This is a genomic window from Vibrio sp. Vb0304, assembly GCF_033338995.1.
GTDB classification, from domain to species: Bacteria; Pseudomonadota; Gammaproteobacteria; order Enterobacterales; family Vibrionaceae; genus Vibrio; species Vibrio alginolyticus.
In genome coordinates this window covers 115344-230686 of record NZ_JAWOTT010000005.1, presented here as the reverse complement: position 1 = coordinate 230686, position 115343 = coordinate 115344, and the positions used below count along the sequence as shown (strand labels likewise).

The 115343-nt window shown below is 43.9% G+C and carries 96 protein-coding genes (1 of these 96 only partly in view); 52 read left to right on the top strand and 44 right to left on the bottom strand.

Going from position 1 to position 115343, the window contains the following annotated elements; genetic code table 11:
* The 10 genes from R7P35_RS10160 to R7P35_RS10115 all read left to right on the top strand — a co-directional run.
* A protein-coding gene (locus R7P35_RS10160) for an Ig-like domain-containing protein (protein ID WP_318092044.1) crosses the window boundary here: on the top strand, positions 1-6627 show its 3' portion. Its footprint begins 5514 nt before the window's first position; the window shows 6627 of its 12141 coding nt (coding positions 5515-12141); its start codon lies beyond the left edge, outside the window; the stop codon is at positions 6625-6627.
* Positions 6624-8795, top strand: a complete 2172-nt coding sequence (locus R7P35_RS10155) for a type I secretion system permease/ATPase (protein WP_213904936.1) — start codon at positions 6624-6626, stop codon at positions 8793-8795. Before R7P35_RS10160 ends, R7P35_RS10155 begins: the two co-directional genes overlap by 4 nt.
* The gene (locus R7P35_RS10150) at positions 8792-10105 is read left to right on the top strand and encodes an HlyD family type I secretion periplasmic adaptor subunit (RefSeq protein WP_021033865.1); all 1314 of its coding nucleotides are present in this window, start codon (positions 8792-8794) and stop codon (positions 10103-10105) included. The genes R7P35_RS10155 and R7P35_RS10150 overlap by 4 nt, the downstream gene beginning before the upstream one ends.
* Before the next feature lie 15 nt (positions 10106-10120).
* Positions 10121-11434 carry a TolC family outer membrane protein gene (locus tag R7P35_RS10145; RefSeq protein WP_005377756.1) on the top strand — a complete coding sequence of 438 codons (1314 nt, stop codon included), beginning with the start codon at positions 10121-10123 and terminating at the stop codon, positions 11432-11434.
* Entirely contained in the window at positions 11427-12047 is a 621-nt protein-coding gene (locus R7P35_RS10140) for an OmpA family protein (protein ID WP_053303115.1), read from the top strand. Before R7P35_RS10145 ends, R7P35_RS10140 begins: the two co-directional genes overlap by 8 nt.
* Positions 12037-12879 (top strand): phosphate ABC transporter substrate-binding protein, encoded by an 843-nt coding sequence (locus tag R7P35_RS10135; protein ID WP_213896343.1) that lies wholly within the window; start codon positions 12037-12039, stop codon positions 12877-12879. Before R7P35_RS10140 ends, R7P35_RS10135 begins: the two co-directional genes overlap by 11 nt.
* 177 nt (positions 12880-13056) lie before the next feature.
* Positions 13057-13830, top strand: a complete 774-nt coding sequence (locus tag R7P35_RS10130) for a DeoR/GlpR family DNA-binding transcription regulator (RefSeq protein WP_053306490.1) — start codon at positions 13057-13059, stop codon at positions 13828-13830.
* A gap of 11 nt (positions 13831-13841) precedes the next feature.
* A complete protein-coding gene (locus tag R7P35_RS10125; RefSeq protein ID WP_054576921.1) occupies positions 13842-14882 on the top strand; it encodes an oxidoreductase in 1041 nt (346 codons plus the stop codon).
* Positions 14879-15349 carry a heme-degrading domain-containing protein gene (locus R7P35_RS10120; protein ID WP_213904935.1) on the top strand — a complete coding sequence of 157 codons (471 nt, stop codon included), beginning with the start codon at positions 14879-14881 and terminating at the stop codon, positions 15347-15349. The genes R7P35_RS10125 and R7P35_RS10120 overlap by 4 nt, the downstream gene beginning before the upstream one ends.
* A 185-nt stretch (positions 15350-15534) precedes the next feature.
* On the top strand, positions 15535-17112 hold the full coding sequence (locus R7P35_RS10115) for a sensor domain-containing diguanylate cyclase (protein ID WP_005389121.1): 1578 nt from the start codon (positions 15535-15537) through the stop codon (positions 17110-17112).
* Between the two features lie 51 nt (positions 17113-17163).
* Here R7P35_RS10115 and R7P35_RS10110 read toward each other — a convergent pair whose 3' ends face one another.
* Positions 17164-17721, bottom strand: coding sequence for a DUF3750 domain-containing protein (locus R7P35_RS10110; protein ID WP_033905229.1), 558 nt, complete (start codon positions 17719-17721; stop codon positions 17164-17166).
* 479 nt (positions 17722-18200) lie between these two features.
* Between R7P35_RS10110 and R7P35_RS10105 the strand changes: the two genes are divergently transcribed.
* The 5 genes from R7P35_RS10105 (at position 18201) to R7P35_RS10085 (ending at position 22534) form a co-directional block, all read left to right on the top strand.
* On the top strand, positions 18201-18563 hold the full coding sequence (locus tag R7P35_RS10105; protein ID WP_017634013.1) for a hypothetical protein: 363 nt from the start codon (positions 18201-18203) through the stop codon (positions 18561-18563).
* Between the two features lie 35 nt (positions 18564-18598).
* Positions 18599-19063 carry a GNAT family N-acetyltransferase gene (locus R7P35_RS10100; RefSeq protein WP_182017048.1) on the top strand — a complete coding sequence of 155 codons (465 nt, stop codon included), beginning with the start codon at positions 18599-18601 and terminating at the stop codon, positions 19061-19063.
* Between the two features lie 248 nt (positions 19064-19311).
* Positions 19312-20730, top strand: a complete 1419-nt coding sequence (locus R7P35_RS10095; RefSeq protein ID WP_318092041.1) for an SLC13 family permease — start codon at positions 19312-19314, stop codon at positions 20728-20730.
* Between the two features lie 6 nt (positions 20731-20736).
* Positions 20737-22074 (top strand): ATP-binding protein, encoded by a 1338-nt coding sequence (locus R7P35_RS10090; protein ID WP_054576917.1) that lies wholly within the window; start codon positions 20737-20739, stop codon positions 22072-22074.
* Positions 22061-22534: a response regulator gene (locus R7P35_RS10085; RefSeq protein WP_005377744.1), complete on the top strand. Its 474-nt coding sequence runs from the start codon at positions 22061-22063 to the stop codon at positions 22532-22534. Before R7P35_RS10090 ends, R7P35_RS10085 begins: the two co-directional genes overlap by 14 nt.
* Before the next feature lie 107 nt (positions 22535-22641).
* On the opposite strand, the gene R7P35_RS10080 is transcribed toward R7P35_RS10085, so the two are convergent.
* Complete coding sequence (locus R7P35_RS10080; protein WP_005377743.1) at positions 22642-24345, bottom strand: putative bifunctional diguanylate cyclase/phosphodiesterase; 1704 nt, start codon at positions 24343-24345, stop codon at positions 22642-22644.
* 487 nt (positions 24346-24832) lie between these two features.
* On the opposite strand from R7P35_RS10080, the gene R7P35_RS10075 reads away from it, so the two are divergent.
* The 4 genes from R7P35_RS10075 (at position 24833) to R7P35_RS10060 (ending at position 29537) form a co-directional block, all read left to right on the top strand.
* Complete coding sequence (locus R7P35_RS10075; protein WP_025766705.1) at positions 24833-26050, top strand: HD-GYP domain-containing protein; 1218 nt, start codon at positions 24833-24835, stop codon at positions 26048-26050.
* Positions 26051-26252: 202 nt separating this feature from the next.
* On the top strand, positions 26253-26876 hold the full coding sequence (locus tag R7P35_RS10070) for a LysE family translocator (RefSeq protein WP_005377741.1): 624 nt from the start codon (positions 26253-26255) through the stop codon (positions 26874-26876).
* A 212-nt stretch (positions 26877-27088) separates the two neighbouring features.
* On the top strand, positions 27089-28633 hold the full coding sequence (locus tag R7P35_RS10065) for a YjjI family glycine radical enzyme (RefSeq protein WP_054576916.1): 1545 nt from the start codon (positions 27089-27091) through the stop codon (positions 28631-28633).
* A gap of 22 nt (positions 28634-28655) precedes the next feature.
* Positions 28656-29537 (top strand): YjjW family glycine radical enzyme activase, encoded by an 882-nt coding sequence (locus R7P35_RS10060; protein ID WP_042522877.1) that lies wholly within the window; start codon positions 28656-28658, stop codon positions 29535-29537.
* A 19-nt stretch (positions 29538-29556) separates the two neighbouring features.
* On the opposite strand, the gene R7P35_RS10055 is transcribed toward R7P35_RS10060, so the two are convergent.
* Positions 29557-30501 (bottom strand): LysR family transcriptional regulator, encoded by a 945-nt coding sequence (locus tag R7P35_RS10055; protein ID WP_042522879.1) that lies wholly within the window; start codon positions 30499-30501, stop codon positions 29557-29559.
* Positions 30502-30912: 411 nt separating this feature from the next.
* Between R7P35_RS10055 and R7P35_RS10050 the strand changes: the two genes are divergently transcribed.
* Positions 30913-31683 (top strand): TerC family protein, encoded by a 771-nt coding sequence (locus R7P35_RS10050; protein WP_053350578.1) that lies wholly within the window; start codon positions 30913-30915, stop codon positions 31681-31683.
* Between the two features lie 160 nt (positions 31684-31843).
* Positions 31844-32446, top strand: coding sequence for a 2OG-Fe(II) oxygenase (locus R7P35_RS10045; RefSeq protein ID WP_213866549.1), 603 nt, complete (start codon positions 31844-31846; stop codon positions 32444-32446).
* A 54-nt stretch (positions 32447-32500) separates the two neighbouring features.
* Here R7P35_RS10045 and R7P35_RS10040 read toward each other — a convergent pair whose 3' ends face one another.
* Positions 32501-33766, bottom strand: a complete 1266-nt coding sequence (locus R7P35_RS10040; protein ID WP_025766702.1) for an HD domain-containing phosphohydrolase — start codon at positions 33764-33766, stop codon at positions 32501-32503.
* 629 nt (positions 33767-34395) lie between these two features.
* Between R7P35_RS10040 and R7P35_RS10035 the strand changes: the two genes are divergently transcribed.
* The 8 genes from R7P35_RS10035 to R7P35_RS10000 all read left to right on the top strand — a co-directional run bounded on the left by R7P35_RS10035 (position 34396) and on the right by R7P35_RS10000 (position 45042).
* Positions 34396-35589 carry an iron-containing alcohol dehydrogenase gene (locus R7P35_RS10035; RefSeq protein WP_054574120.1) on the top strand — a complete coding sequence of 398 codons (1194 nt, stop codon included), beginning with the start codon at positions 34396-34398 and terminating at the stop codon, positions 35587-35589.
* A 161-nt stretch (positions 35590-35750) separates the two neighbouring features.
* On the top strand, positions 35751-36956 hold the full coding sequence (locus R7P35_RS10030; protein ID WP_042522884.1) for an aromatic amino acid transport family protein: 1206 nt from the start codon (positions 35751-35753) through the stop codon (positions 36954-36956).
* 274 nt (positions 36957-37230) lie between these two features.
* Entirely contained in the window at positions 37231-38355 is a 1125-nt protein-coding gene (locus tag R7P35_RS10025; RefSeq protein WP_213917157.1) for an HD-GYP domain-containing protein, read from the top strand.
* Positions 38356-38442: 87 nt separating this feature from the next.
* Positions 38443-38661, top strand: a complete 219-nt coding sequence (locus R7P35_RS10020) for a hypothetical protein (protein ID WP_005377723.1) — start codon at positions 38443-38445, stop codon at positions 38659-38661.
* A gap of 324 nt (positions 38662-38985) precedes the next feature.
* Positions 38986-39750 (top strand): ABC transporter ATP-binding protein, encoded by a 765-nt coding sequence (locus R7P35_RS10015; RefSeq protein WP_005377721.1) that lies wholly within the window; start codon positions 38986-38988, stop codon positions 39748-39750.
* 11 nt (positions 39751-39761) lie between these two features.
* Entirely contained in the window at positions 39762-40646 is an 885-nt protein-coding gene (locus R7P35_RS10010; RefSeq protein WP_042522889.1) for an ABC transporter substrate-binding protein, read from the top strand.
* A complete protein-coding gene (fhuB, locus tag R7P35_RS10005; RefSeq protein WP_213904931.1) occupies positions 40643-42619 on the top strand; it encodes a Fe(3+)-hydroxamate ABC transporter permease FhuB in 1977 nt (658 codons plus the stop codon). The genes R7P35_RS10010 and fhuB overlap by 4 nt, the downstream gene beginning before the upstream one ends.
* A 200-nt stretch (positions 42620-42819) precedes the next feature.
* Positions 42820-45042, top strand: coding sequence for a TonB-dependent siderophore receptor (locus tag R7P35_RS10000; protein WP_213904930.1), 2223 nt, complete (start codon positions 42820-42822; stop codon positions 45040-45042).
* Between the two features lie 42 nt (positions 45043-45084).
* On the opposite strand, the gene R7P35_RS09995 is transcribed toward R7P35_RS10000, so the two are convergent.
* The 6 genes from R7P35_RS09995 to R7P35_RS09970 form a co-directional block, all read right to left on the bottom strand.
* Positions 45085-45633 carry a hypothetical protein gene (locus R7P35_RS09995; RefSeq protein ID WP_005377712.1) on the bottom strand — a complete coding sequence of 183 codons (549 nt, stop codon included), beginning with the start codon at positions 45631-45633 and terminating at the stop codon, positions 45085-45087.
* A 251-nt stretch (positions 45634-45884) separates the two neighbouring features.
* A complete protein-coding gene (locus tag R7P35_RS09990; protein WP_158173869.1) occupies positions 45885-47660 on the bottom strand; it encodes an ABC transporter transmembrane domain-containing protein in 1776 nt (591 codons plus the stop codon).
* 3 nt (positions 47661-47663) lie between these two features.
* Entirely contained in the window at positions 47664-49403 is a 1740-nt protein-coding gene (locus tag R7P35_RS09985) for an ABC transporter transmembrane domain-containing protein (protein ID WP_065274505.1), read from the bottom strand.
* A 271-nt stretch (positions 49404-49674) separates the two neighbouring features.
* Positions 49675-50166, bottom strand: a complete 492-nt coding sequence (locus R7P35_RS09980; RefSeq protein ID WP_005377704.1) for a type II secretion system protein — start codon at positions 50164-50166, stop codon at positions 49675-49677.
* A 204-nt stretch (positions 50167-50370) separates the two neighbouring features.
* A complete protein-coding gene (locus tag R7P35_RS09975; RefSeq protein WP_042522897.1) occupies positions 50371-51714 on the bottom strand; it encodes a sodium/glutamate symporter in 1344 nt (447 codons plus the stop codon).
* A 426-nt stretch (positions 51715-52140) separates the two neighbouring features.
* Positions 52141-53019, bottom strand: a complete 879-nt coding sequence (locus tag R7P35_RS09970; protein ID WP_005377700.1) for a LysR family transcriptional regulator — start codon at positions 53017-53019, stop codon at positions 52141-52143.
* 103 nt (positions 53020-53122) lie between these two features.
* Between R7P35_RS09970 and R7P35_RS09965 the strand changes: the two genes are divergently transcribed.
* Positions 53123-53410 carry a putative quinol monooxygenase gene (locus R7P35_RS09965; protein ID WP_005377698.1) on the top strand — a complete coding sequence of 96 codons (288 nt, stop codon included), beginning with the start codon at positions 53123-53125 and terminating at the stop codon, positions 53408-53410.
* An 11-nt stretch (positions 53411-53421) separates the two neighbouring features.
* Positions 53422-54399, top strand: a complete 978-nt coding sequence (locus R7P35_RS09960) for a Gfo/Idh/MocA family protein (protein WP_042522899.1) — start codon at positions 53422-53424, stop codon at positions 54397-54399.
* An 83-nt stretch (positions 54400-54482) separates the two neighbouring features.
* Here R7P35_RS09960 and R7P35_RS09955 read toward each other — a convergent pair whose 3' ends face one another.
* A complete protein-coding gene (locus tag R7P35_RS09955) occupies positions 54483-55169 on the bottom strand; it encodes a DNA-3-methyladenine glycosylase I (RefSeq protein WP_033006771.1) in 687 nt (228 codons plus the stop codon).
* 86 nt (positions 55170-55255) lie between these two features.
* Here R7P35_RS09955 and R7P35_RS09950 point away from each other — a divergent pair, with 86 nt between their 5' ends.
* Positions 55256-55450: a hypothetical protein gene (locus R7P35_RS09950; RefSeq protein ID WP_005377692.1), complete on the top strand. Its 195-nt coding sequence runs from the start codon at positions 55256-55258 to the stop codon at positions 55448-55450.
* Positions 55451-55535: 85 nt separating this feature from the next.
* Here R7P35_RS09950 and R7P35_RS09945 read toward each other — a convergent pair whose 3' ends face one another.
* The 3 genes from R7P35_RS09945 to R7P35_RS09935 are packed head-to-tail and all read right to left on the bottom strand — an operon-like array spanning position 55536 to position 60992.
* Positions 55536-58343 carry an Hsp70 family protein gene (locus R7P35_RS09945; RefSeq protein ID WP_318092033.1) on the bottom strand — a complete coding sequence of 936 codons (2808 nt, stop codon included), beginning with the start codon at positions 58341-58343 and terminating at the stop codon, positions 55536-55538.
* 55 nt (positions 58344-58398) lie between these two features.
* Positions 58399-60360: an Hsp70 family protein gene (locus tag R7P35_RS09940; RefSeq protein WP_213904928.1), complete on the bottom strand. Its 1962-nt coding sequence runs from the start codon at positions 60358-60360 to the stop codon at positions 58399-58401.
* Positions 60360-60992, bottom strand: coding sequence for a DUF2760 domain-containing protein (locus tag R7P35_RS09935; RefSeq protein WP_033905247.1), 633 nt, complete (start codon positions 60990-60992; stop codon positions 60360-60362). Before R7P35_RS09935 ends, R7P35_RS09940 begins: the two co-directional genes overlap by 1 nt.
* Before the next feature lie 291 nt (positions 60993-61283).
* Here R7P35_RS09935 and R7P35_RS09930 point away from each other — a divergent pair, with 291 nt between their 5' ends.
* Both R7P35_RS09930 and R7P35_RS09925 read left to right on the top strand, forming a co-directional pair.
* Positions 61284-62825 carry a sensor domain-containing diguanylate cyclase gene (locus R7P35_RS09930; protein WP_005377686.1) on the top strand — a complete coding sequence of 514 codons (1542 nt, stop codon included), beginning with the start codon at positions 61284-61286 and terminating at the stop codon, positions 62823-62825.
* Between the two features lie 83 nt (positions 62826-62908).
* Entirely contained in the window at positions 62909-63439 is a 531-nt protein-coding gene (locus tag R7P35_RS09925; protein ID WP_033905248.1) for a 3'-5' exonuclease, read from the top strand.
* Between the two features lie 241 nt (positions 63440-63680).
* On the opposite strand, the gene R7P35_RS09920 is transcribed toward R7P35_RS09925, so the two are convergent.
* The 3 genes from R7P35_RS09920 to R7P35_RS09910 form a co-directional block, all read right to left on the bottom strand.
* Positions 63681-64121: a TerB family tellurite resistance protein gene (locus R7P35_RS09920; RefSeq protein ID WP_017820644.1), complete on the bottom strand. Its 441-nt coding sequence runs from the start codon at positions 64119-64121 to the stop codon at positions 63681-63683.
* 189 nt (positions 64122-64310) lie between these two features.
* Complete coding sequence (locus tag R7P35_RS09915; protein WP_318092030.1) at positions 64311-66251, bottom strand: alkaline phosphatase D family protein; 1941 nt, start codon at positions 66249-66251, stop codon at positions 64311-64313.
* Positions 66252-66260: 9 nt separating this feature from the next.
* Positions 66261-66611: a hypothetical protein gene (locus R7P35_RS09910; RefSeq protein ID WP_005377676.1), complete on the bottom strand. Its 351-nt coding sequence runs from the start codon at positions 66609-66611 to the stop codon at positions 66261-66263.
* A 235-nt stretch (positions 66612-66846) separates the two neighbouring features.
* Between R7P35_RS09910 and R7P35_RS09905 the strand changes: the two genes are divergently transcribed.
* A complete protein-coding gene (locus R7P35_RS09905; RefSeq protein ID WP_054865630.1) occupies positions 66847-68151 on the top strand; it encodes a MipA/OmpV family protein in 1305 nt (434 codons plus the stop codon).
* Between the two features lie 65 nt (positions 68152-68216).
* Positions 68217-68603, top strand: coding sequence for a hypothetical protein (locus R7P35_RS09900; protein WP_318092026.1), 387 nt, complete (start codon positions 68217-68219; stop codon positions 68601-68603).
* Positions 68604-68697: 94 nt separating this feature from the next.
* On the opposite strand, the gene R7P35_RS09895 is transcribed toward R7P35_RS09900, so the two are convergent.
* Positions 68698-69282, bottom strand: coding sequence for an FMN-dependent NADH-azoreductase (locus R7P35_RS09895; protein WP_005377667.1), 585 nt, complete (start codon positions 69280-69282; stop codon positions 68698-68700).
* A gap of 185 nt (positions 69283-69467) precedes the next feature.
* Here R7P35_RS09895 and hrpA point away from each other — a divergent pair, with 185 nt between their 5' ends.
* The 5 genes from hrpA (at position 69468) to R7P35_RS09870 (ending at position 77289) form a co-directional block, all read left to right on the top strand.
* Positions 69468-73454, top strand: a complete 3987-nt coding sequence (gene hrpA, locus R7P35_RS09890; protein WP_318092025.1) for an ATP-dependent RNA helicase HrpA — start codon at positions 69468-69470, stop codon at positions 73452-73454.
* 181 nt (positions 73455-73635) lie between these two features.
* Positions 73636-74115, top strand: a complete 480-nt coding sequence (locus R7P35_RS09885; RefSeq protein ID WP_021033871.1) for an outer membrane beta-barrel protein — start codon at positions 73636-73638, stop codon at positions 74113-74115.
* A 199-nt stretch (positions 74116-74314) separates the two neighbouring features.
* Positions 74315-74830: an outer membrane beta-barrel protein gene (locus R7P35_RS09880; RefSeq protein ID WP_042522922.1), complete on the top strand. Its 516-nt coding sequence runs from the start codon at positions 74315-74317 to the stop codon at positions 74828-74830.
* A 362-nt stretch (positions 74831-75192) separates the two neighbouring features.
* A complete protein-coding gene (locus R7P35_RS09875) occupies positions 75193-76773 on the top strand; it encodes a BCCT family transporter (protein ID WP_005377659.1) in 1581 nt (526 codons plus the stop codon).
* A gap of 126 nt (positions 76774-76899) precedes the next feature.
* A complete protein-coding gene (locus tag R7P35_RS09870; protein WP_005377656.1) occupies positions 76900-77289 on the top strand; it encodes an ATP-binding protein in 390 nt (129 codons plus the stop codon).
* Positions 77290-77308: 19 nt separating this feature from the next.
* On the opposite strand, the gene R7P35_RS09865 is transcribed toward R7P35_RS09870, so the two are convergent.
* The 16 genes from R7P35_RS09865 to R7P35_RS09790 form a co-directional block, all read right to left on the bottom strand.
* Entirely contained in the window at positions 77309-77947 is a 639-nt protein-coding gene (locus R7P35_RS09865) for a sugar transferase (protein ID WP_005377654.1), read from the bottom strand.
* A 10-nt stretch (positions 77948-77957) separates the two neighbouring features.
* Entirely contained in the window at positions 77958-79148 is a 1191-nt protein-coding gene (locus R7P35_RS09860) for a glycosyltransferase family 2 protein (RefSeq protein WP_042522924.1), read from the bottom strand.
* Positions 79141-80259: a glycosyltransferase gene (locus R7P35_RS09855; protein ID WP_042522926.1), complete on the bottom strand. Its 1119-nt coding sequence runs from the start codon at positions 80257-80259 to the stop codon at positions 79141-79143. Before R7P35_RS09855 ends, R7P35_RS09860 begins: the two co-directional genes overlap by 8 nt.
* Positions 80260-80480: 221 nt before the next feature.
* Complete coding sequence (locus tag R7P35_RS09850; protein ID WP_005377649.1) at positions 80481-81914, bottom strand: GumC family protein; 1434 nt, start codon at positions 81912-81914, stop codon at positions 80481-80483.
* A complete protein-coding gene (locus R7P35_RS09845) occupies positions 81911-83035 on the bottom strand; it encodes a glycosyltransferase (protein ID WP_042522928.1) in 1125 nt (374 codons plus the stop codon). Before R7P35_RS09845 ends, R7P35_RS09850 begins: the two co-directional genes overlap by 4 nt.
* Before the next feature lie 115 nt (positions 83036-83150).
* Positions 83151-84515 carry an O-antigen ligase family protein gene (locus tag R7P35_RS09840; RefSeq protein ID WP_005377645.1) on the bottom strand — a complete coding sequence of 455 codons (1365 nt, stop codon included), beginning with the start codon at positions 84513-84515 and terminating at the stop codon, positions 83151-83153.
* A complete protein-coding gene (locus R7P35_RS09835; protein ID WP_042522930.1) occupies positions 84512-85942 on the bottom strand; it encodes a lipopolysaccharide biosynthesis protein in 1431 nt (476 codons plus the stop codon). The genes R7P35_RS09840 and R7P35_RS09835 overlap by 4 nt, the downstream gene beginning before the upstream one ends.
* Complete coding sequence (locus tag R7P35_RS09830) at positions 85935-87107, bottom strand: glycosyltransferase (protein ID WP_042522932.1); 1173 nt, start codon at positions 87105-87107, stop codon at positions 85935-85937. The genes R7P35_RS09835 and R7P35_RS09830 overlap by 8 nt, the downstream gene beginning before the upstream one ends.
* Positions 87108-87118: 11 nt before the next feature.
* Complete coding sequence (locus tag R7P35_RS09825) at positions 87119-88303, bottom strand: glycosyltransferase (protein ID WP_042522934.1); 1185 nt, start codon at positions 88301-88303, stop codon at positions 87119-87121.
* Positions 88304-88447: 144 nt separating this feature from the next.
* Positions 88448-89518, bottom strand: coding sequence for a glycosyltransferase family 4 protein (locus R7P35_RS09820; protein WP_042522936.1), 1071 nt, complete (start codon positions 89516-89518; stop codon positions 88448-88450).
* Positions 89493-91019 (bottom strand): sigma-54-dependent transcriptional regulator, encoded by a 1527-nt coding sequence (locus R7P35_RS09815; RefSeq protein ID WP_042522937.1) that lies wholly within the window; start codon positions 91017-91019, stop codon positions 89493-89495. Before R7P35_RS09815 ends, R7P35_RS09820 begins: the two co-directional genes overlap by 26 nt.
* 307 nt (positions 91020-91326) lie before the next feature.
* The gene (locus tag R7P35_RS09810) at positions 91327-91707 is read right to left on the bottom strand and encodes an Hpt domain-containing protein (protein ID WP_005377636.1); all 381 of its coding nucleotides are present in this window, start codon (positions 91705-91707) and stop codon (positions 91327-91329) included.
* 11 nt (positions 91708-91718) lie between these two features.
* On the bottom strand, positions 91719-92405 hold the full coding sequence (locus tag R7P35_RS09805; RefSeq protein ID WP_005377635.1) for an AAA family ATPase: 687 nt from the start codon (positions 92403-92405) through the stop codon (positions 91719-91721).
* Positions 92405-94507, bottom strand: coding sequence for an SLBB domain-containing protein (locus R7P35_RS09800; RefSeq protein ID WP_017820662.1), 2103 nt, complete (start codon positions 94505-94507; stop codon positions 92405-92407). The genes R7P35_RS09805 and R7P35_RS09800 overlap by 1 nt, the downstream gene beginning before the upstream one ends.
* Positions 94504-95370, bottom strand: a complete 867-nt coding sequence (locus R7P35_RS09795) for an OmpA family protein (RefSeq protein WP_042522939.1) — start codon at positions 95368-95370, stop codon at positions 94504-94506. Before R7P35_RS09795 ends, R7P35_RS09800 begins: the two co-directional genes overlap by 4 nt.
* A gap of 26 nt (positions 95371-95396) precedes the next feature.
* A complete protein-coding gene (locus R7P35_RS09790) occupies positions 95397-95717 on the bottom strand; it encodes an STAS domain-containing protein (RefSeq protein ID WP_318092022.1) in 321 nt (106 codons plus the stop codon).
* Positions 95718-96139: 422 nt separating this feature from the next.
* Here R7P35_RS09790 and R7P35_RS09785 point away from each other — a divergent pair, with 422 nt between their 5' ends.
* Positions 96140-96985: a DNA ligase gene (locus tag R7P35_RS09785; protein ID WP_017634928.1), complete on the top strand. Its 846-nt coding sequence runs from the start codon at positions 96140-96142 to the stop codon at positions 96983-96985.
* Between the two features lie 15 nt (positions 96986-97000).
* Here R7P35_RS09785 and R7P35_RS09780 read toward each other — a convergent pair whose 3' ends face one another.
* Positions 97001-97999, bottom strand: a complete 999-nt coding sequence (locus R7P35_RS09780; RefSeq protein WP_042522941.1) for a DUF3080 domain-containing protein — start codon at positions 97997-97999, stop codon at positions 97001-97003.
* Positions 98000-98133: 134 nt separating this feature from the next.
* A complete protein-coding gene (locus R7P35_RS09775) occupies positions 98134-99504 on the bottom strand; it encodes an MATE family efflux transporter (RefSeq protein WP_005377626.1) in 1371 nt (456 codons plus the stop codon).
* A gap of 392 nt (positions 99505-99896) precedes the next feature.
* Here R7P35_RS09775 and R7P35_RS09770 point away from each other — a divergent pair, with 392 nt between their 5' ends.
* Entirely contained in the window at positions 99897-100508 is a 612-nt protein-coding gene (locus R7P35_RS09770; RefSeq protein WP_005377625.1) for a riboflavin synthase, read from the top strand.
* Positions 100509-100583: 75 nt separating this feature from the next.
* Here R7P35_RS09770 and R7P35_RS09765 read toward each other — a convergent pair whose 3' ends face one another.
* Positions 100584-100778 (bottom strand): CPXCG motif-containing cysteine-rich protein, encoded by a 195-nt coding sequence (locus R7P35_RS09765; RefSeq protein ID WP_017634925.1) that lies wholly within the window; start codon positions 100776-100778, stop codon positions 100584-100586.
* A gap of 253 nt (positions 100779-101031) precedes the next feature.
* Entirely contained in the window at positions 101032-101898 is an 867-nt protein-coding gene (locus R7P35_RS09760; RefSeq protein WP_318092020.1) for a fructosamine kinase family protein, read from the bottom strand.
* A gap of 224 nt (positions 101899-102122) precedes the next feature.
* Here R7P35_RS09760 and R7P35_RS09755 point away from each other — a divergent pair, with 224 nt between their 5' ends.
* The 3 genes from R7P35_RS09755 (at position 102123) to R7P35_RS09745 (ending at position 104594) form a co-directional block, all read left to right on the top strand.
* Complete coding sequence (locus tag R7P35_RS09755) at positions 102123-103097, top strand: response regulator (protein WP_042523017.1); 975 nt, start codon at positions 102123-102125, stop codon at positions 103095-103097.
* Positions 103097-104059, top strand: coding sequence for a GGDEF domain-containing protein (locus R7P35_RS09750; protein ID WP_005377621.1), 963 nt, complete (start codon positions 103097-103099; stop codon positions 104057-104059). The genes R7P35_RS09755 and R7P35_RS09750 overlap by 1 nt, the downstream gene beginning before the upstream one ends.
* 190 nt (positions 104060-104249) lie before the next feature.
* Positions 104250-104594 carry a DUF3802 family protein gene (locus R7P35_RS09745; RefSeq protein ID WP_005377620.1) on the top strand — a complete coding sequence of 115 codons (345 nt, stop codon included), beginning with the start codon at positions 104250-104252 and terminating at the stop codon, positions 104592-104594.
* 44 nt (positions 104595-104638) lie between these two features.
* On the opposite strand, the gene R7P35_RS09740 is transcribed toward R7P35_RS09745, so the two are convergent.
* Positions 104639-105133, bottom strand: coding sequence for an NlpC/P60 family protein (locus R7P35_RS09740; protein ID WP_005377619.1), 495 nt, complete (start codon positions 105131-105133; stop codon positions 104639-104641).
* 134 nt (positions 105134-105267) lie between these two features.
* On the opposite strand from R7P35_RS09740, the gene R7P35_RS09735 reads away from it, so the two are divergent.
* The 4 genes from R7P35_RS09735 to R7P35_RS09720 all read left to right on the top strand — a co-directional run bounded on the left by R7P35_RS09735 (position 105268) and on the right by R7P35_RS09720 (position 108828).
* Positions 105268-107286, top strand: coding sequence for a methyl-accepting chemotaxis protein (locus R7P35_RS09735; protein ID WP_005377618.1), 2019 nt, complete (start codon positions 105268-105270; stop codon positions 107284-107286).
* A 270-nt stretch (positions 107287-107556) separates the two neighbouring features.
* Complete coding sequence (locus R7P35_RS09730) at positions 107557-107970, top strand: NUDIX hydrolase (RefSeq protein ID WP_025766662.1); 414 nt, start codon at positions 107557-107559, stop codon at positions 107968-107970.
* Between the two features lie 210 nt (positions 107971-108180).
* Positions 108181-108561 (top strand): hypothetical protein, encoded by a 381-nt coding sequence (locus R7P35_RS09725; protein WP_025766661.1) that lies wholly within the window; start codon positions 108181-108183, stop codon positions 108559-108561.
* Between the two features lie 48 nt (positions 108562-108609).
* Complete coding sequence (locus R7P35_RS09720; RefSeq protein WP_005389537.1) at positions 108610-108828, top strand: hypothetical protein; 219 nt, start codon at positions 108610-108612, stop codon at positions 108826-108828.
* 103 nt (positions 108829-108931) lie between these two features.
* On the opposite strand, the gene R7P35_RS09715 is transcribed toward R7P35_RS09720, so the two are convergent.
* Entirely contained in the window at positions 108932-109747 is an 816-nt protein-coding gene (locus R7P35_RS09715; protein ID WP_025766660.1) for a sterol desaturase family protein, read from the bottom strand.
* Between the two features lie 140 nt (positions 109748-109887).
* Here R7P35_RS09715 and R7P35_RS09710 point away from each other — a divergent pair, with 140 nt between their 5' ends.
* Together R7P35_RS09710 and nagK are read left to right on the top strand one after the other, a co-directional pair.
* Positions 109888-110637, top strand: coding sequence for a tRNA-uridine aminocarboxypropyltransferase (locus R7P35_RS09710; RefSeq protein ID WP_005389532.1), 750 nt, complete (start codon positions 109888-109890; stop codon positions 110635-110637).
* A gap of 175 nt (positions 110638-110812) precedes the next feature.
* Positions 110813-111721 (top strand): N-acetylglucosamine kinase, encoded by a 909-nt coding sequence (nagK, locus tag R7P35_RS09705; protein WP_005377586.1) that lies wholly within the window; start codon positions 110813-110815, stop codon positions 111719-111721.
* Between the two features lie 185 nt (positions 111722-111906).
* Here the strand turns inward: nagK and R7P35_RS09700 are convergent, their stop codons facing one another.
* From R7P35_RS09700 to R7P35_RS09685, 4 genes are all read right to left on the bottom strand, one after another.
* Positions 111907-112173 (bottom strand): DUF2960 domain-containing protein, encoded by a 267-nt coding sequence (locus R7P35_RS09700; RefSeq protein ID WP_005377584.1) that lies wholly within the window; start codon positions 112171-112173, stop codon positions 111907-111909.
* A 74-nt stretch (positions 112174-112247) separates the two neighbouring features.
* Complete coding sequence (locus tag R7P35_RS09695) at positions 112248-114026, bottom strand: bifunctional molybdopterin-guanine dinucleotide biosynthesis adaptor protein MobB/molybdopterin molybdotransferase MoeA (protein ID WP_025766659.1); 1779 nt, start codon at positions 114024-114026, stop codon at positions 112248-112250.
* Entirely contained in the window at positions 114023-114610 is a 588-nt protein-coding gene (mobA, locus tag R7P35_RS09690; RefSeq protein WP_025441842.1) for a molybdenum cofactor guanylyltransferase MobA, read from the bottom strand. The genes R7P35_RS09695 and mobA overlap by 4 nt, the downstream gene beginning before the upstream one ends.
* Positions 114588-115307, bottom strand: coding sequence for an energy-coupling factor ABC transporter ATP-binding protein (locus R7P35_RS09685; RefSeq protein WP_005396189.1), 720 nt, complete (start codon positions 115305-115307; stop codon positions 114588-114590). Before R7P35_RS09685 ends, mobA begins: the two co-directional genes overlap by 23 nt.
* Positions 115308-115343 lie beyond the last annotated feature (36 nt).

The window sequence follows — 115343 nt, the reverse complement described above, 5'->3', positions numbered from 1 at the left end:
ATCGATCAATTCAATAGCAGTGATATGGTCACTTTCCCGTTGACCATTGGTGGCGTAGATTTAGATGCCACACCGCTTGTAGAGAATGAAATTGACTATGTTCTAAAGGATGGCGCAGACCCAACTTTAAATAATTTGAATGGGGTAGAAGTAAAAGAATCTGATCTCGCAAATGGAAGTGTGTTGAGCTCAGGGAATTTTCAAGTTGAGGTTGGCAGTGATTACCTCGAATCTTTGTCGTTCATCGTCTCTGAACAACCCTTGTTGACGAGTGGTGAACAAGTTGTGCTTTATCAAGTCTCTGCGGATGGCAAAACACTTGATGGTTATATTCTTGACGAAGATGGGCAAACTCAGATTCCCATCTTTCAAGCTACCCTCAATGCTTCATTACCTATTGATGCAAATAGCGACATTACCTACTCCTTTGAGCTTTTTCAGGCTCTCGACCAACAAGAAAATACTGATCCAAACGTGCCTCTCGTTGTTACTGCAATGGACTCAGACCAAGATAACACGTCGGTCGTTTTAGACATTAATGTGATAGATAACGACAATGAACAAGCGCTAATCAATAGTGGCAATGTCGAGTTAACCGAAACACCTGTCGATACAAACATTGCTCCTGATGGTGTTTCAGCCATAGCGAATACGGATGTGATAGTTACGTCATCATTCGATCCGATTGTGTATCTGGGTGTTGACATAAATGATGGAGATACTGTCAAAACTACGCTTGGTGATGCTGTTACTTATAACGGAGAGGCTGCCACTTGGTACGATAACAATGATGGAAGCTTTGACGCAATTTCAGACACTGGAGACGTTGTATTTAGGGTCACGTTACCTAGTGACTTCTCTTTGCCATCAAATGATACGTCTACCGTTAATGTAACTGTAGAGCTTTATCACTCGCTTGACCATGTTTTAGGTGATGGGACGCAATTGTCGATCTCTATGCCCATCGTGGCGAGAGATTCTGATGGAAGCGAGATCTCTACGGAGTCCAACATACTGGTCTATGATGGCTTGTTTCCGGAACTAGTAATTACAGAGGGAATCACAGTCAATGAAAGCGGGTTGAATGATGATTCGCTTGATTCTGGCATCGAGGGCTCGTCACCATCCATTACGCTATTACAAGGTTCAGACTCTATCGCCAGTGTGAGCGTGAATATCGATATGTTCAATGCGCTCGGCTATAAAACAAGTAGTGGTAGCCTGGTTTCGCTTGATTCACCGGACTCGAATGGTTGGTTATATGCAAGAGATGAAAGCGAGCAAGACGTCTTTAGAATTAGATTTAATACCGATGGGACTGCCGAGTTTGATCTATACCGTGCACTTGAACACGATGAACCTGACGGTGTTCCAGCGGACGAGAACACATTAGAACTCAGTTTTTCAATTTATGCCGTTGATAAGGATGGCGACCAGTCTGAAGCTGAGACATATACCGTTAGTGTAGTAGATGATATCCCTGAAGACACAAGCTCACCAATAGAAATTGAACTTACCGAGGGGGATGAGTTTTCGGGAAACTGGTTTAGCAATAATGCCGACTTAATCAGTTCAGATGGCACGTTGATTTCAAGTTTGACCTATGCAGGTGAAACATACGATACGGCGAGTTCGGTATTTAGCAATGATGCTTGGACCATCGATTTAATCAATAGTAGTGATGGTAACTTAAAATATGGAACGCTGACTATTGCTCAAGATGGGACATTTACGCTAACTACCGAGCTTATTGTTAATACGCCTGTAGGTGGTTTGCTTGATGATCTAACGATAACTGTGACGGATGCAGACGGTGACCAAGCAAGCAGTGAAGCTCAATTAATTCTTGATGATGCTAGGGGCTTTATTCGAACCGTTAATGTAGATACGTTAGAAGATAATGGCGCGAATAATAGTGGAGACCCTACGCCAGTCGCGTTACCGATTAGAGTTTCTCCTGGGGATACGGAGAATAATGAGCGTGTTGAAGCGATAAGGATCTCTGTTGAATCTCTACAAGGAGGGGCTCTGTTTTTAGACGGAGCGCGCCTTGAAGATGATGATAATGACGGATTTATTAGTCTTTCTGGTACAGAGCTAATGGGGGTGGGTATATTCACTGTTCCAAATGGTGATCTCACTTATCAACCAGCACTAAACCTGTCGGGCAACACTATCAAAGTTTCTTTAGCAGTGTCTGCATTAATCGTATCTGATGTCGAACCAGATGGTTTTGTATTACAAGGCAATAATACGTTAAATGTTAACGTTTTACCGGTTGCAGATTTGCCAGAGTGGTCTAATGATTCGGACTTTTCTTATCAAAGTGTTGAAGATTCCGCTGAATCACTTTCACTCAATATTGTCGCTGAAAAGTTTGACCAAGACGGTTCTGAAACGCTCCACTACCAAATTTCGAATATTCCAGATGGACTTATATTAACACTTAACGGAAGTGCTATTGAGGAAGGGAAAGCGTATAGCCAATCCGAGTTAGATCAAATTGAAATCACATCTAACGAAAACTTAGCCGGAAGATTTACTTTTGATGTAACGGCAGTAACGACTGAGTCGGGTAGTGTGTTTGCCGATGAGCAAGATAAAACAGCGGAGATCACTGAGCAAGTTGTTATCGATATATCTCCAGATGCCGATGTGCCTACGCTGACCGTTAAAAACATTCAGGGGCTTGAAGACCAAGCGATTGACTTAAAAGAGTACATCTTAGGGCGGCTCACTGACACAGATGGCTCGGAGTCTCTGTCTTATCGCATAGAAGTTCAAGATGGTTGGACATTGCCTGTCGGAGCTGGGATTACGCTTATCGGTATTAATACCTACCTAGTGACCTCCAATGCTCTAGCCAATTCAGAGGCGTTACTTCAACCAAAATCGGATATCAGCTCATTTACTGAATCTCTATCCCTTCAAGTAACCGCCATTTCAACAGAGTCGACTATTGATGGCTTAGCACCTCTTAATGAAACCGCCGAGAGCCAATTTGCAACCATTGACATTAAGCTAAAAGGCGTGGTCGATGAACCAATTGTCCTAGATGGTGGACAGGGGAATTGGCAATATGATCAAGCGACTAAAGTAATTAGTAATCTCTCTACGTTAGACGAAGATAACCTGATACAACTGGATTTTATCATCCAGACATCAGACGACGATCTATCAGAAGAAATTAATATCTTGCTTCAGAACATCCCTTTGGGAACACAACTGACAGATGTAAATGGTGACCCTATTGTTCTTCCAATTGCTTACGTGGACCCAATAACGGGGCCAGTTTATCAGGTCTCAAACGCTGTTCTTGAAAACACTTACCTCAAAACAGAGCAAGATTTTAGTGGAACACTGAGCATGGATGTTATCGTCGTTTCAACAGAGCCGGATGGTGATTCTGCTGAAACCCCTCTTAAAGTGGAAATGGAAATCTCACCTATTGTTGATCAAACTGACGGCCAAGAATTACAAAGCAATGGTATTGAGGACAATTTCATCACACTAAATCTTGAGCCTGTCGTTAATCAAGATATAGATTCTAGTGAGTCCTTGACAGGATACACCATTGTATCCATTCCAGATGGCTTAACGCTTTACTTTGATGGTAATGCAGTAGAGGAAAGTAACTTACTGTTAGAACTCAATGAACTACTTGATGGTAGCTCGGCAACATTATCTGAGTTGTTAAACAGTGGACGAATCACTGTAAAAGCTAATGAAGACCTAAGTGGGACATTTAGCCTGGAAGTTCAGTACGAAGTGACAGACACGTCTCCGACGATGGAGACTGATGTAAAGGCAATCAATGGCTCTTTGAGCGTCGTGGTTTCTGGCAAAGTGGATATTGGTAATGAAGATATTGACAAAACACGTTTAGAAGGTGCGACTGAAGTATTCACAAGTACCGATGGGTCTGCTGTCGACGTGAGTGGAGGCATTACATTTACAGAAGCGGATATTGATGGTTCAGAGTATCTCGATTACATCGTTTTACAGATACCGCAGGGTCAAGACCTCATTGTTACTCATCCGAACGGTGCTTCTCAAGATGCCGATGGGAACTGGCTGATTCCAATGGAAGGAATCACAAGTGATAGCGTGTTGGAAACCGCTCAAGATTTGCTTGCTAGCGCATCGATTTATAGCCCATCTAACACAGAGATACTTGATGTGAATGTGTTAGCGTATGTTCGAGATGGAACGGATGCTCAATACATCACTGGTCAGTTCCAAATTCAAATTACTGGCCATGAAGGAGATGGAGACCAGTGTGCTGATCCTGGTGAACCAGGAAGCGTTCAAAGTGGGGATATTGTAGGTAAAGAAGGTGAAGATGTCTCAATTGGGGCGTTTTTAAACCCTGATGTAGCGAGTAGTGACGGTAACTTAGTTTCCTTCTTTGTCGCCGCAGATTCTTTACCTGAAGGAGTCGAGCTTACTGGCGAAGGGGTGATACCTGCTTATGATAATGCGGGCAATCTGTTGGGTTATTCAATTTCTAGCGCTGGATTGTCTTCCTTGACGCTTACTGGCGTGGATGAGGACTTTGCTGGATGCATTACTTTCAATTTAGAAGTGACAGAAACGGCCCCATGCGATGGTGACTCGAAAACAACCGCTCAGACCATTACGGTACAAATCTCTCCTGTTGTCGATGATATCGCGATAGCACCAAGCCAAGTTACGGTTCAAGAAGATACTATAACCAACCTGAATCTTGCTCTTGTATTGGGCGATAGTGAAGGGCCAATGCAGTCCATTACTGGAGAAGGTGACGCAGCGACTGGCCTTGAAAGTGTCAATTGGGTTTCTTTATCTGTGTCTGACGAGAATGCGCGGTTTACTGCCGTGGACCCGAGCCTACTCATTGACAACGGTGATGGAACATGGGTAGTGACAGATGTTACGCGTCTAAACGAAATTCAGTTAATCCCACCTGAAAACTACAGTGGAGAGCTTGTTATTTCCGTTGACGCAAACATTACTGATGAAGTCACGGGAAGTTGTTTAAGTACTGACAGTGCGAAAGATACTCAAACTAAATCAACAGAAGTTACCGTTACCATTGCCCCAGTGGTTGATAAAGCGGTTCTGGAAACAGAAGACGTAGTTGGTAATGAAGATAATTATATTTATTTAGGAAACTTATCTGCATCATTAATCGATCAAGATGGTTCTGAGTCGATGTCTTTGGTCATGACAGGAGTGCCAGACGGAGCCGTGTTGGTTTGGGACAATAATGGGACGTTCGAATTACTCCCTGATAACGGTTCAACGGATGGTGAGAGCAAGGAGTGGCAGCTAACTCAAGCACAACTTGATAAGGTTTACTTTCTACCGCCACTAGATTTTAGTGGGGATATTTCATTAACACTGCAAGCTATTACCCAAGAGTCTGGATCAAACGACTATAACTATACCACTTCTCAGTTCAACGTCGGCGTAAAACCGATTGGCGATGATGTATCGTTGAATACAACCTCTAACACGTTCACTGGAGATGAAGGTGATTCCATTTCGATTGACTTTTTAGCGAGCGGTTTTGAAACAAATAGCAACGAATATATAGAAGTGTCGATGTTGATCAAAGCAAGCTCTGAACCCTCTGCATTGGAAGGCTTAGGTAGGATTCGTATTGGAACTCAATTCTCATCCTTTACCTTCGATGACGCGGGCAATGCCGTGGCGACGGTATTAGTGCGAGCAAATGAAGTGTCAGGTTTGGAGTTCATTCCGAAGGATGCATTTGGAACGATGGATGTTGCTCTCAATGTTAGAACGTTTGATCAAGCGATAGTGTCAGAGACACTCGAAACCGATTTTGGAGATGTGCAAACTACCGATCTAACCATTGTTGTTACCCCTGAAGCTGATGAGCCAACACTAACGGCCGATTATCAGTCTATTGTGTCTGAAGCGTCTGGGAGTATTCCTTTGGGGTTGAGCATGAATTTAGTCAATCCTGCACCCGAAGAGTTTGGAAGTGTGGAGATTCGCGGATTACCAACAGATCTAGAGTTGAGTCATGGTGAAAGATTGAACGGCATTTATACTGTTGATCAAGAGGATGTCGCTGATCTTTCCATCGTTGGCGGGTTTAGCGGTGCAAGTGATTTTACGTTGTCGATAAAACCGATTGCAACACTGGGTGCTACAGTCGCAGAAGGTGCTGCTCAGACAGTCAATGTTACCTTAGTGGAAGAAGGGGGCCAAACATTACTTGCGACAGATGCTAATGATTTGCTTATTGGAGGAAGTGGCAGCGATGTATTCCAGTTTGACAGTTCAGGGCTCGGTAACGAGTTAAAGCCCTCGTACGATGTGATCAACGATTTCCAAATATCCGTTATTGGTGATGATAATGACACAATTGACATCGCCTCGATAATCACCGCTACCTCGATAACAGAAGTCGATAATAAGCTCGATTTAACAGAGAATGATGATGGCGTAACGCTTCACATAAAACCAGAAGAGACGGGGACAAAACAACAGATTCTTATGCAGGGCGTCACTCTTGATCAGCTTTACAAAGGTGACTCGACTGGCGTAGCCGAAGAAAATGTCTTACAGAAGATGATTGATGACAACAACTTGCTAGTAGGTGGTATGTCATGAAGCATCACTCATCCTCATCAAGTGAGCTGACTAACGATCCTTGGGGGCAATCGTTAACTTGGTTGATGCGTTATTTTGAGGTTAGACACCATACAAAAAAGGTGCTTTCTGGATTACCTCTTGTTGAGGGTAGATTGGATAGTGACTTATTCATCAGAGCCGCTGAGCGAGCCGATCTTGAACTCACATTAATCGATTTAAAATCCACCGCAATGTTGAGCTTTCCATTGGTGGTAATCAATAGGAAGACGTTACAACCCGCTATTATATCTGAGCGACATAACAGCGATTATCAAGTCACGTTATTTAGTGAAGATCAAGGTGAAACGCAATACGTCACGAGCGAGGAGCTGCATAATCAATTCCAGCCTCAAGCATGGCAAGTTTCTATGCGTCCAGAGTTGGACAAACGGATAAGTTCTATTCAAGCGGATTATAATGAACATTGGCTTTTCGCCGTAGTGAAAGAAATGTCTCCGTGGTATCGAGATCTTTTGATTGCCTCTTTCCTTATCAATACGCTAGCGCTAGTTATTCCGCTTTTCACTATGAACGTTTACGATCGTGTAGTGCCTAATCAAGCTTTCAGTACATTATGGGTTTTGGTCGCTGGTGTCTCCGTCATCATTATTTTTGATTGGCTATTGCGTAAAGCAAGGGGAGTTGTCACTGATACCGCGGGTAAGTACATCGATAACAAGCTTTCTTCGATACTTTTTTCTAAAGTTATGGGGATGAAACTTGAACACCGTCCTGCATCAGTCGGTGCATTCGCTCGACAACTACAAGATTTTGATAGTGTTCGCGATTTTTTTACTTCTGCATCTCTTGTGACCTTAGTTGATCTCCCATTTACGTTGTTATTTTTAGTCTTAATAGGTTGGCTAGGTGGGGCAATGATGTTCATACCTATTGCCGTCATGTTTATCCTGCTGATCCTTGGCTTTGCGGTAAAAGCAAAAATAGAACAATCACATACGGAAAGTGCTGCACTATCCATGAAGCGACAAGCTCACTTGTTTGATTCATTGTCCTCTTTAAAAGAGATTAAGCAAAATAACGCTACGGGAGAAGCACAAAAGCGTTGGGAGCAGACGGTATCCATGCTTTCTGATTGGCAAAATCAATCGCGAAACTATTCGAATATCGTTGCTTACTCCATTCAATCTAGCCAGCAGATAATTACCGTAATGTTACTTGTAACAGGCGTGTACAGAATTTCTGAGGGATTGCTCAGCATGGGGGGGCTCATTGCTATTGTCATGCTTAGCGGTCGTGCTGCAGGGGCGATTAACCAGTTAGCTATGCTGTTACTTCGCTATCAACAGACAAAAACAGCGGTTGAAGGCTTAAATTCTATCATGTCTTTACCTCAGGAGGTGCAACGCAGTCAGGTCATTACGTCTGCCGAATTTACAGGGAATATACGTTTAGAAAACGTGAGCTTCCAATACCCAGATGTTGATATGCCATGTTTGAGAGATATTAATCTTACTATCAAGCAAGGCGAACGCGTTGGCGTTATTGGTAGTGCAGGAGCAGGAAAGTCTACACTCCTTTCTATTATTACCAATCAACTCAGTGCCTTACAGGGTAGCGTTTATTTTGATGACATTGACAGTCAGCTTTGGCCCGCCGAATTGATAAGAGAGAAAACGGGTTGGGTTGGCCAAGATTCGCATCTTATATACGGCAGCATTATGGAAAACATAGTATTAGGACATCATGTTATTGATCAAGAACGTTTACGCCGTGCGATAGAATTATCGGGTTTGAACCAGTACATGAGCCGCCTTCCTCATGGTCTAGAAACGCAAGTCGGAGAAGGAGGGCGTTATTTGTCGGGGGGGCAAAGGCAAGCTGTAGCGATTTCAAGAGCGTTTTATCGAAACCCTGCAGCATTAATTTTAGACGAGCCAACCAGTTCCTTAGACCAGCCAGCTGAGAATGCGTTGTTTAATGCTCTTAAATCGTTGCCGCACTCGACGACGATGATTATTAGCTCTCATAAACATTCCTTATTATCGCTTTGTGATCGAATTGTTGTGCTTGATATAGGCACAATTTTGAGGGAAGGAGCGCCCCAAGAAATTTTTGCTAAACAACAGTCTAACGCGAAAACGAACAGAGTACGCGCAGTATCAATTGTACGCGAAGGAGGTCAATGATGAGCACAGTTCGTTGGAGTAATGCTCATTTAGCAAACCGTTCGAGAACGTTGATTTGGTTGTCTGCCGCGTTAGTGCTAAGTGTGATTATTTGGGCCTCGTGGGCGAGGTTAGACGAAGTGGTTGTCGGCGAAGGAAAGGTTGTTCCTACTTTGTCTGTTCAGACGATTCAGAGCTTAGAGGGAGGCATTCTAAAGGAGTTACTTGTCATGCCTGGTGAAAGCGTCACTAAGGGGCAAACCATCGCTATTCTGGATGATACAAGGTTTAAGTCGACCTATTCGGAGACCTCTGAACAAGTTGAATCTTTGCTCGCCAGAAAGCAGAGGCTTCAAATTGAATTAGAAACGGTAAAAGTGAATAGCCTCCAACTGGATTGGAAACAACAAGTGAGTATCGAGCCTCAGCCATTTGATATTTCGATGACCGGCCACTCTGCCTATCTGAATGCCAAAGCAAACTATCTTGAGCGGTTGAGCCAACTGGAGTCTGAGCTGGAGGAGGCTAAATTGCGAATTGAGCAACAATCGCAAGCTTATCTAGATACCTTGAATACCATTCAAACACTAAAAAGCAGTCTGGTTATTGTCTCGAAAGAGCGAGATATGTTGAGAGAGGTGGTTTCTAGTGGCGCGGTGGCTGAAGTGGAATTATTAAAACTGAATAGAGACGTTATAAAGCTCAAAGGAGACATCGCGAGTTCACAAGCTGCTGCCCAAAAGCAAAGGGCTGTGTATTCTGAATCCATCGCAGATTATCGTGGTACTGCGCTTGCTTTTAGGGCAGAGGCACAAGGGCAGCTCAATGAAGTTGTGACGCAACTAGCGCAGCTCAATGAAAGTCGTCAGGCGATTGCGGATCAGTTGAATCGAACGCAGTTACTTTCTCCGGTCGATGGAACCATCAAAGATGTTTTTGTCAGAACCATCGGAGGTGTGGTTAAGCCGGGTGAGCCTATTTTAGAAATAGTCCCTCGTAATAGCACGTTAATCGTTGAAGCGAGAATTTCTCCTCAGAATATCGCCTTCATAAGGCCTGGCCTGCCGGCAACGGTAAAGTTGTCTGCCTATGACTTTGTCATTTACGGAGGCCTAGAAGGAGAAGTGACCTACGTAAGCGCCGATGCACTTCAAAATGAAGAGGGCAATGCCTACTACCGTGCCAACGTTACTTTCAAGGTTGATGATAAGTTTACGATCATCCCGGGAATGCAGGTTGTGGTAGACATTCTTACAGGAGAAAAAACAGTACTGAATTATTGGTTAAAACCTATATTACGTGCGAAAGAGAATTCGCTCAGAGAAAGATAGACATAAGGATATAAGATGCGGCTTAAATCAACGTTATTGGTCTTGTTTGCAGTATCATCGTCGCCAAACGCTTTGACTTTAGAAGAGTCAGTTACGTTATCTCTCGATAGCTCCCCCAGTTTGCTTGCTCGCTATTCTCGCTATGAGTCGATGGTACGAGACCGAAATGCCATAAATGGTTCATTTCTTCCTCAGGTTAATTTGTATGCAGCAGCAGGGTACGAAGGTACTCGATATAACAACGGAAACTACATCGACAGTGAAGATAGAACATTAGAAAGAACGGAGATGGGCGTAAGAATCTCCCAACTGTTATTTGATGGATTTAAAACAAGTGCTGATGTTGATCGCCTATCTTACGAGGCTGAAGCTGAACGCTTGGACTTATTGGCATCTGCGGAAAATGTTGCATTAGATACTGTCAGAGCGTATGTGGATGTTTTACATGCCCGAGAGTTGATGAAACTGACAGAAAGAAACCTAAATGAACACCAAGAGATCTACCGTTTCATTCTAGATAAAAAAGAAAAAGGTTTAACCAGCAACTCCGACTTAGCGCAGGTTTCTTCGCGTGTCGCGACAACACAGTCCTCATTGATTGCCGCCCAAAACAATCTTTCCGATGCTAGAACAAGATTTGTACGTTTGGTTGGTCGAGCGCCGCAAAACTTAGTTGAGCCTGTTTACCCGCAGGAATTGCTTCCGAATAAGCTTGACGAAGCACTCAAACAAGCGGTTAGGTTGCACCCATCCATACAGTCGGCGATGAAAGATTTAGAGGCGGCTCGACATGAAGTAAAAAGAGAAAAGGGGGATTACTACCCAGAGCTCAAGCTTGAGCTGTCAGCCAACAAAACAGACAACGTGGATAATATTGAAGGCATTAACGAAGATGCAAAGGTTATGCTGACGGTCAACTACGATCTTTTTAACGGCTTTTCTACAGACTCCCGAGTGGAGTCATCTGCCTGGCGAGTAGAGGAGGCGAGGGCTATTCGAGCAAATGCAGAACTAGATGCGAATGAAGGTGTAAGGCTGGCATGGGACGCACATACATTGCTTCAACAGCAAATGGAGTTTTTAAAAGTCAACGTTGATGCGGCGAAAGTAACTGAATTAGGGTACATCCAGCAGTTCAATGTAGGGCGACGCAGTTTGTTAGATGTATTAGATGCCAAAGTTGAAACGTTTGTTGCGAGACGGAACTACACCCGAACAAAGTACGATCATTTGGTTGCCACTTACCGTTTATTCAACTCGATGGGGATTCTGACTTATGCGTTGCGAGTTGAGTATCCAGAGAACTGGAAGGAGAACAATAATGGATAAATTCGCAGTGACGAGTCTTCTAGTTTTCATGTTAGCAGGCTGTGCTGAATCACCGAATACGACGTTGACCACTTACCAGTACAACGACCTTAAAGACAATGATAGTGATGGCGTGATAAACCAACGAGATAACTGCGCAGATACGCCAAAAGGTGTGGTTGTTGACAGTGAAGGCTGTGCGAATTGGGTCAACGACTCGCAGACACACCTGATCAGCTTTTTCTTTGCGATGGATGAGCATCAGGTAACGCCATCTCATGATATGCCGCTAAGCGAGTTGAAAGCACTGCTTCAGAGTAACCCAAATGCGCAAGTCATACTGATAGGAGACACAAGCCCTGAAGCGTCACTCGAATACAACAAAGCGTTGGCAAAGAAAAGGACGGCAGCTATACGAGAATTGCTAGTGAGAAACGGCATTCAAGATAATCGAATTGAAGAGCAAGAGTTTTATCAGAATACGGCATTGACGGTACAACTAAAAAAACGGGAAAGGCGCACAATTGCTGTTGTAAACACGAAAGCTGAAAGTACTGAACAAGCGTGGACTATATTTAGTTCGGACAGCGAGTTGACACCTAATTCGAAGTTGGAGCTGAATTATGAAAATTAAAGTCTTGCCTTTCCTTGCTCTAACTTCATGTTTGATTTCACCGCTGGCATTTGCTGACTCTGAGGCTCGAACATCGATTTTTGTCGAACCAGAGATACTAGAAACGATAGAAACATTGATAGATGAGCCAAGTGTAAATGTAGCGCTTGCATCTCAGTCTGGTGGTTTTAACGACATGCTAAATGACGGAGCCTCTATTGCGATCACATCTAAGAAATGGTCAGATGAAAACATCTCCCGATTTCAACGAGAAAGAGGCCACAGGCCTACACGTTTGTTTTTAATGGCAAACGCTATTGTCGTAATCAATAGTCAAAAGAGTACGGTAGATAGTGTTTCCGTTAGTGAATTGAAACGCTGTGATGCAAATACGTATGCTTTCGGGGAGATGCGTTTAAGTAACCCAGATGTGAGCTCTAATGGTTGTCAATCATCGATTCAAATGCTTGATGAAGACCGATTGAAACGAGCTTTAAGCGACGACTTGTCAGCCAAAGCTTATATGCGATACTCCGATTTTAAATACTCAGAACAGTGGTCGAGCTACAAGGCTCTCTCTGTTCATCATAACGATGACTCATGCTCTTTGAGCACAGATTGCATCTATTCTCTTCGCTATCCATTTTCCGTGGTCTATTACGTTTATATAAATAAACAATTCGACACTAATCAGAAGATCAAAAAATCAAAGCTATTTGAACTCCTTACAACCGACAACAATACACAACAGGTACGAAATGCTGGGTTTATTCCACTACCAAAAGCGCTTATTAAAATAAATAGGGTGAAGTTAGGGCTAGATGAGCCAGTTGTTTTAAACGGGTATAAATAAACTTCATACGCCTAACTATGTGGGCTTGAGTGAACGTACCGCTCTAGGAAGTTTGCCTTGCTGCTCATTTATCTTTGGTTAACCTTTGGTCAATTGAGTTGGTTGTAAGTGGTTTTGTTGGTAATTTTTCTATCATTGTGGCAAGTTTACTTAAAACTACTTAAGTGAATTTAAGTTATGACACAAGAAGAAAGACTCGTAGCGCTCAGAGCGAAGCTGGAGCAGCAAAACAAAGTAACGTTGTCTGAAGTTTGTGAGTACTTTGGTATCTCGCGAGATTCAGCTCGCCGAGACTTAGTTAAGTTGAGTCAGCAACCTGGGTTACAAAGAATACGAGGTGGTGTCATGCTTGCGCCGATCTCTTCCCATACCGAGGCATACGCGAGTCGACCCGTGAGTGACGTTAAACATCGACTGGCTCAATCTGCCGCAGCGTTGTTGGATGAGCGCGACCATCTTGTTATTGATACCAGCACCATTTTATCTCTGCTCCCACTCTATGCAGGAAAAGCGCGTTGTGGAGAAAACAAGCTCAACGTCGTTACTAACAGCATTGATGTGCTGACCGCTGCTGAGACAAACGACACAATGGACGTTTATTTCTTAGGCGGACACTTTGACCCTTATGCCAGAGCAGTTTTAGGGGCGCAAGCAGAGCAGCAAATGCAGCATTATCACGTGAACAAAGCGTTCATTGGCGTGTGTGCGTTGTCATCCCGAGGGCTGACAACAAATAGTTTGTTAGAAGCAACAATGAAACAAGCGATGATTGCTCAAGCTCAGCAGGTCATCGTCGTTTGTGAATCCCGAAAAATTGGTAGCGACAATTTCCACCACGTATGTGATTTGTCAAAGATCGACATCATTATTACAGACCATCCCCCTCAATCAGATTTTCAACAACTCCTCGATCACAATGATATTGAATGTATTGTTGTATCACCGAAATAAGGAATCTTACAATGGCTTACGATCCCGTAAAAACCGCTGTGATTGGTTACGGATATTCAGCAAAAACGTTTCATTTACCCTTCATTAAATCGCTACCAAATTTAACGCTGAGCGCGATAAGCTCTCGTCAACAGGAGGCGGTTCAAAATGATTGGCCAGATGCTAAGTGGTTTTCTGATGCGAATACTTTACTCGATGATAGTGATGCAGAGCTCGTAATCATTACTGCGCCAAATGACGTACATTACGAACTTTCAAAGCGTGCGTTGAACAATGGGAAACACGTCATCGTCGAGAAACCGTTTGTTACTCGGATAGAAGACGGTAATGAACTTATCGCATTAGCCGAAGAGAAAGGTCTGGTGCTGAGCGTTTTTCACAATAGACGTTGGGATGGAGACTTTCTCACGGTTAAATCTCTTATCGAACAAGGTAAGTTAGGTGATATAAAGCTGTTTGAGTCACACTTTGACCGTTACCGTCCTGAAGTTCGTCAACGCTGGCGAGAGCAGGCTCAAGATGGCGGTGGTATTTTATTCGACCTTGCTCCTCATCTTCTCGATCAAGCATTGGTGTTGTTTGGCTTGCCAGATGCGATAGACGCACAATGTCGAATGATGCGCCCGGGTGCGACGACGATTGATTATTACAACTTGATACTTCATTACCCTGAGCATATTGTGCACTTGCATTCAAACTTGTATAGCCCAGAGCCGAATCTCCGCTACAAAGTATTGGGTACGGAAGCTAAATATGAAAAGTTTGGATTAGATCCTCAAGAGGGCTACTTAAAAGAAGGCCGTTTGCCGGAAAACGATGCTTGGTCGGAAGAAGATGAGGCGTTATACGGCGTCCGTTACGACGAAGACGGTGCGCAAACTATCAAAACGGAGAGAGGCGCGTACCAAGCTTACTTTGTTGGTGTGGCAGACGCCATTCGCTTGGGCACTGATAACCCGGTCCCTGCCGCTCAAGCAGTACAGAATATCGCTCTGATTGAGATGGCATTGGAAAGCAGTAAAACGGGTAAAACGATTCAGGTGAAACCATGAGTTTGACGCTTGAACTCGTGGCCCGGCAAGAGCATGAACTTCAGTCGGCGGAATTTAATCACCATATTGCGTGGTCTATCGGTCTCGCTCTAAAAGAAGAGGCTGAAGCTCGCGGCGCGGCTATTGCTATTGAGGTTTACGGCTTTGGACAAACGCTATTTCAATACGCGATGGCAGGAACCTGTGCTGATCATTTAGATTGGGTCCGTAGGAAGCGAAACTCAGTATTGAGGTATGGCCACAGCTCTTACTATCTTTCTCTGTACAACAAGCAAAAGCAACGTGATTTCGAAAATCAGCCTCATCTCGATGCTCGTGAGTACTGCGCTCATGGTGGCGCGTTCCCAATTCGGCTTTCTGGGTCTGGTTTGGTTGGGGTTGTGACGGTATCGGGTTTACCGCAGTTAGATGATCATCAGCTAGTTGTGGATATATTAAAAACGATGACAGAGACAAAACCCTCTTAAACGCCAAATATGAAAGTAGCACGGTTTCTTTATCGTGCTACTGAATTCTCTTTTTAGCTCATAAAGTGTTCTTTAATGTGAGCAAATATTAACATTGATCCCAACTTACTACCTGAAAATCAAATCAATTTCATATAACCTATACGCTCATTCATATAGAAAGCCTTCAAAGTTGGCCATTGGCAATGTCTTTTAGAAGAAAAGAAAAACTCAATCTTAGAAATCTTATTGTCACCCTATGTGTGTTCAGTGTGCTTGTCACTTTGATCAACGCATTCTACTCGATTTATCGTGTTCAAAGGGATCTCATCATCAATAACACGTTAGAATCAAACCGTGTTTACGCCCAAAAAATGTCTGAAATGACAGACTCTTTCATAGAAAGCTCAATGTCGCAGCTAAAATACAGTGCGAACGTGCTAAAAGACAAGATGCATGACGCTCAGCTTCTTGATAAAGAGGCTGAGAGATTAAGAACGCAAACCAAATCATTTAACTCTGTGGTTGTCGTTAATGCAAAAGGGGTTATTATTTCTGTATCCCCTGAAACACTTCAGGTGAAAGGTGTAAGGTTAGTGGGTGAAAGAAAACGCCAGTCTTTAAACGCTCAAGCACCGGTTGTTACTGAACCATTTATATCGCCAGCTGGAAATTACTTGTTAACCATCTCATACCCTATATTTTCTCAATCTAATGAATATTTAGGTTATATCGGCGGCACTATTTATCTAGAAAAAGAAAATATTCTTGCAGAGTTACTCAGCCAGCACGCATACAAAGATGGTTCTTTCCTTTACGTTGTCGATGAGAGTAACACTCTGATTTATCACCCAGATCAATCGAGGGTTGGTGAAGTAATCGACGATAATGAAGCAATCAAAGCGGTGACGATGGGGCAGAGCGGCAACAAAGAAATTGTTAACTCTCGCGGCGTCGAAATGCTTGCTGGTTATGCGCCAGTAAAGTCATCAGGATGGGGAATTGTTGCTCAGCGCCCGAAATCGATGACGTTATCTGTGCTAGATGAACAGATGTGGAATGTTTTCCTTAAGTCGATTCCAATTGGTTTATTAACTTTGTTGCTAATTTGGTTCTTGTCCCTTCTTATTTCTAGACCACTTTGGCAGTTAGCGGGTGCTGTGCGAGGTGTCGAAGAACATTCATCATCTATCGATGATCTCAAACTGGTTAAGTCTTGGTATTTTGAGGTCTCACATTTGAAGCTTAGCTTTCTTAAAGCATTTGGTATCGTGTCAAAAACCATTGATAAGCTGCAACTGGATACATTAACAGATTCGATGACTGGATTATTGAATCGACGTGGATTAGATAAAGTTCTTGGTTTGTTTAAGCAGGAAAATACCGCGTTCTCTGTTTTGGCGCTAGATATTGACCACTTTAAGAGCGTAAACGATAACTATGGCCATGACGTGGGTGACAACTTACTTAGAGAGTTTGCGCAGTTAATGAAAGACCAAGCTCGCTCTAATGATCACCTGTGTCGTTCTGGCGGTGAAGAGTTTATGATGTTTTTGGAAAAAACAGACGTAAACCACGCTATGGATGTTGCAGAGCGTATTAGACACAACGTGGAACAACATGACTTTCAGGTGGTTGGTAAGGTCACGGTTTCGTTGGGCGTTTCTCACTGGAAAGGCAATGACACACCAATTGAAGCGGTAATGAAAGACGCCGATAATGCACTGTATAAAGCGAAACATAATGGAAGAAATAGAACGGAGTTGGGTGACGACGCACAATAGATATTGCGCTTTATGCTGAACATAAAACGAGCCAGTGACTAACCTTTGCTGTTAATCGCTGGCGTAACCGCTACCAATTGCGCGAAACGGCAAGTTTAGCTCTAACTCTGGAATTTGTTTACCCACCCAAGCCGGAAATGTATTGCTATTTGGCCCTGGAAACAGCGTATATTCTTCAGCCCAAGGGTATTGGTTAATAACACTTTGTATTTTAGGGATAAGCTGGCGGGCCTTTTCACCTTGTATGGAGAGGATCTTTTCTGGTTTTGCACCATACCAATATCGATCTGGCGTCCCAGTTTGGTACTGATATAGAGCGGGTTGTCCGCGATTCACTCTCCAGCCGACTACTTCATACACTGTATATTCGTTCGCATTTTCAGGCTTTATTGCAAACCATGTATGAACAGCAAACCAGCCTCGCCAACCAAACGCGTCTGCGGCGTAAAACTCAATCACAGCATGCTTAACATTGGAAGGATCGGGTGCGATACCCGCAGGTTCTCTGCTAGCGGTACGCCAATCTCCTTGAGTGCATCCACCCAGCATAACCGCGATTGACATGAGCCAAATTTTTACATGGTGAGTAAAGTTGAGAGGGTCTTTCATTTATTGCTCCTAGACCAACCGATGCTGGTAACGCTCTATTGATTTTAGCTATAAAAACGTGGCAAGTCTGATTGTTGAAATCCTCTCCTTATTAAAAGAGAGAGGGAAGTTAGTGCCATAATTCCAGTTCATACGTAATAATAAGGTAAGCCGATTTGTAACATGTGGCATAGACGATGCCGTATTTCTCGAACGATTCGTCTAGTTGCGTATGAAAAAGTAAGAGGTTGTATGTATTCCTTACACGACCACATGAATTAAAAGCATTAAAAAACAGAGGTTTACAGTGGATTTTGACTGATTAAGTGAGTTTGGGACCCTCACATTGTCTCACATTTGCTTGTTTTGGGCGGAATTTTCATCGCTCATCTTTTTGCGCGTTTAGAGTCAGCGTTCAGCTATGGCACAATAGGCGCTCACAGAACAAGTGCTGTTTGGTCATGCAAATAGCAGAAAAATAACTAGAAATAGAATAATTAATGTTTAAATCAAAAAGTATACTCGCATTAAGCATGTTCGCATTTGGCTGTTTTGCCAATCAAGATAGCGAACCAACGTCCGTTGTGCTGAACTATGGTGATTCCTCCATCAGTACTGATATTCAAGCCAATCGAAAATTTCATGTTGTCCGAGACAATGAAAGTGAGCACGTAGAATTTTCCGGCGGAATCACAAAGGAGTATTCCGATTATATTGTGAATATTCATATCATAAGAAAAAGCAATATACGCAGATCAAGCCGTGAGCTGAATACTACCGTATTGATGAACAGTGATCAGATTGGGAAGCCTTTAGTGATTGGCATTGAAAATGATGAGTTCACTAGTATCACTTTGCGTTAATGCTTAGTATTTATTGAATAGGAATGAGGAAATTGATGCTCTCAATACGCTGTTATCGCACCGAGGATGCCCCAACACTGTGGGCACTCTTTTACCATACTGTGCGAATCATTAATCGTCGCGATTATACGGAATCACAAGTTTCCGCTTGGGCACCATCAGATTTTGACCTCGATGTGTGGCAACGAAAAATGGACGATACTCAACCATACGTCGCGGAGATAGAAGGGCAGGTCGTTGGCTATTGTGATTTGCAAGGTGACGGCTTGATTGATCATTTCTTTTGCCATCATGAATACCAAGGACAAGGTGTTGGTCGTGATTTGATGTCTTTTCTTTTTTCACAGGCGAAAGTACAGGGGATAAAACGACTGTATTCTGAAGTGAGTATTACCGCCCGACCTTTTTACGAGAAAATGGGTTTCACAGTTAAGTCTCGACAACGTGTTGAGGTTAGGGGAGAAACCTTAACTAACTTTATGATGGAAAAGTATATTTAACTTAAATAGTGAGCATTTAGTGAGCTTGAACACAGATATAAAATGTTTTCCAATGTGAAAACGAGTTCATTGATCTCGCACCAACGTTTTGTTTGAAAACAGTGTACATAATCTTCTCTGGAACGCCATTACCGCATTTCGTCTCTGAAGGCTTAAAAACAGTCTGAAAGTTTTGGTTTTGCGGCGGGTAATAGCGTTCCAAACGCCAAATGTGTCTGGCTAACCATCTCAGAAAGAGAAGTAGTACTATGCGCCCTTATCTCAAATACGTTGTTCCAACATTGATACCATTGCTTGTTTGGTTGATGCCTCTCTCTGCGTTCCCATTTGATGGCATTACTATCGTCCAGCAAAGAGTGATTGCAATCTTCTTGCTTGCCGCACTTTGCTGGGTATTCGAGCCAATTCCAATCTACGCCACGTCGGTTGTGATCATTGTCCTAGAGCTATTGCTTGTATCAAATAAAGGTGTTGTGCTCTTTCGTTTGCAAGAAGGGCAGCCACATTTTGGTGAGCTATTACAATACAACGAGATAATGGCGACCTTCGCTAGTCCGATTATCATGCTCTTCCTCGGCGGTTTCTTTTTGGCTATGGCGGCGACAAAGTACAGGTTAGATGTCAACTTAGCCCGAGTGTTACTCAAACCATTTGGACAAAAACCAAAGTTCGTTATGCTGGGGTTGATGCTGATCACCGCTGTTTTTTCCATGTTTATGTCAAACACCGCAACAACAGCGATGATGTTGTCCATTTTAACCCCTGTGATAGCGGTTTTCGGGCCTAAAGACCCAGGTCGAATTGCATTCGCTTTGTGTATTCCTGTTGCGGCCAACATTGGTGGCATTGGTACTCCAATCGGCACGCCACCGAATGCCATCGCCCTAAAATATTTGGTTGGTGACAACTTAATTACGTTTGGTGAATGGATGGTATTTGGTGTGCCATTCGTTATCGTGATGATGGCGTTAGCCTGGTTTCTGATTGGCTTTTTGTATAAAGCCGAACAAACCACCATCGATCTGAACATTAAAAGCAAGTTTTTGAAAACACCCAAAGCAATAATGGTTTACGTCACCTTTGCCGGCACGATTATTCTTTGGTTGATGGGTTCTGCACATGGAATGAATTCTTACACAGTAGCATTAATTCCGGTCGCAGTGTTCTCATTGACGGGCATCATCAACAAAGAAGACTTGAAGAAAATCTCTTGGGATGTGCTTTGGTTGGTGTCAGGCGGTATTGCTCTGGGTCTTGCTCTAGATAAAACCGGGCTTGCGAAGCTGGTGGTACACAGCATTCCGTTTGATCAGTTCTCGCCATATGTTGTCTTGTTTGGTGCGGCTTTCTTGTGCTTGTTAATGGCAAACTTTATGTCGCATACAGCCACCGCAAACTTGCTGATGCCGATTATGGCTGCGCTGGGTACTTCTATGGCTTCGCTAACGCCTCTCGGCGGTGAAGTTACTCTGATCTTGGTCGTGACATTTGCCGCTTCACTCGGTATGTCGTTACCAATCAGTACGCCACCAAACGCGTTAGCTCATGCAACAGGGCATGTCGAGAGCGGCCAAATGGCTCGTATCGGTGCCGTGCTAGGCGTGATTGGCGTATTACTCAGCTTTGTGATGGTGTGGATTTTACATACTGTTGGGCATATTGGATAACCCACCATGTACGAAACGAAGTTAGACGCGTTAGTACAACGCTATTTTAATCACCTTGAACGCCGATTAACAGTTTTATCCGGGTCGGTGCTTATTGAGCAAGCTGGCTACAACGATCGCTTGTACTATGTGCTGTCGGGAGAACTGGCGGGCTATTACGCGGAAGATGACAAGAAACCGATTCAGGTATTTTCTGCATCTCAAGGTGCGTTTATTGGCGTACATAGTTTCTTTTCTGGTACGTGGACTGCCTCTTCGACAGTGATTGCTCAAACCGATGTTGAATTGGCTTGGATACAGCGCGATACGCCCGCCGTGGAAGAAGCGACATACGGACCATTGACGACACAATTTATGCCTGTGATGGTTAACGAATTATCTCGTCGTCAACGGCGCGCAATGCAAGAGGCATTGGCTAAAGAAAAAGCACTACAAAAGCTTCATACCGCAGAGCAAATGACAACGTTGGGGCAGCTTGCAGCGGGTATTGCTCATGAGTTGAACAATGCGATAGGCGTTGTAAGCAGTAAATCAGAACGACTAGAGACAGTTATCATGGAACTGCTTGAAGAAGTTCATCCGGAAGCGAGTCAATTTTTTGATTTTGGTTTAATGCAAGGGCAGAAAGTCTCTTCTAGCGAAGCGAGAAAGCGGGGGCGCCACTTCGAAAAATACTACGGTTTAACCAAGGAGGTTGCTCGTGATCTTGCACGTGCCGTTCCAAATAATTTCCTTTCGGAACATTGGCTAAAAAGACCAGAAGAAGCGATACGTTTCTGGCAAATGGGACGAGATCTCCATGACTTACGCATCGCCTCTAAACATACCGTTGGCATTGTACGATCCGTAAAACAATTGGGGCGCACGGATATCGACTTGGATGAAGCGATTAACATCAATGATTCAATCAATCGCGCCTTGGCTCTATTGCAAAGTGACTTAAGACGAGTGAGTGTTCGTTTTAGCCCTGCGGATTTACCTGCTTTTATTGGTTCTCAAACCGAACTCGTCCAAGTTTGGGTAAATATATTAAAGAATGCGTGCGATGCACTTGGTGAAACGGAGAAACCCGGTATCGAAATACATACTCGGGAGAGTAAGGGTAAAATTTTGGTCACGTTTGCTAACAACGGACCAGAAATTGATGAAGCGACACGTAGAAAAATTTTCCGGCCAAACTTCACCACTAAAAAGGGGGGCTTGTCGTTTGGTTTAGGGTTAGGTCTGTCGATTGTAAAGCGCATTATCGCCGGATATAACGGCTCTATTGTGGTAAAGAGCGACAGTGAAAAAACGATTTTTAGAATCAAGTTACCAGTAGAGGGTGAACATGGAGAAGCTTAATGTAATTTGCGTTGATGACCAACGAGAGGTACTAAGCGCGGTTCTACAAGATTTAGAGCCGTTAAATCAATGGTTGAATGTCGAAGACTGCGAATCAGCAGGTGAGGCTCTAGAACTGATGGATGAATTTGATGCAGAAGGCGAGATGATCGCATTGATTATTTCCGATCATGTGATGCCAGGTAAAACGGGAGTAGAACTGCTGACCGATGTATCAAAAGACGGTCGTTTTGGCTTTACGAGGAAAGTGCTTCTTACCGGGCAAGCGACGCACACCGATACGATTAATGCGATCAACTCCGCAGGCATTGACCGCTACTTTGAAAAACCATGGCAAGCAAGCCAATTAATAGAGTGCGTTAGAAACTTGGTGACCCAATATATCTTTGATGTGGGCTTAGATTACACTCAGTATCACGAGCATTTAGATCAGAGTGTGGTGTTTGAACGTCTACGTTAATCGGGGGACATTAAGCTTGTTTTCGTCACGGCCAGTTAGTGTCTGAAATCTATAGTGAATAGTTCAGCATGTTTAACGTGGCCGTGCGGAATATTGCTATAGTATGCTTAACTCAACGAATAGCGGCTTGCACTGGCAACAGAAAGTGGCTTAGAGAACCAATAACCTTGCAGATAATCGACGCCCATTTCGGTAAAAAATTCACACATTTTGGCGTCTTCAATTCCCTCAATCACTACTTCAATATTATTTTCCTGGCACATAGTGATAAGAAACTTCAGATATTCTTGTGAAGAGCGGTTGGTTAGTGTTTTCCACGCCATCGACCTATCAATTTTGATTTGTGTCATCGGGAGGTCGAAGAAGCTATTTAATGAACTGTAACCCGATCCAAAGTCATCCAGAGAGAGTGCAAATCCTAGTTCCCTGAGGGTATTCAGAGGGGCAATGGCTGTCTGATTATTATCCAAAATAAACGTTTCTGTTAGTTCCAAAACAATAGACTCAGGATCGACACCAACCTCATCCGCCATGGCTTTAATTCGCGCAGGGAATTCACTGTTCATTAACTGAAGTACTGAAACATTCACGTTGACACGAACTTGGTTTTGGTAACGCTCACGGTAGTTTTTGATAAATTCACACGCTTTGGCAAAGACTTGATATCCGAGTTCGACAATCAAACCTTTGTTCTCTGCCACGGGGATGAATTCGTCTGGATAAATTTCGCCAAACTCTTTGCTACGCCAGCGAACCAGAGATTCGAAGCTCACCACTTTTGAGCTTTTGGCGTCAATAATTGGCTGAAACTTAACGCTTAATGTCTGTTTTTCTAGTGCACTTTTTAGACCTTGCTCAATAAAGAAATAACGGTCTACGGCATGCTGAGTTTTCTCACTGTAAACCGCAACACGGTCTTTATTCTGCTCGCTTGCGTACTGACAAGTTCGTGCTGCTTTACGTAATATTTCCTCTGCTGAGTGACTTGGATCTATGCAAGGATACAAACCAATACTAATGTTACTTCCTAAGTATTGGCCCTCTTCAATCACTGCCTCGTGGTAGGTTTCCTTTAAACTTTCGGCATAACTTTGCAGCGTTTCTACCGAGCATTCATCGTGAATCAAAATCGCAAAGTCATCATCATGTACGCGATATACAGAACTATTTGGAGAAGGTAGGTGACTGAGAGTTTGTAGCAATTTTTCCACTAACCCATCGACCAACTCGCTGCCATATTGATTTAAGTAAGATTTAATCTCTTCTATCTGAATGTAACAGATAGATGCACAAGAATCAGTGGCTCGCACACTATCTTCAATATCCAGCAAGAGATGGGCGCGATTAGCCATACCTGACGCATTGTCATGAAATGCGACTTGATGAATATAGCTTTCCATCAGCTTGCGTTCAGAAATATCACGGTGGCTACCAACCATATAATGACCATGTTCTGTTTCTTTGGTCATGGCTACGCCTTCAATCCAGACGTACTGTCCATTGGGTTTACGCACGCGGTAGGTCGTTGTGACCCTCGTGTTGTTGGTAATGATGTGAGCATCGACCCGAGTGGAGAGTCTTTCTCGATCGAGAGGGTGAACAAGGTCTAACCATTGCTCTAAGCTGATTCGACCAGCGTTGATACCAAGCTGCTCATAAAAGCCCTTGTTATAAAATACCATGGTGCCAAACTCATCCATGTAAAAGAGGCCTTCGTTAAATACATCGAAGATATGAATGAATCGTTCTTCGACGATTTTTAGGAACTCTCGGTCACTATCTGAGACTTGTTGGTCAAATATGGTGGTCAAGATATTTCCTCCTCGAGCCTTTTAGCATCAGAGATAAGTGTTGGGGTTGATAACATAGAGTTGATCTGCTGGCGTACATTACAATCACAAAAGTGTCAGTTCAAATTGTTTGGCTATCATTTTATGCGCTACTAGGTTAATAACATACTAAGATTAGGCGGCTAATCATCGACATTTATAAAAAATAGTCAACAGTAAAAATCATTTATAAAATACAGTTATTGATGCCGTCCGCAATCTATAAATATTTATGAATAATTATCCTAAAGTTATTTTCAGTTGTGTCGGTATCAATGTGTTGTTTTCTAACGTCATTTGTATATATGTTATCTTGGATAAAACCATAATAACAAAAAGGACTTAATGAGCGCGACCGATTATTAATTGACAGGATGCTCATTAATTGTAATCAATTCAAATTTATTATCACGCCAAGTAATCAAATCTCTTATAATGCGGACGTTAATATCGAGTAAGCCTTCTTTATATGCAGTACGATCCGAAAAATTCAATCAAAATTGCGCTCGCTGATATCGGCGTTGGTATGTTTGTTACCGCGATAGAGCACAACAAGCGCGTCAATTTAGCCAATGCAGGGCGGATATCTAGCCCTGAAGGCATTAAGAAGCTTGCTACAAGTGGCGTAAAGTATGTTTGGGTAGATCAAACATTATCTTCGCAGCAGTGTGTCTTCAAGCCTGTAGATGAATCAACTGATGCCACTAAAGAGACGAGAGAGCAGAAACACTCAGATTTTAAGAGGGGTCAACGAACTTATCGTTCGAGAGACATCCAACACAAGCGAGCCAAAAAGCTGATCGCCGAAGCAAAAGATTTGGCGCAGAAACTATTGAATCAAACTTTTGAAGGAAAAATCATTGAAGTTGATGAAGTAGAAGCTTGGGCTGACGATGTCATTGAAAGTGTTTTGATTGACTCAGATGCGTTGCAGTGTGTCTCTGCACTCCGAAAAAAAGACTCTTACTTATTGGAACACTCCGTCAATGTCGCTTGTCTTTTAGTGTCATTCGGTAAGTACTTGGGCTTGGATAAGCCAACGCTAAAACAGCTTGCTGTAGGTGGCATTATTCATGATGTAGGTAAAATTAAAGTCGATGATAAGATCTTGCACAAGCCAGCGAAGCTAACGCCTGAAGAATTTGAACATATGAAGCTACATCAAGTGTTCGCAGGTGAGATTATCCTTCACGTAAAAGGACTTAGTGACGTAAGCCGTGATGTTTGTTTGATGCACCACGAGAAGTTAGATGGCAATGGTTATCCTAGAGGCTTGAAGGGGGAGGAGATTCCAATTCACGGCCGTATGAGCTGTATTGTAGATATCTACGATGCGCTAACGGCTGATCGCTGTTACAAAAAAGGCATGAGTTCTGCCGAAGCGTTTAAAATCTTGTTGAGTCTAACGCCATTTCATTTAGACGCCGACTTAGTTTACAAATTCATTAATTGCATTGGGATGTACCCCGTAGGCTCTATTGTCGAGTTGAACGATGGGCGTGTTGGTATTGTTTGGTCTTCAAATGAATCTCAAGCATTAAAGCCAGAAGTGAAATGTTTCTACTCCCGCAAGTATAAACGATACATTGATGTCACGATGGTGGATTTAAAAACGAGTGCGTACAAAATTGAAAGAGCGATAGCGCCTTCATCGTTAGAGATCGATCCTAAGCCTTTTTATGATTAAGAGAAATAGATAAGCTTATACAACAGGCTTTACATCCTTGCATGTAGGTCGTATTTTATTTGCATAACTATCTATTAATTTTTTCTAAGTTATTTAGATGTAAGATGGTTATTAAGACCTCGGCTTCACGGATAGAAACCGGGCGATAAAATAGTTCTATACACAATGGGCTATAAACCTCATTTTTCTGGAAGGGATGCCAATGCAAATAGATACATGGATTTTTTACACTCTTGCCATTCTCGTGCTCACTGCTTCACCAGGACCAAGCTCACTGTTGTGTTTGAGTAAAGGAGTGAGTAGTGGGTTTCGTATTGCTTTCATGACTGCACTTGGCAGTTTGTCTGCGATTACGATCATCCTTACGCTCTCATTTACCGGGCTGGGAGTTGTCATTGCTTCATCTGAGTTAGTTTTTAATATTATCAAATGGTGTGGTGCCGCTTATTTAATCTGGTTAGGTATTCAAGCGTTGCGCTCATCTCAGACAGATTTTAATAAAACGGCAACGACTCAAAGTTCCGCGACAGCGTTCAGCGCGTTCACTAGTGGTTTCATTGTTGGCGCTAGTAACCCCAAAGCGATAGTCTTTTTCACCGCTTTGTTTCCTCAATTCATTGAACCTTCCGCACCGCTACTGGCTCAATACGCGATTTTCGCGTCTACATTTGTGGTTTTTGAGCTTAGCTGGCTAACATTTTATGCATTGTTAGGGGTAAAAGCCTCTGATTGGTTGTTTGTCGCTGGAAGAGCGAAGTTGTTCAATCGTTTGACTGGTGGAGTATTTATTGGTGCTGGCGTGATGTTGTCGACGGCAAACCGATAAATAAGACAGACTTCGGTACGCAGTTAGGTTTTCCCATATAGTAAGTTGGAATGCGCTAATTTAGCTTTGTCTTATTTCCAGAATGGAAATAGACGTTTTGTTTATTTTCATTAGTGGCAACAGCCAAGCAGGAGTAAAATCACGTTACTCTTTAGGGGTAGAGCTCGTATTTTGTCTTGTGGGCTTGTGGTTACTTTGTAGGAATATCTTAGATGACAAGCCTTTCTAAACTACAACAACGTTTTCTAGATATCGCGACCGACGTCCGTCTTTCTCCAAAACAGAAGTCGAGCTTTTTAGCTTTAGAGGCCGAAGCGTGCATTCCTTACATGACCGTATCTCCATCACTGAGACAAGCAATGGATGAAGGCATCATCTGCGATATGTTTGAAGGTCATGCACCGTTTAAACCTCGCTATGTGTTGCCTGATTACGCTAAATTTCTATCGCAAGGCTCGGACTATTTAGAGTTGTCTCCGGCTGATGATTTCGATGATGCGCTGAATATGCTTACCATCATTTACCATCATGTTCCTTCGGTAACGAACATTCCGGTTTACTTAGGTCAGTTAGATGATGTCTTGTTGCCTTACATAGGCGACCTAACAGAGAGCCAGATTTACAAAAAGTTAAAACATTTTTGGGTCATGCTGGATCGCACATTGCCAGATGCGTTTATGCATGTGAATGTCGGACCGACAGACAACATTATTTGTCGCACTGTTTTAAAAGTAGATGCGGAGCTCAAGCAGATCGCACCGAATCTCACCTTTATGTACGACGAGACAGTTACACCTGATGATTTACTTCGTCAAGCGACACAGAACATTTGTGAATGCAGTAAACCGCATATCGCCAATTACCCAATGCACGCGAAAGCCTACAACGGCTCACGCTTTGGTATTGTAAGTTGCTACAACTCGCTTCCATTAGCAGGTGGATCGAACACATTGGTGCGAATGAATTTAAAAGAAGTTGCAAAACGAGCATCAGACTGTAACGACTTCTTAAACAGTGCGTTGCCTTCTTACCATCGATTAATGGTCGAGCTCATAAACGCAAGAAGCACGCACTTGCATGAAAAATCGAACTTCTTTCAAGGCTTTTTGACGCAAGAAGGGTTGATAAAAGAGTCCTATTTCGCGCCAATGTATGGCGTGTACGGCATGGCCGAAGCGGTAAACCTTCTATTTGAAAAAGAAGGGCAAATAGGGCGATACGGAAAAAATGATCGAGCAAATACTTTTGCTCATGATGTTTCAGCAACACTGGCTAAACTGGTAGACTCAACCCCGGTGAAATATGGTTTAGATGGCAAAGCGCTCTTACATGCACAAGGCGGCATTAGCTTAGATCATGATGCTACGCCAGGTGTACGTCTGCCTTATGGTGCAGAGCCAGACCCTGTCACTTATGTACAAGCAACGGCGAAGCATCATCAGTATTATCGTGCGGGTATCAGCGATATTTTGACGATTGATGAAACGGTGAAATCTAACCCAGAAGCGATGTTCAATTTATGTAAAGGGGCACTAAATGCTGGTTATCGTGAGTTTACCGCGAATGTCACTTCAAATGACTTAATTCGCGTGACAGGCTACATGATCAAACTTTCAGATGTCGCGAAATATGATAAAGAAGGTTCGAGAACCAACACGACGTTTCTAGGTGCGGAAGCAGCAAAAAATACCAAAATTTTAGAACGCTCACCACGTGTGGTGAGTCATGAAGTAACACCGACTTACACGCAGGCATAAGTTCGGTTTAGGAAAGAACAAGATGTCTAGACGAAGTGGAAGCCTTTTGGCAAAAGTCACTCATATCCTTCCTTTCTCTTGTGTTGATGGGCCAGGAAATCGTCTAGTCATCTTTCTACAGGGTTGTAACTATCAGTGTTTGAACTGCCACAATCCTCACACGATAAACCATTGTAATCATTGTGGTGAGTGTGTGAGTGAATGTTCAGCAGGCGCATTGAAGTTCGACGAAAACAACAACGTTGTTTGGCTTAAAGAGGAGTGCACCCACTGCGATCATTGTATAGAGATATGTCAGAACCAATCTAATCCAAAAATTACTGACTACTCTGTAGTAACAATGCTCGATTTGATACGCAAACATCGCTTTTTCATCAGTGGTGTTACTGTATCCGGTGGGGAATCTACCTTACAACTTCCTTTCATTATTGAGCTGTTTAAAGGGATAAAACAAGATCCTGAATTACGGCACCTCTCTTGTTTCATCGACAGTAACGGTTCTTTAGCGGTTGCTGGTTGGCAGCGTATTCTCCCTTTTCTGGATGGCGCAATGATCGACTTGAAAGCGTGGCAGACGGAGACGCATCAGTGGCTAACTGGGCGTGATAATCATCGTGTATTTAAAACCCTTCATTACCTAGCTGAACACGAAAAATTGTACGAGGTCCGCTTACTGCATATTCCCCAAAAAAGTGATTTAGATATAGAAATCGTAGCAATTGGACGTTACTTGAGTACTCTTCCTGAATCGGTGCTTATCCGTTTAAATGCCTTTCAGCATCACGGAGTAATGGGGGAGGCGTTAACTTGGGATATGTGCTCTCATCATGATATCGAACGCTTAAAATCAGAGCTTCGATGCTACGTGAGTAACCCTATCACCGTGCCGACAGTACTCACGTAGTACCGTTGTTTATCTATGCTTACGCATCACAGGCATCTAAATCTAACATGGCGCAAGCGTCGAGTAATTGTTGCTGTAACCATTTTAAAGCGGGATCGTTTAAGCTCGCTTTGTTCCAAACGAGGCTGTAGGCTACCTGTCCGTAATCGAATGGAAGAGCTTGTTCAACCAAACCTTTTGCTTGCATTGCCGCTCTTGCCCAAAGCTTGGAGCATGTGAACAAGTAATCCGAGTGCTGACACATCACCGCAGCTGAACCAAAGTCGGCTACACGCATGGCCAAGTTTCGCTTTGAATGCCTTTGGGTGAGATTTTGCTCAAAATAAGGTTGTGACAGATCTTTATCATGAATACCGATGTGTCTTGCACAAAGGTAACTTTCAACAGATAAGGGTTGCTCAGCGAGTGGGTTCGATGCTCTCATTAAGCAAACCATTTCGTCTTTCAAAATGGTTTTCCAGACCAAGTCTTTATTTTGTGTGGGTGGTTGGCTGAGATCGTGAGGAAGCAACAAAAAATCCACTTGACCTCTTGCTAATGCATCGAAGCTCATTTCCTCTTTCGCATGGACATTCAAGTGCGCGTGGTTGCTCAGTTGTTGGGACAAGTGCTGTAGAACTGGCGCAAAGAGCTCAAATGAACTTTCACGCATTGCTAATGAAAAACTACCTTGATAGTAAGCCGGATTGAAAGAGCCTTGATGTAATAATCCATTCATACTGGAGAGTATGCCATGGATTGATGGGCCTATATGCAGCGCAAATGCTGTCGGCACTAAGCGAGTGCCATCACGGTAAAAAAGGTCATCCTTTAGCGTTTCGCGCAACTGTCCGAGCGTTTTACTGACGCTCGATGGTGTTACACACAAGCGTTCTGCCGCAAGTGTGACGCTGTGAGTGGTTAACAACATATGTAAAACAGTTAGATGTTTAAGGCTTATACGCGAAAGAGCAATGTAGTCCATAAATAGCATGGTTTCTTATGATTTTTGGCAGTATATCAGCATGAAACAAATTTTTACTATTGTTTATCTCGGAAACACGCCTGTTTCTCTTTGAGCTCAATGCATTTAATGGGTTGCATAAGGATTGATGGTGCTTATAAGTCTAGAAATTTATCTTAGTTTTGTTGGACTTTAATGCTTTCATTTATTCAATTCTAAAGCTTCTATGTAATTTTAATCAATTTGGAGGAGTTGATTGATTTGTACACGAATTAAACTTGTTCCTTGTTAATTAAAATAGATATTGTTTTGTTGATTGTTTGGTGATTTACTCATGATCCCTCAGTAACAAAGGTATAAATAATTAATGGACGACCCCTTTAGTCGACAAAACCCTTCACCATATGTCTTCTTATTATTGGAGACATGCTCATGCTAGAACTTTTTATGCAACCAGAAGCTTGGGCTATTTTCGCCACTTTGTTTGCGCTTGAAGTTGTCTTAGGCGTTGATAACGTCGTTTTTATCTCTGTCTTATGTGAAAGACTGCCGCTGCACCAACGTAAGCTGGCAAGAAGCCTTGGTATTGGTCTTGCTGTTATTGCTCGTATTGGTTTAGTGTTTTCAATCTCTTGGATCATGCAACTGACTCAACCGCTATTTTCTTTGGCGAACCATGCGTTTACCGGAAGAGACGTCATCATGATTGCGGGTGGTGCATTCCTCTTGGCTAAAAGCCTGAAAGAGTTGTGGAGTTGGTTAAATCACAACGAGTCTGCTCACTCAACTCACGCCCGTACTGGTTTAGCGGTAGTTCTGTTGCAGATTGTTGCCGTGGATGCTGTATTCTCGATGGACTCAGTGATAACCGCCGTTGGTTTGACAAGTGATGTCCCACTTATGGTCGCAGCGATTGTTTCTTCTGCTATCGTGATGGTCATGACAGCAGAAAAAATCAATAACCTGGTGTCGTGTTACCCTGGTTTTAAGACACTTGCTTTGTTATTCCTCGTTTTGTTAGGTGGTTTATTGATGGCAGAAGGCTTCGAAATTCATATCAACAAAGGTTATGTGTATTTTGCGATGGCATTCGGCTTAATTCTGGAACTTTGTCATATCCAGTTAAAAAACAAACAACGCCCGACTATTAAACGTCTTAGTCCGTTGCGAGTTCATCCAACCAGATTAGAAGCTCGTCAATAATAAAAGATATTGCCGCTCATATGAGCGGCATTTTTATATTTGTCATCACCTATTTTTACTCTCTTTTTATTTTGTTGTCGTTTCGACAAAAAATCGCATTTGTTGTGGGGTTGAAGATTTTTTATATAGACCGCCCAACTAATATGAGTGAACGACAATAATGGATAAAATGATCGATGCGTTAGCAACCCATGGCTACTACATCTGGGATGATTTTCTTTCTGAACTAGAAGTGGATCAATTGCGAGACTGCATTCCAAGTAACTGGAAAAAAGCGCGTATTGGTCGTAATGACGATGTGACTCGTATTGAGTCAATTCGAAGTGACAAAATTCAATGGTTATCGCCCAATATGGGGCACGCGGTTACTTCTTACTTAGATAAGATGGAAGAAATACGCCAAGAAGTGAACCGTCACTTGTTTCTGGGACTTTTTGAGTATGAAGCTCACTTTGCCAAGTACGAGGAAGGGGATTTCTACCAAAAGCATCTAGATTGTTTTAAGGGCAATGAAAACCGTCGATTGACAACCGTTTTTTACATGAACGAATCTTGGACGGAAAAGGATGCAGGTGAATTGGTGGTTTACGATCTAAATGATAATAAGATAGCAACCATCCCTCCTCAATCAGGACGCTTACTTTTATTCTTATCTGAGCAATTCCCGCATGAGGTTTTACCGACCAACGCAGAGCGGTTCAGCATTGCAGGTTGGTTCAGAATCAATGGTGTGCGAGACAATGTACTTGATATTGCAAAATGATTGGTTTGCAACCTGCACAAAATCAGCAAAGGGCGTAGATACGCCCTTTATCGATTAAACATTAGTTGATAGCTCGTAACACTCGGTCATGTTTCGCTCTAGCACTGCATAGACGTCAGAACAAAGTTCTTGTTTAGCGACTTGCTCGCCCATAATCGCGGCGATTTGTGCTTGAGCCATTCGTCCTCGGTAGGGACGGTCCTGAGACAGAGCTTGAAAAACATCGGCAACCGCGACAATACGCGATGGTACATCGAGTTCGTCTCCTGTTTTATGATAAGGATAGCCAGAACCGTCCAAACGCTCGTGATGATTAGAGGCCCACTCCGCTATTTTAGCGTTGGGAAACACTTTGTGTAATGCGAGCTGAGTATCAATTGTATGGCGTTTAATACGCGTATACTCTTGTTTATTAAGAGAGCCTTCTTTATGAAGAATCTCATCTGGTGTTTTTAACTTTCCGATATCATGCACCAACCCAGCAATAAATAACATCTCTTGGTCGTGCTCACAGAACCCAAGCTTGATGGCTAGATACCGAGATAACTCCGCCACTTTTTGCGAATGTTGATAAGTAAATGGGCTTTTTGCGTCAACAATTCGAGCGATAAACATGCCCAAACTATTCATATCTTGGATGGTGAGCTGTTTTTGAAGCCAATCAATGCTTTTAAAGTTTAATCCGATGGTTTCTATATTTTCAGACTCCATCGCGAACCAAAATGCGTCGGTCATAACGAGCTTAACCATTGCCTTAGCCATGTCTGGATTAAACAAAGTTCCAGCGTTTGCCATGATGCATTCTGCAATTAGTTCTTCATGAAGTGTGACAATGTCACAGTGGCAGTTCATGACGTATTTGGAACGCATAAAATCGAGACGGTCGGCTAAATAGAGTAGGGCAGCGACCTCTTTTTCAAAAGGCGGTAAATCAAGATATTTTAGTTCACTCCAATGTGTATGGTGGTAAAGAACAGGTGTAGCAAACTGACGCAACAAACGACACTGCTTGAGGCTTCGGTATCCTCTTAAGCAATGTGTTTTTACATCTTGTGGAACCAACTCCTCAAGTAACATTTTATGTTCTTGTGTTTCGGAGACCCCACAATCGTGGATCATCCCTGCGAAGTAGCAAAACTCCGCTTTTTCTGGTTCCCAGTTCATGACCCGAGCACATTGGTAAGCGATGTAAGCGACACGATGGCTATGGTGCGTATCATCAACACCTACATAGTCGAGTGCTCGAGCAACCCAGATAAGTGCTTGTTTCAGATCGACTTCAAAGCCCATGTCCGTATGGGAATGGCAAGAATGATTCATGGTTTATACCGACATTGCTAATTAGCCCACGCTAAACCCAAATCAGAAGGTGATAGGAAAAATTGGGTACGACAGCGAATAGACCCCAAAAAGGTGGGCGTTTAGACATAGTTTTGATTATGGGCGGGATAATAATCCTAGTTGCATAATAATATCACCTGAAGCTCATGGTTAAGAGTCAGATATTTGAACTAAGTATAAGTTTTGAAAGATTATTGTTGCTCTTGTTGACTTATTTGAAAACGACAATAAATCATGATGTAACGCATTCTTATTTTTATTTTTGTAAATCGTGTTCGGGCTCAACCAGAGACACACGGTATTGATGTGTGATTAACAGAATTTATATTGTTGCTTTTGAAGGCAAAAAATAAGAAGACTTCTTCGAGGCTTGCTCTGTAACTAACAGAGTAATAGGGAAAGCAGCTTGTTAACAACATGACAATAGAGCGTCGTTGAAAATATTTTCTCTGTAGCTCATGTTGTTGAGGAAAGATAATAAAATGGTACGGCTTCCCAGCGATGTTAGCCTTTTTGGTGAGATAAGTTTATTGAAAATGTGTGATTGCAAAGTAAGCATAGGTGGTAAAAGTAGCTAGAATGATAGCTCTAAATGAAAAGGATTTCGTATGTTGAAGCATCGTTTATATCGGACTTACACCGCAGGGTTAAAAATAGCAGCCCTTATCCTTCCTATGCCGAGACCAACCTTGTTTTCCGGCCCTGGTTCGATGAATGAGCTATTAGAATCGATGGCCGAGCTGGGATTTAAACGCGTTTTGTTAGTAACCGACGAAGGGTTAGTCCAAGTCGGTATTGTAGATAAGGTGCTTGAGGCAGCAGCACAACTCGATTTACAGTTAGATGTTTTCTCGCAAGTTAAGCCCGATCCTACCTATGATCAGGTTGAGAGCGGTCTAGAGGCTTATCATCGTTTTCATTGTGAGGGCATATTAGCTTTGGGTGGCGGCTCTGCAATGGATTGTGCAAAAGTTATTGCTGCGAAAGTTACCAATAAACGGCCAATAAAAAAATTAGCTGGACTATTGAAGGTATGGCGAATGCCAGCACCGCTTTTTGCTATTCCAACAACGGCTGGAACCGGAAGTGAAGTTACTATCGCTGCGGTCGTGTCAGATCCCTCCTCACACATTAAAACCCCTTTAATGGATCCAAAGTTGGTGCCACTAATGGCAGCTTTAGATGCGAATTTAATGATTGGTTTACCTCCTAAGATCACGGCTGATACTGGCGTTGATGCATTAACCCACGCTATTGAGGCCTATGTATCGAAAAACGCTACTCAAGAAACGATGGCTTATTCGGTTGCCGCTATTAAACTCATTTTTAAATATCTTCCTAGGGCTGTGATGCAAGGGGATGATGTCGAAGCTCGTCATAAAATGGCTATGGCATCCTATTACGCGGGTTTAGCATTTACCAAAGCGAGTTTGGGTTATGTTCATGCCTTTGCTCACACATTCGGTGCGAGATATGGAATACCTCATGGTATGGCAAACGGATTAGCCTTGTTGCCTGTGCTGCGCTTTTCATTATCAGAGATTGAGCCTCAACTAAGAAAGCTCGATGAGTTGACGGCCGAGGGGCAGTTAGGTAACGCAAGTGCTCAGCATTTTTTGGCGAATCTGGAGTCCTTGTTTTCAACTATTGATATTGAGCAAACCAGTGCGCTCATTCAACGTGAAGATGCTGATGCGCTTGTTGATTTAATTCTGAAAGAGGCGCACTGGAATTACCCTGTTCCCAAGTTCATGAACAGGGAAGAATGCACACAGTTATTGTTAAATATCAGTAAGGTGTAAATTATAGTTTGCACGTGTGGTTTTTTATCCTTACACTTTGCTTGATCTTCTGCTAAAGATCCTACAATATCGACGGCAATACAAATATGGTGTTGGTTTCGGTCCGCCGTTGCCCGATCTAATACTGATAATTTCTAATAAAGTGTAAAGATTAATATACAATGAGTCGTTCTAAAGTATTCGGTAGTACGCTAATTATTGCGGGCACTACAATAGGCGCTGGTATGCTAGCGCTTCCACTTGCCTCTGCCGGCATTGGTTTTTCAACTTCTATTATCATCATGCTAGGCTTATGGGCTCTGATGGCTTTCACTGCCTTGCTTATGCTTGAGCTTCATCAACATGCGGAGAGTAGTGCTACACTTCATACTTTGGCGAAACAGATCCTAGGTCAAAAAGGCAAGTGGGTGGCAAGTTTTGCGATGTTGTTTCTTTTCTACTCATTATGTGCAGCGTATATCGCTGGCGGTGGTGCTCAGTTCGGAGACCGCCTTGCACAATGGTTTGACCTCGATATTTCAGGGCCTACATCAACGATAATCTTTACCTTGATTGTGACTTTAGTTGTGACAGTGGGTACCGGTACGGTCGATAAAGTAAACCGAGTTCTGTTCGCGATGAAGCTCATTGCGATGGTTGCGGTGCTTTCTTTTCTTGCTCCAAACGTTACGGAATCTTACTTGTTAGGTATGCCAATCGAACAAGGCCTTGTTGTAGCGGCGATTCCGGTGATCTTTACTTCGTTTGGTTTCCACGGAAGTATACCTGCAATTGTGAATTACTTAGACGGTGACACTTCTTCTTTACGCAAAGCCGTTATTATTGGTTCGACGATTCCACTCGTTATTTATATCTTTTGGCAAATCGTGACGTTGGGTGTGGTTAGCCAAAGTACGCTTGTTGAGAACGGAGGGTTGAGCGCACTGATTGGTCAACTATCCCAGACAGTACACCAATCAAATTTGGGCAGCATTGTTGGTGTGTTTGCTGACTTGGCATTGTTGACATCGTTCCTTGGCGTGAGTTTGGGTCTATTCGAATTTTTGGGTGATACCATCAAAGGAAGTAACGATAAGCCTAATCGTTTGATTGCGGCACTAGTGACGTTTACTCCACCGCTAGGCTTCGCACTTTTCTATCCTCAAGGCTTTATTATGGCTTTGGGCTATGCAGCGATTGCCTTAGCGATTTTAGCCATCTTTTTGCCTTTGGTTATGGTGATCAAGGTTCGTAAATCGGATGATTTTACTGGGGAGTACCGCGTCGCTGGTGGTCAAGGTGCGCTAGTGATAACGGGCATTGCTGGCACTGGCATCGTATTAGCTCAGGTGTTAATTACGCTAGGTGTGCTTCCTGCTCTAGGCTAGTTGTTTAGAACGTTCTTTGAATAACCTCTAGTTACTGAATCCATCGTAATCAATCAGTATTGTTAGGCCAACGAGTTTTGCTCGTTGGCTTTTTTAATCTGGATCAAATTACCGTAAGATATCCGGTGAAAAAATTGGTAGAAATGTGCTTTTATTTCGTACACTTAAGTTGTGGTATATCGATAATTTAAGTGGAGAAAACCGCTCAAAATACCATTGAATTTGCAACACAATGAGCTTTTCTTGTTTCTCTGCTTTGGTGTGGAGGTGAAGCATGGCGCACCGGAGTTTTTACCCGTTTGCAAAACCGCTTAACGAGCAACTGCAAACGCTAAAAGGCAGGATGCAGGCGCACTTGCCATGTATTGATAGGGTGTCATTTGCAAAATATCACCCAGACCAAGATGTGCTCAAATCATTTGCAGAAAGTGAGTTTGACACTTGGTGTTTAGCCCATCACGAATCAGCATTCCGTAAACTCCACCACCTCAATATTGCCTCTAAAAACGCGGTTCCTCGTATCGTCGAAGACCTTCATGATATTAATCACTGTCCTCGGGTTCAAATTTTACTCAAACACGGATATCAGTCGTCGGCTGCTATTCCTTGTTATGACAACAAAGCTTTTACTGGTTTTGTATTTTTGAACTCCACTCAACGTGATGCGTTTAGTTTAGAAGCGCTGAATGGTCTTAAACCTTATTTCGAAATGATTCGATTTGCGGTTGCATCAGAGACTCAAGTAGTCAATGCGATAGAAACGCTAGCGAACCGAATGCGATGTATGATGCCAGGCTATTCACCTGAGTATTACGCGCATACCAAACGCATGAAGTACTACAGTCAAATTATCGCAACGCAGTTAGCGGATCGTTATCACCTGAATGACGAAATGGTCGAAGATATTGGTATTTTTGCTCAGTTCCATGCGCTCGGTGATAGTCAGCTGCCAGTTGAAATTGCTAGCCGCCGAACAAATTACTCTCAAGAACAAGAGGCGATATTGATTCAACATATTGAGCGTTGTATCGATTCAGCGGATGACATAGTTGCCCGTATCGGAAATCCGGTTCACCCGAGTGTGACTTTGTTTTTGCAGATGGTTACTTATCAGTACGAAAACTTAAATGGCACTGGTTATCCTTATGGTTTAACCAATGATGATATACCAATCGCCGCGCAAATTACGGCTGTCGCGAATGCCTTTGATTTTATGACGACGCACCATCCGTACAGACAAGCGTGGTCCATCCCATACGCATTGTTAGAACTTGAAAAATGGGTATATCAGGGATGGTTATCTCGAGAATGTGTTGATGCTCTGCGAGAGCATCAAGGTTATATAAAGCAAATCATCCACAAATATCCCGAGCACTATACAGGCTTGGGGTTAATGTGAAGAGCAGTAACAAAGTTGAAATGTTGACGAGGAGGAATATTTAAACAATACTGTTTTTATATACAGTAATGAGTTTGGAGGTGAAGTATGTTGTGGGAAACCCTTGAAAGAGTAAACCGCTTACGCCAACAAGCACTTGCAAATCCTGAGTTTGTTGAGTCAGCAAAAGAGCACGAACAAGCACTTCAGGAGCAAGAATACCATTATCAAACTAAGAAAAAGCGTTCAGCCAAAGACAAACAAGGTAAAAAGTCGCTGGCCGATATCTATAAAGAAGTAGAGTTTGGCGCTGACGCTCGTCATTAATGTATTCACTGCGGCATTTTTCATTTCTTCATACGCTGCAGTATTCGTTCAAATTTATGCGAGAGCAGTGGGAGACCGCTGCTCTCGTTGACCTGCCTATAATTTACTAATGAAGTTCAGCAGAGCAAATTATCACTAACACTTAGCAATTCTCTCAATGATCTTGTTGATGTAATGATAATGACAACGGTTTGCATTTGTATCTTTGTTGTTATATAAAACCTCCCTTATTAATCGTTCTGTTGAATAAGAACGGCAAACGTGATCAACGAATGAGAGCTCTGAATAACTGTTATTCGTAAATGGCTATTAGGTGAAGTAGGGATGTTGGAAGCTAAAGCACTCCAGTTTGAGATTGAAGGCAAGTCATTGCTAAAAGCGTTTGATGTGACATTTGAACCCGGAAAAACATACGCTCTTGTTGGACACAATGGTTCAGGAAAATCCACATTGTTAAAGTTGCTGGCACAGCAACAGCCATACACCGCTGGTGACGTGGTTCTGCATGGAACGAGCATTAACGATCTCTCAGCGAAAAAATTCGCCCAACACATTGCCTACTTGCCTCAGCATCTTCCGGTGACCGACAGTATTTTAGGTCGAGATTTAGTCGGTTTTGGTCGTTATCCATGGCATGGTTTACTTGGACGTTTGAGTAAGAAAGATCACGACATTGTTGAAGAAGCAATGGCGATGACAGGCACACTAAAATACGCAGATCGCTTAGTGGACACGTTATCTGGAGGAGAGCGTCAACGTGTGTGGCTAGCTATGCTGTTAGCCCAAAAAACCGAGTATTTGCTTCTTGATGAGCCTTTGTCTGCGCTAGATATCAGCCATCAAGTCGATATGTTGAAGCTTATCTCTAAACTCAGTCAAGAACTGGGCTTGGGCGTTATTATCGTATTACACGACATCAACTTGGCTGCACGATTTTGCGACTACATCGTTGCATTACATCAAGGTGATTTGATTGCACAAGGCAATGTTGAACAGGTGTTTACTGAACCTAAGTTGAGGGACATATATGGGATAGAGATGATGATCTCTGACCACCCTGCGGGTTATCCGGTGGCGATGCCAAGCTAAAGGTTGGAATAATGAGCAGTACAAACACTCGACTTAAACATTTCTCTTTCGCTCTCTCACTTAGTGCGCTTTTGGTCAGTTCTTTTCAAGCACTAGCTGACGCATCACCTCGGGTGATGTCGGTTGATTGGACACAAACTGAAACGATGTTGGCTTTAGGGGGCGTACCTGTAGGCGTTGCTCAAGGGCAAGATTACGATGCTTGGGTAAAATCGCCACCGTTACCACCTCAAACGAAGGATGTAGGGTTAAGAACTCAACCCAATATAGAGCGCATTTACGAGCTCAGACCTGAGCGTATTTTTATTGCCCCGTACTTCTCCTCAATGAAGCATCGCTTAGTTGATATCGCCCCGGTTACCACCATTGACTTATATGAAAGCGGGATTACGGATTGGTCGGTACTTACCAGTTTCACTCGGAGGTTTGGTGAAGAGCTGGGAAGAGAGGCGGAAGCAGAGGCGCTTATCCAACAATATGAAAAACGTTTGTCTTTATTAAAACAGCGTATAAATAAAGGCCAGCCGCCACTTCTAATGATTCAGTTTATGGATACAAAGCACGTACGTGTTTTTGGTCAAAATAGTCTTTACTCCCAGGCTATCGAAAAGATTGGGCTGAGTAATGCATGGAATGAAAAGACGAATAGCTGGGGCTTTAGCCTAGTTGGCATCGACAAGTTAGCTGGCATAAAAGCTCAAATTGTTATCGTAGAGCCATTACCTTACGGTGGAGCGGAGCAGCTCTCTCAAGACCCATTTTGGCAATATGTTGTTCAACAATCTGGTGAAAAGGTCATGCAAGTCGCACCCGTTTGGAGTTTTGGTTCTATGCCTTCAGCTCTCCGTTTCGCAGAGTTAGTTACGGCGAGTAAGGTCGAGGAGTTAACACAATGAAAACGATGCCTTTAAGCTTTGTGGTGTTACTTTCGGCATTTACCTTTTCTATTGGTGCTTTCCAATTGTACCAAGTAAGCTCATTTTCGTTGGCTCTAATCAGTTTATGGGAGCCTAACTTTCAATCTATCGATTCTGTTTTACTTCACTTTAGCTGGTGGCCTCGAGTCTTCACCACGATTATATCTGGTGCTGGATTAGCGGTTGCTGGGGTATTGATGCAGCAAGTGCTGCGTAACCCTCTCGCTTCACCCACGACACTTGGTGTGGCGAGCGGTTCAAGTTTTGCTTTGATGTTAGCTACGCTATTCGCACCTTGGATGTTGGATATCGCGCCTAATTTGGTTGCTCTCATCGGCGGTGTGATATCGATGGGGTTGGTGATGCTGTTGTCATGGCGACGAGCGTTATCTCCAACGGTTGTCGTCGTTTCTGGGTTAGTGATAAACCTGTACTTTGCATCATTAAGTACGGTTATTCTGATGATGAATACCGAAAAGCTGAATGGGTTAATGATATGGGGAGCCGGTTCGCTTGTTCAGAGTGGATGGGGAGATTTCTCGTATCTTGCACCTCGAATCGCACTTGCTACGGTCGTTGCATTTGTGATTGCAAAGCCGTTAAGTCTGTTGGAACTCTCCGAGCAAGGTGCCAAGAGTTTAGGTGTCTCGTTAGCTAAGTTGCGTTTTGTCTGTCTTGGGCTTGCGGTGTTAATCACTTCTTGGGTGGTTTCTGCCGTAGGAATCATCGGTTTCATCGGGTTAGCGGCGCCAGCGATTACTCGATTGATAGGTATCAATAAAATCCAGCATAAGCTTTGGGTATCAATGCTGATTGGTGCCATGTTATTGACTTTAACCGATTTGGTTATTCAGCAACTGCCAGGGCTAATGGCGAGTTTTATACCAACGGGAGCAGCAACGGCTGCATTGGGCGCTCCGTTACTGTTATGGCTGTTACCTCGTTTATCACAAAAGACGCAGAGCCATACTCAAACAGTGTTAACTCGACACCGTCAACATGTTTACAGGCTAAACCCTAAAGCGATCTCATTGGCGTTGATCGGCACGTTAATTTCTGTTGTTCTTTTTGCCACGGTTGCTGTGCAAAATGAAGGGTGGACAAATTTATTTGCTAGCCAAAATTGGATTTTTTTGGAATGGCGCGCACCTAGATTATTTGCAGCAGCAATTGCGGGGGCAATGTTAGCGATTGCTGGAACCATGATTCAACGCCTAAGTGGAAACCCAATGGCAAGTCCTGAAGTGATCGGTATCAGTTCAGGGACAGCGATGGGATTGATCATCGCGATGTTTACTGGGTTTGGTTCGTCAATTTTCACTCTTTCTCTAGGCGGGCTCGTAGGCGCATTAGCGACGGTATTAGTCATTGTGCTGCTAAACCGTAAGTCAGGCTTTCAGCCGGAGCGTATTTTGTTGACTGGTATTGCAATAACCGCACTGATGAATGCAATACAGAGCTTTATTCTAGCCACTGGTGACCCAAGAAGTTATCAAGCATTGGCTTGGTTGTCTGGGTCTACCTACTATGTTTCGGTTGAAACGTTACTCCCATTGTCTTTATCTGCGCTTGTCTTTATAGGGTTGAGTTTTCTCTGCGTAAGATGGCTAGATATTCTTCCTGTCGGTGCCGCTTCCTCTAAAGCACTTGGAATTCGAGTTGATCGTTCACGCGCAATACTGCTTCTTTTAGTTGCTTGTCTCACGGTCAGTGCGACATTGGTTGTTGGCCCGATTAGCTTTGTTGGGTTGTTGGCTCCGCATTTAGCTCGCTTATTTGGTTTTAACAAAGCGTCACAACACATGTTATGCGCCGCGATACTGGGGGCAGGGGTGATGTTGTTGGCTGATTGGTTGGGACGACAGATCCTTTACCCGCAAGAAATACCAACAGGGCTTATGGCGTCTCTCATTGGCGGTTTGTATTTAATGTGGGGTTTACGCCGCTTATAGAAATGAGCTAAGCCTCAACCAAGAAAGTACTTATACAAATAAGCACTCGTAGTGGCATTCGTAACCTATGCGAGTGCTTTATGCAAAACCTCTGGTTTGTCTTTTACGGAAACAACTGGCGATGCCGTAACTCGCTTTTCTTTCAGCGGTCGCTGAAGTCATGAAGGGTTGGTTTGGCTGCCGACAAAAAGGAGAAGAATATGACTCGGCAGTTTATGCTGACACCAACGTCGATGGCGGTTGTATTAGCTTTATCAACGCCAAATGTCTTGGCTCAGGAAGATGAAAATATAGTTGTGATTGGACAGCAGCAAGACAGTGCAGTTGGTCCTGATTTTAGTTATCTCGGAGCGAAGAGTCGGGCAGCGACGAAAACTGATATTGCTATCAATGAGACTCCAAGAGCGGTGTCTGTTGTTACGCGAGAGCAAATGGATGATCGTGCCTCTATTAGCATTTCTGACGCACTACAGTACACACCAAGCATTCAAACTAATTATTTCGGCGAAGATAACAAGCAAGATTGGTTTATTATTCGTGGTTTTAAACAGGCGAACAGTGGGTTGTATCAAGATGGTACCCGTTTATATTCTTCTGGCTTCTATAGTTGGCAAATAGATCCGTTTGCGTTAGAGAGGGTTGAAGTTTTACGTGGTGCAGCGTCTGTTCTTTATGGGCAAAACCCTCCTGGTGGGGTCATCAATGTTGTCAGTAAGCGACCTCAATTTGATGGGGGGTCAGGACTTGTATCTTTGGAGTACGGTTCTGAAGACCGTAAACAACTTTCTCTTGACGTAAACTCTGAGGTGAGTGAGCAGCTAGCTTTCCGCTTTCAAGGGTTAGCGAGAAAAAATGGGACGAGAATTAGTGGGGTAGAAGCAGAGCGCATTCTTCTCTCTCCATCGATGACGTACAAATTTAATGAGGCGTCTGAAATTACCTTTCTAACGAGCTATCAAAAAGACGACTCAGATCCTTATCTGCAATTTTTGCCAGTTGAAGGAACGTTAACGCCAAACAAAAATGGAAAGATCAGTGATAGTTTAGCGATAGGCAATCCTAACTGGGAGACGTTTGAGCGTGAGCAGGTGTCTTTAGGCTATGAGTTTTCTCATGCATTTAATGATACCACTTCATTTATTCAAGCAGCTCGTTACAGCGAAATGGATGTTAAGCTAAGACAAATGTATTCGTACGTTTACTCGGCTGATGTGCCTGCGTTGGGGCCGGTTTTGGACCCATCAAATGAACGCAAAACCATACTTCGGGGTGCTTCAACAGAAGATGGGTCATCTGATGCTTTTAATATCGATAATCGTTTGATGCACCAAGTAAATTGGGGAAGTGTTGAGCATAACTTGATGTTGGGCATAGATTTTCAAATGATCAGTATCGATGGTAAAGATTTTGCCAATGACCCTATAGTTGCTAATGGTAATGCATTATTAAACACACCAATGGGAGCTTTGCCCGATCCTAGGTTTAATGTATTTAATCCTACTTATTCGGATAACATAATGTTACTCGATCCGAATACGCTACAACCATTGAGCGAAACCGATAAGCAAAGAACGAAAATCGATAATCAGCAGCTCGGCGTCTACTTTCAAGATCATATGCTGATCAACGATAAATGGGCGATGTTATTGGGCGCACGTTACGACGATACAAGTAATGAAGTACATAATGTTACCACGGGTGCTCGCACGAAAGTCGATAATGGAGAGTGGACGTTTAGCGTGGGAACGGCTTATATTTCTGATTCTGGCTTCACGCCATACTTTAGTTACTCTCAGTACTTTGATCCAATTATTCAAGAAGACAGCAATGGTAAGCCAGCGAAGCCTGAAAGCGGTGATCAATTTGAAATCGGTATGAAATACCAACCGGATTCATTTGATGGTTATTTCAATATTGCAACGTATCGGGCAACAAAAGAAAACTTGGCTCGTATCTACTTGAGTGAATTAACGCAAATAGGAAAAATAGAAAATAACGGCGTTGAGTTTGAAGCTGTAGCTAATGTGACACCATCCTTAACATTGATCGGGAACATTGCGTACGTTGATGCAGAGATAAAAGAAGACATCAATAAGGCATGGGTTGGCAAAACACCTTCCCAAGTGGCTAATACCGTATCATCAGCTTGGGCACATTATCGTTTCTTTGATGGACCTCTTGATGGCTTTGCTGTTGGCTTAGGCGCGCGCTATACAGGTGAGTCATACGGAGACAATGAAGAGAGACTAAAAGTACCAAGTTATTTCTTAATGGATGCGACGGTCAGTTATCGAATCGGCGACTACAAGTTACAAGTCGCAGCTAAAAACATCGCGGATAAAAAGTACATAGCGACATGTGATGGCTTTTGTTGGTATGGCGACCGACAAAATGTTATTGCAAGTTTAACTTACGACTGGTGAGTTAACGTATAAATAAACACCCCTAACTTTAGGGGTGTTTATTTAGAAATCGGCTTTACGGACAAAGTGCGGGTTTTTGTACTTTTTCTGCGGGCCAAACGATGATACGACAAGTTTGTTCCATAATGTTTTGTCAAACTCACCCTTTGGAATCGAAGGGTAGAGGGTTTCCTCTTCTTCTCTTGCAAAGTTCATATATTGTTTCTTTTTAATTTGATTGTACTTTTTGGCGATCTGGTTATGTTTTCTTACCCACTCCAGCTTGTAATTGTGGAGCACTTTTTCACCATCTTCGAGACTCATTCGAGATAGGAACAGTCGCTTGTATGAGACCTTTCTGTCCAGCATTGTGCGCATAACGGTTTGGATATATTTACCGTGATGCGTAATGGTAATGTCGTTTTCATCAATAGGAGTGACACACCAGCCTTTAGGTAAAAAGTCTGGCTTCTTAAATTGCTTATTACGCTCCATTAGCGCCTGATGTAAAACTAAATCAGAGGTGCCGCGGAACGTCTTTTGCCATTTACCGATACGAATTTGAATCGAACCAGGCAAGCGATAGATGTTAGTAAACTTATCTTTGTCCATGGACTTGTGTCATGAGATTAATGTGCATAATTAGAAAGCGGAATTCAGCCCAATGCCACAGGCAGTAGACTTAAGTACCGTACGATTTTACAACGACCTTGCGTGATATAGCGAGGGGTTATGTCAATAATAGGTAAGAAATAGAAAATTAGTTCACATTATGAAGAAATTGGAAGCTAACAAGGCTAAATTTTGAAGTTACACCAATTATGCCCATGCCGACTAAATAAAAAGAAGGCACGGGCATAAAATCACACCGCTTCTTCGAGTTGCTTGGTGTCTTCTTCAATCTGTTGTAGGTGTCGGTTTGCTTGCTGTAACTGATACATTTGAGCATAACGACCATTTTGCGTTAAGAGTGCTTTGTGTGTACCTTTCTCGACCAACTCCCCATGATGAAGAACAATGATTTGGTCTGCATCTAGGATAGTTGACAGCCGATGAGCAATAACAACGAGCGTCATGTCTTGTCTGAGTACCGCCAAGCTCTTTTGGATTAAAGCCTCTGTTCCTGAGTCAATATTTGCGGTTGCTTCATCTAATATCAATATCTTAGGTTTTACCACAAGCACACGTGCTAACGCCAAAAGCTGTTTCTGACCCGCAGATAAATTAGTTTCGCCTTGACCTAACTGCGTGTCTAGTCCGTTAGGGTAACGATGAATTTGTTCTGCCAAACCTACCTTGTCTAACGCATCCCATATTTGATTGTCATCAACCGCCCGACTGAGAGAGATGTTTTCTCTGACTGAAGCAGGGAGAATATGTGGATCTTGTTGAACCATTGCCACATCTTTGCGAAGTACGTCTTTCCCTAATGTCTGAAGTGGACGACCATCTATGAGCAGTTCACCACATTGCGTTGGATAAAAGCCCATTAACAGTGACGCTAAGGTGCTTTTACCGCTTCCTGTATGCCCGACAAGCGCGATAAAGTCTTGGTGGTTGGCCTTCAACGAAATGTCTTTTAGGACGTCCTGTTTACCATCGTAGCTAAATGTGAGGTCTTTAAGTTCGATAGCACCTGACCTTAATGGTTGATGATCGCCCCCGTAAGTTTGTTCTTTCGCATCAATCAATTCAAAAACACGTTCGCTTGATACTAACGCCTGCTGAAGTAGAGCAAGTTGCTGAGTCATCTCAATTAGTGGTTCAGTAACTCGCGCAAGATAACTGATAAATGCATACAGTACCCCCACACCAATCAACTCAATACCATTAAAACCAAAGATCGCAACCAAGCAAAGCAACGCAAGACCAGCGAGTAAGTCCATTAATGGTCTTAGCAGATAGCCGTTTAGCCGAATCACTCGTTTAGATGCCACCAGATGCTCTGCGGTTAGCTCGTTGAACTGTTTATTAAAACGCTCTTCTTGTTGCATTAATTGAATGACACTCATCCCTTGAATGGATTCACTCAGATTCGCATTTATATCGGTCAATAGGTCACGCATCTTTCGGTAGCTTTCTGTACTTAGCTGCTTAAACAAGTACATAAAGCCGATGACGATCGGCAGCAATACAAGCACAACGAGTGTGAGCTTCCAACTCATGAAAAACATAACGCCAAGCATTACGACAATCATGACCACGTTTTTCACCACGGTCGCGATCAAAAGCTCATAAAATTGCTGTAAAGATTCCGTATCGTTGGTGATTCGCGACACCAATTTTCCAGCAGGAGTGTAATCAAACGCAGATAACGGCTGCTTAATCACGCCAGAAAATACTTGCTTACGAATCGCTTTGATCGTGTTAGCCGCGACAATGCTAAATTGCAATGACTGAAAATACTGGAATGTTGCCGATACGATCTGAAGAGCGATATAACCTACTGCTAGCGAAATCAGAACACTTTGTGAATAGTCACCTTTAGCGATGTGCTCATCAATGAAATATTGAATCAACCAAGGGCCGCCGGCGCTAGCTAACGCTGCAATAAACAGCAAGGCGAGTCCTTTAATCATTGGCTTTGGTTGAGATAATGGGTAAGACATCAACCGTTTAAACGTACTGGTCTGGTTCATTCATTATTCCTCCATCGCCTGTTCTAGTTTTTGGTACTCGAACATTTCGGCGTACCATCCCTGATGCGCTAATAAAGCGCTATGTTGCCCACGTTCAGTAATGTGGCCGTGATTCAAGACAATGATCTCGTCTGCTGCTTCCAATGCGGTGAGGCGGTGTGCAATAACGATTAGGGCTTGATCACGGTAGTGTGTTTCCAAATTCTTAAGGATTTGATGTTCGGTCCGGCCATCAACAGCCGAAAGCGCATCATCCAATACCAAGACTTGTGCATTTAGTAACATAGCGCGTGCTATCGCAATACGTTGTTTTTGCCCGCCGGAGAGTGTAATGCCTTTTTCACCGACTTCTGTTTGGTAGCCTTCAGGAAACTTCTCAATATCGTCATGTATACAGGCTAACTTTGCAGCTCTATAGACTTCTTCTTTCTCTGCATTAGGGTTGCCTAAGGCAATATTGTCGAAGATAGATTTGGAGAATAGAAACGGACTTTGGTTAACGACAGCAAAGCGGTTTCGCCACTGTGGAAGTAGGGCATCCTTGATCTCGACATCACCGAATTTAATTGAGCCGTTTTCTAAATCATGTTGACGTAAAAGTAGTGTTAACAGGGTCGATTTTCCGCTTCCTACAGGCCCTGCAACTCCCAACATTTTTCCGGGTTCAAGTTCGATGTTTACTTCCGTCAAAGCGGGCGGTAAATCACTAGACCAGTGGAAATCGTCGATATCAATTTTTAACGGAAGTGGTTTATTTTCTATTGGCTTATTACCACTGATAATTTCTGGCTTTTCATCAAAGATCTCTTGTAGTCGGTTCCATGCAGCTGAGCCTCTTTCTAAAATGTTAAATAGGAATGCGAATGCCAGCATCGGCCATATCATCAACCCTAAATACATCGTAAATGCGGTCAGATCACCAAGCGTGATCTCACCTTTATCAACAAGGTAAGCACCAGCAGCGACACTAAGAAGGAAAGAAAGACCGATGGTTAACTGAATTGCCGGGTCAAATCTAGCATCGACTCTTGCGACAGCGATGTTCTTTTCGCCAGTATCATCCACAACCTCTTCAAAACGTTGCTGCTCTTGGTTTTCTAATCCGAAAGCACGCAGCATTCGCACGCCATTAAGTGACTCTTGTGTCATGTCTGACATGGTAGAAAAGGCTTCCTGAGCGACACGAAAGCGTTGATGTAGGATACGCACAATAAAGAAGATGATGATGGCAAGAAATGGCATTGGAAGAAGCGCCATTACGGTGAGCTTCCAGCTTACTTGCGTTACCATAATGATTAAAACCGCAATACCAGTGATCAAAGAGTCTGCGGCGGTTAAAACCCCTTCGCCGGCAGTCATAACGATATTACGCACATCATTAGTGCCACGAGCCATCAGATCCCCCGTCTTGTAACGTTCAAAAAAACGAGGTGGCTGTGTCGATAAATGCCTATATAGACGGTTACGTAGAATGGTCCCGAGCTCCCAGCTTGCGCCGAAAAGCCAAATTCGCCATAAGATGCGACACCCATAAATAGTAAAGATCAGTACAGTTAACCCTGAGAGCCATAGAATCAGCGTATTTGTATCTAAAGTGTTGTCTACGACGCCATCAACTATGATGCCAACTGCTTTGGGCGGAACAAGCTGTAGTGCTGATATCACAGCGAAAAGCAGAATGGATCCGACATAGTGCCTCCACTTTTGTTGGAAATACCAACGTAGCTGCCAGAATATTCTCATTACGCCTCCCGCTTTAAATTATTGAATTTGTTATAGAACTATTATTGAGCGAAATGATGAGTTTACAAGCACAAGTTATAGGCGGGTTTAAAAACGATAGATTGTTTCAATTATAACCATGTGTCGGCGCAAATTACTGGTTTTATCTCTATGAGCTAACTGTGCGACGACATTATGTGAAATAGTTGTTAATGGTGGTTTTGGAGCCATGACCTTGCAATAACGATGAAGACACCAAAAGTAAAAGTGTTACTGCCACTCTCTATGGGAATTAGCAATCGTCAGTTTGTATTTTGTATTTCACTTGGCCACCAGGAGTTTCTGGGTAGTAAACTTCGACATAACACATATGTTCTGGACCAACAGGCTTGTTTGCAAAACCAATAAGGAAGTAGGGTTCGTCTGGGCTGTCTACCCCATACCAAGTGTTGATAGTGAGTTGCGGATCAAAGCCTGCTAGCTCTTTTGCTGGAATAACATTTTTGATAAATCCAAAGTAACCAATTAGGTCGTTATGGCCGTCATTATCTAGATCAATGTTATATTGTATGCCGCCATCTACTGTCTCTTGAGATTGAATCACTGCTTTGGTGTAGACAAAGTTGTTGGCGGTCATGAGTGCTTCTCTGGCTCCATATAGAACCGCAACTCTGGCATCTTTTTGTAAGCCAAGAAATTTAGGAAATGCAACGACGCTTACAATACCAAGAATGATGATGCACACAATGAGTTCAATAAGAGTAAATCCTTGAGAGCGACGCACAGCCTTTCTCCATGTTTTAGAAACGAATAGGCGGCTATTCTGATATAGAAACTTTCAGGTCAAGTATTAAAAAAGAATGATAGTAAGAGATCGGGATTGCAAATCTCAAATATAAAACAGGTTGCTTATCTTCGAGATGAGGAGTGATTTTGATAAAAACCAAGGAATGAACTCGAGAGGATAAAATCCTCCCGAGTAAAGCGACTAAGATTCGTGTGTCAGAGCACTGCGGTTACGTTTAAAAATGAATCGCCAAATAAATAAGACAATTGCGATGTAACCTAATCCTACACCAAGCGCTTGCCAGTGCATGCCGTTATACATCGCGATTGGCATCAAAGAGATGATGAAGATGTCAGTGATTGAGCCAGGGACATAAGCGATGGCGTAATCATCAAGCACCTTGCTACGCATTTTTGGATCAACAATACGAAGCAACGCAATACCCATGGCAACCGTACCGGTTAACCAACCCCAAGAGAAAATGCCTTTCTCGAACCAATCTTCTCCCATGATACGTGGGGCAACCCAGAAGATTAGCCATAGTGTGAAGGCGATACCGCCGATTGCAAGCACTACCATCGGCATTAAATACTGGGCTAAGACGGTAATCTTGATGGCTGAGATACCAAAGATAATCAAATAATCGGTACTGATGCCCGCAGCGTGTTTGAATGCACCGTCACAAAGATAGCGTGAAGCTTTCGTTTGTTTTGCGACGATTCGCACGAGCATGCCGCCAAGGAAGCCAGTTACGAACGTAGGGATTTGTACCTTATCGTGGAAAGAAGATAAGTAGTTAGCCGCTACATACGAGAAAGCTGTTACCACTACAACCAACGCCGCGTGAATCGCAAAAGAATCAACCGACAGGGAAGACATGGTGTCTTTCATTACCGGTTCTTGATCAACAGGCTTAACAAGGCCCTTGCGTTCGTGTTCGTCCATGCTGTCGAAGGTCGTAAAGCTACGAATCCAACCCATCTTCAATGCGAATTGCAGCATGAGCATGCCGACAGAAATTGAAATGAAAATACCCACGGTTGCGAACGTTAAGCCAAGTGTGAAGCCATCTTCCCAGCCAAGCCCCGTGAAGATTTCACCAACAACAGAGGCTGAACCGTGTCCGCCCATAAAGCCCGCAGACATTGTCACACCAAAGCCGGGATTAATCTCTGGCCAGAAGAAGGTTGTGAGAACTAGACCAAACATTGCCGCAAACAACCACTGAGAAACAGAAGCGATTTGGTTAAACGCCCACAATGAGCCAGCACGCTGTGCGACGGTTTTAGGTGATGGAACATCCGTTGCCAGACCTAACGCAGAAAAAAGTGCAGCAGTTAATAGGCTTGCGTTAGCGGTAAACGTATCGGTCCAAGGCAGTACGTCTAACAGGGCTGGTCCAAAAATTAGACCGAATAATCCTGCGAGAACCGCCGATGGAATGTACATACGCTGTAGTAATGGCGCGTGAACGCGAATGACTTTTGCCAAAATCAATAGTAAGCCAGCGATGGCTAAGTCAGTCAGCATTAGACCTTTAGGCATCTTATCCTCCAGTAAATGCAGTCAAGGGGTAGCGTCCTTGTGACCTACCTTGAATAAAAATCTCCCTCAAGCCAAAAAGCCACATATGTGACTAGAAGCGTTGAGAAATCAATGTCGTTTTCATAAGCAAAGGAATGTGCTTATGCAATTTGAAATGAGTGTAAATGTTGTGATTGCACACGAACAGGAAGAGAAATTAGATTAAATTTCTCGATATTTTTTTGATAGTTCACTCAGGAAAGGCGGCAATCCTAGTCACTTTGTCAGAGCAATGCAATTGGTGTGAATCAATAAATTATGCCTAGTTAATGGGTGTCTCTGACTAACAACATGAAAAATAAAGACAATTAACAAGCAATAATATTTGTCATATCGACAATAAAAGTTAATTAAATGGTTAAATTGTCGCCGCTTTATGGGGTGACGTTATGGATTCACATGAGAAAGAATAAAATCGACCAAGGTACGGTTTTTAAGGGAAAGCTGTTTTGAACGGTAAAGCAGGTGGATCGGTTTTGGCTTGGGAGCATGTTGCTGCAGAATTTCTACCAAGGCACCAGATTGGATTTCCTGCTCAACTAAGATCTTTGGTTGCATAAGAACACCAGAGCTTTTTAACGCGGCGAACTTAAGTACATCGCCATTGTTAGACGTTAATCGGGTGTTGCTGTTTCCAAAGGTATTAGATGGCATGTTCACCACTTGTTGGCTTTCTCCTTGGTGATACTGAAACCCCAAACAATGATGGTGTGCTAAGTCATCAAGTGATTGGATAGGGGCATGTTGCTCAAGGTAAGAGGGTGAGGCGCAGTAAGTCATGTGGTATTCACCCAATTTTCTCGCGACTAACGACGAATCGACCAACTCACCGATTCGAATAATCACGTCAGCTTCGCTTCGATATGGGTCAATCAAATTGTTGTCCAACATTAGCTCAACGTTCAAATCGGGAAATTCAGCTAAGAAGTCAGCCACGATAGGAGCAATGACCTTTTTGCCATACGTGACAGGGCAGTTAACTTTTACAGTTCCGGTTGGACGGTTGATCAGCGTCTGGATCAGGTTCTCTGCGTTGGTGATGTCTTCAATAATGCGGTGGCACTCTTGGTAGTAGAGTCTGCCAGCTTCGGTCAGGGACTGTTTGCGCGTGGTGCGATGAATTAGCTGTGTACCTAAGCTTTGCTCAAGAAAGCTCACGTGCTTGCCAACCATGGTCGGTGAAATATCAAAGTGGTGTGCTGCATTACGAAAGCTGCCGTGTTCGACCACGTAAGCGAAAACCTTCATGCTTGTTAATTTATCCATTACACACCCAGAGTTGATAAAGAAATAACTAAAGCAGAGTTTATCAATCAAATGAGGTTAATTACAGTGGACGTATGATTAAGAATGGAGAAAGAGAGCCATCATGAGCGAGACGATTTTTGTTACCGCCGAACTGAAAATGAATGCCGATAAGCCAAGACAACAAGTGGTTGAAGCCATTGAACAATTTTGCCTTGATATGCAAAGCGAAGCGGGGTGCTTGCAAGCGAATGCGACCTACGATTCTACAGAACCACAACGTGTGATTCTTTGGGAGCGATATGAAAACCGCACCGCGATTGAAGCGCATTTTGCTATGCCGCATACACAAGCGTTTATTGCTGCTGAAGTGGCAGAGTTAGTCCAAGCATTCGAAACCCAAGCTCAATAGGAGAGGCGAACATGAAATGGGGCATTTTAGGCACAAGCTTTATCTCAGGTGTCATGGCTGAAGCAATCCAAGGCGATGACAAGAGTGAACTGTACGCGGTTGCTGGGCGTTCGGAGCAGAACTTAAAGACATTCGCTGAGCAATATGGCATCGAGAATACGTTCACCGATTACGATGCGTTGATTGCTGATGAGCAAGTCGACATTATTTACATCGCACTGCCAAATCACCTTCATCATGACTTTATCGTCAAAGCGGCAGAGCAGGGGAAAGCGATCCTGTGTGAAAAGTCACTGTCGGTAGATATGGAAAAAACCGAGTTGGCACTAAAAGCAGTCGAAACGCACAAGGTATTCTTTGCTGAAGGTTTGATGTACTTGCATCACCCGTTGATCAGCGAGTTGGTTTCTGTGCTTAAATCAGGAGAGATTGGTGAACTTCGCTCGATTCATACTTCTTATATTGCGTCGATTGCGCAGTTTGTGAATCCAGACAGTAAAGGTGCTTTGTATAACTTAGGTTGCTACCCAATGTCATTAGTGCATTTGGTGGTGAAAACCATGTTGGGTGAACAAGCCTTTGGAAACCGCTTTATGACGGCGATTGGCCGAAGAGGCCATGACGGTAATATCTGTGAATCGAGCTTAATGATGCAATTTGGTGAGCAACAAACGGCGATCGTACACACTGCCGAAGATCACGGATTGAAACACCAATTCACCATTCTGGGTAGCAAAGGCTGTATTACGTTAGATTCAAACCCATGGCTACCAACGCAAGAAAACCAGTTTAGTGTGGAAATTTACGAGACGTCGAAGCGCGAGGTGTCTGTATCGGCAGCTGGAGACGCTTTCTTCTATCAAGTGCGCAATATTCGCCAAGCGGTTGAAGCAGGGCGTACATCGTTAGAGAACCCTTGTGCAACATGGGAAGACTCTCACCGTATTATGCAGCTACTGACTGAGTGGGAATCACTGGCTTCAAAGTAAGTCTGTACTTGAACCAATGAACATAAAAACGGCGCACTAAATCCAATATTTGGTGCGCCGTTTTGTTTTGGGTTCAGTCTCTGTTAAATGCGATTATCGCCGGTGCTGAACGCAATGATTTGGCTGATTTCAGACAGGCTTCTGCCACTTTCTTGCTGCCATTGAACAAACGCTTTGTTGGTTGCATCGAGCGATTTTTTCGTATCTTTGCCACCTTCAATGATCTTGCAATTACGCAGGTAAGCTTCAACGTCGCTAGACAAGATGAAGGTATCAACGCCCATTTGGCGAAGTGTGTAAGGACCGGTATTGCCCCCTAGGCGATTACCGCGTTTCTTCAAATACGCCCACAGGTCGGTGATTTTCTCTTGCGGCCAATCGGCAACCATTTTGCCAAACGAGCCATATTCGATTTTTGCTTCGTGGATCATACGTGCGTTGGCAGGAATCGACATGACTTTAGTGAGGTGGCGAATGATGCGTTTGTCGGTTGCTTTGGTTTCCCATTGCTCATCTGACAGCATCAACAGCGGCTCAATCTTAAATCCGAAGAACACTTCTTCGAAGTTCGGCCACTTGTTGCGAACTACGCTCCACGAAATCCCACTTTGGAATACTTTCATCGAAAAAGCGGCCAGCCAACGGTCGTCGGGAATCGCTGTCAATTCTTCTTTGCTTAGTGGATGAGACAAAAGTGCTTCAAGTTGATCTTCACCACCTTTACGCTCAGCAGCGCGCTGATAAATCGCGTCAAATTTTTCGATACTCATAAAAGAAGTTAGTCCTAGTTTATGTCGATATTTGCGAAACATACTACGCTTAAGTGGCTGAATCGTAAATTGATGGAGTGTCACAAATGAAGAAGGTCACATTAACGTTTGTCGGGGAAGGTTCGGATCGTATTGCGGAAAAATTCTATGCGTGGATGACGGACGGTGGGTTAGAAGATAGCATGATTGAGAATTTATCTGACCGTGAAATCTCAGTGGTCGGCATCAGTGATATGGATAATGAAACACGTGATGTGGTGATCAATACGGAAATGAATTAACGAGTCGACTTTCGTCAGCAAGCAGAATCAGATAAAACAAAGCCCTTCACGAGAAGGGCTTTGTTGCGTTTATAAGCGTGAGAGCCTAGTTATTTACCAGCGTCAGACCGCTTGGCAGTGCATCACCGAAGATACGCTTCGATTCGCTCTCAGATAGCTCTTTGACTTCTTCAACCAATGATACCCAAGATTCAGGTACCTTGCTTTGCTTCAACTTAGCCAGTACCTGTTCACGGTAGTCGTCAGAGATATCGAATAGGCGGTCGCCCGTCTTACGACAAATCATTACGGCTGCGAAAGCGATCATTGGCTCTTTCTGCCAGTTCTGCTCTAACAGCTTAGGCAACCACTGTTCCGCTTGTTCACGAGGAACGACGTTATGCTGACTGCCATATAAAGGCGTACGTGATGCCAAGCGACCCATTGCCCACCAGTGTGCTTGTTCGAACTGGTTATGGTTGATGGCTTTGCTCAAGAACCACGTAGCCAATAGAACTTTGTCTTCGACTTCTAGATGCTCCAGAGAAGCTGACAAACGTACCATCGACTCGTAACCCATATCTTGTGCCGCTTTGGCGGATTGTGGGTTTTTCATCGCACCAGGATGTAGGTATTTCGCGATGTCCGCCAAGATGGTCTCTTGTTGCTCTTGGCTCAAGCCACCTGCGATACGACGCCAGAACACCCACCAGTCAGTCCAACCTTGATGGTTCTTAAACTGAATGTTTTGTTGGTAGAGACCCCAAACTTGCTCAATGCGCCATGAATCGGTTGGATCGCCAAAGCCCGGACGCAACGCAAAGCCCGCCAAACGAAGCCAGTTTTTCTCGTGTTGTTCAGAACGACGGCGACGCTTACGACCTTGCGCAAAGGTATCAAAAAGTTGACGTAGGGTAGTGAAATCCCACTCGTCACGTTTGCCCAGTTTCTTCTCAAGATCTTTGGCTAAGGTTTTGATCTCTTTGCTTTCTGCGCTTTTCTTATTACCGCTGTAAAGGCGAGCGATCAGCTCCTTACATTCGTTCAGTTTAGGGTGAAGCTTAACTTGTTCACTGTCGTCAGTTTGCTTGTTACGAACTTCGAATTCCAGCTCCCAACGTTTGCTGTCATCTTCTGCGCTGACACATTCCATCTTAAGCGTGCCGACTTCGGTCAACTGACACGCCAGTTGTACTTCCACGCGCTCTTTTTGGTTGGCTTGCAGTTCGGCGCCTTCACCTTCAAGAGTGGTGATATAAGGCGGAAGAGGAGCAAATAAGTCAGGATCAACGTCCACCATCACACCGTTTTGAATGGCAGTGTTATTGGTTAAGGTGTCGTGGGTAGAGGTCAGCAAGTTAAAGCGAACGGGCTCACCTAGGGTAAGCGAGAAACGACGACCACTTAAGCGGATCTCGTGACCTTCTTCTGTGCCTTTTGCAAGTAAACAGAGGGCTTTACCCATTTTGTTTTTTTCTTGTAGATGCAAGAAGTAAGAGCGTGCAGCACCACCACCAATTTTCAGTTGTGCGCCACGACGCGCTTTACCAAACGCAACCGCACCTAGTGCGACCGACCAATCTGGATGTGGGTTATCTAATACCGTAACTGGTGCGCCGCGCCAGTCAGAAAGTAGGGTAGTGACACGTTCAGTCACCAGAGCACTGTTGAACACGCCACCGTTCAGCAATAAGCCAACTGGGATCGCGTTGTGTTTGTCGTCTTCAATGCCAAGAGCGGCGCGAGATACTTGCTGATGCTGAGTTAAGAACTCGGCAACGTGCTTGCTCACCGCTGGGTCAGCAACGTATGGAAGACCAAACTCGACAACCGCGCTGCGGCGTTTGTCTGGCACTTCACTGAAATCAGAAAGCGGGAAGAAACCATCCAATGCGATTTGGTGCACTTCTTGTTTGCTTAGAGCAATACTCTTTGTGCCCCCAAGCAGCTTAGAACCACTGCCTAGCATGGTGATCTTTACTTCTTCAGGTGCACTCGTTGAGAGCAGGTTTTCTTTGGCTTTACGAGTTTGCTGAATAAGCTTGGTTAGGCTTGCAGCAGTGAGTTTTTTGGTTTGACTGAAGCGACTTTCAGCAAGGTGCGCTAACGCTAAGTCGAGGTTATCGCCACCTAGCATTAAGTGCTCACCAACGCCAATACGATCAAGTGCTAAGTCGTCATGAGTGAACTTAGCTTCGATAAGACTTAAGTCTGTTGTACCACCACCCACATCGCAAACAAGGATTAGTGGCAGATCTTTTAATTCGTCAGCCGTGGTTTGCTGGTGGCGTGCGTACCAGTCGTAACACACCGCCTGTGGCTCTTCAAGCAAGACGATTTTTTTCAAGCCAGCAAGCTCGGCGGCTTCAAGTGTCAGTTTACGTGCGGTTTCATCAAATGATGCCGGAACGGTGACAACTACGTCTTGGTCTTCGAGTTTGTTACTTGGATGACGGTAGTTCCATGCTTGACGAATATGATTGAGGTAACTTGCGCTGGCAATAACTGGCGAGACTTTATCCACGTCTTGCGCACCAGCCCAAGGAAGAATGTCTGAACTACGATCCACTGCTTGGTGCGATAGCCAGCTTTTAGCACTGGATACCTGACGTCCTTCCACCTTAGCGCCTAATTCACGAGCCCATTCACCCACGATCACATTACTAATGTCGCCAGATACCGGTTCGTTTTCCCAAGGAAGTGTTAGGTCAGAAGGGGAGATTTGACCAACTGCAGGGTGATAGCGGAAAGAGGGCAGCAATGGTTTACGAACCACTTCACCCGGACCAATCAATTGGTCGATGTCGAATAGGGATACTTCGGATTGTTCAAGGTTGTCGGTGATTTCACAGTACGCCACCACAGTGTTTGTGGTGCCAAGGTCAATACCAACAAGAAAACGAGGAGATGCCATACAAACCTTCGTGTATTTAAAAACGGCACCCGATTGGATGCCGTTTGATTTCTATTTATTCTTCTTCGTTTGAGTTGCTTTTCGCGTCTTCGCGCACATCGAACTCAACATGCCATTTTTGACCGTTATCAGCAGCAATGGCTTCTAAGTAAAGCGTACCAAGCTCAGTGACGCGAGAGGCTAGGGTTACCGGAACCACTTCGCCTTCACGACGACCTTCAGATACAGGGAGCGTTACTTGAATTTCTGGTAGCTCTTCGAGCTCTTCTGGTGCCCAGTAGTCTAGGTGAGTACCTGCTAGGTCATCACGACGAACCGTTGAGCCGAAGAATTGGAAGTTAACCGGCTGACCGATGATCAAACCAAACTCTTGGCTTGGTACGTCAACGCTGGAACCTTCTTCCATACCAAATGGTGCAACGCAAAGTGCTTCCATTGGAGGCGCCATGCCAGGAATCGCAGGCATCGCACTTTCGATACCCACGTAGTACGCCGAAGCAATACCACCACGGATACGAACGCCTTGACCACGACGTACAGAGCCGTAGTAAGCCGCACCGCTAGCAACCGCAAGGTCTAGATCCACACCTGTTAGGCGCTTCGCCATTTCTGCATCTGCTTCAATTAACCATTCGTTGATCGTGTCTTCTAGACGAGTTGCTAGAAGTTTCGATTTCAGAACACCACCGTTGAATAGGATTGCGGTTGGCTTGATGAAGTCAGCTGATTGGGCTGCATCCGCACCTGGCATACCAGGCATGTTAGCGAATGGGTTGAAATCTTGAGCTGCTTCGCCGCCATATCCTGAAGCGGAAAGGGCATTAGCTTGCTTAGACAAGAACGCTGCAATGTGACGAGTAATGCCCGCATCTTGTGCGTAAGGCAGACCCATTTGCGTTAGTGCACCACGGCTACGTTGAACAGGGTGGTCCGTAATCGCAACTTGAGGGAAGAAGCCGTCAACCAGTGTTTGTTGTACTTCTTCTTGAGTCAGTTCTGTTTTTAGCGTTGCGCCAAGCAGTTTAGAACCACGGCTTGGTACCACGATTGGCACTGACTGAAGCTCGCTGTCGTTCAATAGCGCTTCTTTAGCGTCACGACATGCGTGCGTCATTGCCTGAACTTGCCATGGCTGTAGCTCTTTGCCTTCTTGCGCTAGCTTCATCTTCAAGCGGTACGCAAGTGCAAGGTCCATGTTGTCACCGCCAAGTAGGATGTGTTCACCTACCGCAATACGGTTCAGAGTTAGGTTGCCGTCGTCTTCAGTTACTTCAACCAAAGAAAGGTCGGTTGTACCACCACCGATATCGACTACAAGCACGATGTCGCCAACTTCAACTTCGTCGCGCCATTTGTCGTTACTGTTATCGATCCAGTTGTAAAGCGCAGCTTGTGGCTCTTCTAGAAGCGTTAGGTGCACAAAACCAACGTTGCGTGCTGCTTCTGCAGTTAGATCGCGAGCAGCAGGATCAAAGGAAGCAGGAACCGTAATAGTCACGTCTTGATCGGCAAGGTTGTGATTTGGATTGGTGTGATTCCAAGCGTCTTTTAGGTGCTCTAGGTAAAGCTCTGTCGCACGAAGAGGGGATACTTTTTCCACTTCTTCTGGGCTACCTGTTGGTAGGAAGGCATCACGACGGTTCACACCTGCGTGGCAAAGCCAAGATTTCGCACTTGCCACAAGGCGAATTGGTGTTTTTGAACCTAGGTTACGTGCAATTGCACCAACCAGCGCTTTTGGCTCGCTCGACCACGGAAGAACGCGTGATTGCGGGTTCATTTCGTGCTCGTGTGGTTGGTAAAGGAAAGAGCCTAACTGGCTACGAGTCTCTACCGTACCCGGCGCAGTCAACTGCGGGATTGGCATCACTTCAACGCGAGCGTCTTCGTTGTGTGTATCAACAAAAGACATAACACAGTGTGTTGTACCTAAGTCGATACCAACACTGAATTTAGGCGTCTGTTGAGTTTCAACAGACGCTTCTTGAGAATGGTTTTCTTGGTTCATGTGTTCCATTACAGCTCAACCTCAGCTGGAGCGATCACAGATGCATCGTAGTTCTCAGCAAGTTTAGGCAACGTCATTGATGTTGCTTTCCAGCCTTTGTGAACTAGCGTGCCGTTGAATGGCGCGCTGCCTGTTACGTTGCCAGTTAGGCGGATTTGTTGTGGGTTGAAGCCTTCTTCAACCGTAATGCGAGTTTCTTCGTCTTCGTTACGAACGTGCGCTAGCGTCACGTAGTCGTTCAGTACTTTCTGACCGCCAGTGTGGATTACGCGAGCAGCTGCGCCTACTTCTTCATCAGAGAATGACGTTAGGTCTTCTTTTAGGAAGTCAATCAGACGAGCTTCTTGTTGCATGATAGAAAGCAGCTGCATTGCAGAGTCCGTTGATGCGGTTGCAAGTTTTGATTCAACTTCTACAACACGCTCTACGACTTTCTCTACTTCCACTACTTTTTCTACTTCAACGATCTTCTCAACTGGTTTCTCAACCTCGACGATTTTCTCGACTGGTTTTTCTACCACTTTCTCGACCACTTTTGATTTGCGCGACACTGCAACTAGAAGAAGCAAAACGCTCGATGCGGTTAGGCCTGCGTGAAGCATATCGAACGTTTGAGGAATTAGGTTCAAATCAATGTTCATGACGTTTTTTCTCTTTCTATTGATTTATTGGTGCTCAGTATTGGCTCATATTTGTTCACTAAAACGATCGTCTTTGCGATCTTGCACCAAGTTTAGACATTAAAATGATGACGGATGGTAGCATATTCAAGGCTTAAGGCTGTAATAATTCGTGACTATACCGTACGAACAGAGTGAAAAATCGACGATCAGACTCCCCAATATAGGTTGTTGCTTGATGTTTGTGCATTGCTAACGCAGTATTTCAATAGATCCCGAAGTTTAACTTACGGAAGTATCAAAAATTACGATATGACACAAAGCACCGCTCATAAGAGCTTTATAAAACGACATTCAGACTCTATTTTAGCTTTTTTGGCGACTTTATGTGTCACTGCTGGTGTAGTTGGTGCTGCTTATACAATGCAGCAACGGTATACACAGACGACGTTTGATACTTTAGCCGACCGACAAGCAGAATCACTTAAAGCAAACGTCGAGAATGATCTAAAGTTCATTGGTGCGGGCGCAAACTTTTTCCATTCGATTGAGCGAAGCTATTGGCCATCGTTTCCGATGTATGCGGAACAAGTGATTAACAGCTCGCGAAGTCTCATTGGACTTCAATGGATGCAAAAGGTCGAATTCGAAGATCTTGATGAACATATTTTAAAGACCCGTCAAAAATTTCCAAACTTCCAACCGTTTACCGTTCCTAAAGATGGTCCCAAAACCTACGGGTACATTTTTGAACACAATGAGCCAATTTTTATCGCGTCGGATATCTACCCAAGAACACCGGAAAACCTTTCTCTATTGGGTTTCTATTTTTCGCGCAAACGCTTCGATTTAATCTTGGATGATATTTCCGAAAATGGGCGAGCGAATGTCTCGGATAAAGTTCGCTTACTGCAAGATGGTTATGACAAGTCCATACCTAAGACTGGGTTGCTGGTGTTCCATCCAGTGTTCGACTTCGAGAACAAATATTTATTAGGAGTAGTGACCGGTGTTATCCGAAGTACGGTTTACTTTGAGGATTTGATTACGAAAACCGCGACGGAGCTCGATATGTCGGTGCGCGTAGAAGATTTGGGATTCGACGCAGCAGATGACCCTGTTCTCTTTCAAAGTGCTAGCTGGGATAACATTCGAGGAACCGTTATAAGCCGAACCATTCAACTGCCTAACCGTGAATGGCGTATTGACTTTAAACTTTCTGACGCAGTCTCAGCTTGGGAGCGTTCTATTTTAGCGGGCACGACGCTAGCCGGATTGGTAATCGCCTTTTTGATCAGTTGGATTGTGAATTTACAGTCTCGAGAAAAAGAGCGCTTAGCGGTCATGTTGGAGCTCAAAACCGTTGAATTAAAAAGAATGGCAGAGCGAGACCCTCTAACTCAACTACTGAATCGCCGAGCATTCAACGATCACTTGCTTAATCAGATAAACAAAGGTGTTAACTTCGCCTTGGTTGGTTTTGATATCGACCACTTCAAAGTGATTAATGACAAACACGGCCATTTAGGTGGAGATGAAGCGTTGCAACATGTCACTAAGCTGGTCAGTGCTAATTTAAAACCGGGAGATAAGTTTTACCGCGCTGGTGGTGACGAGTTTTGTATTATTTCTAAAGTCATTGATAGAGCAGTGCTAGAAGCTTACCTAGAAAAGTTACGGAGTGTTGTGGCAAGTACGGCTTTTGATTATGGTGATGCGTCAATCATCTGTACGTTGAGTATCGGTGCGGTTATCCATAAAGAAGAAGATCCTGAGAGCTTGTATCACAAAATGGACAGTCAACTCTATTTGAGTAAAAAAAACGGCCGTAATAATGTGTCGATCGGCGATTAAATGGGCGCACAAATTCGAGTTTTACGCCTTGTTACGATAGAATCGCACGCTTTAAATTTTTATGTTAGGAACCAAGGCAAACTATGAACCATAACCGTATTGTATGCTTCGATTTAGAAATGTGTTGCTGGAACGAAAATGGCGTCGGCAGCACGGGTGAAATTATCGAAGTGGGGTTAGCTGAAATAGATTTGTCTAAAGGTGAGATAGTCAAGCGTGCTCAATACTACGTGAAACCAGAACACGATGAAGTGTCTCTGTTTTGCGCTGAGTTAACGGGCATCACACCACGTAAGATTGAAAAACAAGGACGCCCACTAGAAGAAGTGCTTAAATCCATGGTTAAGAACTTCGGTGGTCGCAACAAAATCTTTGCATCTTGGGGGCGAGATGACCTCATTCTTCTAGAAGAGTGTAAGCAAAAAGGTATTGAAGCACCGTTCACAGAGTTCATCAACTTAGCGACACTCTACCGTATTCAAAATCGTCTTAAAGATAGACGTATAGGCCATCGAGCCGCTCAAGAAGCAAAAGGAATAGACTGGGAAGGGCGTCAACACTCTGGCTATGTAGATGCATACAACTTAGCTAAGCTTGCTTTGACCATGTTTTAGTTATTCGAACCTAGCTAGCTTGTAATTAAATAATCATCCAACCATTGTTGTTTTGTCATGCAGTCTGTTTAGTGTGGAAAGAGCTAAACACATACCTTGACCAGTATTTTAATAACAATGTCGTTGGCTTATTGAAAAACGCGCAGAGTGCGCGTTTTTTTATGGCTACAGAAGCGATATCTGTTGTCATTCTAGGGGTAGCTTAGAGTTAGCCAGCGACTTATATACTCATCTCGTCACTTTACTGAGACTGTAACTTCGCTCGAATGAACTCGCTGTGATCAACATAGAGTAGCTCTGCTGTTTTACGGATCACCGCGTCTTCTAGCGGGTCAATTTCGCCGTCTGCGTAAGCGACTTCCCACATGCTTTTGATTAAGTTGTAACGAGTTTCTTGAGTCAGTTCTCTTAGTTGAGAGGTAAAGTCGTACAGCGAAGCGGAATCTTTTATTTTCTGTTGCGCTTGCTCTAACAAAGTATTTGATTCTTCTTCATTTAACGAAAGCAGTTTCATCAATAAAGAGCGCTTTGTTTCTTGTTCTCTATCATCGACACTATGGTCTGCGCCAGAAACTTCACAAAGCAAACACGCGATAGCCATGTTAGGGGAAAGTGTGTTGGTTTGGCTTAAATCAGAGCCATCAATGAGTTGTTTAAATAATGATGTGAGAGAATTAAACATAATGAACACCGAGCTATTGTTTATTTGGTTAACATGGTAATAAATACGGAAGATCTCAAGGTGCGATACCAAATTTAGCACGCCGTTGACATTTAAGAACGGCCACTTTCTCCCCAAAAAAACTAAACTCCTGAGTTAGTTCAAGGTGACTTGCCTCTTACAAAGGGCAAGTCATTTTGGGATTGATACTCAGCTTTCAGCACGTGTCGGTGGAAAATGAACTTCGTCACCATCACTCGTCAGAATACTAATTTGACTTGGTTTGCCTTCATCATCAAGGCGTAGCTCACCAATGGCACTATGGTTAACCAAGCGATAAAAGTTGTGCGTACTTGGTGCGCGTTTGTAAATCTTGAGTCGTTTACGTTTTGTGAACCAGTTTAAAGGTGAGCGAGGGCTGTATAGCAGTCTATCTAGGCCATCACAAATATTGAGCAGTTGTGTAGGGAACTGATTTTTAATTCCACTACAGGTGATTTGATAGATATTCGGACTGTTTTTTCGATAGCGGAGCTTAATATCGTATGCAAAAGAGTAGTGTACGTCGCCAGAGAGAATAACAAAGTTAGTTGGTGTCTTTGTGTGTGTGAAAATACTAATAAGAGTATTCGCACTTCCGGGGTGAGCCATCCAGTTTTCAGCATCAACCATCAATGGTTTACCAAGCATGGTCACCACACGTTGTAGTGCTTCGATAAATTTCACACCAAACATTGGCGCGGCAGAAACAATAACAACTTTGTCTTGGTGCACGAGTTCTTGGTGGAACTCAATCATCGCTTCCCAGTCCATTAAGCCAGAAGGTTTGTTCATTTTAGACTCAGAACGCCAGCGTCTGGTTCGTGTATCTAGCACGACAACTTTTGGTGTCGTAGGAATGGTGTAGTGCCAATTCTCAAAGCGATACAAATATTGAATAAATGCATCTTGGGTTTGCGAGGTTCGCTCATCGATAAAGCGTTGAGCGAGGCTCATAAATTCATCATTGAATTTTTCTGGCGCATTTCCCCAACCTTGGCAAACCCAGTAAGCAATCAAGCTATTACCGATAATGCGTTTTGCAAACGTGTTGCTGTATGCGGCTTGTTCCCAGCCTATGGTGAGATTCCAATCGTCGGTGACATCGTGATCATCAAAAATCATATAGGTTGGAATGTGAGCGAGTAAGCGTTGAACCTTGTCCAGACCTGCGACGAATTTATCAATTTGTTTTTTTTCTTCGCGCCATTGCTGCTGCCATTTGGGTTCAAGAACTTCTCCGCCGACAGTAAATTCGTTTTCTAATAAACGATCCGTTCGAACAAGCTTCCACAAGGTCGGAGACCAAACCAATAAGTACATTGCAAAGCACTCAGCAAAGCTTATTAGGTGATTCTCACACTCTTTGGCGCTGAATATTGGTGTCCCTCGGTGTGGAAAAAACTTACTTAGTAAACTGTCATCACTCACATAATGAGGCAACAATTTATCTCGACCATAATAGCAAGCAGGGTGTTGGTAGAGCTCATTGGTATTTTTTATCGGAGCTTGATCGAATTCTTCGCCTGGCAAACCCAATAAAGCTATGACTTGCTCAATGGCATCGAGAGTGGGGCCTGCAACATGGTCTGCATAGATTTGATCACCACTCATGATGAGCATATCCGGTCTTTCTTCAATGGATTGAGACGCGATTTTATGATCCGCAGCGACCAATGTATCATCACTGAAGTGATGGGGATTACGGCAAGAGCCATGTAGGAGATAATCCGCTTTTTCACTAACGAGGAACTCAATACCCAAGTTTGGCGTATTATCTCGCTCATAAGTCAGGTGAGGGAGCAGTTCCGTCACTAATCCATATGGCGTTTTTATTTGATAGCGTAACGCTTGATGGGTTGGAAACTCGCCTTCTAATTTAAGTAAGCAACACCACGCATTGAGGCCGATTTGAAGCTGTTCTTTTTGTTCACTTAAAGGGGCTTGATAAAGGATGGAGGCATTTTCATCCGTAATTTGCACCATACCCTCCAAGCGTTGGGTGGTGACTAGCCAAATATTGATTTCAGTTGCGGTCACTTTACGTAGGATCGGACCTGCAACGACAAGAGGAAGTGAAGAAATTTCAGTCGTGTTCATCAATGCTGGCAAAACGGCTCCTTATGTGTCAGCTTCTTCTTCTAATATTTCGATAACTTGCGAGCTACTAAGTTCATGTCCCATAAGGAACAAACCAAGCATCGCATCGGCTTTTGACGCGTTATCACTGTCTTCATCCAAAATTTGCTGAAGCCGAGTTCTAATTAAGTCGATTTCGTGTTCGACGAAGCCACGCCCTTCTTCGTCACCTTGACCATCTTCTGGTGCATTATCAAAGTGCAAAAACAACATGTCACCATCGAGTTGAGTCCCTATCAACCTCTCTGGCAGCCATGCTTCTCCCATCACAATGTCTGGGTCTGTGTCTGCGGGTAAATGATTCAAGGTAGAGATGAGTTCTGATGCTTTCACTTTTTACTTCATTATGTTTGATTTAGAACTAAGCTAGAGTTTAAGCGCTTGTTGTAATGGTAAAATATTCGCAAACAAGCTCACCTAGTCATGCAATATTAATATGATCATGGGACTCAAACTGTCACGAGGATGACAACATTTGCCATTGTAACGGCTATCATCAGCAGAACATAAGCTTTTAATGGCAAATCATTGATGTTTGCCTGCTTCTCAACCAACATTTTTCGAACTCATGAAGAGATTAATTCTAACAACACTCGCTTTACCTTTAGCTGCGGCAGTTTCTTCTGCGCATGGTGCAGACGAACAAACGTGGGGGATTGCTGCGATGTATCGCACAGCATCGATTCCGTTTTACACCGCCGATAATGACTCTACGGTGAGTACATTTGTACCAATGATGTTCTTTGAAAACGAACATGTGTATATCAATGGCATTGAAGGTGGCGCTTTTTTGTATAACGAGAGTGATTCCGACTGGCGCGCGAGCGCACTCATGCGATTGAGATTTGTCGATATTCCCATGTCGCTACAAAATGCTAATGAAGGGGACAGAGTCGATTTCGGTGGGCAAGTGCGTTATAGCATTAACGACACTTGGCGCGCAGAAGTAGAGTTGATGACGGACGACGAACTCCAGTTTCACTCTAATTACCGCCTTGCTGCCAATTATGTATTTGGTGATTGGGAATTAGAGCCATCGATTACGATTCGATACAAAGACGCTGATTTCAATAGTGAATATTATTCCTTTAAGGATATTACTGGCGAGAGAATTGGAGCTGGGCTTGACACCAATCTTGGTATTAAAGCGCGTTACCATGTAACTTCAAATTTGTATTTATTGGGTGAGACGAGTGTTACTCGCTTAGATGATAACGCCTACAACAGTCAGCTTGTAGAAGATCGGTATCAGGGAGAAGTGTTTGTTGGTTTTGGCTTTTTCAACGATAAAAGCCAAGCTCCGAAACCAACACTGAGCAATAAAGCATATCTACGTATTGCGCATGGTTGGGCGACGCCTTCGAACATCGGTGAAATATTTAGCTTTGAGAGAGAAAGAGACCCATACGACAATCAACTTACTTCATTGTTTTATGGGCATCCATTAACGGATGAGCTGTTTGGTTTTCCTCTTGATATTTATTTAACGCCAGGGTTGGTTCATCACTGGTCGTCCAGTGTTCAGTCTGCGAGCACAGAATACGTCATGGCGATTAAGGCTTATTATACGGTTAATTGGCCTACGACTTGGCGATTTGGTGTAGCGGAAGGTATGTCATACATTGATAGCATTACCTATATTGAAGGCACAGAAATGGAAGACAAGGGTTATACACCAAGCAAGTTGCTCAACTACCTAGATTTCTCGTTTGATGTCAATGTAGGCGATCTCTTCAACCAAAAGAGCTGGAACAATATGTGGGTGGGCTATTCATTGCATCACCGCTCGGCGATTTTTGAAAGCGCTTCCCAGTTTGGGCGAATTAAAGGTGGGAGCAACTACAATACTATTTATTTCCAGTTCGAGTTTTAGCGCATCGCGAGATGCATATAGGTCGGATTTGCAACTGACTTATTTATCGCCCATTATGAGTAAAGATGAATAATACTATGCTGCTTTCAACGAGAAATTTCGTATATCGTGCCAGAGTTAAGGCTGTTTGTGATGCATCTGATGAATCGGATGGCATGAACACCATGAGTATCGACTCCTCATTCAATATTCAAATTGAAACGATAAATTGTACTAACTATGAATTTGCTAAACGCTTTTTTGCCATTCACGGAGAAGGGCATTTGGAGGGAGATGAATGGTTGGTGTTGTACGTCAACTCTCTAGACGTTAAGGCGGGAGACAATATAGAAATCCGTAGCGATGTCGCGTTTAATGCGATGATCGAGAATATGATAAGCGAAGCTGAGCGGTCTTTAGAAAAAGTCTACCTCGATGCAATACGCAACTTGGAGAAAGTGAATCGTCTTTGACGATGTAAGAGACCCTATAAATACGATCAAGGCATCAGGATCCAAAAAGGGATTAGCGCGAACCAATCCCTTTTGTATTCTGGTTTATTCTAACTTACGCCATTGTTGCAAGTTGGCTTTGCGCTTCTGAAATGCCTTTTGCAGCTGCATCTTCACCCATGTTTAGCGCTTCTGCGTAAACAAATTCTACATCAGTGATTCCTACAAAACCCAGTACAGTGCGTAGGTATGGCGTAACGTTGTCAGTTGGTGAATCTTTATGAATACCACCACGAGTCGTTACTACAATCGCCTTTTTACCTTCAATCAAACCTTGAACGCCGTTTTCTGTGTATTTGAATGTCACGCCTGCACGAGCAATCAAATCAATCCAGTTTTTAAGCTGAGTCGGGATGGTGAAGTTGTACATTGGAGCGGCAATAACCAAAGTGTCTGCGGCCTTTACTTCTTCAATAAGGGTGTCAGACAAGTCGACTACCGCTTGCTGTTCTTGTGAAAGATCTTCCGTAGCGCGCAGTGCAGTCGCAACGGCGAAGTCCAAAACAGGTAGCGGGTTTGCAGCCAAGTCACGAACAGTAAGCTTGTCTTGGTCTACATTTTTGATGAAGTCTTCAACCAATTTGTTTGATTGAGAGTAATCGCCAAGGATGCTTGATTTTAGAGCTAGTACACGAGACATAATGGTTATTCCTTAAATAAGTGCTTTCGACTATGGGAGCCATTATAAGCAACGTGAGTGAGTTCAAAAGCCTAGCGATTCGCTGAACATGTTCGAAAAAATTGAATGAGCTTTCGGTTATCTTGTTACAGATCTTGTGTGATACAATCCGCGCAGTTTTTGTAATGAAAAGAATAGGAAACGCTTTGACTTCGTCACAGCCCCCAAAAAAGAATCTAGCTGAAGAGCAAGCGACACCGTCAAATGGTGCGCAAAAAGCGACAGCGAAACAAGCTCAAACACCTCAGGCTCAAGTGAATAGTGCTGCATCTCTGCGTAAAGCGCTGAATCAGTGCATGATGCGCGACCGTTTCCGCTTGAGTAAACGTATTTCTGGTGCAAGCAAAATTAAGAAGGACGCAGCGCGTAATGCTGTGTTCGACGAAATCGCATTAGACATCGCCAAATCCATGATGGTTGTGGAGCAACGTAGTAGCTACAAACCAACGATTGAATACCCTGAAATTCTTCCAGTCAGCCAAAAACGCGACGATATTGCGAAAGCGATCGAAGAAAACCAAGTGGTTATCGTCGCGGGTGAAACCGGTTCAGGTAAAACCACTCAGCTACCCAAAATCTGTGCTGAGCTTGGTCGCGGTAAATTTGGTCTGATTGGTCATACTCAGCCTCGTCGTCTTGCAGCGCGTTCGGTTGCTAACCGTATTGCCGAAGAGATGGAAACCAAGCTTGGTGAGTTTGTTGGTTACAAGGTTCGATTCAACGATCAGATCTCTGAAAATACCCAAATCAAATTGATGACGGACGGTATCTTGCTAGCTGAAATTCAGCATGACCGTTTCTTGAATCAATACGACACCATCATTATCGATGAAGCGCACGAGCGCAGCCTCAACATCGATTTCATCTTGGGTTACTTGAAAGAGTTGCTGCCACGTCGTCCTGATTTGAAAGTGATCATCACGTCGGCAACCATCGACCCAGAACGCTTCTCAAAACACTTCAACAATGCACCAATCATTGAAGTATCGGGTCGTACTTACCCAGTAGAAACACGTTACCGCCCACTAAGCGGTGATGACGACAATGATCGTGACCAGCTTGAAGGCATCTTCGAAGCGGTAGATGAACTGTGCGATGAAGGTTTAGGTGACATCCTGATTTTCATGAACGGTGAACGTGAAATCCGTGATACCGCAGATGCATTGTCCAAACGTAATCTGAAGAGCACGGAAATTGTGCCGCTTTACGCGCGTTTGTCGGCAGGTGAGCAGAATAAGATTTTCCAACCTCACACTGGTCGCCGAATTGTACTGGCAACCAACGTGGCAGAAACCTCGCTAACTGTTCCGGGTATTAAGTACGTTATTGACCCGGGTACAGCGCGTATTAGCCGATACAGTTACCGTACCAAGGTTCAGCGTCTTCCAATCGAGCCAGTTTCTCAGGCGAGTGCGAACCAGCGAAAAGGTCGTTGTGGTCGTGTGGAAGAGGGTATTTGTATTCGTCTGTACTCAGAGGAAGATTTTGAGTCACGCCCAGAGTTTACTGATCCTGAAATCCTGCGTACCAACCTAGCGTCGGTTATCTTGCAAATGACGGCACTTGGTTTGGGTGATATTCAAGCGTTTCCGTTTGTGGAAGCACCGGATAAACGTAACATCCAAGACGGCGTGCGTTTGCTGGAAGAGCTTGGTGCGATTAACTCTGAGGTAAAAGACCCGAAAAAGAGCCTGACTTCCATTGGTCGCCAATTAGCGCGTTTGCCAATCGATCCGCGCTTGGCGCGTATGGTATTGGAAGCGCCAAAATATGGTGCGCTTAAAGAAGTGATGATCATTGCAGCGGCCTTGTCGATTCAAGATCCACGCGAACGTCCTTCAGATAAACAACAATCTTCAGACGATAAACATCGTCGCTTCTTCCATGAAGAGTCGGACTTCCTGACATTTGTGAATTTGTGGGAATACATCCAAAAGCAGCAAAAAGCCTTGTCTAGCAATCAGTTCCGCAAACAGTGTAAGCAAGACTATTTGAACTACTTGCGCGTTCGCGAGTGGCAAGACGTGTACTTCCAAATTCATCAGTCGATGCGTGAGATGGAGTTCAAGCTTAACGATGAGCCCGCTTCTTACCATGGCGTACACAGTGCCATTTTGGTTGGTTTGCTGTCGCACATCGGCATGAAAGACCAAGAAAAGAATGAATATCAAGGCGCGCGTAACGCTCGCTTTCATATCTTCCCAGCATCGGGATTATTCAAGAAACAACCTAAATGGATTATGTCAGCCGAGCTGGTGGAAACCTCGAAACTTTGGGGCCGCATTATTGCCAAGATTCAGCCAGAATGGATTGAGCCGTTAGCTAAACACCTTATTAAGCGCAGTTACAGCGAACCGCATTGGTCGAAGAAACGTGCTGCGGTGATGGCGCACGAAAAAGTGATGCTTTACGGCGTACCAATCGTACCGAAACGCTTGGTCAACTACGGCAGTATCGATTCGATCGTAAGTCGCGAAATCTTCATTCGTAGTGCATTGGTTGAGGGTGAATGGGAAACCAAACACGCGTTCTTTAAGCAAAACCGTAAGCTTCTGCAAGAAGTGGAAGAGCTTGAGCATAAATCTCGTCGTCGAGACATCTTAGTGGATGATGATGAGCTGTTTGATTTCTATGACCAACGCGTTGGCACCGAAGTGGTGTCTGGTAAGCATTTCGATACGTGGTGGAAAAAGGCATCTAAAGAAAATCCGGAACTGCTGAACTTTGAAAAAGAGATGCTGTTCAAGGGTGATGCTAGCCATGTGACCGATTTGGATTACCCGAACTTCTGGCATCAAAATGGTTTGAAGCTCAAATTGAGTTACCAATTTGAACCAGGCGATGATAGTGACGGTGTCACAGTGCATTTGCCGTTGCCGATTTTAAACCAAGTTGAACCAGCGGGCTTTGACTGGCAGATCCCAGGTTTACGCCATGAGCTTGTGGTTAGCTTGATTAAATCGTTGCCAAAGACAATTCGTAAGAACTTTGTGCCTGCGCCGAACTATGCCGATGCATTCTTAGCGCGCGTTACGCCAATGGAAGCGCCGCTGTTAGATTCATTGGAGAAAGAGTTGCGACGCATGACGGGCGTAGAAGTGCTGCGTGAAGACTGGAACTTGGAACAAGTACCTGAGCACTTGAAAGTCACGTTTCGTGCGGTTGATCACCGAAATCGTAAACTGAAGGAAAACAAAGACCTTCATGAACTGAAAGAAAGTTTGAAAGACAAAGTTCAAGAAACGCTTTCCAAAGTTGCGGATGACGATATCGAACAGCAAGGTCTGCATACGTGGAGTTTTGGAGAATTGCCGAAAGTGTATCAACAAAAACGTGGCGGCTACGATGTAAAAGCGTATCCGGCGCTTGTTGATACCAAAGACAGCGTTGAAATCAAACTCTACGAAACGGAGTACGAGCAGATAACGGCAATGCGTGCTGGTCAGCGTCGCCTAATTTTATTGAACGTACCGTCGCCAATTAAATATTTGCACGCCAACTTACCGAACAAATCGAAGCTGGGTCTGTACTTTAATCCATACGGCAAAGTGCTTGATCTGATAGATGACTGCATTGCCTGTGGTGTCGATAAGCTTATTGAAGAGCAGGGTGGTTTAGTTTGGGAGCCAGAGAAGTTCGAAGCGTTGAAAGAACACGTTCGTGCTGAATTGGGTGACACCGTTGTAGAGATTGCTCAACAGGTTGAGACTATTCTGACCACGGCGTTTAGCATCAATAAGAAGCTAAAAGGCAAGATCGACTTCACAATGGCGTTTGCTCTGTCCGATATCAAAGCACAAATTGAAGGCTTGATCTTCAAAGGCTTTGCAACGGAATGTGGCTGGAAACGCTTGCCGGATATTCTTCGCTACATGCGCGCGATAGAGCGTCGTATGGAGAAGTTGCCAATCGATCCAAACAAAGATCGTTTACATATGCTGAAGATTGAATCTGTGACTCAAGACTATAAAGAGTTGCTGAACAAGATCCCGAAAGGTGTGGCCATTCCTGAAAATGTAAAAGAAGTGCGTTGGATGATTGAAGAGCTTCGCGTGAGTTACTTTGCTCAACAATTAGGCACTCCTTATCCTGTTTCTGATAAACGAGTCAAAAACGCGATTGATGCTTGCTAATCAACCAGTAAAATAGTGTCAGATTTGTAATTATCGCTTAAGAAGTTGCTGGTACACTAATTGCTAGTAACTCAATAAGCATTATTTTTAGTTCTGGGAGGCAATAGTTCGCCTCCCTTTATTTGTAGTACCAACGACTGAGTTATGCAGACGTGGGAATAATAAAGAGTAAAGGTAGATGATGAAAAAAACTCTATTAGCAGTGGCGCTACTTGGCGCATCTTCTGCGGCAATGGCGGATTCTTGGATTTACGGTGGTGCAACAGTAGGTCAGTCTGACTACAAAGGTGAGACGGACACATCATACTCTGTTCACGTTGGTACAGGCATTCTACCTATCATTGGTGTTGAAGCTGGTGTAACACAACACGGTGAGTTCAACGTAAATGGTCAAGACACTAAGCTAACTTCTTACTACGCAGCACTTAAGCCAAGTATCGACTTCGGTCCGCTACACGTGTACGCAAAAGGTGGTTTCCATCAGTGGGACAAAAAAGTGAAAGGCGGCAAAGACGATGACGATTTGGACCTAATGTACGGTGTGGGTGCTGAGTACTTCATTTTTGGCCCGATGTCTGTTGGTGCTAGCTACATGAACTACACTGCTGGTAAAGACGATATCAGCACGTTCTCTGTTAACGCAACACTACATTTCCTATAAGCGTCAAGCTTTCTAACACCATATGAAACACACCGGCTTTATGTCGGTGTTTTTTTGTCTGGAAGTCACAAAACAAAAGTTGAACATAAATTATTCACTTTTAGAGTCTTAAAATGCCTATGCTTTCCAATATATAGTGGCGATTAAATGCGCATATTTGCGTAATGTTTCGCTTAGGAATCGATCAGGAAGGGATAGTATGAAAAAAACACTCTCGTTATTCGCTCTAACGTTGTGCTCAACGTCAGCAATGGCTGACTCTTGGATTTACGCTGGTGGCCAAATTGGTCAGTCCGATATCGACAGCGAAAATGATACAACCTACGGTATTCATGTCGGTACTGGTATTTTGCCGTTCATTGGCATTGAAGCAGGCTACTTTAATCACGGCAAAGTGGATTTATCTTTGAGTGGCAGCAGGGGTAGTGCTGATTTTGATTCATTCTATTTAGCGGCGAAACCTAGTATCGACTTCGGCCCGTTACACGTTTACGCAAAAGGCGGCATCAATGCATTCAACGTTGATTATGACGGCGGACTGAGAAACTTAGACAAAGATGATGGCGTCTCTTACATGTATAGTGTTGGTGCCGAATACTTCTTGCTTGACAATGTGTCTGTGGGCGCGAGTTATCAAGCGTTTGGCGTGGATATTGAAGGCGATAGCGATACCGTTAGCAGCGTAACAGGGAACATCACCTTCCATTTCTTATAACGCTCGCTGGATGAAAGGTTTGCTGATTTGGTTTCGTCGTTAATTGTGAAACCAAATCAGCGCAGGTCTTCTCTATTTGCGCAGTGACTGGCTATGAACTTAAGTATTTCTTGTGTCTTTTCTAGTCTACAACCTACGACAAAATCAATCGTTAGACCTCATAATTTTTGTGTTGATATTATTTCCCCTTCATCTGTCTTGAATTGAGCTTAAAATGCAATAAATCACGACTTTTTGCAAAAATATGTGATTGCTGCTAAAATTCGTCCCGCTTTAAAACTTTAGAGTTCAAATTAATGGAGGGCGGTATTGGAGTTCTTCTCACCTGAGGGGCGTTTCAAATTCACGTTAAATTTGTATTTATGGATAATGCATTTAAAAAATATAGTATTGATACAACCGATTATCAGGTTGGACAGGATAACGTTCAAAAGTGGGGATTCGATATACATAACCCGGTTTTTGGCATTAGTGCGGGGCTCGTTGTTTTCTGTCTGATTTCACTTCTTCTTGTTGAGCCAACCACTGCTCGAGACGTATTAAACGGTCTAAAAAACGGAATTATCGAACAGTTTGATGCGTTCTTTATGTGGTCGACAAACTTCTTCTTATTGTTCGCCGTTGCTCTTCTTTTTTCTCCGCTAGGTAAAATCCGCTTAGGAGGCAAAGAAGCAACGCCGGATCACTCAACCGTTTCTTGGTTGTCGATGCTTTTCGCCGCGGGTATGGGTATTGGTCTTCTGTTCTGGAGTGTGGCTGAGCCGACCGCGTATTTCACTGATTGGTGGGGAATGCCACTTAACGCAGTACCATACACCGAAGAAGCAAAATCCCTCGCGATGGGTGCCACTATGTTCCACTGGGGTGTACATGGTTGGAGTATTTACGCACTCGTTGCACTAGCATTAGCGTTTTTTGCCTTTAACAAAGGTTTACCACTTTCATTGCGCGCGGCGTTCTATCCAATTTTTGGTGACCGTGCATGGGGCTGGTTAGGTCACGTTATTGATATCCTTGCCGTTTTGTCGACGCTATTTGGTCTTGCAACGTCGCTAGGTCTGGGTGCTCAGCAGGCGACCAGTGGTATTAATCATGTCTTTGGTCTAGAAGGCGGCATTGGTACACAAATGATTGTGATCACCTTCGTTACCTTTATCGCGGTGCTATCAGTGATTCGTGGTATTGATGGTGGTGTTAAGCTACTGAGTAACGTCAATATGGTGGTTGCGTTTGCGCTGCTTATTTTCATTACCTTCATCACGTTTGATACGGCGTGGAGCTCGCTACGCGACACAACAATGGCTTACATTGAAAATATTATTCCATTGAGTAACCCTCACGGTCGTGAAGATGAAACTTGGATGCACGGCTGGACGGTATTCTACTGGGCTTGGTGGGTATCTTGGTCACCGTTTGTTGGTATGTTTATCGCGCGTGTGTCTAAAGGTCGTACGGTTCGAGAATTCTTATTCGCAGTCATCGTTATTCCTACAGTTGTTACTTTGATTTGGATGTCTGTGTTTGGTGGTATCGCGCTTGACCAAGTGGTGAATAAAGTTGGTGAGCTAGGTGCAAATGGCCTAACTGATATTTCATTGACTCTGTTCCATGTTTACGATGCGCTTCCGTATAGCTCAGTGATTTCAATGCTTTCTATCGTGCTGATTCTGGTATTCTTTATTACATCGTCAGACTCTGGCTCACTGGTTATCGATAGTATTACCGCCGGTGGTAAGATTGATGCACCAGTACCGCAACGCATTTTCTGGGCGTGTATTGAAGGTGCAATTGCAGCCGTAATGCTTTGGGTTGGTGGTAAAGAAGCCCTGCAAGCATTGCAATCAGGTGTTGTTGCAACAGGATTACCGTTTACTTTTGTTCTGCTGTTGATGTGCGTAAGTTTGGTGAAAGGGTTAAGAACAGAACTGCCAGCTTACAAATAAATACAACACGATCCATGATTGAGTTTAAATGCCGAGCCTAATGTGCTCGGCATTTTTTATTTCTACTTTTCTTTTCCAATAATTTCGTTACAGTTTAGGCTTATTCCCACCTCATTAAACTGCATTATGTCACTGGCTAAACTCATTCTTATTCGTGGACTTCCGGGTTCAGGTAAAACAACCTTAGCAAAACAACTAGCGATAGAGCTTGGTGCTAAGCATTTTGAAGCTGACATGTATTTTGAAAATGATGAAGGTGATTATCACTTTGAACCAGTTCAATTACCTCAAGCGCATGAGTGGTGTTTTCAGCAAACTAGAAAGTGGTTGAACAAAGGGAGAGTCGTGATTGTGAGCAATACGTTTGTTCGACATTGGGAGATGAAGCGTTACATGGACTACTGCATGAAGAAGCGCATCGAGGTGGAAATTAAAGTGTGCCACGGAGCGTATCAAAGCATTCATGATGTACCACCAGCGACGATAGAAAAGATGCGACGCCAGTGGCAAGAATGACCGTTACCAGAACCGGAAGTTATTGACCTCGTCCGTCAATCATCACAACGAATGTTTTGCTCATGATTGAAAGGTCCATTGAAATCCAAGAGTAAAACGAACCTAAGCTTAGTGCGTAACTGTGGTCAAACCCAACTTTGCGTCTTACATCTTCAATGCATGCATCATAGCCTTGGTTAACCTGAGCTAAGCCTGTGATACCTGGTAACACGCCATATGTGCGCTCTACAAAATAGGGGATTTCATCTTCCAATTTCTGGTAGAAAGCTGGGCGTTCTGGGCGCGGCCCAATCATCGACATTTCACCTCTCAACACATTAAACAGTTGAGGTAGTTCATCTAAACGCGTTTTGCGTAAAAAGCGTCCTACTGGCGTGATGCGGGGATCATTTTCAGTTGCCCATACTGCGCCAGAGCGTTGCTCTGCATCAATATACATGGTGCGAAACTTCATGATTTGAAAAAGATCCATTTTTTCTGGTGTGCAGCGTCCTACTCGCAATTGGCGATAAATCACAGGGCCTTTCGATGTGGTTTTGATCGCTAGCGCGATAAATGGGAATAGTGGTGCAGTGACGACCAAAATAAGCATTGCAACCAGTACATCAAACGTTCTTTTCGCGTGGCATACATTTGAATCGTAGCGTGAGTTTTTCATGATGCTTTCCTTATTGGTTGACGCGTTTCCAACGTCCATTTTCCATTCCGAGTAAATACTTCATACCGCCGATAAAGTTGGCGAGATGACCAATGACGATGTAGCTAATCAGCTTAAAAGGTTTAATTGTGTTAAGTGCTGGCATCAAGTAAGTGATAAGCGCGATGCTATAAATACCAACTTGTGCGGACAGCATTACTTGAAACAGCGGATTGTGTGCCAGTAGTAGTGAGCAAATAAAGCAAACAATCATCAAATAGGGTGTTGCTAAGCGCAGAACCTTTCCCGATAGAAATGCAAAGGCAGTGCCACGATAACGAGGTAGCAGTAATTTCTTTAATTGCATGAGCTGCTGCATGTTACCCGCTGAAATTCTTAGGCGCCGCTTGAAATCTGCGTTGTCTGAGCTCTGTTCTAGTTCAAGAGCCAGCATGTTTGGCTCGTAAATAGCGCTATAGCCTCGCAAAACGATTCTCATAGGGAGAATAAAGTCGTCATTAATGGTGCTAACTTCCAGTGGTTCAAATAAGTGAGTTCTGAAAGTGTAAAACGCACCGTGGGAACCAATCGTTGAACCTAACAAAGATTCTTGGTGCTTTACTCGAGACTGGTATTGCCAATACGCCGCTTCACCTTGGTTATCAGTGCTCATTATTTGATATGTTGCGTTAACCACTCCAACGTTCTCATTTTGATAATGCTGACTAGCTAGCAATAGAGAATCGCAAGAAATCAATGCCGACGTGTCACTCAGTGCGGTAATGTCCGAGCTAACATGACGCATTTCTTCGTTGAGTAGGGCAACTTTACCGCGATTGACTTGGTGATCATTAATAATGAACAGAGTATCAGAGCAGATTGCTTCTTGAATTGTCGCTTGAGCAATCTCGGCTGTGTTATCTGTGCAGCCATCACATGCGATCACTACTCTTAATTTATCCCTCGGGTAGTCTAGGCTCGCAAGGTTACGGATCTTCTCTGCTATCCATTGTTCTTCATTGTAGGCGGGCACGATGACAGTAATAGAGGGTAGCTGGCTGTCTGTTTTGGAGGCTTTGTAAGCTCGCTCTACAAATGGTGCTTTGGTTTCGTCTTGCTGTTTTAAAGGAAGCCACTTAAGGAGCAGTGGGTACCCAACGTGATGATAGACAATCAAAAACGCGGATAAACCAAACCCTATAATCCAAAGTAAATCATTCATAGCTAGCCTCCTTGGCCAAACGTGAGTAGCGACTCACCATGTCTATGATATCAAAGTGTTTGAGAATAAAAGTTCGAGGAGAGCGGTGTGATGATTCCAGTTGCTGTGATAACGCTTCGGCCAACGAAAACACGCGATTTGCTTCAACCAGTGTGCTGTTGTTCGGACAGAGCGTCTCTTTCACGCCGCCAACATCCGTCGCGACGCAAGGAATGTCACATGCTTGAGCCTCGAGGGTTGAGAGAGGAAATCCCTCTTGAAGTGATGGTAAGCAAAACAAGTCTAGGCTTTGGTAAAAGCTGGGCATATCGTCGACCAAGCCTAAAAAGGTTACTCGATCTTCAAGTTTTAACGTTCTAACTTGTGCTTCCAATTGAGCTCGCTGAGAACCATCTCCAGCAATGGCTAGGTGTGTGTTTGGCGTAAGATGAGAGAATGCTTCGATAAGCACTTTATGGCCTTTAACTGCTTCTAGACGCCCGGCAACGCCAATCACGATTTTGTCGGTTGGAAGTTCAAACAAGTGTCTTGTTGCCGTTTGGTCACCGCTTTTAAACTTCTGACAGTCAATCCCGTTATGGATAGTACAAACTTTGCGATACTTTAACTTAGTCTGTATTTGATGGGCGACAAAGTTAGCATCGGCAACTACTTGCGGGCGAATCATTTTTAGCAGTAGGGACTGCAGTCGAGCTGATTTTTTGTTATTAAGGTGCCATGCGTCGTGCTCGGTATGAATCACTACAGGTACGTGCGCTAAACGTGCAGCAATACCACCATACAGAAGTGGGCCGATATGATGGGTGTGGACCACGTCAGGCTTAAGTCCTTTGAGCATGGAAGTCAGCGTACTGATGGTTTTTCCGCTGAATCCAGGTTTCTTATTAAGAAAGTGCAGTTGGCCTTGGTAGGGCAATAGTTTTTGCCAGCCTTGTAGTGCATGTTCTTTGCTTCCTTCTAAGCTCACGACAAAAACGGAATGGTTTGGCTGCGCAAAACGAAGCATTTCTAGTACGAGCGTTTCTAAACCACCAGGAGCTAAGTGTTGCACGACGTGTAATATCACTTTTTTGCTGTGCTTAGTGTTATTGTGTTTTTGTCTGAATTCCATTTTCAAACCCTCGTTGAGTTCTTTGTTTATTTAGGAGTTGCAGACTGCGTGCCAAAAAATTAATCATTTAAAAACAATAAGTTAATATTGATGCTTGTGAGACTTTATGTTTATTCTCAATTTGAGATTCATATTAGTGGACATGCTATGAGGCTGTATAAGGCAGTAGTAAAAGAAAAGCACTCGCAGACCGAGTGCTTGTAAATGAGTTCTTATGGCGGTTAGTTTCCGTACACTACGTTAGGTAAAGTGGTGATGACAGGAACACCAAGGTGTTTTTCTAATGCTCTTTTAGAGCGGATAGAGTTATCGGCTAACTCAAGTATCGTCGCTAATCCAATGCCTAAACCAGCGCCACCAATAAATCCTAAAATGACAAATACAAAACTAGGTAAGTTAGTTGGAATCGTTGGCGTGAACGGTTCATCAATGATTTTTACGCGCTTATTCTCTTCAAACTCTCCCAAAGAGCCTGTTAGTTGGGCCATCTCATAGCGTTCGACGAGTTCGTCATACATTTCTCTCTTCACTGCGACGTCACGAGCTAAGCGGTTGATTTCTGTTGCCGTGCTCCCAAATTGGTGCGCATTTCGCTCTAATTCTTGGATCATGTCTCGCAAGCTGTTGGTTTCTTCCGTAAGTGCTTCAAAACGTCCGCGCATCATTTGTAATTGATGTAGTTGGGAGACAAGTAGAGGCTGTGCTTCGCCAAGACTGTTTACTGTGGTATTGCTCGCGATATCCCATAGTTGAGCACTGTTTAGTTCTGGTTGTTTAGAGTTCAAGAGTACCGAGCGTTCCTGCTCCAACCGGTTTAATTCTCGCAACTTACCTTGCACTAAACTATGCGCCTCTGTGTATTTAGCGCGAAGCAGGGTAAGTTCACTACGAATGTCGATGATTTGCTCTTCCAGTTTACCGATAACCGGGTTCGTTTTGGATAGTTGTTGATCCAAACTGCCTAGACTTCGTGAAACACCAGCAAGCTCCGCCTCCTTTTCGGCTAGCGTTTGTTTGAGGCTAGCAAGGCGAGTAAGGCTTTGAGCTTGCATTTCGGGCGTCGCGTCTGAGTAAGTATTTTTATACTCTGCAAAGGCTTGCTCTGCCTTGTCTAGTTCTTCCCTGCGTTTGTTGATATGGATAGTCAAAAAATGGCTCGAATCTTTAATCGAAGAACGCTCAGGAGCCAAAAGCTGTTCGACAAAATGCTCTCTGACAGACAGCAGCATCGACTCCATTCCTTCTGATTTACCACTTTGCAATTGAATTTGAATGAAGTCTTTACCGAGTGGCTGAACAGACAGGCGCGACGCGAGATCTTTTATGATGAACTCTTGCTCTTTTGCACTCATCTCATCATTGATCAACGATTGTTCTTTTGCGACAGAATACAAAACGTGTCGGCTTTTTAGCAGAGTACTGAGTGCGCTCAATCGGTCTTTAAGCATTGTTGAGACGGCAAGGTCTTGAAGGAACGGGTTCATTTTCGCTGTCTCTTGAATAAGCATGCTGGTATGAGCAACATAAGTCGTCGGAACCAGCTTACTTACGATGAAGCCCAGCACCGGCAAGACAAGCATAGGGATAACGATCATGTAACGACGTCGCCAAGCGCCATGTAGTAATACACTAAGGTTCTCTCTCAAATCGTTCATAGCGTCCTCACTAATTTCTCAACTTGGTTGGCTCTTGCTTCCCAGCTTTGCTGTTGAACAAATGACTTTGAATCTGTCGGTGGCGGTAGGAGGTGATCGAGACTGGCACGCACGTCTTCGACATCTTGAACCACATGAAGCATATGTTTGTAGGGCATTAATGCAGGAAACGGTGTGCTGATAACAGGGGTTCCTGTTGCCAAGTACTCAAGAAGTTTAAGCGGATTACATGCCTTGATTTGAGCGTTATCAACAAAGGGCAACCAACTGGCATCCCAGTGTTGGGAGTAACGTGGCAGAGTGTGATGCGCTCTCGGGCCCAGGTAGTATACGTTGCATCTTTGTGGAAGTGGATTATCACTGAACTCGTTAGGGCCGATGAACACGAGATCCCAGTCAGGCGCTTGGTCTGCGACTTGGGCAATTAAGTCGTAGTCTAACCATTCCGACAAACTGCCATAAAAGCCCAGCACTTTGCGACCATTATTAGGAAAATCTTCAGCCTTAGGTGCTGGCTCAGAAAACAGACTAAAGTTGACACCGTGAGGCAAAGTGACGGTTTTACCAGATGGAAATTTGGTGGAGAGTGTTTCGCTTGCCGTAAAGATAACGCTGGCCGCATTAACAAGAGTACGTTCGTGCTTGGCCACCGTGTCGTGGTCAACACCAGCTAAAGCGCTAAAGTCATCGCCACAATAGTAAATCAGTCCACGTGGGTTCATTTCTGCACAAAGATCGGCAGCAGTCGGGAGCGACGTCCAAAATACAGGCTTATCAAAACCAAGAGCTTGTAATTGTTTATTGAGTTGGTGTTTCATCATCTTAGCGGCCACTTTTCTTGCTAATGCAGAGCTAGGGGCAGGAATGGTGAGCAAGTTGATGATGTGAATGTTTGGGCTTGTTTCAGAGTCCAATGTTGGCTTGTGTGAGCCTACGTTATGAAATACACGAGTGAGTTTGTTTAACGCACGCTGTATGTCTTTAGAATCCAGCTTAGGTTGACGAAGGCCAATGGAGTTAACCCAAAGGATGCGATGGTTCGCTGCTAGTCGCTTGACAATATGCTGAGTGGAAGAGGGTAACCCACCAAAATCTTCTCCAAATACTACGATGTCTGTCATGTGGCTCTCCTTGAGCCTTGGTTATTTGATTACTAATTAAGTGAGTAATCACAATGCGTGCCAAGGAATTAGCCATTTTAAAACAGTGAGTTATGGGTTTTGTTTATGTTTGAAACTAGGATTTCTCATTTTGACAGTCACTTTGAACAATTCGGCTAACGACAACTGTTAATGCCGCTAGAATGTAAATTGGCCAAGTGAAACCTTGAGTCAGAAAAGTGCCTGATACGATGGTACCGATAAGCCCACTTAACACGGCGTTTGCTCCAACAGAGAGGGTGTAATCTGATTTTGGTGTCAACAATGAGATGGAATGCAAAGAGGTGCGGATCAATGACACAATTAAAGTAATGAACACAGCGAGCCCGACAAAACCCGTTTCTGCTAACACGCCAAACCAAGTGCTATGGACGGCGTGGTTGATACCATCCCAGTGTGGGCTGTAGAAATAGTAATTAAAGTAGAAGTTATCTAGACCTACGCCAGTCAACGGGTGATGCAGCGCCATTTTAAATGCCGCTTCCCACGCATAAAGTCGCCCCATCGCAGAGGCATCTATACCATCCTCAGCGGCTCCCCCCGATTCTCGTCCTGAAATACCAGCGAATGCGTAGAGTACGATCGCTGCGATAGCGCCTAATACCAAGACTAATGTTTTGCTTTTGATATGTTTAAAAGCAAAGTAGGCAAATACAGACAGTGAACCTAGTAACCCCCCGCGGCTCTGCGTCTCAATGATCGCAAAGAACAAAACCAAACAGGTGATAAGGGCAAAGAGCCTGAGATGCTTGGGGGAATGCTTCTCCATCAATTGACTAACGGTAAAGGCAAGGGGAAACATCAGCACTAGTGCCAAATCGTTAGGATCGCCAAGTACTGAACCTATGGAGCGTCCTATCGACACGCGCGTCCCTTCGACTAAATCAATGCCATTCGCAGCGTTTTGTAATGCCACTAAGCCAATCAATAATCCGGCGAAAATAATTGCTTTTGACATCTGAGCGAGCTGTGAAGGTTTAGTAATAAGCCAGGTGATGGCCAACGTCATAATGATGATTTTCCAATAGGTATTTTTGAACACCGTTATTGCGATATCACGACTGGAAGCGAATATGATTCCGATGATCACCAGACCCCAAAATATACACAGCCACTTTAATGAAGGGTGCCAAAAAGCTGTAATCTGGCGGCTTATAAGAAGGTGAAAGGCGAGTGCGGCGAGTGCCCCCAGTGATAACAGTAATGGGATCTTGAAGTTATAGATAACAGGAAAGGCTTCGTGAATACGAAAGAATGAAAAAATAACGAACAGTGTGACAAGCCAAAACGTTTGATTGAGAACAAACAGTAACGCGAGTGGTGCGAAACACAACGCAACAATCAAAATGGGATGAGGCATAACAATCCAAAGCAGGCCGATACAGACTGTAATCGTCAGTGCTGCGATGGACTGTTTTGTTCTCACCTTGGTTTCATTCATAACGAGTATCTCTTCACCTGTCCACGCCTTTTCACTATGTATCGAGTGAGAGCATTTAGCGTCTCTTTACTCATGTAGCGAGTGGCTATCCCTGCCAGCAAACTGCATGTCAAAATGCAAATTGCGATGGCGATGCCTATTGATTGTGAAGAGTGAAGCAGGAACAGTGCCACACCGGATATAATCTGTAATAAAACCATCAGACTTAGGTGGAAAGGCAACGCCATACATTGTTGGCCTACTACATAAGTCAGGCCCAGCTTACACAGTTGTGCGTAATAAAGCGCAATGAACACCCCATAAATACCCAGAGAAGATAAGCCAAACAGCAAAGCAATCGCAACGCACGCAGAGACGACATTTATACCCAGTAGCCAGCGAGTACGACGCTTGTACAAAATGGAAATATTAATGAGTTCGCTCCATTCTTTTAACATGGCGATAGGCAGCAAGAATAAGCTGAATAGTACCGCCTCATGATAGGTTTCTGGCAGTAAGTAGGTGATCATCACCATTGCTAATGTGCCGACCACTACACTCAAACCTGTAATGTAAATCATACCTAAGTGTGTGATGCGCACTGCTTCAGTGTTCTTGCGCCCTTCTAAGTAATTAAATCGACGTGGCATCCACCACATGCCAAATGGCTGCACTAAAATACACATGCCCACTGCAAATTTTACCGCTATCGCGTAAATCCCTAACGTCGCAAGAGAAGTGTTGGCACCAATGAACCAGCGCTCAGCGCCATTGAGGCAGAACGCAACCAATCCAGCCATCATCATTGGTAGGCAGTAGTTTAGGTATTGTTTTGCCAATGTCAGCTTAGGAAGGGTGACATTGTAACGGTTAACGATGTGCAGCCAAACAAATTGAGTAATAGCAGCCAACAAGCCCCCCCACAAAACAGAAATAACATGGGGATGAACAGACAGCGCCGCGACGATAAAAATGACCTGAAAAATGGTGGTAGTGACCATGACGTTAAGCAGTGTTCTTGCTTTGTCGTCTTGTGTTCTTAACCAGGCAGTGCCGATTGCAATACTGCCCTCTAGAACGATGGCAAACATAACAATAGCAAATTCGACTCGCGTAAAAGGCGCGGGAATGGGGGCGATTAAAATGATAGTGAGCAAGCTAAGAGCGACGACGCCAGCGATGAGTAAAGCAAGTGAGTACAGCTGGTTTAGTAGGCTTGTGCGCGTATTTTGATCCTTTTCAACGCCGACGAATCGATAAAGCGCTTCATGCAAAGCGAAACTGACAAACAAGGTCGTAACAACACCAAAGGTTGTTAGAAGCTCAAGCTTGCCCATTTGCTCTGGTGAGAGAAAGTGGGGCAATACAGGCAGCATGATTAGGCTGATGCTTTTATTGATCACTAAGGCGATAGCAAATAGCGTCATGTTGGTCATTGCTTTAGACATGATCATATCCTTTGATGTCTCGCGGTGTCTTGAGTGTGCAATCATTGTTGGTAGCAATTTCGGCAGCAAGGTGCTGGGCGATTGGCAAATAACAACGTTCGGCTGTGTATAGTTGAGAAACATTGAGTGCTTCGATACCCATCGTTACTTTCATCCACGGCGATTCATTCAAAAGGCGAATTGCGTTGTGTAGCGAAGCCACATTGTTAGGCGTGTATTTAATACAATTTCGGCCGTGAGTTAACACGCGGTCCCAATAACTATCATCATGTGGAATGACGACACACATACCTGCAGCGAGAGCCTCCAAAATAGATAACCCAAAAGGTTCGTTGATACTGGTGGAAACAAACACACCACACTGTGAACGCAATTCATCTAAGTTGTTTGGGCACTCATGCCATTCAACACCTTGTGTGTTGAAGTCCGGTGTTGAATATTCCACACCTGCCACGTTAGGTTTGATGTAACACACGGTGGATTTGATCTTTTTCGACTCATCAAGTGTTAAAGCATCAAGCAAAAGATCGATGTTCTTCCATTTTAGTAAGCTAGCTGCCCAGAAAACGCGGCTTGAAATCGGATTCGCTTGTTTTGGCCAGCGATCTTTCGATAATCCATTAACAAACGTAGATGTATTCAAACCACACCAATAGCGTTCGGTGGCTGGCTTCTCTGTTTTGAGGTAGGCCTGTAATGCTTCTACCATTGATTCGCGGGTGTTTGCCAAGTAGTAAATTGCCGATGCTTTTACTAAGCAGTAGCCAGCAGATCTCGATCGTCCAATAGGGCCATGAACCATCTGTACCACAGGCTTTTTGCTAATTAATCGTAGTAAGTACAAAGGCATATCATTACTTGGGCAAGATAGGCCCAAAAAGCTATCTATCTTTGGAAGCTTCATGCACGCGTAGAGAAGTTGGAGAAAGTAGTAAGCGTTCATCAACCAGTAGGTCAGGCCATGAGTCGAGTTAAATGGTGACGGTTTTATTTTTATAACTTGCACATGCGGTGTACCACTAAGCAGTGACGCCCAATGCTCTGGATTTGTAGTGAGTAGATAACCAATCACGTTCAGCTTATCGCACTGCTTAAGGAGCTCTGCATTCGCGATTTTGGATCCACCTTGCATTGGGATGGCGTCGAACATCAATACACGTTTCATGACCGGGCTCCTCAATTGATGCTCAACCAGCGTGAAAGAGGCTTCATGCAGTGAGTCATTGGCATTGGTGTAATGGCGTTGTTATTAAGTTCACCTTCGTAAATACGTTCAATAGCGTTGATAGATGCAGTCGTCGTTAAGTGCTGGCTAGCATGTAGGTAAGCGTTTTCCGCCAGCTTGTTTCTTAATGCCGCGTCTTGCATGACTTGTTGAATCGCGTTTAACAGGCTCGCCATTCCACTGTTCTGGTACAGCAATGCAGAGTGATTATGCTCGAACAACTCAGGAATGCCTCCCGTTTTAGGAGCCACGATAGGCAGTTGAGCTAAAGCCGCTTCCCCGAGCACGAGACCAAAGGCCTCTTCATAGGCGCCGCTAATAAAAGCGTCTGCATTACCACACATCCACGCTCCAGCATTGTGTTGCTCTCCGACAAAGTGCACTCGTTCTTGGATACCAAGATCTGCGGCAAGCTGTTGCAATGCTTCTCTTTCTTCGCCGTCACCAACAATAACAAGGTGAGGGTTGTGGTGGTGGTAGTTGTGCATGCGCATTGCCCGAATAAGGCGGTCAAACCCTTTGCGCTTAATCAGCGAACCCACCGACAGAAAGGTAAAGGCCTGTGATGGGATTCCGAGGCGATCTTTAATGTCGATGGGTGTATCCACGCCTTGAAGTGACACGCCGTTGTGTACGACATGAAGTTGGTTTTGCGGGTAGCCGTCCTGAAGAATTTCGCGTCCAACATCTTTGCTAACGCAAATCAATTTTGGAGAGAGGTGAAGTCCGAGAGAGAAGCGATCGCGCAATGTATAATGGCAATGAAGTTGCGTGACAAGTGGTATATGATTCATGCGAGCAGCCAAACACATCCATTGACAAGGGCCGCCGCTATTGACGTGTACCAAGTCGATGCTGTGCTTTTCGATCAAAGCTGAGCCTTGTTTGATAAGGCTATTCCACCCGCTAATATCCCAGCGTGGAGCGCTCCAACCACCAACCAAATTGAAGGATGAATGTTCCGCTTCAATTCCGAGCGATTGGCACTTATCGATTAGTGGTTGGCAGTTTGACCATACGAATGGCTCAAACTTATTGCGGTCGATTCCAGAAATGAGATCCAGAAGCACTACTTCACTGCCGCGAATCCAATTATCACCATAATGAACATATAGAATGCGTTTTGGCGTAGTCATAAGTCACCTCTGTCTCATCATTAATCTGCGTTAACTGCTGAGCTGCAATAGAGATGCCAAAATATGCCATTAGTTTATGTGATTGAATCTTATATGATATTTATGTTTGGAACTCATCATTCTCATATTGAGAACCAATATGGATTAGTGATCCGTTTCAATTTGATATTTTTGTAGCAATACGGGAATCACACTTTGCGCTGAGAAATCATCAATGATGGTTTGTCGAGCATTCTGGCGAATGAGTGATTGTTGCGCTTCACCAATCGATATCCAGTCATGAAGACATTTAGCAAGAGAGGGAATGTCTTCGACGATAAAACCATTTTTACCCGTTTGGATAATATCTGGAAGACGACCTACACGTAAGCTCATCACGGCAATGCCTCTCGACATGGCTTCCAGCGCCGCCATTGGAAGACCCTCATAACGAGAAGAGATGATAAGTACGCTGATATTTTCCCAAACACCTTCCATATCGGTTTGATGGCCGAAGAAAGTCACGTTTGGAGGGGCAGTTTGATTAAGCGACTCTTTTTCTGGGCCATCACCGTACACACTAAACTGTAATGTTGGACAGAGCCTCGCTACCTCAATAAATTGATCGGCGCCTTTTTCCTGACTCAATCGGCCGACAAAAGCGATCTCCTGATAGTTGAGTTGACTGTTGGGAATCGAAACAAAGTTATTCAGCAGTTCTGAAGAACAAAAAACTTTGCGCTGAATACTTGGACTGACAGCAAAGCAATGGTCAGATAGGCTGCCTGAGCTTCTATCAAGCCAATCGTATAGCCATAGTTTCCCTGAGGACGATTCACCAGCATGATAAGTTGAAATCAAACGAGGAAACGTACGGGTGAGCAGTTTGGCGCAGCGCGACAAAATCGACGCTTTATAACCATGGGAGTGAACCACTGAGGGTTGGTGATTGGCGACGGCGCTTGTTAGGTGTTTAATTTTTAAAGCTTTATTGGGCTCGCCAGACAAATAGTTTAAGTAACTCACAGGGATCGCGGCTTCTTTTGCCTTCTGTACAATCTGAGCAGCTGGTGAATACTCAGTGGTTAGCACAACTCGAGCTTTGTGTCCAAAGGCGATTAATCCCCGAGCTAGCTCGATAACGTGACTTTCAATGCCGCCGAATAGACGGCTATCAAGCAAGATCCAAATTTCACCAATGGCAGGTTTATCAAGATTGTTCGAGATTAATTTCATCCGCTTCCCACGCTTGTTTTTTTCGGTAAACCGTAGATGGGCTTAACTCCAGCATGACAGCGGCGTTGAGGACGTTGCCATCACAGTACGCAATTGCGTTTTGAATTGCTTCACGCTCTACTTGCCACATAGGGCGAATGGTTCCATCAGAGTTAAAGTACGGTGAGGTAGCAGCAGAGGACGGTGTACCAGGCAGCTCCGCTGCGGTAATCGACGGTTCGACCGCAGAAGGTGAAGGTTCCTCAGTATAAACAGGTGGTGGTGTGATTGGTGCAATGTTTGCTGACTCTTGAGCAACATGCGCAGGTGTCGTTGTTTTCGTAACTTTAGACTTTTTAGTGAGTTGAGCGGGTAGGTGGCTCACCGTGACTTTTTCGTCGTTATTGAGCACCACAATGTTACGTATGATGTTTTGTAGTTGCCTTACATTACCCGGCCATTCGTAATGCTTGATGATATGTTGAGCTTCACTGTCGATTGTTGAGAATTTCTTTTTGTCCTGTTTGGCGTAAGTGGTCAAGAAGTGCTTGGCAAGCGTGACGATGTCACTTCCTCGTTCACGTAATGGGGGCATATCGATAGGTATAACGTGCACACGGTAGTATAAGTCTTCACGAAAACGACCTTCTTCTACTTCTGTTAATGGATTTCGGTTAGTGGCACAAATGATTCTCACATCCACTTTCATTTCTCGAGTGCCACCAAGAGGGGTGTAAGTGCCCGTTTGTAGAAAGCGGAGCAACTTCTTTTGCATCTCAAGTTCCATTTCACACAGCTCATCAAGAAAAAGCGTGCCACCATGTGCCAGCGTCGCCGCACCTTTTCGATCTGTTGTTGCTCCAGTAAAGGCCCCTTTAACGTGACCAAAAATCTCACTTTCCATCAAATCTCGTGGAATAGCCCCACAGTTAATTGCAATAAAAGGCTTGTCTTTACGGTCACTCTGGCGGTGGACGGCTTCAGCACAAACTTCTTTACCTGTGCCGCTTTCTCCCACAATAAACACACTGGCAGAAGTTGGCGCAACAGCATCAATGGTCTTGTATACCGCCTGCATCGGGAGGCTTGAACCGATGAATCCGTGATAGTTGTGGCGATCAAACTTGGATTGAATATTTTCCACCAAATCTTCCAATTTGGCGCGTTTAAGGTGCAATGCAACTGACGTTTTTAGGCGATCAGCGTTTATGGGCTTTTCTAAGAAATCTTCCGCACCTTTTTGAATTAGATTAACGGCTAAGTCGACGCTGCCGTGCGCCGTAGCAATAATAACGGACGTAGGAATGTCATTCTGGTTGATCCAATCCAGCACGTCTTCGCCAGACATGTCGGGCAGTTTCAAATCGAGAATGATGAGCTGAGGTTTGCTTCTTTCAATAAATTGAATCGCTTCGCGACCTGTCTCGACATGAAAAATGTCATAAGGTTCGTCTTTCACATACTGCTTATAAAGTATGGCTAGTGAAGTAGAGTCCTCTACCAGTAACACCCTTGGTCTCATAGTCCCATCCCAACGTAGTTTGTTTCATTTTTTATGATTTTTGTCAGCACTACTATTTGGCATTATGAGTGGTTTATAGCTCTCTAGTGCTGAAAATTCTCAATTTGAGAAAAGCGTTATTTAAGTATTAGCACAAGGTAGGAAATTTGCGAAAAATCCATACTTTTTAATTGATTAAGTATACCCAAATAATTTCAAGGTGTGTGGCTTGGCGAGGGTGACTGAATTTGGAGCCTAAATTTCTGAGATGATGTCGGCATCGCGCTTTATCAAACGCGATGCTTCGCTAGGGAGTAAGACACTGATACTACTCAAACCCTTGAGCTTTTCGCTTTTCTAACGCATCAAACGATTCATTGGCGAGTTGAGGAAGTGTTTCACAAAGCTCCAATGCTTTTGGTATTTTTCCTTCGACACAGTACTTCTCAATCATTCTTGCTTGTCTTGAAAGCGTTCGATTGCCTAGAGCGAGAGCAGAACTGCCCAGTGTGTGAACCTCGAACTCTAATGTTTGAAGGTCTTTTGTGCTTAATGCTTGCTCTATTTTCTCCATGCGATCGCGTGACTCTTCGACATAGTGATCAATCAAGGTAGGGATGATTTCGGCGCACGTATCTTTGATCATTTGCTGAAGAATATGCTCATCCACTAATTCTTGCTCGATAGTCAATGTGTTATTTATCGTCATAATAGCGCTCCCTATAACATAAACAGTTCGCTTTTTTTAATTTGCTGAGACAGTTTTTCTTTCCACTTTTTTGGTAAGAAACGCAGCTTGGAAACTTGGCGGATTAACTCATCTTTCAGGCTTGGAGTGTGCTTCATGTTCAGTACAGAACCAATCAAGTTCGCATCGCTAGCATCGAGTAGCTTTTTGGCTTGCTCGAGCTGGGTTGCAGTCGTAGAGCCATAATGCGCTACTAACAAAGTAGCATCACATACGCCAGCAATCACTTGAGGCGCAATATTGCTTCGGTTGACACTGAGAAGTGGTGATGTATCTATCACGACGCGCTCGTACTGCGTTAACCATTGTGCAATGTTTTGTTTCAGCGTTGTTGGGTCTCGGTACGCTAACTGAGTACTGGCGAGAGATGGAGCTGGGAGGCCGACTAAAGTTTGGTGTGTATTCTCTCGTGTGATCAAATGGCCAACCTTCTCGTCATCATCAAATTCGTGAACAGTGTGATAAGCGGGTTTGAATAAGTTAAGGTCTACATACAAAGTATTGTGGCCTGCTAAAACCAAGCGCTCTGCAAGAGATGAAGCCACGGAAGTGACACCATCTTCAGATTTACAACCCACAACACAAATCGTTTTGTGGCCTTTCTGTTCACTCTGAAGATAAATTTGCTCAATCTCAGCGTGAGTTGCAGGAATAGTCATTACAACGCTCCTATTAACACGATGGTTGTGGTGATTTGTAAAATATCTCTTAGTCCGGCCCTCGCTTTTTCAACAAAGCTTTCGTCTTTATGGGGAATGTAAATTGTGTCGCCTGCGCGAATGACTGGCAGCTCATAAATGTTGGCTGTTTTACTAAAGTTCACCAAATCAAATGTTCGGGCTTGGCCTTGGCAGCAAGACATATTGACCACACTGATCTTTTCAAGGTAGGCATTATCAGTTGGTCCTCCTGCTTCCGCTAAGAGATCAAGCACAGTCATGTTGTCATTGAATACGTACCGCCCTGGGTCTCTTACTTCACCTAATACGCGTACCGTGGACTCTTTTGAACGATCTAACCAGTTTTTGTTTTTTTCTGGAATGTAAATGGTATCACCGGGACGAACGTGGGGCAGAATTGACTCATCGCCTGTTTCAAAGTACATCGATAAATTCAATTTACTCACTTTGGCATAACCTAGGCCTCGGTGTGTGACACGGATGTTGTGAATATCTGCATCCATTGTCGGTCCATCGGCGGCAGACAAAATATCCAGAAAATGCATATCTTCGGTGAAACGATAGCGCCCAGGTGCATTGATTTGCCCGAAAACGTATATCGATGCGTCAGAGCTTTGGCTTACCCATTGCGACTTATTATCGGATGGGTCGTCAGGCAATGCATGTACCCTTACGACTGTACCAGCGGAAACTTGAGGTAGGCTTGATGTTGGTGAGCCATCCAGAATGTATTGGTCTAAGTCAAATTGTGTCATTTGACCGTTATTGGCGACTTCAATTTTGGTGGTATCAGCTCGTCGAGTTGGGCCTCCAACGTGTGCAAGCAGGTCAATCAAATCCATTTCGTCTGACCACTCGATGCGTCCAGGGCGAACAACTTCTCCCATCACTGCGACCGCTCGACTAGGTGCTACTTTTAACCAAGACTTCTCATTGAAATCGGTTTTCTCCGGTACGAAAATCGCGTCTCCTGGTCCAACATTTGGTGGTCTGGCTGAAGATAGTCCTTCTGTATGCGCGGTAAGATCGAATTTGATGACTTTGCCATCGGCTTTTATAACGCGAATTTGGCGAGATTCTGCGTAGCGAGTGGGCCCGCCAGCGTTGGCGAGGATATCCATGAAGCTAGCGCCTTGCTTGCCTTCGTATGCCCCAGGATGGGCGACTTCACCCATCACGTAAACCACATTTGCACCTGCTTTGATTTCTTCTTCCTGTTTTGGGACAAAGATGGTGGCACCTGGCAGGATCTCCGGCAGTAGGCTTTGGTCTCCAGTATCAAGGTACTTTTTCAGGTTAAACATGGTTGGGTTATTGTTTGTTATCACTCGAATTTGCTCAACACTGGCATATCGTGTCACGCCGCCAGCTCGCATTACGACATCAACTAGCGTGGTGTTGGGCTTGTATGAGAACGAGCCAGGTGCGTTGACTTCACCAAAGACTTTGATTGCACGAGCGGAATCTGCGCTGTCACCTGAATTCGCGAGTTTTGCTGCATCAAACTCTTGCTCAATATTCCCTACGAGTGGGGAAGCGGGGACAAATAAGACATCCAGTGATTCTAGTTTTGGCAGTTGGCTATTGTCACCCGTATCAAGGAAGCGTTTGTAGTCAAATTCAATGTTTTTATTTCCACGTTTCACGATCATTTTATCAAGCTGAGCCCCAGCGCGCAGGCCGCCAGCTTCGTACACAAACATTTGAATGTTGGACCCAGAAGGTAAGGTATATTCACCGGGTTTGACCACGTAGCCTTGAACGGACACTAACAACTGTTGCTGTTTAATAAAAACTCGAGCGTTGTTAACGTCACGATACACGGTCTTTAGCCTGTCGATAATCACGTCTTGGAGTTGTTGTTCATTGTAGCCGGCCACTAATACAGGGCCGACTTCTGGCAAATTAATTCGTCCACGACGATCAACCTGAAACCCTTGGTTTAACGACGCCTCTCCAGGTAAGTTAATCTGTATTAAATCACCGACCTTAACAGTATTGCTCTCATCCGCTATGGAAGAAGGTACCCACGCGACCAGACACAACAACATTAAGAGGATAAATGGTTTCATCGTGTTCATAGCGCGCCTCCTGCCGTTGGGTTGCGGTTTATTGAGCTATCGCTATCTGAATTAGGGCTAATAACCTCGATGCTTACTCGACGATTAGTTAAACGCACGGCGGATGTTTCACCTTCATAGAGTGGCAGGTTATCTCCGACAGATTTGGTAGTGACTCTCTCTGAAGTGATACCAAATACGGTTAGGTAACGCTTTACTTGTTCCGCACGCGCTTGAGCAAGTTTCTGGTTGTAATCGGGGGTTCCAGTTGCATCCGCATGCCCCGTTACTACAAGAGATAGGTTGGGGTGGTCACGTAAAATGTAGGCTGCTTCTGCCAAATGTCCCATGTACTTCGGGTTGATTTCTGCTGAATCGACAGCAAACTGGTTGTCGATATTAAGTAGTGCATAGATATCCGAGACTATGTTTAGGTCGCTACGTAGTGCTTCAATATCATCGGGCGGTGTGCAAGTGGTTTGGCTCAGTACGTAGTCGAGTTGTTGTTCGAGCTGGTTTAAGCGTCGACGCTGAATCACAAGGTCGTTGGCAGCGTCGAGTAAAAGCCCACCTTCTAACTCGCGCGCAATTCTATTTTGTTTTTCAAGGGCCTGAACAACTGCCGCAGGAAAACACCAGCGCGCGCCCTCTTGGATTAGTGCGTCTAGATGTAACTTGGTCAGTTGCCAATCAAACCTTAACCCATGTTCTGGACCTAAAGGCTCGTCAGGCATCACTGGGGAAAACTGATAATTCTCGATCGAGATATCTTGATAGCTTTCCGCCAAGCCACCTTTCCCGTGTTCTGGGTAGTCAAACGACGAACAACCAAACATGCCGACAACAAGACCGCTTAATGCATATCGTCGTATAAGATTTACCATGCCAACCTCCGTTTAAACCGGTATTTTTAGTGTCCTTTTGAGTTAACGGGAATGGCATGGTTGATACGAAGCAAGCTCATGATTTCTAAAGGTTGGCCTGATACGTTTTCAATACTCATGCTTCTTTCACGTTCAACTAGACGCTTATATAAGTAAACAATGGCACCAATCCCTGAAGAATCAAGAAATTGGACGTGCTGTAGGTTCATTTCGACTTCTTTGTGATGATTGTTGTGAATTACCTCATCAATGTGATGTTGTGCTTGTCGACAGCCGCTTGCATCTAAGTCACCAAAAAACTCAATGGCTAACTTGTCTTGATTGATTTCTAGTTTGCGTAGTTCCATGACTCTGTCTCCGTTTGTTTTTCTAATTGGATATAGAGCAGGTAACGTGCCAATTTGAAATTAATGAAAAATCAAACAGTTAAATATTGTTAATGATATTGTTCAATTTGAGAAAGGACTGATTCTCAAATTGAGAATCAAAAACGCACAGAGAAATGGTTTGCTTATAAGAGGTTTTGAGCCGAAAGAAGTCGTTAGACCGAGGGATCTCGTCATGATTAGATTCCAACTCGATTGACGAACCATCCGCCTTAAGTGAATAACGTGTAACGACTAAATGCAAAACCTGTCTAAAGTTTATGATTATCTTTGCAAATTATTACTAATGTTGATTGTTATGAGTCGAAGAATAACTAGTAATAAATAGGTCATCGAGAGGACTTACGTTTCAATAAAGGCGATTTTTTGTACAAGGTCTTCTTATGCCATTAAAAATGACATTAATTGCGCTGGCTGTTATGGCAGCGTCTTCACAGCCTCAAGCGGATACGTCTCTCGCACCACCAGTTTCTCTTGCACAAAGCTATCAGGATGGCATTGATGTGTCTGAATATTGGTATAGCGAAAAACTTGATGGTGTTCGCGCTTATTGGACTGGGCAACATCTCGTGACGAGAAATGGTAATCGAATCTACGCCCCAGACTGGTTTACAGGACCTTTGCCTGATTATCCGTTGGACGGTGAACTTTGGGCTGGGAGAGGTAACTTCCATCTTGTTCAGCAAACGGTATTAGATAAAACTCCTGTAGAGTCTGCTTGGCGACACATCGACTTTATGATCTTTGATATGCCATATTCCGCTGGTGATTATCGGAAGCGTTATTACAACATCAAAGATTTAGTGCTTGAAGTCGACCAGCCTCATATCAAATATGTCGAGCACCGAGCGATTCAAAATGAAGCTCATCTGTTTACACAGTTGGATAAAATTTCAATATCCGACGGTGAAGGGGTGATGTTGCGGAAGGTATCAAGCCGCTATCAGGCTGGACGCGGTAGTGATTTGCTTAAACTAAAACGATACGCAGATGATGAAGCGTTAGTTGTGGGTTATAAGCCAGGAACAGGGCGCTTATTAGGTATGATGGGAGCAATGTTAGTTCGCTTACCAAATGGCATTGAGTTTTACATCGGTAGCGGATTTACCGATGAAGTGCGTCGCCAGCCTCCGAAAATTGGTTCAACCATTACATTTAGATATAACGGTTTTACACATACTGGTAAACCGCGTTTTGCTCGATTCTTGCGTGAAAGGTTGAAGGAATAGAACGCTCTGCACTTACTAGTTGCCAACGGTTACACCACATCGTTTGAAGAGACCCTGCCAAAACTGAACGTGGTTTAGGGTTTCTTGCCTAAATGTCCTATGTGCCTCAATTATGCCATACTGGTGACCATGGAGTTGCATACGGTTCTCCACCAAAGTGGCACCATCATTAAGTTGTTGATAGGTACTGTCTAAATAAGCCAAATAAGGTTGCACTTCTTCAACGTAAATGGATTGAAAGACATTTCTTAAGTAGCGGAACTGAGTGGTGTCTCTGTTCGGCCCGCACAATACATTGCTCTGGTTCTGCTCAAGTAGCTGAGTTGTCGCTTTTAACCAAAGGGATGTGTTAACCATTGAATAGTAAAGTCGTCCGAGTAAACGAGATTTCTCTAACTCTTCTTGATATTGAGTAACTTCCACATCGGGTAGACGTGAGACCGCGCGGTGGGGTAAATCATACATTTCGCTGAAAATACGATAGACATCGTTAATGCGTGCAATATCATTCGTCGTATTTTGAGATAGCCAATCAGAGGCTGTTAGTTGCTTTTGCATGGCATCACTTACGAGTAGTAAGTTGTCGAGATGAATGTCTAGATGTTGCCATTTGGTTGAGTAAAGCTCTGTCAATGTCGCGCGTTCTTCATCGCTAAGTGGAAATTCGGATAAACATCGATTTATGACTCTTAAAAGGGCAGTTTGATAATCAAAATCATGAAAGGCATCCTGCACCTTTCCAAGTTGTGAGTTTTTCTCGGCAAGTAAATTAAAGAGTCCGCATTGTCGTAATTGATAGCTCTCTAGCAGGCCAATAGATAGCCTTGGCAATGGCTCGAACAAAACGCGTTTCGCAGGAATCGTTACCGTAGACTGTAATTCTATTGGAATAGCAGGAACGTCCAATACATTGGCTACACGTTGATGATACTTATCAAACATGGCGTTCTCTGGATTGAACCAGTTATCACAACCATTAAGAATCAAGATTAAGAACAATAAAATAGACCGCACAAATATCCTTTTTTATAACTTCGTATCCGTTGTCTAGAGAGCAAAATCAACCACTTCGCAATCTTGTTATAAGTATACTCAACCGTGTGATTATTCGATCAAAAAAGCCAGCGGATGCTGGCTTTTTTTACTTTTTATTGAACTGAAAAGTTCAATTGCACTTCTGGCTCTTGGCGATGCATCCAACGCATTCTGACGCCTAACATAAAGGCCGCAGAAGATAGGCCGATGATAAAACCAAGCCAGAAGCCTTGTGCTCCCATTGGCTCGACAATCCAGTCTGTACGGCCAAGGACGTAACCAATTGGCAGCCCAAGAATCCAATAAGCAATAAAAGTACGGTTGAAGATGGCTCGCATGTCTTTATAGCCGCGTAATGCACCAGCTGCGATCACTTGAACCGCATCCGTACATTGATAAACAGCGGCAAACACGAGCAGGTGCATCGCTAGAGTGATTACCTCTGGGTTGCTAGTATAAAGCTCGGCGATCCACTCACGAGACAAGACGGTTAAAATCGCTGTGAGAACGGACAATGCTAGACCAACCATAATGCCGACTCGTGACGCTACGCGCGCGCCATCTACGTTTTCTTCACCAAGTCGATGGCCGACACGAATGCTTACTGCTGCACCAATACTCATTGGTAGCATAAATACCAACGAGGAGAAGTTAATCGCGACTTGATGCGCTGCCACAATGATAGGACCCAGTGGTGAAACGAGCAGTGCAACAACAGCAAACAATGTCACTTCAAAAAACAGCGCTGCTGCAACAGGAAAGCCGAGCTTGAATAGACGAACTTGCGCTTTCCATTGTGGGCGATGCCATTCTCCAAATAGGTTGATGCTTTTCAATCGCTCTGATGTCATCACATACAGCAATAGCATGGCAAACATGACCCAGTAAACAATCGTGGTTGCTACACCACAGCCAACACCGCCTAATTCAGGTGCACCAAACTTGCCGTACACGAAAATCCAGTTTAGAGGAATGTTGAGCAGCAAACCGATAAAGCCAATAACCATTGCCGGCTTCGTCAATGACATACCATCCGTAAAGCTTCTAAGCGTTTGGAAAAGTAAAAAAGCGGGTACTGCTAATATAACGGCATGAATGTATCCCACCGTTTTTTCAGCCATCAGTGCTTCAACATCCATCAGTCCGAGAATAAACTGGGTTTGAAGCAGGACTGCAATTATCGGCACACTGATCAGCAATGCCAAAACGACGCCTTGCTGAATTTCAAACGGGATTTTCACTCGACGACCAGAGCCATTTAACTGTGCGACAACAGGGACCAATGCCATTAATAAACCCACCCCAAACAAAATGGATGGTAGCCAAATACTTGAAGCGACAGAAACCGCAGCCATGTCGGTGGCGCTAACGCCGCCAGCCATTACGGTATCAACAAACCCCATACCAGTTTGAGCGACAGATGCGATCAATACCGGGGTCGCCAATTTGATAAGACTTGATGCTTCTTCTTTATAGCGATGCACGAAAAATACTCCAGAGCGGAACAATAAGTTGAAAGAATGAGAGTACTCGAGGGCAAAAGATGTGGTGAACGGATCTGATGGTTGATTTTAGTCACGATAAGGTGAAAAAATGCCTCGGAGAAACTCCGCGCAAATGATAAACAATTGTATGTTTATATTCCATAGCTAGGTAGCGAATAGTCGATAACACTGACTGGACGCTCTCCACGCTAAGGATACGCTTTTACTGAGAACAGCAGCGAATCATGGTAATGTTGAAGCATGCATGAGAACAAACCAGTGTTCATTAAGCCATGGCTTTATCGTCTGCGGTCTTTATTTCCGACCTGTAGCGCAGTGTTTAGGGCTTAGTCTTCGACTACAGTTGGTATTAAATCAATAGGTAAAAAGAAATGTTTACAGGAATAGTTCAGGGTACGGCGAAGGTCGTTAAAATTGATAAAAAAGAACGCTTTCAAACGCACGTTGTCGAGTTAAGCGATGAACTTTGTAAAGGGTTAGAAATTGGTGCATCCGTTGCACACAACGGATGTTGTCTAACTGTGACTAAGATCGAAGGCAACCTTATCAGTTTTGATTTAATGCAAGCGACATTGGCTCTTACTAATTTAGGTCGGCTGGTGGAAGGGGATAGCGTAAACATTGAGCGCGCGGCTAAGTTTGGTGACGAAATAGGCGGGCATAGTATGTCTGGTCATATTAGTTTAACGGCAGATATTGTCGATATCATCGATACGCCCAATAACCGCACGATTTGGTTCCAACTGCCGCAAGAATCAATGAAATATGTATTAGCGAAAGGTTACATTGGTTTAGATGGCTGCTCGCTAACTATTGGTGAAGTTGAAGCGTGTCGTTTTTCGGTACACCTAATTCCAGAAACCTTGCAGCGAACGCTTTTCGGAGTGAGACAAGTAGGGGAGCGTGTTAATATTGAGTTTGATCCTCAGACTCAAGCAATTGTTGATACTGTTGAGCGCGTTCTTGCAGCAAAACAGCTTTAGAATGAGAAAAAGGAGCCTAGTGCTCCTTTTTCATTTAAGCGTTTTTATATTTCTGATGTTCACATGCTCGAGCTGTTATTCGTAATTGTCATCGATAAATAGTTCGACCTTATCTTGTAACTCATCCACTCGCATATTTAGGTGGATAGCGTGGCAACAAGCTGGGCAATCATCATAAAACTCTTGGTCACCATTACTTGCATCTAATGTAATGCCGATAGAGTGTCCGCAATGCGGGCACTTTACATACCTTTCGGTATAATTTTTCATACAACAACTCCTAATCTCGCAGGGCTTTTAAACACACTATTCATCAATGAAGTACAGCCCTTTACTTACTTTGCCTACAAGGAAAATAGGCACAATCCAAAGTTAAGTCTCCTTTGATATTAGGCAGAGTTGTTGCTAATTGAGTCGAAATAAGTACAAAACTTGACCCCAAACTCAACCTTGAGCTTAGGGTGATTTTCTGTAGTGATGTGCCTCGAGATTTTACATCTTGAAATATGCAGTGGCTTCCAAATTAATAAGAAATGATTTTATTAATAACCAGTTGAGCCTGTTCCAAGTAATGGCCGCCAAACAAATTACAATGGTTGAGAACATGGTAAAGGTTATAGATATCTTTACGTTCCTCATAGCTTGAAGAAAGTGGCATAACCGATTCGTAGCCTTGATAAAATTCTGGCTGAAATCCACCAAAAAGCTCTGTCATCGCAATATCACACTCCCTGTCCCCCCAATAGCACGCAGGATCGTAACAGATAGGACCGAATGCAGTGAGTGCCGCATTTCCATTCCATAAATCGCCATGCAACAAAGAAGGTTTCGGAGCATGGTTTGCTAGCCGCTGTTTTACGACGTCGATAAAGTCATCGATATCAACCAAGGTGACGCCTTTTTCTTTAAGGAGCTGTAATTGCCAACCTATGCGTTGCTCAGCAAAGAATACACACCATTTCTTGTGCCATTTGTTGGGCTGTAGAGTCGAACCGAGATAGTTGTCGGTATCAAAACCAAACTCTTTTTGCTCGCCCCACTGGTGTAGGTGAGCTAATTGCTGCCCAAATTTAAAGCTGTTGGGACCATCTTCTAATGGTTTCGTTGGAAGGTAGTTAAGAATTAGGAATGAGGCATTTTTGGTTTTACCAACCACTACCACCTCAGGTACAAATAGGGTTGATGTTTCACGCAAAAGATGCAGGCTTTCAGCTTCTACCTCAAATTTAGACAAAAACTCGCGATCGTTAATTTTCACAAAATAACGTTGCTCGCCATCATTGATCATGTAGCTTTCACTGATATCCCCACCAGACAGCCTTACTTTTTCCGTGATCTGGTAATCGAACAATAAAGTATCAGAAAGCTGTTGCGATATTGCTTGCCACATACAAAACCTCGCGAATCTATTTGACCACCAATAGTTTAGGATAAATAGCAGGGAGTTGGCGCTATGTTGAGCATACTTAGTAAAGAAACCTTCCTCTTAGTGTAGTCAATTTGTATAAATGTGAATCAAATCGCTTATAAGCCTCTGATTTGTTGGCTTAGCATATGGAGATGAACGTTTACAACAGGTATTATGATTTTTTTGACGTTAGTTCCATTGGTGGCATGAAAATACTGATATGTGATGACTCAGCTGTTGCAAGAAAGCTTATTGCGCGTTCTATCGTACAAGATACATCATTGCATCTTATTGAAGCGCAAGATGGTTATGAGGCGCTTAATATTCTTGCTGAGCAAAATATCGATATTTTGTTTCTCGATTTAACGATGCCCATAATGGATGGTTTTGAGGTCCTCGAATCATTACCTGTTAGTCAGTACCCGACCAACATCGTCATTATTTCTGGAGATGTTCAACAAGAGGCAAAACAGCGCTGTCTCGATCTTGGTGCTCAAGCTTTTATCGCTAAGCCTCTGACAGAAGAGCAGGTGCTCCCACTATACGAACAATTAGGACTGCATTATGCGTTCAAACCTAGTCATTCGGTTGATTCTAAAAACCAGGGTTGCGAAGAGCTTTCCTTACTAGCCAAATTCCGTGAAATTGCGAACATTGCCCTTGGTAAAGGGGCTGCGATTATGGCCGACCATTTACATGAGTTCATACAACTTCCTGTTCCTCATGTTGGACCGTTGTCCTACGGCGAGCTTCATATGACACTGGTTGATGTGGTTGGGCGTGACAGTTCCGTTGCGGTAGCGCAGAGGTTTGTCGGTGGTGGTATTCACGGAGAGGCACTGGTGTGCTTACGTGGTAGGGATATCAATCAGATTGGGGAAAAATTAGGTTACCTCCTTGAGTTTACGCCTCATAATGAAATCATCTTGAATATCTCTAACCTACTGGTTTCGTCATTTCTCACATCATTGGGCGATCAACTCGACAAGCAGTTCTCACTTCGTCAGCCAGGCATTGTGGATACCTTAACACCTTATTGTGAAGAGCAAGGCGAGTTGGGTGAGCTCTTTACTATCGAATACACCTACATGGCAGAAGCGCTCGATTTCGAGTGCGAGGTACTGTTTTTAATTGATAAGCCATCCGTAGAAATAATCTATGAAATCATGGAGCTAATCTAATGTCCGATATCACGCTGGACATAGCAGACTTTCATTGGGTCACACAAATTCTCGATACGATGGATTCAGGGCTTATTGTTTTGGATCAAGAGTATAAAGTGTGTGTGTGGAACAGTTTTATGCAGTCATACAGTGGCATTCTATCACAAGAAATTCTTGGTGAATGTTTATTTGAGCATTTTGAAGAGCTGCCAAGAACTTGGCTAGAAACCAAGATAAAAGCTGCCGCCGATCTGGAAACTCGTTCTTTTTCTAGCTGGGAAAACCGACCGTATCTTTTTAAGTTCAACAATTTTTCTCCGGTTTCAAACAGCAGTGATTTTATGTATCAAGATATCGTGATCACGCCGTTAATTGGGCTCTCAGGAGAGGTCAGCCACATAGCGATTCAAGTCAATGATGTTTCTGAAACTGCGAGAAATCGCATTCATTTGAAAGAAACAAATCAACATTTGTCGGAAATCAGTCGCAAAGATGGTTTAACAGGTTTATTTAATCGCGCTTATTGGGAGCAATCATTGAAAGATGAGTTTGCTCACTTAAAAGTTATCGACGGACCATGCTCATTAGTAATATTCGATATCGACCACTTTAAGAAGGTGAATGATACTTATGGTCACCCGACAGGGGACGAAGTCATTCGTCGAACCTCTGCCTTGTTGAGAAAAACAGCAAGAAGCAGTGACATCTGCGGTCGTTTTGGTGGTGAAGAGTTTACCGTACTACTTCCTCACACAAACCAGGAGCAAGCTTGCTATTTCGCAGAGCGTTTGCGCAAAAGAATTGAGCAAGAGATCGTGAAAGTGGAAGATTTTTTGATTAATTACACGATAAGTATTGGTGTTTGCGAGTATAAGCCTTATTTTGAAACTCACACTCAATGGTTAAAGAGTGCCGATGCTGCGCTGTATCGTGCAAAAGAAAATGGTCGTAACCAAACCTGTTTGCATGAAAATGGCTGAAATATAAAAAGGTTTGAAGAAACCCTGTATCCGAATTCAGTGAAGCAAAGCTCAATTGTTTGAAAATCATCCAGTTGGTTCGTGAATGTTTGTTAATATGAAATAAGTTAATGAAATTTTCTCGGCATGTCTTACTATTGAAACTATTCTGCTTTCAGCTTCGAAGGCTTGCAATAAACGGAGAAAAACAGTGGTTTTAGAAACCGATGGATATCTCGCTCTTATCGAGCACTTGTCTCTAAATCTAGATATTTTTACGACCGAAATTGGCGACACTGGATCCGAAAGCATCGAAGATGTTGTCACCGATATGGTGGCTTCAAACATCATGGCGATTTTTGAGCAAAATCCAGAACTTCACTCGAGCGTACGTTTCAAATTGTTAAAAGAGGCTGATGCAGTTGTTGAAGATCTTGGTGAGATATTGGCTGGGGTATGGCATAAAAAAGCGACCAATGAACAGATCACGTTCCTTGATGAATACATCGCTCTGGTCAAAAATCTGTTCGATAATGCTGTTGCGACTTACGACTGATATTGTTTTAACTTACAGCAATGTCCGGTTAAGAGTAAGAAGAGTTACATTGTAACTCTTCTTATTTGCCAAAACTTAGATGCCCAGTATGGGTTGTCGATTCTTGAAATAATCACACCTCTAGACGTCGATGCATGCATGAACTGCTTGTTACCCAAGTAAATTCCGACATGATAAGTTGTACGTCTTGTTTTAAAAAACACTAGATCCCCTTGCTTGGCATCCGTCCAACTTAACTCCACACCTTGCGTTGATTGCTGCCTCGTTGTCCTTGGTAAAGAGAGCTGATAAGCCTCAATAAACGCTTTTTGTACAAATGCTGAGCAATCAATTCCAGATTTCTGTGTCCCGCCTAAGCGATAAGGCGTGCCGTGCCACTCTGTGTAAAACTCGAACAAGTCGGGGTTGTCCGACAATAGCTGATTTGTAGGTGCTGTCACTTGAGCTTGCTCACTAGGCTCAGGCCCAGAAGAGCAGGCGCTTAGTAGCACACTGATTATCAAAGGAAAATATACTCGACGCAAATCACCACCTGTCATCTCTATGACTCACAACTGAAATATTAGTGTCATAACCAATCCATAGTATGGGCTGCAAATCACGGTTTTGTCTCACAAATGTGACGGAATCACTGCAGAACCGATTCAACCTTAAGAAAGAATAAAAATTGATTATGGCAAAGCGAAAACGCTCACGCACATCACTTTCACTGATTCAGGCTGTCAGTGCAACATTTTTAACTATCATTGCTCTTGTTATAGCCCTTTCTGTCTCAAGTTTCAAAGGAATGGAACAGGTAGGGGAACAATTTGAAGACTTGTCGCAAAAAGCATTACCAATCGCGATGGCAAACGCAAAGTTAACCAGGAATGTATTGGAGATGGTTAAGCTACTCAACCATGGTATGCAGATTACTGAGCCGAAAGAGTTGCCTCTCATAAAAGAGCAAATCGACTCTCTTGCAACTCAAAGCACAACTTTGGTTGTGAAAGCGTCTGGTGTAGCTCAGCAACTCTCGGAGGAGTTAGACACCAAACTAGCGCGTTTACATAACATCACGCAGTCCATTTTGTTGAAGCAATCTTCGGTGATACAAATTCAAATGGATATTGATGCCGCTGTTGGTGGTTTTCGCTATGGGCTTAGCTCTATCGGCCCGGAAATGAATCGAATCAGTTCGTTCCTTAGTGCTGATAATCCTGAGTCGAGCGATGCCGCTAACCGTTTCATTGCTTCTGCAAGCTCAATGGAAAGTACGTTCTTAGTCATGATGATGCACTCAGAATTAAACAAAGCCGAAAAAGAATACCGAGAAATGCGAAATCGCATAGCAGGTATTAAACTCGCCTATGAAGACTTCCAATCTTTCCATCCTGAAGTAAGTGAATATGCAAGCTTAACCGCACCATATGAGATGGTGAAACAAGGCTTTAGTGAAAAGGGCGTGCTGCGTTTGATCCTCGCCAAACTAGAACAAGGGGAATTGCAACGTTCAGAGTTTAAACAGGCTTCGATGCTTGCGGATGAAACCATGCGGTTACTTGATCAAATCTCCCAAACCGCTGGTCAGTTGATCGATGAAAAGGAGCGGGTGGTCAACGAGACCATTGAATCGGTGAGCGTTGTGCTCGTGTTTGCGGCGTGTGTGATTTCTTTTATTATTCTGGTTACTTGGTTTAGTCTCAAGTCATGGACAAACCGAGGGTTAAGGAATGTACTAACGCGTCTTTCAGCACTTACCGAACATGATTTTCGTGACAAGGCAGAAGAAGTTGGCCCCTATGAGCTGAAAGAAGTAGCACGAAAGTTGAATCAAGTAATCGATTCCACACATGACTCCATTCAAACGGTGACGCGCAATTGTGAAACGCTTTATCAGACGGCAGAAGTAAGCCACAGTGCAGCCGAACAAACAAGTGATGGGTTGGCAACACAAAATGAAGCGTTGTCGAGTATGATCACGACCATAACGCAGCTTGAAGCCTCTATTCGTGAAATAGCAATGGTGACAAATGCATCTTCACAGGACTCGCTCCTTGCAACCCAACACACTGAAAAAGGGGTTCAAGTCGTGGAACAAAACCGCGAACGTTTGGAGTCATTAGAAAGCTCTTTGGATGTAAATGAACAGTCAATGTTAGAGCTAGACCAGCGTGTTAAACAGATTCGTGAAATGGTGGATATGATCAGTGGGATCGCGGACAACACCAACTTACTTGCTCTCAACGCGGCAATAGAGGCTGCCCGTGCTGGTGAGCAAGGGCGTGGATTTGCGGTTGTCGCTGATGAAGTTCGCAAACTTGCAAGTGATACCTCTCAACAAACTACGAACATCCGAGAAATGATGAGCGAGCTTATTACTGCCGCAGAGCGCTCGCGCCAAGCAGTTAATGATTCAAGAGAAGAAATGACCCACGCGCTACAGTCCAGCAATGAAGTGAAATCGACATTCTCTGATATCAACCTCGCGGTTAAGCACATTCAAGAACGTGTTGAGCAAATCTCAGTTGCTACAGAAGAACAAGAACGAGCGACGGCAGATGTATCTCAATCCATCACACATATTTCTGATCTTGGCGAACGCACAAAGCTGCAGCTTGAGTCTATGGTTGAGAGTTCTGAGCAAGTGGCGGAAATTGCTGGGCACCAGCAAGCAATGCTGCACAAGTATGAGCTTCATCAGACCAAGTAAATGAGATGTTTCCACCGACTAAAAGCAGAACCTCGGTTCTGCTTTTTTGTTACGGCTACTCATTTAATGGCTCCTATTTGCATCGCAAAAGTGAGTTACATCTCATCTCGTTCATTTCTAAAGGGTTTAGTTATCACAACGTGATGTTAATGCTTTGTTCGAGGGACTCGTTGACTAGAATGTCGCCAGAATTCAAAGGAATGAATCATGCAGCTTCATGCGATTTTTTTATATCCAGAGAAAGCTAAAGCCATAAGAAGGAGTGGTTTTGTGATCGATAAAGTTTGCCCCGTCGTTCTACGTAATCAAAATCAAGAGATCCTACTTTTTAAACATCCGTTGGCGGGTGTTCAGCTCGTCAAGGGCACTGTTGAAGTGTTTGATGAAAGTTACATCATAGCGGCCAAGCGGGAGCTCGCTGAGGAGTCTGGTATCACACATGTTCGTTCCGCACGATATTTATGCTCATGGGACAGTGGCTTTCAAAATCAAGCATGGCATTTTGTTTTGTGTGAGTGTGCTGATCTCGCTAATTCATGGCTGTTTCATACGCAAGACGATGGTGGACATGATTTCGCGTTCTTCTGGCACGATGTCGAGAGCGGCCTTCCCGCGAATGCACATACTGTGTTTCAGCGCGGGCTGGAAAAGGTACGAGAGTTGCTAAACCAAGGCGTGATTTAAAGGAGGATTCTGTCGTTGCATTGGCGGATTTGGGACAATGACAAAGCAAACACTATGCTTCTACTAGAAGCAAATAAAGAAGGTAGAGTAGCCGTTATTGTTCTCATCGTGTTGATAATGGCACTGTCGATCTCAAAAATGGCGATGAGATTACAAATGTTTAAGTGACTTCTATATGCTTTGCTCATTCATTCAGATAAGGAAACGGTAATGGATAAATTCGTCTTGTTTCTCTTATGCCTTTTTATGACAGTTGGCGGAGTGGTTCATCTTTATGACAACATTGTTGGTGGCTTTTTACCTTACGATTTTGCGCCACGCTGGTTGAATATGTATTGGAGCGCTTTGGGACTATTGGACTTATTAGCAGCGTATCTATTGGTCAAGCATCGCCGCTCTGGCATAGTCGTTATGTTATTGATTCTTATAACCAATGTTATCTTTAGTTCCCACGCTCACTATACATTAGAAATATTAGATAACAACGTCGCCCTACAAATGAAGACACTGTTTTTAGGGTTCTCATTTGGGGTATCTATCTGGTTATGGAATGCGCGAAAACATAGTCAATCGCGCCAAATATTTCGTTAATTATTATTTTCACAACACTCGATTAAGGATTGTAAACAGGGACTCGTTATGAACGATTTTAAAGACTTGGCCAGTTTTGCTGGTTTCAGCGTACTGACAGGTTTGAGCTTTGCCACCACTTTCTTCAGCCTTGCTTTTCTATACAGCTCAATAGAGGCACAGCAAGTAATGAACACCAATGCTTTGGCATGTGCAGTGCTTGGTGTTGTTGGTTTATTTGTTGGTATTACTCAGCTAAACAAAAAGCGTCAGCTGGCAGAAAACTAATCTGTTCTTACACATCATGAGGATGAAGTAGTGTTTAACTGGGGTTTAGGCTTGGTCTATTCGTTTTGTTGACATACTTCATCCAACAATATTTTTTCAACCATTACTTCTTCTCTTTATTGTAGCGAAAGGGCTGCGTTAACAGCTTATCTAATCTTTGCTCTTCTTCGTCTCTAATTTCCGGCACACCAATAACAACATCTTCATGACCCAACTTAGGCTGAGCTCGGTATGTCCCAAAAAAGCGGTCCCAAACTGAAAGGAAAAAACCAAAGTTTGAGTGGGTCTCTTTTACTATCACTGAATGGTGCACGCGATGCATGTCTGGTGTAACGATGACGTTTCGCAGTTTTTGGTCCATAGATAAAGCCAGTTTTGCATTACTGTGATTAAACATCGCGCTCGCATTAAGCACAATTTCAAATACCACAATTCCGATAGGTGAAACACCTAAGATAAACACGGCTGCAATTTTTACTCCCATTGAAATGATTATTTCGAAGGGATGAAAGCGTGCGCCTGTAGTGACGTCTATGTCGAGATCGGCGTGATGCATTCGGTGAATCTTCCACAGCGGTTTTACATGATGAAAGACAACATGCTGAGCGTAAATGACGAAATCAAGCAAAATGACGGTTAGGAAAATGTTTAACCAATCGGGGAGGGACAGAATATTCAGCAGCCCCCATTGTTGCTCCTGAGCTATGACCGCAGCTTGAAAGGCGGCGATAGGCATGATTAAAGCAATAACTAGGCTGTTAAAAGCAACCAATGACAAGTTATTGACCCAGCGAAACCTGCGCGAAGCGGTCAGTGTTTTTCTAGGCAATTTGTTCTCCCAAATGGCACAAAGCAATAATACGCCAAGGAAAAAGCCTAATCTGAGCCATGAGGGTTCTTGAAATGTCGTTTCTGTCACTGTCATTCCCTTATTTATTTCTTTATCTATGACCGAGATAAGAGTGAAATTATTTCAACACACTGCTGATGGGCTTATCTTGAGGCGAAACCATAATATCAGTAGAATCGCGCTCTACTTTTTACTTGGCATTACTTACCATGAGAATTCACGCTTTCCACCGTTTATATCAGTACCGACAATCTATCTCAACCAAGCCTTTCAACGCGCGTGGATGTAAAGTGGTTCGTTGCCAATATTGCCAGGTTTCTGAGCAACACTGTTTGTGCGACCTTCAGCCAAACATCAAGGCCAATATTGCATGTATGTTGATTGTTTCTGAAAACGAAGTGTTTAAGCCAAGTAATACCGGTCGTCTAATCGCTGATACGATTCAAGAGACTTACGTGTATCAATGGAACCGAACAGAACCGTCTGAAGAGATGCTAGCGCTACTACAGGATGACAGTTACCAACCGGTGATTGTATTTCCTGCAGACTATGTGGATGATCCCTCTCGTTTAATTGAAGATCTAGAGCCAGGGCGATTGGTAAAAGAAGATGTCGAGAACAAAAAATGGTTGCTGATCTTTATTGATGGTAGCTGGCGTGAGGCACGAAAGATATTCCGTCGTTCTGATTTTCTTAAATCTTTGCCTGTGCTTTCCATTGAGCCGGAATCTCTGTCTGAATACATCATGCGCCGCTCCGAGAATGATCAGCATCTTTCAACCGCCGAAGTCGCGACATTAGTTTTAAAACAAGCTGGTGAGCCTAAAGCTGCGGAATGCCTTCAATTGTGGTTTGAAGCCTTCAGAGAAACTTACATGCTGAGCAAGACTCGAGTCAAAAGCGACCCTAACCAGCCACACTTGAAACGTTTCAAAGAGTGGATGAAAACCGAGAGCTGACTCTAAGGAATGAGCTTTTGTTGATGGTATGTTGTTCAACTGGCTTCGGTGAGGGGATAAATCTGCATTCGGTCACGGTTTGCAGGCGTACAGATATGGATAATGCCATCAGTTTATACTTTTGACTCTAGCCATTTTTGAGAGTCGTTTGAAGCATTTTTTAGGAGAGAAATACATGTATTACGGCTTTGATGTCGGTGGCACTAAAATTGAATTTGGTGCATTTAACGAGAAGCTTGAGCGTGTAGCGACGGAACGTGTACCTACACCAACAGACAACTACGAGCTGCTGGTTGATACCATTGCGGAATTGGTGAATAAATACGATACAGAGTTTGGCTGCGAAGGTACGATTGGTCTTGGCCTACCAGGTATGGAAGACGCCGATGATGCAACGGTACTAACAGTTAACGTTCCTGCGGCAAAAGGCAAACCACTCCGTGCTGATCTAGAAGCTAAAATCGGTCGCAGCGTAAAAATTGAAAACGATGCAAACTGTTTCGCGCTTTCTGAAGCCTGGGACGAAGATCTTCAAGATGAACCATCTGTACTAGGTTTGATCCTTGGTACTGGTTTTGGTGGCGGCTTTATCTACGAAGGCAAAGTATTCTCTGGCCGCAACCACGTAGCGGGTGAGGTGGGTCACACACGTCTTCCTATCGACGCATGGTTCCACCTAGGCGAAAACGCACCATTACTGGGTTGTGGCTGTGGCAACAAAGGCTGTTTAGATAGTTACCTATCTGGTCGTGGTTTCGAGCTTCTTTACGCGCATTACTACGGCGAAGAGAAGAAAGCGATCGACATTATTAAAGCGCACGCAGAGGGTGAGGAGAAAGCAGTAGAGCACGTCGAGCGCTTTATGGAGCTGCTAGCGATCTGCTTTGCAAACCTGTTTACTGCAACAGACCCACACACCGTTGTACTTGGTGGCGGCTTATCTAACTTCGAATTGATTTACGAAGAGATGCCAAAACGCATCCCTAAACACTTATTGTCTGTGGCTAAGTGTCCTAAGATCATCAAAGCAAAACACGGTGATTCAGGTGGTGTACGCGGCGCTGCGTTCTTAAACATCAAGTAATGACTTAAACCTTACTCGATATAAAGTAAGAAGAAATTTAAAGCCCCGTTTAGACTTTCAAGGTTAAACGGGGCTTTTACTTATATACCTAAGTAATTTCGGTATGCTCGGGTATAGATCATGAACAAAAGTAGCATGCATAAAAAACTCACGACGAATCGTGAGTTTTCTGTTTGCAGCTAAGCTTATTTGTTCTTTTTGCCTACGCCCAGGTTTTCTTTTTGAGCTAGGGTGATTTTGCTAAAGCCTAATTTTCTGAAGTAGTTGTCGCGGTAGTTTCGCACCGCTTTAGTGTCAGACACTGCTTCGATTTGTTGCTCCATCTTTAGGAACTCAGTGATATCGATACCTTCGGCTTCTGCAACTGCTTCTTGAATGTTGCGGTGCTGCTGGTATGAGAACGTCAGTTCTTTGTCTTGGTCTTTGTAAGTGTAAAGAATGGTGCGAGCCATAGCTGTCTCTCTGAAAAGGTTTCTGTATTAAACAAAAAGGCCAGACTCGCTGACCTTTGAATTTCTAGTTTGAGCTAGATTCTGCCTTGAAGTGGGATAATTGTCACGCTTTCTCCCGCTTTTACTGTATCAATAGCTGGGGAGATTTCGATCAAACAGTTCGCCTCACTCATTGAGCGTAAAATACCAGAGCCTTGCTTGCCTGTTGTACGAACGGTTAAACGGCCAGTTTCATCCAGCTCATAGACGCCACGGCTAAACTCGGTACGACCTTGGCGAGAGCGAAGATTCTCAGTCGCGATGGCATTCACTTTCAGAGGCTTCCAGCCTTGTTCGCCTTGCATCTTACGCAGTGCAGGCTCAACAAAGTTGATGAATGAAACCATCACTGCCACAGGGTTGCCCGGCAGACCAAAGAACGGCTTGTTGTTGATTTGACCAAACGCTAATGGACGTCCCGGACGCATGTTGATTCGCCAAAAATCTATTTGACCAAGTTTATCCAAGGCAAGTTTGATGTAATCCGCATCACCAACAGATACGCCACCAGAAGTCATAACCACGTCCGCTTGCGCCGATGCGTTTTCCAACGCTTCAATCATTAACTGTTCGTTGTCTTCCAGAATACCGAAGTCCAAGATCTCGCAGCCGAGCTTTTCAAGCATGCCCATGATGGTAAAACGGTTGGAATCGTAGATAGAATTCGCTTTTTGCTCTGTTCCCGGCGCTTGTACTTCGTCACCGGTGGAGAATACGGCAACTTTCAATTTGCGGAACACATTCGCTTCACCAAAACCAAGCGAAGCGATCATGCCCATTTCTGGAGAGGCTAGGCGAGTGCCTGCGGTAAAGACGTCACTGCCGATAGTGAGATCTTCACCTGCTTGACGAACGTTTTGGCCTGCTTTGATATGCGCACCGTTAAAGGTGACCTTGTCACCTTCTTGAGAGGCTTGCTCACGCATGACCACTGTATCGCCGTTACGTGGTGTTGGTGCGCCAGTCATGATCTTAACTGCTTGACCAACTTCCAGAGGCTGATCGTAAGCATGGCCTGCCATCACTTCAGCAACCACTTGGTAGCTATCGCGGTCTACATCATCACTGCGGATGGCGTAACCGTCCATCGCGGAGTTGGTGTACTGCGGCACGTTTACTGGTGAAATGATATCTTCCGCGAGAACGCGGCCATAGGCGTTTTCAATCTTGCATGCTTCTATTTCCGAAACCGTGTTCACCAAAGAAAGGATTTTTTCTTGGCCTTGAACCACAGAAAGGAAAGCCGGAGAAAGAGTGTCGCAACATGCGGCGTCTTTCTCTTTAGATTTTGGTGCTTTTGCATCTTGAACGTATTGAAGAACAAATTGAGCGATGGCATCCAAATCATTGATGTTCATTTGAGGGAGCTCAGAATCTAACTCCGCACTGTCGGAAGCGATAGCAATGATGTTTTCATCGTGAGGGTAAAGCCAAGGTTTACCCACTTCTTCACGGTGCAATTCAATTTTAGGAAACGCGATGTTTTTACAGCCTTCGACCAAAACTACATCGAGCTTGTCTTCATCAAAACGAGTTAAGAGGTATTCAAACTCCGCTTCGGCTTCTGGCGTTTCTGTCATTAACGCAAAACGGTTGCGAGAAGCAATCAGCATTTGAGACGCGCCGGCTTTGCGTAAACGGTAGCTGTCTTTACCCGGCTTATCGACATCGAAGTTGTGGTGCGCATGTTTTAGCATGCCAATGCGTAAACCTGCTTCAGTCAGCTTTGGCAATAGGGCTTCAAGTAGCGTGGTTTTGCCTGTGCCTGAATAAGCTGCAAAACCAAGAATAGGAATGTTTAGCGTGTGTTTCATGATTCTAATTGTCCAAATTGCGCCAGTTCTTCCGGAGTGTTCAAGTTGACGAAACAGTTTGGTGAGTCGCTAAAGTCAACGTAACTGGTGTTGCACTCTTTGTAGAGCAGAATGATTTTGCGGTCGCCACGTTCTAAAAATGCGGTGAGTTTTGGCAGTACGCGCTTGTGGTAGAGCGTGAAAACAGGTTGCTGATGGTCACCATCATGAGCGACCAAAATATCGCTGTCTTCTTTGACTGCCTGGCAGAAACGCTCGACAAGGTCGGTGTTAATTTGTGGGCTATCGCAAGGTACAAATCCGACCCAGTCAGTTTCAGCATGCATCAAACCCGCGTGAATACCGCCCATAGGTCCAGGGAAATCTTTGAATTGATCACTAAATACGAAACCAAATTTGCTGTACGCATCTTGGTTTCGATTGGCATTAATTAAAATGCGTGGTGTTTGTGGAGATAAACGTTTAATAACGTGTTCGATGAGTGGCTTCTGATTTAATTCAATCAGACCTTTATCTTTTCCACCCATACGGCTGGCTTGGCCACCAGCCAAAATGACCCAACTAGTTTGTGTTGGTTGAAGCATATGCATTCTCTTGGGATGTTTCTTTTGGTATGACATACAACAGAGGAGACTCTATCAAAGTCTTGTCTTTAATCCACCACTGTTTTTTACATAAGTCGGTCAGTGCGTTGGTTTGATGGCTTGTCACCACGATACTGGAACCTCGATCCAAAAGATCTTTCGCCATCACCACCAATCGCTCAATGGACTCTTGGTCTAAAGACGCACTTGGCTCATCCATCAATAAAATCGACGGTTTTAAGATCCAAGCTCTTGCCATGGCAACACGCTGTTTTTCACCGCCGGACAACACGGAGATATGTTCGTCCGCTAATGTTTCTAAACCTACCATGCGTAGTGCGTGAATAACTTGAGCTCGCTTATCTTTTGGTGTGTCTTGTTGATATTTCACTCCATAGACTACGTTCTCATAAACAGTGCCGTCAAAAAGGTAAGGAGATTGATGGAGATAAATCACATCGACACGGCCGTTGCGGCGCGTCAGTCTTTTCAGCCACGTATCTTTTGGTGCAACAACATCGCCAGTAGAAGGTTTTAGCAAGCCAGCAAGGATTTTGAGTAGGGTAGTTTTGCCCACACCATTGTCACCCTTGAGATAAATGGCATCATTTGGGCCGATGGCTAACTCAGGGATGTGAAAAAGCACACGCTCTTTAAAGCGCATGGATAACTGCTCGGCGGTGATTTTTATAGTCATAATGCGCCTCTACATGGGGTTAATGGTGAGTCGTTT

Excerpts from the sequence above, each read along its gene's own strand:
- R7P35_RS10155 (WP_213904936.1), top strand. The coding sequence starts at position 6,624 with ATGAAGCATCACTCATCCTCATCAAGTGAGCTGACTAACGATCCTTGG.
- R7P35_RS10150 (WP_021033865.1), top strand. The coding sequence starts at position 8,792 with ATGATGAGCACAGTTCGTTGGAGTAATGCTCATTTAGCAAACCGTTCG.
- R7P35_RS10145 (WP_005377756.1), top strand. The coding sequence starts at position 10,121 with ATGCGGCTTAAATCAACGTTATTGGTCTTGTTTGCAGTATCATCGTCG.
- R7P35_RS10140 (WP_053303115.1), top strand. The coding sequence starts at position 11,427 with ATGGATAAATTCGCAGTGACGAGTCTTCTAGTTTTCATGTTAGCAGGC.
- R7P35_RS10135 (WP_213896343.1), top strand. The coding sequence starts at position 12,037 with ATGAAAATTAAAGTCTTGCCTTTCCTTGCTCTAACTTCATGTTTGATT.
- R7P35_RS10130 (WP_053306490.1), top strand. The coding sequence starts at position 13,057 with ATGACACAAGAAGAAAGACTCGTAGCGCTCAGAGCGAAGCTGGAGCAG.
- R7P35_RS10125 (WP_054576921.1), top strand. The coding sequence starts at position 13,842 with ATGGCTTACGATCCCGTAAAAACCGCTGTGATTGGTTACGGATATTCA.
- R7P35_RS10120 (WP_213904935.1), top strand. The coding sequence starts at position 14,879 with ATGAGTTTGACGCTTGAACTCGTGGCCCGGCAAGAGCATGAACTTCAG.
- R7P35_RS10115 (WP_005389121.1), top strand. The coding sequence starts at position 15,535 with ATGTCTTTTAGAAGAAAAGAAAAACTCAATCTTAGAAATCTTATTGTC.
- R7P35_RS10110 (WP_033905229.1), bottom strand. The coding sequence starts at position 17,721 with ATGAAAGACCCTCTCAACTTTACTCACCATGTAAAAATTTGGCTCATG.
- R7P35_RS10105 (WP_017634013.1), top strand. The coding sequence starts at position 18,201 with ATGTTTAAATCAAAAAGTATACTCGCATTAAGCATGTTCGCATTTGGC.
- R7P35_RS10100 (WP_182017048.1), top strand. The coding sequence starts at position 18,599 with ATGCTCTCAATACGCTGTTATCGCACCGAGGATGCCCCAACACTGTGG.
- R7P35_RS10095 (WP_318092041.1), top strand. The coding sequence starts at position 19,312 with ATGCGCCCTTATCTCAAATACGTTGTTCCAACATTGATACCATTGCTT.
- R7P35_RS10090 (WP_054576917.1), top strand. The coding sequence starts at position 20,737 with ATGTACGAAACGAAGTTAGACGCGTTAGTACAACGCTATTTTAATCAC.
- R7P35_RS10085 (WP_005377744.1), top strand. The coding sequence starts at position 22,061 with ATGGAGAAGCTTAATGTAATTTGCGTTGATGACCAACGAGAGGTACTA.
- R7P35_RS10075 (WP_025766705.1), top strand. The coding sequence starts at position 24,833 with ATGCAGTACGATCCGAAAAATTCAATCAAAATTGCGCTCGCTGATATC.
- R7P35_RS10070 (WP_005377741.1), top strand. The coding sequence starts at position 26,253 with ATGCAAATAGATACATGGATTTTTTACACTCTTGCCATTCTCGTGCTC.
- R7P35_RS10065 (WP_054576916.1), top strand. The coding sequence starts at position 27,089 with ATGACAAGCCTTTCTAAACTACAACAACGTTTTCTAGATATCGCGACC.
- R7P35_RS10060 (WP_042522877.1), top strand. The coding sequence starts at position 28,656 with ATGTCTAGACGAAGTGGAAGCCTTTTGGCAAAAGTCACTCATATCCTT.
- R7P35_RS10055 (WP_042522879.1), bottom strand. The coding sequence starts at position 30,501 with ATGGACTACATTGCTCTTTCGCGTATAAGCCTTAAACATCTAACTGTT.
- R7P35_RS10050 (WP_053350578.1), top strand. The coding sequence starts at position 30,913 with ATGCTAGAACTTTTTATGCAACCAGAAGCTTGGGCTATTTTCGCCACT.
- R7P35_RS10045 (WP_213866549.1), top strand. The coding sequence starts at position 31,844 with ATGGATAAAATGATCGATGCGTTAGCAACCCATGGCTACTACATCTGG.
- R7P35_RS10040 (WP_025766702.1), bottom strand. The coding sequence starts at position 33,766 with ATGAATCATTCTTGCCATTCCCATACGGACATGGGCTTTGAAGTCGAT.
- R7P35_RS10035 (WP_054574120.1), top strand. The coding sequence starts at position 34,396 with ATGTTGAAGCATCGTTTATATCGGACTTACACCGCAGGGTTAAAAATA.
- R7P35_RS10030 (WP_042522884.1), top strand. The coding sequence starts at position 35,751 with ATGAGTCGTTCTAAAGTATTCGGTAGTACGCTAATTATTGCGGGCACT.
- R7P35_RS10025 (WP_213917157.1), top strand. The coding sequence starts at position 37,231 with ATGGCGCACCGGAGTTTTTACCCGTTTGCAAAACCGCTTAACGAGCAA.
- R7P35_RS10020 (WP_005377723.1), top strand. The coding sequence starts at position 38,443 with ATGTTGTGGGAAACCCTTGAAAGAGTAAACCGCTTACGCCAACAAGCA.
- R7P35_RS10015 (WP_005377721.1), top strand. The coding sequence starts at position 38,986 with ATGTTGGAAGCTAAAGCACTCCAGTTTGAGATTGAAGGCAAGTCATTG.
- R7P35_RS10010 (WP_042522889.1), top strand. The coding sequence starts at position 39,762 with ATGAGCAGTACAAACACTCGACTTAAACATTTCTCTTTCGCTCTCTCA.
- fhuB (WP_213904931.1), top strand. The coding sequence starts at position 40,643 with ATGAAAACGATGCCTTTAAGCTTTGTGGTGTTACTTTCGGCATTTACC.
- R7P35_RS10000 (WP_213904930.1), top strand. The coding sequence starts at position 42,820 with ATGACTCGGCAGTTTATGCTGACACCAACGTCGATGGCGGTTGTATTA.
- R7P35_RS09995 (WP_005377712.1), bottom strand. The coding sequence starts at position 45,633 with ATGGACAAAGATAAGTTTACTAACATCTATCGCTTGCCTGGTTCGATT.
- R7P35_RS09990 (WP_158173869.1), bottom strand. The coding sequence starts at position 47,660 with ATGAACCAGACCAGTACGTTTAAACGGTTGATGTCTTACCCATTATCT.
- R7P35_RS09985 (WP_065274505.1), bottom strand. The coding sequence starts at position 49,403 with ATGAGAATATTCTGGCAGCTACGTTGGTATTTCCAACAAAAGTGGAGG.
- R7P35_RS09975 (WP_042522897.1), bottom strand. The coding sequence starts at position 51,714 with ATGCCTAAAGGTCTAATGCTGACTGACTTAGCCATCGCTGGCTTACTA.
- R7P35_RS09970 (WP_005377700.1), bottom strand. The coding sequence starts at position 53,019 with ATGGATAAATTAACAAGCATGAAGGTTTTCGCTTACGTGGTCGAACAC.
- R7P35_RS09965 (WP_005377698.1), top strand. The coding sequence starts at position 53,123 with ATGAGCGAGACGATTTTTGTTACCGCCGAACTGAAAATGAATGCCGAT.
- R7P35_RS09960 (WP_042522899.1), top strand. The coding sequence starts at position 53,422 with ATGAAATGGGGCATTTTAGGCACAAGCTTTATCTCAGGTGTCATGGCT.
- R7P35_RS09955 (WP_033006771.1), bottom strand. The coding sequence starts at position 55,169 with ATGAGTATCGAAAAATTTGACGCGATTTATCAGCGCGCTGCTGAGCGT.
- R7P35_RS09950 (WP_005377692.1), top strand. The coding sequence starts at position 55,256 with ATGAAGAAGGTCACATTAACGTTTGTCGGGGAAGGTTCGGATCGTATT.
- R7P35_RS09945 (WP_318092033.1), bottom strand. The coding sequence starts at position 58,343 with ATGGCATCTCCTCGTTTTCTTGTTGGTATTGACCTTGGCACCACAAAC.
- R7P35_RS09940 (WP_213904928.1), bottom strand. The coding sequence starts at position 60,360 with ATGGAACACATGAACCAAGAAAACCATTCTCAAGAAGCGTCTGTTGAA.
- R7P35_RS09935 (WP_033905247.1), bottom strand. The coding sequence starts at position 60,992 with ATGAACATTGATTTGAACCTAATTCCTCAAACGTTCGATATGCTTCAC.
- R7P35_RS09930 (WP_005377686.1), top strand. The coding sequence starts at position 61,284 with ATGACACAAAGCACCGCTCATAAGAGCTTTATAAAACGACATTCAGAC.
- R7P35_RS09925 (WP_033905248.1), top strand. The coding sequence starts at position 62,909 with ATGAACCATAACCGTATTGTATGCTTCGATTTAGAAATGTGTTGCTGG.
- R7P35_RS09920 (WP_017820644.1), bottom strand. The coding sequence starts at position 64,121 with ATGTTTAATTCTCTCACATCATTATTTAAACAACTCATTGATGGCTCT.
- R7P35_RS09905 (WP_054865630.1), top strand. The coding sequence starts at position 66,847 with ATGAAGAGATTAATTCTAACAACACTCGCTTTACCTTTAGCTGCGGCA.
- R7P35_RS09900 (WP_318092026.1), top strand. The coding sequence starts at position 68,217 with ATGAATAATACTATGCTGCTTTCAACGAGAAATTTCGTATATCGTGCC.
- R7P35_RS09895 (WP_005377667.1), bottom strand. The coding sequence starts at position 69,282 with ATGTCTCGTGTACTAGCTCTAAAATCAAGCATCCTTGGCGATTACTCT.
- R7P35_RS09885 (WP_021033871.1), top strand. The coding sequence starts at position 73,636 with ATGAAAAAAACTCTATTAGCAGTGGCGCTACTTGGCGCATCTTCTGCG.
- R7P35_RS09880 (WP_042522922.1), top strand. The coding sequence starts at position 74,315 with ATGAAAAAAACACTCTCGTTATTCGCTCTAACGTTGTGCTCAACGTCA.
- R7P35_RS09875 (WP_005377659.1), top strand. The coding sequence starts at position 75,193 with ATGGATAATGCATTTAAAAAATATAGTATTGATACAACCGATTATCAG.
- R7P35_RS09870 (WP_005377656.1), top strand. The coding sequence starts at position 76,900 with ATGTCACTGGCTAAACTCATTCTTATTCGTGGACTTCCGGGTTCAGGT.
- R7P35_RS09865 (WP_005377654.1), bottom strand. The coding sequence starts at position 77,947 with ATGAAAAACTCACGCTACGATTCAAATGTATGCCACGCGAAAAGAACG.
- R7P35_RS09860 (WP_042522924.1), bottom strand. The coding sequence starts at position 79,148 with ATGAATGATTTACTTTGGATTATAGGGTTTGGTTTATCCGCGTTTTTG.
- R7P35_RS09855 (WP_042522926.1), bottom strand. The coding sequence starts at position 80,259 with ATGGAATTCAGACAAAAACACAATAACACTAAGCACAGCAAAAAAGTG.
- R7P35_RS09850 (WP_005377649.1), bottom strand. The coding sequence starts at position 81,914 with ATGAACGATTTGAGAGAGAACCTTAGTGTATTACTACATGGCGCTTGG.
- R7P35_RS09845 (WP_042522928.1), bottom strand. The coding sequence starts at position 83,035 with ATGACAGACATCGTAGTATTTGGAGAAGATTTTGGTGGGTTACCCTCT.
- R7P35_RS09840 (WP_005377645.1), bottom strand. The coding sequence starts at position 84,515 with ATGAATGAAACCAAGGTGAGAACAAAACAGTCCATCGCAGCACTGACG.
- R7P35_RS09835 (WP_042522930.1), bottom strand. The coding sequence starts at position 85,942 with ATGTCTAAAGCAATGACCAACATGACGCTATTTGCTATCGCCTTAGTG.
- R7P35_RS09830 (WP_042522932.1), bottom strand. The coding sequence starts at position 87,107 with ATGAAACGTGTATTGATGTTCGACGCCATCCCAATGCAAGGTGGATCC.
- R7P35_RS09825 (WP_042522934.1), bottom strand. The coding sequence starts at position 88,303 with ATGACTACGCCAAAACGCATTCTATATGTTCATTATGGTGATAATTGG.
- R7P35_RS09820 (WP_042522936.1), bottom strand. The coding sequence starts at position 89,518 with ATGAAATTAATCTCGAACAATCTTGATAAACCTGCCATTGGTGAAATT.
- R7P35_RS09815 (WP_042522937.1), bottom strand. The coding sequence starts at position 91,019 with ATGAGACCAAGGGTGTTACTGGTAGAGGACTCTACTTCACTAGCCATA.
- R7P35_RS09810 (WP_005377636.1), bottom strand. The coding sequence starts at position 91,707 with ATGACGATAAATAACACATTGACTATCGAGCAAGAATTAGTGGATGAG.
- R7P35_RS09805 (WP_005377635.1), bottom strand. The coding sequence starts at position 92,405 with ATGACTATTCCTGCAACTCACGCTGAGATTGAGCAAATTTATCTTCAG.
- R7P35_RS09800 (WP_017820662.1), bottom strand. The coding sequence starts at position 94,507 with ATGAACACGATGAAACCATTTATCCTCTTAATGTTGTTGTGTCTGGTC.
- R7P35_RS09795 (WP_042522939.1), bottom strand. The coding sequence starts at position 95,370 with ATGGTAAATCTTATACGACGATATGCATTAAGCGGTCTTGTTGTCGGC.
- R7P35_RS09790 (WP_318092022.1), bottom strand. The coding sequence starts at position 95,717 with ATGGAACTACGCAAACTAGAAATCAATCAAGACAAGTTAGCCATTGAG.
- R7P35_RS09785 (WP_017634928.1), top strand. The coding sequence starts at position 96,140 with ATGCCATTAAAAATGACATTAATTGCGCTGGCTGTTATGGCAGCGTCT.
- R7P35_RS09770 (WP_005377625.1), top strand. The coding sequence starts at position 99,897 with ATGTTTACAGGAATAGTTCAGGGTACGGCGAAGGTCGTTAAAATTGAT.
- R7P35_RS09765 (WP_017634925.1), bottom strand. The coding sequence starts at position 100,778 with ATGAAAAATTATACCGAAAGGTATGTAAAGTGCCCGCATTGCGGACAC.
- R7P35_RS09760 (WP_318092020.1), bottom strand. The coding sequence starts at position 101,898 with ATGTGGCAAGCAATATCGCAACAGCTTTCTGATACTTTATTGTTCGAT.
- R7P35_RS09755 (WP_042523017.1), top strand. The coding sequence starts at position 102,123 with ATGAAAATACTGATATGTGATGACTCAGCTGTTGCAAGAAAGCTTATT.
- R7P35_RS09750 (WP_005377621.1), top strand. The coding sequence starts at position 103,097 with ATGTCCGATATCACGCTGGACATAGCAGACTTTCATTGGGTCACACAA.
- R7P35_RS09740 (WP_005377619.1), bottom strand. The coding sequence starts at position 105,133 with ATGACAGGTGGTGATTTGCGTCGAGTATATTTTCCTTTGATAATCAGT.
- R7P35_RS09735 (WP_005377618.1), top strand. The coding sequence starts at position 105,268 with ATGGCAAAGCGAAAACGCTCACGCACATCACTTTCACTGATTCAGGCT.
- R7P35_RS09725 (WP_025766661.1), top strand. The coding sequence starts at position 108,181 with ATGGATAAATTCGTCTTGTTTCTCTTATGCCTTTTTATGACAGTTGGC.
- R7P35_RS09720 (WP_005389537.1), top strand. The coding sequence starts at position 108,610 with ATGAACGATTTTAAAGACTTGGCCAGTTTTGCTGGTTTCAGCGTACTG.
- R7P35_RS09710 (WP_005389532.1), top strand. The coding sequence starts at position 109,888 with ATGAGAATTCACGCTTTCCACCGTTTATATCAGTACCGACAATCTATC.
- nagK (WP_005377586.1), top strand. The coding sequence starts at position 110,813 with ATGTATTACGGCTTTGATGTCGGTGGCACTAAAATTGAATTTGGTGCA.
- R7P35_RS09700 (WP_005377584.1), bottom strand. The coding sequence starts at position 112,173 with ATGGCTCGCACCATTCTTTACACTTACAAAGACCAAGACAAAGAACTG.
- R7P35_RS09695 (WP_025766659.1), bottom strand. The coding sequence starts at position 114,026 with ATGAAACACACGCTAAACATTCCTATTCTTGGTTTTGCAGCTTATTCA.
- mobA (WP_025441842.1), bottom strand. The coding sequence starts at position 114,610 with ATGCTTCAACCAACACAAACTAGTTGGGTCATTTTGGCTGGTGGCCAA.
- R7P35_RS09685 (WP_005396189.1), bottom strand. The coding sequence starts at position 115,307 with ATGACTATAAAAATCACCGCCGAGCAGTTATCCATGCGCTTTAAAGAG.